The following is a 115,343-nucleotide window of genomic DNA, read 5'->3' as shown; positions in this document are numbered from 1 at the left end:
ATTTTGTGTTACACCCGCGTTAACCTTCAAACGCAGAGCATTCAAGCGGATAAAGCCTGTTGCATCGCCTTGATCGTAGGCTTGTGTCGGATCGGCTTCCATGGTCGCAATGTCCGGATTGTACAAGCTAACCGGACTTTTAACGCCTGCGCCGATAATGTTGCCTTTGTACAGCTTCACGCGCACGGTACCACTAACATTTTTCTGACTCTCATGAACCAGAGCCTGCAAAGCGACACGTTCCGGTGCGAACCAAAAACCGTTGTAAACCAAGGTAGCATAACGGGTAATCAGACTATCACGCAGATTCATAACCTCGCGATCCATCGTGATGGATTCCATTTTGCGGTGAGCTGTGAACAGGATCGTACCGCCCGGCGTCTCATAGACTCCCCGACTTTTCATACCAACAAAACGGTTTTCCACCATATCCACGCGTCCGATACCATGCTTGCCGCCGAGCTCATTCAGTTTTTCCATCACTTGCAATGGACTAAGCTGTTCTCCGTTCAAAGCGATGCAGTTACCTGCTTCAAATTCCAACTCCAAATATTCTGCTTCATCAGGAGCGTCCTCAGGCGCGTTACTGAGCAAGAACATTTCTTTATTTTCAGGAGCACTTGGATCAAACCAAGGGTCCTCCAGCACGCCGCTTTCATAGCTGATATGCAGCAGATTACGGTCCATGGAGTATGGCTTGGCTGCAGAAGCAGTTACCGGAATGTCGTGTTTTTCCGCATAGGCAATCATTTCTGCACGGCCCGGGAACTGATTGCGGAACTCTTCCAGCCGCCAAGGTGCAATCACCTTGATATCCGGCGTCAACGCCGCCGCGTTCAGCTCGAAGCGTACCTGATCGTTACCTTTGCCTGTTGCCCCGTGAGCAATGGCTGTTGCTCCCTCGGCAATCGCAATATCGACCATCCGCTTAGCGATCAATGGACGTGCAATACTCGTTCCGAGCAAATATTGTCCTTCATATAAGGCACCCGCCTGAAACATCGGATAGATAAAATCCTTGGCGAATTCATCACGCAGATCATCAATGTACACTTTGGAAGCCCCTGTAGCGAGTGCTTTTTCCTCCAAACCGTCCAGTTCTTCTTTTTGACCAATATCTGCGGTGAAAGCTATGATTTCAGCATCATAAGTTTCTTTGAGCCATTTCAGAATAACCGACGTATCCAGACCGCCGGAATATGCGAGTACGATTTTTTCTTTTGCCATTGTTAAAGTCCTCCCCGAATGCTTCTAGCCTTTATCTTCTTTACCTATCAATACCTATCAATCTTATGCCATTAAAGCAACTAACAGCGCTTTTTGCGCATGCAGACGATTTTCTGCTTCATCAAAGATGACCGAATTCGGACCATCGATTACGCCTGCGCTCACTTCTTCCCCACGATGCGCAGGGAGACAATGCAGGAATAAATAATCCGGCTTTGCCAGCTTGACCAGCTCTTCATTCACCTGAAAGTCGGCAAAAGCAAGCTCCCGCTCCTTCTGCTCTTCCTCAAACCCCATGCTCGCCCACACATCTGTGTAGATCGCATCCGCATCTTGTACTGCTTCCTGCGGACTTTGGGTTATAACGATCTCACTACCTGTCTGTTTGGCAATTTCACGGGAAGCTGCGACCACACTCGGGTTAGGCTCGTATCCAGCTGGACTTGCAATGGAGACATGCACTCCGAGCTTCGCTCCACCAATCAAGAGAGAATGCGCCATATTGTTGCCGTCTCCGATATAAGCCAATTTGAGCCCTTTTAGCTTGCCCTTTTGCTCATACAAGGTTTGATAATCAGCTAGCACTTGGCACGGATGCGCCAAATCACTCAATCCATTGATCACAGGAACGGATGCATAACGTGCCAACTCTACCACATTATCGTGCCCAAAGGTACGAATCATAATGCCATCCAGATACCGTGACATGACTTGGGCCATGTCGCTAATCGGTTCGCCGCGTCCCAGCTGGATGTCATTTTTGCTGAGGAAAAGAGCATGCCCGCCCAATTGATACATACCGACTTCAAAAGATACCCGTGTACGTGTAGAGGATTTCTCGAAAATCAGTCCGAGCGTTTTCCCTTTTAGCGGCTGATAGGTTTCCCCGTTTTTATGCTTACGCTTAATTTCAACAGCGAGATCAATTAAATACTGGATTTCCTCTGGCGAGTAATCGTCCAGCTCCAGGAAGTCCCGCCCTTTCAAATTCATCTGCTGCAGTGCGCCGCCCTGGCTCATGCTATCGTCTCCTTTTACACTCTAGTCTAGGATAATTTAACCTTTACACTAAGCCACATGCTCCCGAATCAATTCAGCAATCCATGTTACAGCCTGATCTATTTCGTTTTTCGTTACATACAAGTTAGGCAACAGACGAATCACGTTCGGTCCTGCTGTAATGAACAGAATGCCCTTCTTCTGTCCTGCCAAAACAAGCTCCGCTACCGGTTCTACACACTCAATGCCGACCATCAGACCTTTTCCACGGATATCCTTTACAAAAGGACTATCTCCAAGCTGCTTTTGCAGACTATGGAAGAGGTAATCTCCCATCTCAGCTGCACGTTCTGGCAGCTTGTCATCAATAATCGTTTCAATAGTAGCTTGAACCGCTGCCATAGCAAGTGGCGTACCTCCAAAGGTAGAACCATGACTGCCCGCTGTGAACGCTTCACGCAAATATCCTTTACCTAGCATCGCACCCACAGAGAACCCACTGCCCAGTCCTTTCGCCAATGTAAAGATATCCGGCTCTATACCATAATGCTCAAAGGAAAACAGCTTGCCCGTCCGGCCCATACCTGTTTGCACCTCATCAATGATCAGCAGCAAACCATGCTCGCGGCATAGCTTTGTGATCACATCTACGAAAGCAGGGTCTACCGGATACATGCCGCCTTCGGCCTGCACCATTTCCAGCATAATTGCCGCTGTATTCTCATTGATGGCTGCTTCGAGCGCAGCCTGATCATGAAGCGGAACGCTTTTGAATCCGGCGGGAAGCGGTAAAAAGCCTTCTTTCACTTTGTCCTGACCCGTAGCGGTCAAGGTTGCCAGCGTCCGTCCGTGAAAGGATTGCGTGAACGTAATAATTTCGTAGCGACCGGTCTGCTTTACCTTCTGGTGGTAACGACGTGCCAGCTTAATTGCAGCTTCGTTGGCTTCGGCCCCGCTGTTGCAGAAGAACACGGCATCTGCGCTGCTATTTGCTGTCAGCAAGGCAGCTGCCCGTTCCTGCCCCGGTATATGAAACAGATTGGATACATGCCACAATTCATCGATCTGTTTTTTCAATCGTTCAGCTACTGCTTGAGGCGCATGGCCCAGATTAGTAACGGCGATGCCTGACATGAAATCCAGATAACGCTTGCCCTGATCGTCCCACAGCCAGCTTCCTTGCCCTTTCACCAGTGTAAGCGGGTATCTTGCGTAGTTTGGAAAAAGAGAGCTATTTGTCTGCGCTTTTGCTGACACCTTTTCCGTTTGCACTTCGCTTCCATCCGTACTTGGCATTTCCTCGCTCACCAGCGTATTCGGTTCCTTACTCATTATGTTCACGCTCCTTTATCGTTTGGTTATATAGGTCGAGCTATATATTACAATTACTGCATACGCACAATGCGTGTTCCAATCGATTCTCCGCCTAGCACACGACTTAGTACCTGCGGTTCGCTACCGTTCACAATGACGACTTCCTTCACTTTGCCGTGGATACAGGCAATAGCCGCTCTCACTTTCGGGATCATACCCCCATATATTTCACCTGTGCTGATCATATCCTCAATTTCCTGTACGGTGATAGAGTCCAGCACTTTCTTTTCTCCGCCATACTTCTTCAATATGCCTGGTACATCTGTAACGACGATCATCCGACTGACCCCCAGATGAGAGGCTACCGCACCCGCCGCCGTATCCGCATTAATGTTGTAACGCTGACCAGATCGATCAATCCCGATGGGGGCAATAACAGGCATATAGTCCATATCCAGGACACCTGTAATAATCGAGGCTTGAACAGATGTTACCTCTCCGACCCAACCGACCTCAGCAGCATTCGACACAGGCTTGGCTTCGATTAAATAACCATCACTACCTGACAACCCCAACGCTCGGCCCCCATGCAGTCCTATTCTACGTACAATCTGCTTGTTAATGCTACCCGCCAGTACCATCTCCACGACATCCAGCACGGGTTCGGTCGTTTTGCGTAATCCATGAATGAACTCTGTTTCGATCCCCAGCTTCGCCAAGTTGTCGGAGATCGCAGGGCCACCGCCATGTACAATGACAGGTTGAAGACCTTCCGACTGCAAACTCGCCAAATCTTCAAAAAAGGAATCAGGTAACGCAGCCAGCGTACTTCCTCCGCATTTCATCACAAAATTACGACGTGCCACTCCCGCATGATTCGCTTGATCCGCGTGTTCCACTGCCGATTGCATATCATCTCTCCTTTTCTTCTCCGCATATCCGTGCAATTTTTAAATGATGCTGGACTTATATCCGCTCTTTGCTTCTATTAACTACTATCCTTATTCAATCCGTATTTTATTCGGGTATCTATGTCCGATAAGCTGCGTTAATCCGCACATAATCATAGGTTAGGTCACAGCCCCATGCTGTAGCGGTTCCGTCTCCGTGATGCAAATCAACAATAATTTGCACCGTATCTCCCCGCAAATAGGCTAGCGCCTCTTCTTCATCAAAAGCGACCGGACTTGATTGGCTTAGCACAACAATATCACCCAAGCGAATATCTACCGTTTCTGGATTAACTGGCTCTCCAGCACGCCCTACGGCCGCAATAATCCGTCCCCAATTCGCATCCGCTCCGAAGACGGCTGACTTGACCAGACTAGACCCAACCACCGTCTTGGCTATCGCTTGAGCGGACGCATCGCTTACCGCTCCGCTTACAGACACCTCTACTAGCTTCGTAGCACCCTCTCCATCGCGAGCAATTGCCTTCGCCAGTTCTCGGCAGATATAGGTGAACGCCTCGGCAAAAGCGTCCCAATCGGGATGCCCTACGTGCAGTTCACGGTTGCCAGCCAGCCCACTTGCCATAGCAATCAGCATATCGTTCGTGCTCGTATCCCCATCCACCGTAATCATATTAAAGCTGGTATCCGTTGCCTGCTTTAATAGTTGATGAAGCGCCGTCTGTCCGATTACTGCATCACAGGTCATAAAAGCGAGCATCGTTGCCATATTCGGATGTATCATGCCCGATCCCTTGGCCGCCCCGGCGATGTGCACGGTCACACCGTCCACTTCAACCGCCACACATGCTTCCTTTTTAACCAAGTCCGTTGTCAGAATGGCTTGGGTAAATTGCTCTGCTCCATCGTTTGCCCCGTTCATACGGTCAGGTAAGGAGGATATACCTTCAAGCACACAATCCATTTTCAAATGCTCGCCGATCACGCCTGTCGAGGCGACGGCTACATTGCTCTCAGCAACACCCAGTTCATGAGCCGCAGCCGAACGCATAGCGTAAGCATCCTGCTCTCCTTGTTGTCCCGTGCAGGCATTGGCGTTTCCGCTGTTCACCACTACTGCCTGCAATCGACCATCTGCCAAGCTCTCGCGGGTCACCTTCAGCGGTGCAGCCTGAAACACATTGGTGGTGTACACCGCAGCAGCTGTCGCTTCTACCTCACAACGAATCGCGCCCATATCGTTGCGGTTCGAATTTTTTAGCCCGCAGTGTAATCCTCCGGCTGTAAAACCACGCGGAGTTACGATGTTACCCCCGTTTACTACTGTAAACTCTACTTTGCCCATAATTATGTGCCCTCGTTCGCAACATATTCGATGAATGACAGCTGTTTGTATTCCAAATTCCCGCTCGCTGCCGTTATCCGTATCCATGTTGCAGTTACTTGCTACTTACGGATATACCGGTATGAAGCCTAGCCCGAGGTTCTCCTCCCATCCCATCATCAAATTTAAATTCTGAATCGCCTGCCCAGCGGCACCCTTCACAACATTATCAATGACAGAAATAATCGTAAGACGCCCGGTTCGGGCATCTGCTGCAAAACCAATGTCACAGTAATTCGAACCCATTACTTCCTTCGTTGCTGGCCATATACCCTCGCCACGTACACGGACAAAAGGATGGCCTTTATAATAATCCCGGTATAACCCGATAAGATCTTGATCTGTATGCTCACCCTTCAGCGTGACATAAATCGTACTCATAATTCCTCGGGTCATAGGAACAAGTTGTGTTGTAAACGTAATCGTAACGTCCTCGCCCGCAATATCGCCCAGTACCTGTTCGATCTCAGGGATGTGCTGGTGCTTATTCACCTTATAAGCCTTAAAATTCTCGTTCATTTCCGCATAGTGCGAAACGAGGCTTGTTCCCCTACCCGAGCCGGATACACCGGATTTGGCATCCACAATCAGCGACCGATGGTCGATCCAATCCGCTTTCAGCGCAGGAATAATCCCCAGTAATGTTGCAGTCGGATAACAGCCTGGATTTGAAATAAAAGAAACGCCCGCCAGCTTTTCTGCATACACCTCACTGAGTCCGTATACCGCTTGCTTGAGATATTCGGGTGAAGCTGCAGGCTTTTTATACCATGCTTCATACGTTTCCCCGCTTCGAAGCCTGAAGTCCCCGGAAAGATCAATGACCTTCAGTCCGACATCAAGAAGCTGCGGCACTAACTTGGTACTAACGCCCGATGGCGTAGCAGTGAAAACCAGATCGGCCTTAGCAGCAATTTCGTGGACTTCGACACCGTCCAAATCCTGCACCACAATGTCCGTCAGATGTGGAAATCCGTCACTGATTGGGACACCCGCGCTGGACGAAGAAATAACAGATACAATCTCTACTTGCGGATGATGAACCAAAAAACGAATCAGCTCCACCCCGCCATACCCGGTGGAACCGACAATTGCCACTTTTAACTTGCTGCTCACAGACCTTCCTCCATTCCGTTCGTATGAAATATGTATTATTATACGACTCTATTTATATAAATACAACACCTCATGTCATGTTATTCCCCCTAATTTAAAATATGCGCTCTTGTCTATTCTTTTGACGGACAAGCTGTACGAGCTATAATAAAGGGAATAAAAAATAGACAGCGAACTTTTTGAATAAAGCTTGCCACTTTGCATAAAGAATAAGGGGGATATTCCCTTTACATGATCTCACTTATTGGAGTTCATCTCGATTGGTCATTTGCTGCACTTTATGGACTTGTTGAACATGAAGGGAGTACATGTAGCACTACATACAAGAGGAAATCACATGGGCTGCATCTAGTGAATCTGCTCAGAGGAACCGCTGAAGCGAATAATTGGGGTCGAAAATAAACCTATACGTTAGGGGTGTTACAGATCGAAACATATACAGCGAATATCGTTATAGATGCAAAAGCAAAGTTAGGCGAGGGTCCCAGCTGGGATCAGCGGTTTCAACGTTTATTTTGGGTCGATATTAAAGGCTTTCAATTGCATATCTACGATCCTTTTACATGCACAGATCGTACAATAAATGTTGGTGAACATATTGGTGCAGTTGTACCTTATCTCAAAAATAAAGTGATCGTAGCGCTGATTAGCGGTCTATATTGTTTAGATATTGAGACAGGGGCCAAAGTATTAATTCATGATCCTGAGGAAGGTAGACTAGGTAATCGTTTTAATGATGGAAAATGCGATCCTGCCGGACGTTTTTTAGCAGGAACCATGAGTCTAAATGGCGAACATGCGCAAGGAGCATTGTATAGTCTGAGCACAAAAGGCAAGGTCTCCTTACTGGTTGATAAAGCTTCCATATCTAATGGATTAGCCTGGAGCGCAGATCATCGTACAATGTATTACATTGATACTCCAACATTGGAGGTCGTCTCCTTTGATTACGATGTGGCACAAGGCACTATTAGGAATAAGCAACTGGTGGCTAGATTGGATGAAAGTGAAGGGTATCCAGATGGCATGACAATCGATGCAGAGGGCATGTTGTGGGTCGCGAGATGGGGTGGTAAACGTGTCTCCCGTATCCATCCTGCTCATGGAGAAGTAATTGCTGAGGTATCACTTCCCGTCAATTGTGTGACTTCGTGCGCTTTTGGCGGTGAACAGCTGGATGAGTTATATATTACGACTGCTCAAGATGATGATAGTGCCGATCAACCCTTAGCAGGCGGCCTATTTATGGTCAAGACAGGGGTAAAAGGAACGCCTACCTCGTATTTTAATCAAGGACAAACGGCAAATTGGCTTGAACGATTGGTAAAATGAATCTAGTAAAGCATGCTGAAGAGAGAAGAGCCTACTATATTAGTGGGCTCTCCTGCATGGATTCAGTTAAGAGCATGCCTCCAGAAGGCCCTCTTTGTTTCAGCTTTCCTTCTTAAACCCTTCACCCAATACCTCACGAGTATTACTTATTATCACAAAAGCTTCCGGGTCTACCAAGCGGACGAGCGTTTTAAGGCGAGTTACCTCGTTTTGTCCGACTACAACCATAAGCACAGGACGTTCTTCGTTCGTGTAACCGCCCCGTCCTGCCAGCTCTGTCAATCCTCGGTCCAAATCCTGCAAAATAGCCTGCGTGATCGTTTCTTTCTGATTGGATATGATGTAAGCCACTTTGGAGTAGCCCAATCCCATTTCCACGGCATCAATGACCTTGCCCGTTACAAACAAGCCGATCAACGCGTACAACGCCCGTTCTGGCGAGAGGGTAAAACCAGCCAGTGTAATCACCGTGCCATCCATCAACATGACACAGAGAGAAAGACTAAAACCCGTATATTTTTGAATAATCTGCGCCAAAATAGCCAGTCCACCCGTCGAGCCCCTGCCCCGAAACACGGTACCCAAACCCAACCCTACTCCGATTCCACCATATAGCGAAGCCAGCAACGGATTGGTTGTCGGAACTGCCCAGTCCTTCGTAACATAAACGAATAGCGGCAGCATAATACTTCCCAGCAAAGAACGCAAACCGTATTTTTTCCCTAACAGCAGGACCCCTGCTATAAATAACGGAATATTCATTCCCCACTGCGTATAGGCTGGTTCCAGGCCAAACAGCTCCTCGCCCAAGATAGACAAGCCCGATACCCCCCCGGATGCAATCCGGTTTGGGAGCAAGAACATGTTAAAGGTCAGCGCTGTAATGAAAGAGCCGAGTATAATCAGCAAAATATCGGTCACGTTGCGTGCGGGTCCGCTGGCGGCAATCAGAGGCTTGCGTCGTCTTCGGCGAGCAGCGGGAGGATTCAATTGAGGCATCATTCGTGTTCTCCTTTAATTAAAAAATACCGTTACACAAAAATTCCTACAGTCTGCAGGCACATGGTCTGCGGACTGTAGGAAAACGTACAGGCTATTATTCTGCGTCCAGCTTAATTTGGCTGCGCAGGTAACCATCGATGAAGGGATCGAGATCGCCATCCATGACAGCCCCTACGTTGCCAGTTTCCACGCTAGTACGGTGATCCTTAACCATGCTGTATGGATGGAACACGTAGGAGCGAATTTGGCTGCCCCATGCAATATCGGACTGTTCTCCGCGGATTTCATCCAAATGCTGACGCTGCTCTTCGATCTTACGCTCGTAGAGCTTGGAACGGAGCATCGTCATGGCACGCTCTCGGTTCTTGATCTGGGAGCGTTCATTTTGACAGGTCACGACAATACCGGAAGGTAAATGCGTAATCCGAACGGCTGAATCGGTCGTATTAATATGCTGACCGCCCGCACCACTGGCCCGGTACGTATCAATTTTAAGATCTTCCGTGCGGATCTCAACGTCCACATCATCCGCAATTTCAGGCACCACATCACAGGATACGAACGATGTATGCCGACGGCCGGAGGAATCAAATGGAGAGATACGAACAAGCCGATGCACGCCTTTCTCCGCTTTCAAATAGCCATAGGCATTATAACCTTTGATCAAAAGTGTTACACTCTTAATTCCTGCTTCATCACCCGCTAGATAATCCAGGGTCTCTACCTTAAAGCCCCGTTTTTCAGCCCAGCGAGTATACATCCGTAGCAACATTTGTCCCCAGTCTTGGGACTCCGTTCCGCCTGCTCCCGGATGCAACTCCAGGATGGCATTAAGTTTGTCATACGGCTGATTCAAAAGCAATTGCAACTCAAACTCCTGAAGCTTGCTCAGCAGAGAACTGACACTATTCTCGATTTCTCCAGCCAGTGTTTCATCGCCTTCCTCATCAGCCAGCTCAGCCATCATGCCGGCATCTTCGTATTCCTGACGAAGCTGTTCATAGCTGTCTACTGAAGACTTAACAGCGTTCATTTCTGCAATTACACCTTGGGCTTTATCATTATCATCCCAAAAGTCAGGTGCAGCCATCTTTACTTCAAAGTTTGCGATCATTTCCTGTTTGAGATCTAAGTCAAAGAGACCCCCTAAGGTTTGTTAGTTTCTTGCCTATTTCTCGCAAATCATGCTTTACACTTGGATCAATCATGCTGTCATTCTCCTTTTAATATATGGTTAGGGGAAGTAAAAGCGTTGTGAGTTACGGCTGGGTGAAGAGACGCTGCGCGAATGATTTGATCTTACGATCGCTGTTGCAGCGAGATGCCCTTGATTGGATTAACACATTCAAAGGTGGGCATCTCACTGCAAAGGCGAACGCTGACGCTTCTCCAGATTCAAATCCTTCACTTCGCTACCGACCGCCGTAAAGTCAAACGACTTATAGATAATCGGCTCAGGTATGTGAGCCGAGTCAAGAGCTGAATTAACTGACAAGCAAGCTAAGACCCGCTTGCTTGTCATAATTATAGAAATAGGGACAATCTTCTCAAGAAAAAAATATTCAAACTGATCCTCCAACAAAAACACTATAAGCTGAAAACATCAGTGCATCCCCTGTATGGCACAAAATGGCCGACGGTCAGTGGTTGAACTGCCGCCTGCCATTATATGCACTGCAGGGAATAGTGTATCTCAAGACTCTCCCTTAATTTCAATCCGTTATTTTCTACGCGGACGCGAAGGAGCGGATTTCTTTTTAGGAGCAGCTGGTTCACCACTCGTCGAGATTTTGTCTTCGTCGATGACAGCCTGACGCTCTTGATTGGATTCAATTTGTGCTTTCATGATGTATGTCGCTACTTCCTCTTGGATGCTAGCAATCATAGCATGGAACATTTCGAAGCCTTCAAATTGATACTCGCGCAGAGGATCGGTACCGCCGTAAGCACGCAAGTGAATACCTTGACGCAATTGATCCATAGCATCAATATGGTCCATCCATTTGCTATCGACCGCACGCAGTACGATAACTTTCTCGAACTCGCGTACCATATCTTCGCCAATCATTTCTTCACGGCTGTGGTATCTGTTGGTAACTTTTTCGAAGATCATATCCACGATCTCCTCTTTTTCCTTGCCCCACAGGTCGTCACGTGTAAGTGTATTTTCCTCAAGCAGGTTGTTATTCACATACTCTGCTACTTCTTCAAGTTCCCAGTTTTCAGGAATGTCATCCCCGCAATGAGCTTCCACTACACGCTCAATGACAGGCTTGATCATGTCAAACACAATTTCCTTGATGTTCTCTGATTCCAGCACCTCACGGCGTTGTTTGTAAATAATAGCACGCTGCTGGTTCATTACATCATCATACTGGAGAACGACTTTACGCTGATCAAAGTTGTTGCCTTCGACGCGTTTTTGAGCTGATTCGATAGCACGTGTAATCATACGGCTCTCGATAGGTTGGTCTTCCTCGAAGCCCAAACGCTCCATCATATTCAGTACGTTGTCCGCACCAAAACGCTTCATTAACTCATCGCCCAGCGATAAGTAAAACTGTGTGGAGCCCGGATCACCCTGACGTCCTGCACGTCCGCGAAGCTGATTATCAATACGACGGGATTCATGACGTTCTGTACCGATGATGTGCAAACCACCAAGTTCTGATACGCCTTCACCCAGTACGATGTCAGTACCACGTCCGGCCATGTTGGTAGCGATGGTAACTGCGCCTGCTTCACCTGCACGGGAAATAATCTCAGCTTCCTCAGCATGATACTTGGCGTTAAGCACTTTGTGACGAACGCCTTTGCGTTTCAGCATTTCAGAAAGAAGCTCCGAGTTTTCAATAGAAACCGTACCTACTAATATCGGCTGGTTCTTTTTGTTACGCTCCAGGATTTCATCTACCACAGCATGGAATTTGCCTTTCACGCTCTTGTACACTATGTCAGGCATATCTACACGCTGGTTAGGCTTATTCGTCGGAATTTGGAGCACTTCCAGACCATATATTTTTTTGAATTCTTCTTCTTCTGTTTTAGCTGTACCCGTCATACCCGCCAATTTGCGGTACATACGGAAATAGTTTTGGAATGTAATTGTCGCCAATGTCATGCTTTCATTTTGTACAATGATGTTTTCCTTTGCTTCAATAGCTTGATGCAAACCATCACTGTAACGACGTCCAGCCATCAAACGACCTGTAAACTCATCGACAATTAGGACTTCACCGTCAGCCACGACATAGTCCACATCCAAACGCATAATAGCATTAGCTTTCAATGCCTGTACAATGTGGTGATTGATTGTAACACTTTCCTGATCGTACAAGTTTTCAAGACCAAAGAAATTTTCAGCTTTGGATACGCCGTTTTCGGTCAAAGCAACCGACTTCACCTTAATATCCAGCGTGTAATCTTCTTCAACATTCAGGCTCTTCACAAAACGGTCAGCCGCAAAATACAGCTCGGTCGATTTCTGAGCTTGTCCTGAAATAATCAATGGTGTACGAGCTTCATCGACGAGAATGGAATCCACTTCATCAATGATACAGAAGTACAACGGACGTTGTACCATCTGCTCTTTGTAAAGCACCATATTATCACGCAGATAATCGAATCCGAACTCGTTGTTTGTACCGTATGTGATGTCACAAGCATATGCTGCCTGCTTGGCGGCATGATCCATGTTGGCCAAATTAAGCCCTACGGACATTCCTAGGAAGTTATAAATTTGTCCCATTTCTCCGCTGTCACGTTGCGCCAAATAGTCATTGACCGTAACCACGTGCACGCCTTTGCCCAACAGAGCATTCAAATAAACCGGCAGTGTTCCTACCAGTGTTTTACCTTCACCGGTTTTCATTTCGGCAATTTTACCTTCATGCAGCGCAATACCGCCGAGCATCTGTACGTCATAATGACGTTTACCCAGCACCCGTTTGGACGCTTCGCGAACAGTAGCAAAAGCTTCTGGCAAAATTTCTTCAGCCGTAGTCCCTTGTTCGACCCGAGCTTTAAATTCCACCGTCTTCGCTTGCAACTCCTCATCCGAGAGCTTTTCGAAATCCGGCTCTATCTTATTGATCAGTTCAACCGTCTTCATTAAACGCTTGACATCACGTTCATTGGTATCTCCGAAGATTTTCTTAACAATTCCTAGCATGGTTTACCCCTTTCGCGCAAAACAATTAATAGAATCAATTTCACAATAAGAAAGGGTCCATGATGAAATTGATTCCCGATATGTTTGACAGGCCCGGCTGTACCAGCCCATCGTGCGATGTTCTTTGCATAAATTGTAACAGTTTGTAGGACATGCCGCAACACAAGCAGCCTCCAGATTTGCATCCGGTTAAAGATACCAAAACAATTGACGCACGAAATACACAACTTGATTACACTTATCCAAGTTTAAATTTCCTTACTTTCACAAAAAAACATATAAAAGAGCCTTATCCCGCCAGGTTCGCAAGGATAAGGCTCGTGTTGTTTTCATTTTCCTAATATCCATGAAGCATGCTTCAATCGAAATCGTTCTATTCATTTTAAAATGTGAAAAGTTCCTACTTCACAGGCTATTGCCGTTCGATCAGACCGTATTTACCATCATTGCGCTTGTAAACTACGTTAACTTCTTCGTTGTCAATATTGGAAAACACAAAGAAATTATGTCCAACCATGTTCATTTGAAGAATAGCTTCTTCCACATCCATAGGTTTCAATAAGAAACGCTTGGTGCGGACAACTTCCAGCTCATCCAGTTCTGCATCTTCAGCAACAGCCACGCCACCTGCCGGATCTTCCACAAAAAGGGTTTTCAAACTGCCTTCTTGACGGAATTTTCGGTTTAGCTTGGTTTTGTGCTTGCGAATTTGCCGTTCAAGCTTGTCTACCACGGCATCAATGGATGCATACATGTCATCGCTCTCGTCTTCGGCACGGAGTACAAGCCCCGGCAAAGGAATGGTTACTTCTACAGTGTGCAAATCTCTGGTTGTGCTTAACGTTACACTTCCATCAGACGTCGGGGGTGCATCGAAATACTTTTCAAGTCTGCTGAATTTCTTATCAACGTAGTCCTTCAAAGCGTCGGTAACCTCGATCTGTTGACCTCGTACTGTTAAGTTCATAGGGCACGCCTCCTTTGCTCCTTCAGTATAGCACATATGTTAACGCCAAGTAAAAAAAGAGACCAACATTTCGAAGCTATTTTACAAAATCCCTCTTTTTTCGCTAAAACGCTTCCCATAACGTCATTCTTTGAAAACAGGTATGTTTAAAATCGACTTGCATACATATGTGAATAATGAGTGCATATACGAATATTGCTCCGCTGACGTCATGACAAACAACTATTTTGGGCTTCATGCTAAGCGATTTTATCGAAAAAGGGGGTGTCCCTTTCCCGCTGGACAGGTACATGGACTTGTGCGGTATGCAAGGCCTGGTTACAACCCAGACAATTTATACGAAAGGATTATTACACCCAGCCTAGCTGGCTCTTCCTATACGGAGATCTCAAGATAACAGATTTGGAAGAGATGGAAAGTAGGAAGCTAATCCATGGCTTTTATTCAGCGTTACGTAACGAACCAGACGGGGGCTGTCACCTTTATAGGGAATACACTTGGGCTGGCACGTTCTAATTCGGTAGGAGTGCCGGGAACAGCGACCAGCATTGGCGCTTTCATCACAACCAATACAGCCTCTCGCTTCGGCACGTATCCATTTGGCACGACTTCTACCTTTACCAGTAACTCATCGACAGCATTCCTTGTGCTCCCTGCGGGCAGTACAGTGCTGTATGCTGAGCTTATTTGGGGAGGAAGTTATGCCAACGGCAGCACCAATGTATTGTCCAGCGCCAGTAACCCGGTCACATTTCAGACACCTGCTTTATCTACCACGGTCAGCCCTGAATCTGCAACATCAGTCAACGTCACCAGTATCAGTACCTATGTGAGAACAGCGAATGTCACAAATCTGGTCATTCAAGGCGGCGCAGGGGCATACACGGTCGGAAATGTGACGGGCACCATCACGGTTCCTGATTCCACCAATACCAACCATGCCGGCTGGACGCTCGCTGTGGTGTACAATAACCCATCTCTGCCCTTCCGTAACCTGTCGCTGCGTGTAGGCGGTGAGGGGGTCAGCAGTGCTACTGGCTCAGTCAACGTTGTAGTGAGTGGCTTTGCCACGCCTGTACAGGGGACTTTGCGCGGTAGGGCGCTGATTAGCGCCCAAGAAGGTGACGTGGACATTACTGGTGACCGTGCGTTGTTTGGACCTACCACATCCAGTTTGACTGCGCTGTCTGGGCCTAATAATTTTTCAACTAATTTTTTCGCTTCCCAAATAAATGGAGACGACGGTACATTGGTCACGACCGGGACCTTCGGAACAACTAATGCCGTAAATGGCTCACCTGGAACGCAGGTGACAGGCGGACGGCAAGGCTGGGACATTACCAATGTCGATATTTCCTCCACGCTACTCAACAGCCAGACCACGGGTGTCCTTCAGCTGACAACCAATGGCGATATTTACACTGTAAATGCCAACGCCATTCAAATTGATATCAATGCTCCGCTGGTGACTCTGACCAAAACGGCCAGCTCTACGGGCTTGGTTATTGGCGATACAGTGACCTATACGGTTAACATTTCGAATACGGGGCTCGTTAGTGCTTCCAACACAGTACTTACCGATACCATACCAGCCGGGGCTACCTTCGTACCCGGCAGTGTTGTTGTCGCGGGCACAGCCCAGCCAACAGCTAATCCCACTACAGGTATCACAGTGGGTAGTGTAGCTCCTGCTTCCACGGTGACCATTACATTCCGGGCAACCGTCACTTCATTGCCAGCAAACACCCAGCTGGGCAATCAAGCATCAGCATCCTTTTCCTTCCAAACCGTACCTGGAGGACCTGTCATTTCCGGCAACGTTCCGTCCAACACTGCGAGCACACCGATCTACCAGCCTGTCATCGGTATTGTTAAAAGTGCCAATACAACGGCTGCTACAGTTGGAGATACGATTACGTACACGTTTCAGATATCCAACACGGGCAGCATTGCTGCAAATCTCAGCTTTTCGGAGAGCATTCCCGCCGGATCATCCTTCATACCGGGTAGTGTGACCATTGGCGGTTCCTCCGTGCCTGCTGCCAATCCCGCTACTGGTTTTTCAGTAGGAACGATTAATACAGGTGCTACTATACCCGTGACCTTCCAGACCCTGGTCAATGTGGTTCCCGCCTCTGGTAATTTGACCGATCAGGCGGCTTACACGTATACCTTCACACCACCTGACGGACGTGTATTGAACGGAAGCGGGACGTCCAACACGCTCACCATTCCCGTCTCCTCACCAAATGTGACCGTGACAAAGGCCTCTTCTCTGGCAGCAGCCGCAGTCGGAGAGACTGTTCAGTTTACCCTAACCGCCACAAACAACGGAATCGCCAATGTGACCAATGTAGTCGTTACCGATCCGCTGCCAAACGGAGTTGCCTTTGTACCTGGTAGCGTCACCGTGAACGGAACTGCTTCTGCGACTGCTACACCTGTGAACGGCATTCCGATCGGTACTTTAGCTCCAGGCGCATCGGTTACGGTTGTATTTCGGGCAGCCATTAATTCTCTGCCTTCTCCTGCACAGATCAACAATCGTGCAACTGTCAGCTTCACTTCTGGGGCCTTTACCGGATCATCTTTGTCCAATCTTGTAACCATACCTGTCGTTATCGCGGCGCCGACAATTACCAAGAGCGCAAGCCCCAACCGTGCCAGCGTTGGCGGAATAATTACTTATTCATTCCTCATCGCTAATACCGGAACAGTCGTATTAAACACGACCTTAACGGAAACTGTACCGACAGGCTCCACCTTTATTCCCGGAAGCGTCATTGTCGGCGGATCCTCAGTGCCAGGCGCCAATCCTAATACGGGAATTTCAGTGGGCACCGTAAACCCTGGTGCACAAATTACAGCCTCATTCCAGACGACAGTAGATTCCCTACCAACCGGGGGTGGATTAAACGATCAGGGCCTGCTCCAATATTCATATCAGTTGCAAGACGGAAGAACCCTCTCGGGCTCGCTTTTTTCCAATATTGTTTCCGTATCGATTTCGCTTCCCAACGTAGCCGTAACCAAGTCTGCGGGATTCACATCCGTTAGTGTTGGCGAAACGCTGACCTACAGCGTGAACGCCGTTAATAACGGAATTGACCCCATCACAAACACCGTGATTACCGATCCACTCCCCGGCAGCGTGTCATTTGTACCCGGAAGCGTAACCGTCGGTGGTTCACCTGTGAGCACAGTCGATCCAAGAAGTGGCATTCCAGTCGGTACCATTGGCGCAGGCGCATCCGTGCAGGTGTCCTATGCCGTGCTAGTCAACGCCGTTCCGTCCGTACAGCCGCTGCAAAACACAGCCAGTGTCAGCTTCACCAGCGGTGCTTTTACCGGAACATCCCAGACAAATACCGTCTCTGTGCCGGTTTATCAGCCTCGTATCAGTGTGGTCAAATCTGCAAATACAACAGCAGCTACGATAGGCGACACAATTCTGTATACATTGTTGGTCGCGAACAACGGTAACTATAATGCTTCTGTAACGCTGACAGATGCTATTCCTGCCGGGTCCACATTTATAGAGAACAGCGTAGTAATCAATGGTGTTAGTCAGCCTGGAGCCAGTCCAGCAGCAGGCATTTTCATCGGAACCGTGTCGCCGCAAAGCCCTATCACACTGACATTTCAAACCGTAGTAGCCTCTCTTCCAACACCATCTCAACTGACAGACCAGGCCACCGCCGCCATTTCCTTTACGTTGCCTGATGGGCGGGTGCGAACAGATAGCACATCGTCCAACGTGCTATCCATTCCTGTGTCTGCGCCGAATGTGTCCATTTCGAAGACTGCAAACCGTTTCACCGCCATTCCAGATGATTCGGTATTATACACCCTGACCGTACTTAACAACGGAATCCAGACCGTGAACAATGTGGTCGTTTCCGATCCTATCCCGGCCGGCTCTCAATTCACTGCGGGTAGCGTAACGCTGAATGGCTCCACAATAGCCAGTGGAGATCCTTCTTTAGGTATCGTAATTGGGAGCATTGCCGCTGGAGGGGGAGCTACGATCACCTTCAGGGTAACGGTATCCTCTCCATTACCAAGTCCACCGCAGCTCATCAATCAATCGCGTGTCAGCTACACGAGCGGTGCTTTTTCAGGCGTGTCAGTATCTAACCCGGTGACAGTAGCCGTCAATGCTCCAGTGCTAACTGTGAGTAAAACTGCTGACCTCCTACGGGCAACAGTTGGCGATATCGTAACGTATTCCGTGGCGGTAACCAACCATGGTAACATAGCTGCTGCTGCCACATTGACAGACAGTATTCCCGCAGGCTCAGCACTAGTACCGAACAGTGTGGTCGTCAGCGGTGTTCCTATTCCTGGTACCAGTCCCGAAGCAGGTCTGTCTATTGGCTCCATTGCACCTGGAGCCGTAACTCAAACAACTTTTCAGGTGGTGATTACTTCCGTGCCTTTACCTCCCCAACTCACCGACCAGGCGAATATCAGTTTTTCCTTTCAACCGCCGGATGGCCGGATTGTTAACGGCAATGTTTCGTCCAATATTGTCACAATTCCTGTATCGTCACCCAATGTGCAGGTCAGTAAAAGCACCTCGGCAACTGATGCCGTTCCTGGTGATACGATAACCTATACTATTACAGCTACCAATAGTGGCATTGAAATCATAACAGATGTTCGTGTGACCGATACCATTCCGACAGGCTCCTCTTTTGTTCCTGGCTCCGTTATCGTAAATGGAACAACGCTGCCGTCAGCCAGCCCCTTAACGGGGATTCCAATTGGCTCCATCGCTGCTGGAGCGTCAACAACCGTTACCTTTTCCGTGTCTGTCAACAGCCTGCCTGACCCACCTCAGCTGAGTGATCAGGCTACAGTTTCTTTTACCAGCGGTACACTGAACTTCACATCACTCTCCAACACCGTTGTCGTCCCTGTTTACCAGCCTATTATCAGTCTTGTTAAAACCGCAAATACGAGTCAAGCAACGGTAGGCGACACCGTAGTCTATACACTCACTGCCCAAAATACAGGTAATCTAGCAGCGACCGCCACCTTCACCGATGCCATTCCATCTGGTTCCTCCTTTATACCGAATAGCGTCACCGTGAACGGTCTGCCTGTTGCTGGAGCCAATCCCCAATCAGGGGTAATAGTCGGAAACATTGCAGCAGGGGCTTCTGTTTCTCTTACCTTTCAAGTGGTCATTAACGCTGTCCCCACTGGCCTGGGCCTGTTAAATCAAGGTTCGGCCACATACACCTTCCAGCCACCTGACGGTCGCACATTAAACGGAAGCGTCCAATCCAATCCGGTGTTCATTCCTGTATCCAATCCAGATGTCACCGTGACCAAAACGGTCAATCAGACCTCTGTAGCCTTCGGCGATACCATTACGTATACCATTAACGCAGCAAACGGAGGCATTGAACCTGTAACAGGGACGGTCTTTATCGACCCGATTGCTGATGGCACTACTTTTATACCTAACTCCGTACAAGTCAACGGTATCACTATACCAGGAGCCAACATTGCTACAGGTGTGTCCGTAGGCACTGTTCCAGCTGGCAGCTCAGCAACGGTTACCTTCCAGGCCACAGTAACATCCTTGCCAGCATCAGGTTTGTCAACAGATCAGGCAACGGTATCCTTTAATTCCGGGGCTTTTGTAGGTCAATCCGTCTCGAATCAAGTCAGCCTGCCTGTATTACAGCCGATCTTGAATGTGACCAATACCCTCAGTGCGGATCGTGCTACCGTAGGGAATACACTAGGTTTTTTCATCACTGTAACCAATACCGGCAACGCGCCTGCAGAAACGGTCGTGCTTGATCTGTTATCCAGCTCGCTTAGCCTGAATCAAAATAGCGTATTGGTCAACGGTGCGCCCATTCCCGGAGCGGACCCTATTACAGGCATCAATATCGGTTCAATCGCACCAGGCGCGACGGTAACCGTCTCGTTTAGCGCCGTGGTCATATCAGTACCACCTGGCTCTATACTGACCAACCAGGCCACTGTGAACTACACGTTCCAATTGCCAGATGGACGAACGTTGACTGGAAGCGGAGCAGCCCTGCCTGTATCCATTCCAATCTCGTCACCGAATGTAACAGTCACAAAGGCAGCCGAGGTGGCTGTCGCTGTCGTGGGCGATTCTGTCCCATATGTCATAACTGCGTTCAATAACGGACTCGATCCGGTTACTAGCGTAATCGTTACGGACACCATTCCTTTCGGAACCGCCTTTGTCCCGGGCAGCGTTACAATTAATGGTACTCCTGTTGTTACAGCCAACCCACAAAATGGCATTCCTGTCGGAACGCTTGGAGCTGGTGGCGGAGCCACGATTCGCTTTTTGCTTAACGTACAATCCCTGCCGACACCGGCGTCCATCACTAATGAAGCAACCGTCAGCTTTACTTCAGGTGCATTTAATGGATTTTCGGTATCCAATCCCGTTACCATCCCTGTGTATCAACCGATCGTCACTGTAACTAAAAGCGCGGGAGCGGGAAGAGCTACAGTTGGAGATACTGTAACCTATACATTCTCCGTTACGAACTCTGGAAACATCGGTGCAGATACCGTACTTAGTGATCCCATTCCAGCAGGGGCAGCTTTTATACCTAATAGTGTAGTGATCAATGGCACCGCAGCACCTGGTTCAGATCCAAGTGTTGGGATCCCATTAGGTATCATAGGTGCAGCTACGACCGTCACTCTGACCTTTCAGACAGTCATTACCTCACTGCCCGCATCAGGTACATTGGTCAATCAGGCGACCGCAGCTTACAGCTATCAACCACCAGATGGTCGTGTCCTGACTGGAAGTGCAGTATCTCCGTCCGTGACCGTCTCGGTCTCTTCGCCAGATGTGGACGTTATCAAAACAGCCTCCGCTACAGATGCTGTAGTCGGAGATACCATTACGTATACTGTCGTCGCTACGAATAACGGAATCAGTCAAGTCGTCAATGCTGTTGTATCTGATCAGCTGCCGCCCGGCACCAGCTTTGTTTCTGGCAGTGTAACCGTGAATGGCACATCTGTACCTACTGCATCACCAAGCTCAGGTATTCCTGTTGGCACCATTGCAGTAGGTGGCTCGGCAGCCGTTACATTCCAGGTCTCCGTCGTTAGTCTGCCGCAGCCGCCGCAAATAACTAATCAAGCAACCGTCAGCTTTACTTCGGGCGCGTTGACCTCGTCTTCGCAATCCGATCCGGTGACCTTGCCTGTTTATCAGCCAATCATCGGCCTGACCAAAACCGTCAATACCGTCAATACACAGATCGGGTCAACATTGGTCTATACCCTGACACTCACCAATACCGGAAATATTGCCGTTATACCTGTGCTTTCGGATAACATTCCTACTGGCTCTGAGCTACTGCCTAACAGCGTAGTCGTTAACGGCATCCTGGTGCCAGGAGCTTCGCCAGTTACAGGCATAACGCTCGGATCACTAGCCCCTTCAGGCAGTATTACATTGAGCTTCCAAACCATCGTTTCGTCTCTGCCAGTTCCGCCTATATTAACCGACCAAGGGCAAGCGAATTTTACGTACTCACCACCAGATGGTAGGGTGCTGAGTGGTTCCGTCACATCCAATACAGTCAATGTTGCTGTGTCTGCACCTAATATTCAGGTGACGAAAACATCCAGTCTGTCAGCCGCTGTAGTCGGAGATACGATCAGATATACACTGAGCATCACGAATAGCGGTGTGGATTCAGTCACAGATACTGTCGTGACCGATACAATTCCTGCAGGTACCTCCTTCGTTCCGGGCAGTGTCCTCATCGACGGAGTAGCCTTCCCTAATGCCTCTCCGATTGCTGGAATTGCCATTGGAAACGTCGCATCTGGAAATACACTCGTCGTCAGTTTCCAAACGACTGTCCAGTCTTTGCCGCAACCACCCCTGCTCACAGATATTGCAGCCGTCACGTTTACTAGCGGAACGTTCACTGGCACTGCCTTTTCCGATCCACTCATCGTACCTGTGTTCCAACCGCTAATTGCAATTACTAAAGCATCCAGCACTCTTAACGCCTCTGTCGGCGATACACTGACGTACACGATTATGGCCGTAAATAGCGGCAATATTGCAGCAGCACTTACCATCAGCGATAACATCCCAGCCGGATCGACTTTCCTTGCCAACAGTGTCAGCATTGCTGGCAGTCCGCAACCTGGATTGTCCATCGAAACGGGCGTCCCGGTTGGATCTGTGCTGCCAGGCGGAACGGTATCCGTAACGTTCCAAACCGTTATCAATACTCTGCCTAATCCACAGGTACTGGTCGATCAGGCATCAGGTTCATTCACTTTCCAACCACCAGATGGCAGAACAGTATCCGGATCTGCGGTATCCAACACAGTTAGTATCTCTGTATCCTCACCAGATGTGAGCATTGTCAAAGGAACAGCAGCTACAGACGCCATTGTCGGCGATATCATCACCTATACCTTGGCCGTTTCCAACAATGGAATCAGTACCGCCAATAATATAGTGGTTTCAGATATCATTGCAGCAGGAAGCTCCTTTGTGAATGGCAGTGTTACTGTAAATGGAACCTCCTTCCCTGATGGAAATCCTGGATTTGGTATTGCCATCGGTACGCTCGCTCCAGGAGCTGTTACTACCGTTACGTTCCAGGCTCGAGTTGATTTCTTGCCCACATCGGCACAATTAACCAATCAGGCATCCGTTAGCTTTACCAGCGGGGCATTTACTGGCAGTTCAACATCTAATGTGGTAACTATTCCAGTCTTCCAGCCGATTCTGACAGCAGTCAAAACAAGCAATACTAATAATGCCACCGTCGGAGACATCATCACTTATACGATTGTCGTATCCAACACGGGTAACATTGCAGCCTCAACTACAGTAAGCGACAATATTCCAGACGGCTCTGTATTCCTTCCCAACACCGTCTCGATTAATGGCATTGCAGCTCCCGGTGCAAGCCCGGTTTCCGGCATCCCGACTCCAGCCATACCACCCGGACAATCGGCAACTGTCACTTTCCAAGTGCTGGTATCTTCCATCCCTGCAACCGTACTGCTGGTTGATCAGGCCGAGGTAGACTATCGCTTTAATGCACCAAATGGGCGAGAGGCAGGCGGTTTCCGTTTATCCAACATTGTTGAGGTTGCCGTGTCACCGCTAGACATCACATTAAGTAAAAGCGTAAGCTCACCTTTCGCCACTACTGGCGATACCTTGACGTATGAACTCGTGATCCTCAACGAGCATACGAATACCGTGCAAGATGCTCGTTTGCTGGATACTTTGCCAGAGAACATCGAGTTTATTACAGGTTCAGTTCAGATTAATGGATCTACGGTGACAGAAAGCGATCCCGGCACTGGCATACCTTTGCCACCGTTAGAAGCGAATACCAAGACTGTCATATCCTTTGATGTCCGTATCACAGCGACAGAACAGCCAGGACCACGTACGAATCAGGCACGCTTGTTACTCTCAAATGGTGAAGAAGCGAGTGCCGTTTTGTCCAATGCTGTCACCATTGCCTTACTTCAGCCTGTAGTGAAACTGACGAAAATAGCCAGCACGGAGAGCGTACAGCCAGGTCAAAGCATCACCTATTCCATCATTGCAGAAAATACTGGGAATATCGGTGCATTTGGCTTGTTAACGGACTCACTGCCATCGGAGCTTTCTTTTGTTTCTGGCTCTGTTTCGGTTAATGGAATCCCTCAATATGGCGTCAGTCCAGGGCAAGGCATTGCCCTAGGCACTATCGCACCAGGAGAAAAGACGACTACCCTCTTCTCCGCGCTTGTCGTTCGTGCCTCCGAGTCTGGCACACTGGTGAATCAAGCTTCGCTGGCTTACTCCTACCAGCTGCCGGACGGACGAAGCACGAATCTGGTAACTGCTTCACCTTCTGTCTCGGTTAAAGTAGCCCCTACTGCTAAAGGAGCCTTGTCAGCCGTGCTACGCACAACAGTGTCTACTGTCGCATTAGGCGATGCTGTGCCTTATCAGTTGACTCTTGTTAATGATGGAGGCTCGGTCATTACCGATGTAGTGTTAGCCGATTACGTACCGAATGGAACCATCATAAACCCGAGTAGCTTGAGAATTAGCGGTTCTCCACCTGCTTCTAGCAAGCCGGGTGAACCATTATTTATCGGCAGCTTGCAGGCAGGACAGACAATTGATGTATCCTACAGCGTGAACGTTCAGTCTCTGCCTCTCGGAGGACGTCTAAACAATAGCGTGCGGCTTCAATATGCTGGCAGTGACGGTGCTAGCGAGGTTACCAGCAATACCGTGACTATAGCTGTTTTCGATCCACAGCTTGCCGCAAGTATCTCCACGGAAAATACGGAGGCCATCGCAGGAGAAAGTCTTACCTATACGGTACTGCTCAACAACTTCGGCAACGTAACATCCGAAGTTACACTGCAAAATTTCATTCCTGCCGGGACTCTGTTGATTCCTGACAGCATACAGTTGAACGGTCAATCACTGTCGGGAGCCGATCCAACTATCGGTGTTAGCCTAGGGTATGTGGAACCAGGACAGTCATTGACATTGACTTATCAAGTGACCGTATCGGAGACGCCTCCATCTGGCTACATCGTAAATCAAGCTGCCTTTGCCTACTCGTTTACGCTACCTGGAGGAAGAGTCGTATCAGGGACATTGACTACCAAAGCCGTTACGATCCCAATTGTATCCCCACTGCTCGAATTAGTTAAAAAGGTGAACACCACAGATGCCTCTGTAGGCGACACACTCACCTTCACCATTCAGATTACTAACAAAGGGGGGATCTCTGCACAATATCCGTTGTTCACGGACCCGTTGCCGCATGGACTCATTTATGTACCCAACAGCCTAACTATCCAAGAAAAAGCACAGCCAGGTGCTAATCCCGCCGCAGGTATCACGCTCCCGGATATTGCACCAGGGGAGACGCTCACCCTTACGCTTCAGACGCAAATTCGTGAAGCACCTGCGGATGGAACATTCAGCAACCAGGCCATCATCGAATATACCTCACGTCGTAGTGGAGGAGAGACCATCCAGGAAACCTCCCAGACCAACACCGTTGGCGTGACCGTTATTGCAGCCATTCCTAAACTCACGCTTAGCTCCAGCGCTCTGCGTGTCGGCCAAGAAGATACCCTGTCTTTCACCGTCCATGTGGAAAACATCGGCAATACCCCGCTGGAAGAGCTCTTGCTCACTGCACCATTTGCAGCCGAAGATTTCATTTTGCTGCGAACGGTCACCGTGAATTCTGTGCCGCTTCCGCATCCTAACCTGCTCCAAGATATACCGTTAGGTCGGCTTGACCCAGACCACAAAGCCGTCATCGTATTCTCTTTCGACATCGAATCTGCGCTCCGTGCGTATCTGATCGCCCAAGTTATTCTGCGCTATCAATTCCGTTATCCAGACGGAAGCGTAGAGAATCAATCTGCCTCCTCCAATACCATTTTTGTGGAGATGGCTGACTTTGATGGTTCTCTAGAGTAAAAGTTCTATTGTGTTGAGCTCCTTACCACTGGGTAAGGGGCTTTTTTATGTAATTAGAAAACATAAAAAAGCCCTGGAATAAATTCCAGGGCAGTGCTAGCGCGTTATCCATTGCTAACCATCTTACCAATTATGTAGGTCGGCTATGCCGGGGATGATTATAATTTGGTTACGTTAGCGGCTTGTGGTCCACGTGCGCCTTCGACAATGTCGAACTCCACGTCTTGTCCTTCTTCAAGTGTTTTGAAGCCTTCTGTTTGAATTGCGGAAAAATGTACAAATACGTCGCCGCCGTCAGATGTTTCAATAAAACCATAACCTTTTTCTGCGTTAAACCATTTTACTTTACCTTGCATGCACTAACATTCCCTTCGTCATCAAATGAAGTGAAGCTCTCGCCCACATTTCCGACTATACCACCCAAAGTTATCCATTGTCAATTGGAATTGATAATGTTTTCATTCATAGTTATTCCAATTTTACAAAGCAATCTATTTTTATAGATTGAAATGGTATATTAAGCAAAGAGTTTACTATACAAGTATAGTAAACTCTTTGTAAATGTTTGAAACCCCTAGGGAAAAAACATTGAAAATTTTTCTTATTTCTTTTTTACTTAATTATAGTAAACTACCGTTGGCTGGGGCTCAATTCCTTTTGCATAGTAGTAATTCAAGTTACTTACAAAATCAATTACTTTCTTTGTATCCAGATCGTACACAAGAATGTCTGGATCTCCAGCCATATCAATAATATCTAGACGTCTCGGCGTAGTTCTGCCACTGGTGTCAACAAAAGAGGAACTGTGATATGGTGGATTGCCAGAACTATATGCAGATTCAAAATAGGTAAAAAGCGTGTCAGCATTTAGAACAATCAAAACAGCATTATCTGAGCTTGCATAATTTGAGGTATACTTCACAGGCGTAGTGATACTTTTAATCCGAACATCTGATACATTATGACTTCTTGAAGAATAACTGCCACCACTGGAGAAGTTGAATTCTCTTGACCATTCCAAATTCGGGTTTGCCACCGTTGTATTGGCAATTTGGGTCCCATTCACCTTAATATCTCCATTTGGATACTCAATGACCGTATATAACAAATTGTTCGAGTAAGATGTTAGCTTGGCCGTCTTACCATTAATCGGTGTATCCGCTGGCGAGGCCGCATTCATGTGGATACTATAGCTTTCACCTACCGTTCCTGTGGAAGTAACACGAAGTCCCCAGTCCCCTGCTTTTAAGTCTGTAGCAAACTTCAATTCAGAGGCCTTTCCTCCAAAACCCGTCAAACTTGCTGTTCCCGTGCTCCAATCAATCGAATACAAATCAAATCTATAATTGGGATTACTGGATTTGATCTGAGCCAGAATGCTTCTATATACAATATTTCCCTTAGTCCCAAACAAAGTCAGCATATTCAAGCGGACTTTAGTAACGCTTCAAGTCCTTCAGTCTAAACGGTCATCAGGTTGATTATCACGCGACCTTAATGTTCATGGATATCTTCAGTATAACAACACGTTTAGGCTTCTGTGAACGGAATACTTAATCATAGATTTAAAAAAATCGGACTGTCTACCCCTGATAAAATTTTGACATTAAACTCGTCCGCGAAATCGACATATTGTATTGTTTTAGGAACCCTTGATGTTATAAAATAATCAACTTCTTCAAATAAACTTTTTTCTTCATAAAGAATATCATTTATTATTAAAATATCTGGTAGGTTAATTTTTTTTGAGATTATATTTTGAACAGCATTAATATTAAAGTCAAATCTTTCACTTGTCTCAATTCTCAAAAGTAGAGTTACATCATCCTCAGATGAAAAATGACTGATATATTCTGTTAACACCTTTTCCCAAATTGAATATTTCTCATCAAAATCAGCTATAAACAATATTGATTTCGATTTCTTCTTCATGGTGATACTTTCAATTATTTCATCGTAAGATTTTTCAAAATGATGTGTGAATTTTTCTATTTTTTCAGCAAACCAGCCTTTATTTTTTTCTATTTCTTCCCTATTCCAATTCCACCATTTGATTTTCTGCAGTTTATTTATCTGTGCAATATCAAATCTATATTTTACTATCCTCATAGGATTCCCTGCAACCACTGCATATGCAGGTACATCTTTGGTAACAACAGTACCTGCTCCTATTACCGCCCCATTTCCAATGCGAACTCCTGATAAAATTGTAACACTATTTCCTATCCACACATCATGCCCAATAATTATTTGGTCCTTTTTTGGTAACTTCCTTTTAATCTCCAATAAGGGTGATTGTAGAAACCGATTGATAATCGTGGTTTCTATCTACTAGTAATGTGACATTATAAGCAATAGAACAGTAATTCCCTATATGTATATTTATATTTTCATTCCCACTATTTATTTGAATATCCATTTGATTAATATAACTATTAATGCCGATTGTAAAATAAGGAAAATCATTTTTGCCTGCATTATTAAAAACAAAAACTCTAGTTGAGTCGCCATAACTAACTTTAATCGACATTTTAACACTCCTTGTTTTTTGGAATCACAAAATTTAAACATATATTAACATTATCGGGATATTATTGAACCAAAACCCAAGCATATCAATACTAAACCTAAAAGACTCACGCAAAAACAGCAGCTAAACATAAAGGTATCAGGTTTGATTGCCTTGTTTCAACAATCAACCTGGCATACCTTCATCACAAGATAAATGTGTGTAAATTCGTTCATTTAGTTTTCATACTAACTGGAATGCTATCCCTCTCAAGAAATTGGCAATTCATTTTTTATTACTTTTACCAATGAAGTTTGATAAGAATATATCTCATCAGCACTTTGCTCAAAATTAAACTGGTTTATAAAGCGATCAGGAATATATATTCCACACATATTATTATCAACAGCAAACAAATTTTTATGGAGTTGCTCAGGTAAAGCATCGTATACTCCATTTACTGTAGTCATAATATAGTTATTACGGATCTCCTTGAAATCATGCCAAACTACAATTGTTTTTTTAGGATCAATTCTCCTGAAAACATTCTCTGTATCGCACCTCACTCCATCGTAGGAATGGTCACCATCGATAAATACCAAATCAATATCTCCTGTTATTTCATTAAAATCAAAAGTTTTAGAATCTTCGTAGTAATGCTTAATATTGGTTCGCTGCTTGGAGAAATAGCGACTAAAGTTGTTCTTTTCGTTTATACTTTCAAAGTAACTTACCAAACTAGGATCATTGTCAGGTAGGGAAATACTGTAGCATTGCTCTACTACCTCAGAAATCTGAGCTATACTTTCTCCCATCCAAGTACCTATCTCCAGATAAGTCTTTAAATTGAATTTAACTGCCAGACTTTTAATGAAAATATAATCCAAATAAGTAGATCCACCTGCCATAAAGGTATTATTGATAAGCAAAGTATTATTCAAACTTGCTAAAAAAGAACCCAAATTCACTTTTTTAATACCAAGATCCCTCTTCAAGCTATTTAAAGAACCTGTATTGGATAGTTGAAACCCAAAAATATGATAATTTCTGATTCCTATCTGCTCAAACATTTCAGCAATTTCGTTTGAATTTTCACATGCAATAACTACTTTAACATCAGTTCCTTTTACAGCGTCTAGATGTTCAGGTGAAATAATTAGCTTATCATATAAGCTTGTCCCATGCAGTTCTTTATCAGGATCGCAAAAATATATGATCTCAAATTGATTTTGCAATAAAGAGAATGCTACCTTTGCCAATATAGAAGTTCCAAAAATTATTGCTCTTTGCACAAACATCCCTCACTCATAAATATGATTTATAATATCTTCACCTATATATCAAACAAACAGTTACGAATTTAACATGACCTTAAGCAACCTCTTTTCTCTCTCGGTTATAAAAGGTCCGTTTATTAACTCGCAATAATTTTTTTGTATGGAGCTGAGCATAGATTTATACAGTTCCATATAACCATACTCTGTAACATCCATAATTTTTTCACACATGGAAAGCATATATGACCATTCCGAATATCGCACCCTTGGTGTTATATCTTTCACTTTTTCAGACAGATATTTTGTCCGTTCGCGAAATGCCGATAAGTATTCAGATATCACCTCAGGAGAAGGTTTGTTAGTCTGAATGAAATGTGTCATATTGTTGGCATGTTTTCGAAAGCTATACAGTGGCTCACCGTTAGCAACTACTCGATTCGCATTTGCAAAAACCTTGTAGATAATATGAATATCATCAACCAGCACTTTTTCTTTAAAACTTATCCCCTCAAATAATCTCTTACGGAATAATTTTGTTGGGGGTGCTACATTGTATCTTTTTCTTAATAAAAGCTCATCAAGCCCCTGCACCTTATCTAGAATCAGAGTTTCGTCAAATATAAAATACGGCTCTAATCTACCATCAATATTATTCCAACTACCACATGAAGAGATATCGGAATTATATGTTTGAGACAAATTCCAAAGTACCTCAAGCATTTTCGGCTCACAATGATCATCATCATCAACAAAAGTTATAAACTCACCCATGGCCGCCGAAAGTCCTCTATTTCTACCTCTCGGAGCTCCATGATTTTCAGGTATGTTTATTAATTTAATTCTTTTATCTTCTTCGGCATATTTGGAGCATATTTGTAAGCTGTCATCCACAGAACCATTATTCACTATAATAAATTCAAAATCTTTAAACGTTTGAGAGAGTATACCTTCAATTGAACATGACAAAAATTCTCTTCGGTTATAAGTAGACATAATAACGCTGATTCTAGCCAATTAATTAATCTCCTTCATAAGTAACTAGGTATAACCTTAGGGAGCCTCTTCATTTATGGGTTAAAAAAATTTATAAATAATATCTGCAATCAACCAATCGTTTATCAGGGTAATCTTTATCTACTCCCGCAAACTCATCCCATGCGGTGACAAGAACCAGAACATCTGATGCTTCGCATATACTTTGTCTATCCTGGTAATATGTGATTCCATCTAAACTATATTCTTCTTGAAACACCTCGTTCGCCAAAGGATCAAAAGCAAAAATATGATTATAACCAGAATTTAAAAGGATTTTTATAATTTTTGCTGAAGAACTATCCCGTACGTCATCCGAACCAGGCTTGAATGACAACCCAAGTATCCCTATTTTATCTTTTCTATCTGATATCCTCATTATTTTATTCGCCATGAAATTTGGCATTGTTTCATTTATTGAAATTACATTTTTTAACATATTAGCTTCGAAGCCTTTGGATTGTGCCAATGCGTACATGGCCCGTGTATCCTTCGGAAGACAATATCCCCCGTATCCGGCACCAGGATAAACATAGGATGCCATATTACTGTTTCCCCAACGACGATCCAGATGAAGTATCTTAAAAGCTTCTTTAACCTGTATATCTTCGATAGTATCTGCTATTTTTGACATTTCATTTGCATAACTAATCATAGTTGCAAGAAGTGTGTTTGATAAATATTTAACAAATTCCCCCGTATTCAGGGAAACAGCGAAAAAAGGGGCGCTAAATCCACTATATAATGAACGAAGCATTTCTTCTCCCCTGTGATCTGATATCCCACATACTATGCGGTCTGCATTTATCATATCGTCCCAACAGTTACCTTCCCTTAAAAATTCCGGGTTGTTAGCAATGCTGAAAAGGACACCAGGTTGCAGCTCTTTTTCCTCTAAATAAGGAATGATTCTCTCTTTAGTGGTGGAAGGAGGAATTGTAGATTTAATAACTATTACACGTTGTTTACCATCATGTAATACGGAAGAAAAAAGGTCAATTGCAGAATAAATATACTTTAAATCAGCCTCTCCTTTTTCTCCGGACGGTGTTCCAACACATAAAAATACAAAATCACTTTCTTGAACAGACAATTGCGCATTATTTGAGATTACAAAATTTTTATTCAGGTGACGAACAAGTGCGGAATCAAGCCCTGGCTCCGCAAAAGGAAGACTTCCATTTTTTATCACTTCCGTCCTTTGTATATCCACATCAAAACCATAAACCTTATGGCCCTTTTCGGCGAATGCTAATGCAGTAGTAAGTCCTACAAAACCAAGACCAAACACTGTAATTTTATAGTTCATTCCATCATATCCTTTTGTGTAAAAGTTAGAAAAAGTATTTTAAAACTGCTTATTCATACGGGCATCTTCATATTTTATGCCTTCTAAATAAACTTTTTGCATCCTTGGAGCTACATTGGAAACTTCATAGTCCATAAGGCGAGTTATATCTACAATTCTATCATCAGGCTTTTCGATCCGGGAAAGTATGAAATCAGCCCAGTATTTTGGCCCTTTTTCAAGGGGAATATATTCTACCAAACCCAAATTAGGCTCTGGCTGGCATACATCAGAAACAAAACAAGGGATTCCGGCTGCCTGTGCTTCGATTAGGGCATTACCAAAACCTTCATATAAAGATGGAAGTAGAAAATAATCCGAAGCAGCGAGTGCAACGGGTATGGACGTATTTCTCTCAAGCATGGTCACATCATTCTCAATATTAAGTTTTTTTATATAACTTTTTATTTCATTTTCCAGCGGTCCAGGTCCAGTTAATAGTAAATGCACTCTATCATTTTGTTTTAACATTTCCGCAAAGAAATCAATTAGAAACTTTTGATTCTTTTGTGGTGCATATCTCGCAACATTGATAAAATTAATTTTTTCAGATGATATGTTTAACAGCTTGCAAGACTCACTTTTGTTAAAAGGTTTACTCATAAATTTATTAATATTCACAGGATTTTGGGGAATTTCTGCACGCTTATCCAGCATTATATTTTTACCAAACATATACTCACACGCCGCTCTAGAACATCCCCAAATATGAGTAGCTTGTCTTTTACTAAAAAATAATCCCAAATTCCTTATGCAACGCCTGACTATATTAGGTGACTTTTTATCATCAAATCCTGTATTACGGCTGTGTACAATTCTAACAGGGACTCCGGCGATATTTGCAGCCATAATAAGGAAACCATCAAGATTGGGATAAACAACATGTACAGCAGAATATGGGCCTTTAGTTTTTAATATTTTATAAAAACTGAAAAAAGAATATATGTCCATAAACATATTCCATTTTTTATTACCTTTATGGTGAGTATCCTCAAAAAGATTAAAGATTCTCCCCCCATAAGACTCTATTTCATCATGAAAGTACCCCTGTTGAGGCTTCCTTACAATGAAATCAATTAGAAGCTGCTCACGGTCAATTCCGCGATATACTTCCATGGTTGTTTTTTCAATTCCTCCTAGATCGATAGGTACTCCGCTAACAAACAAAACTCTTTTTATTTGAGTCCCATTCATATGATTAACTCCCTTTTACATTTTGTCCTTATTAAGTGGTCATTAAAAGATTCAAGTTCCCTATCCCTATTATCACTTATGCAGGAATTCTATATTGAAGGAAATAAGTAGGAGTACCATTGTACCTATTTTTCAATTCATACCCTAATGGAAAGAGAATATCCTTTAATTCCGTCAATTCCCTCTCTGTTGCCGCTTCAATTATAATATCAGGCTTAAATTGAGATATTATTTTAAGTCCTCCTAAAAGGACCTCTGTCCCCATTCCCTCCACATCTATTTTGATCAAATCTAAATTTTCAATTTTACCCTGAAATATTTCATCTAAAGTACTTATTTGTATGGATCCATGCTCATCTTCTTCTAGTTGAGTCATGCCTAGATTTTTTTCATCTACAATTACTGTATTTCCTTTGGTCACTCGATTTCCAAGTGCAATATTGTGTACCTGAACTCTCTCACCCAACCCGTTAATCTCCACGTTTTTTTGTAGGATTTCAAACGACTGTAGCAAAGGTTCAAAACTATGCACTTTTTTTGCCTGACATACTGAAGAAAAAAACAAGGTGTGATTCCCTATATTCGCTCCCACGTCAATAACCACTTTATTATTTAAACCTTTGCTATATATAAAATCTAAAAGCGATTGTTCATAGAAACTGCCCGTACTTCGTATTACCTTTTGAATGTAATCTTTAGGATTGGGTAAAAACATTCTTATAATATGACCGTTGTATGATATTGTATAACTAGCCTTGACATCACTATTCTTAGACATCTCTTCAAACAATAAATTAGTCTGTGTCAGTTGGTTATCTAAGGAATAATTATCAGTTATATAATCACGATACTCTTCGGACGAGTAAACACTGCTTTCTATAATTTCTACAGCTTCGTCAACAGTATTAAATAAATATTTCTCAGGCCAAATCTCTTTACTGTATAAAAAATTATGAATTACTGGCTTTATACCTCTAGCCATTGCTTCAGCAATGCCATATCCAAAACTTTCGTGCATAGTTGTAGAAAGGATATATTGTTTATCTTCCAGCCAATCATCAATATTTACTTGATAGCCTTCAAAGAAAACATTTTGTTCTAATTCTAGCTCTTTCACCATATGAATCCAGTATAATTCAAGCATTTCATCTTCAAAGTTACCTGCTATGAAAACTTTGTAGCGTGAATCTTTTTCTACTAATTTTTTTGCTATTTGTAAAAGCATCATAGGATTTTTCCTTGGGATCATGTGACCAACAAATGCTATATTGTATCCTTTTTCACGTTGTAATAAAGTAAACTTCGATAAATCAACCCCATTTTTTATCGTTGTAAACTCAACCATATTTTCGATATTTGGAACTTTTAATTCGAGAAGTTTCTTTAAATGGTCTGTTACAACAATTGCCTTATCAACGTTCCCCCATTCAACATTCCTTGGAATATCAGTAAAGACCTCGTATCTGTGAATTCTACATATTATTTTTTTCTCCATGGCAATGGGGAGATTAGTTGCATGGACAAGAATGTTATTGCACCATTCAAACCAGCAAATATCAGCCCAGCGCATATCTTCTTCAATTTCTTCTTTATTTTGTACCGCAACTCTGCGCACTGAATAAAATCTTGAGAAATATTCAATAATATCATTCAAAAATTTGTCACCAGTTTTAAAATAAAAGAAACATATTTTAGGTTTACTTTGCTGTAAATCAAAGTTGCTTAGTGTATCATTAAGCAGTGCTGCAAGTTCAATTGTTGGCTTGGCAAATTCAAGGTAAGTGACCTTATCTTCACTCAAATTTAACTTTTCTTGCTTAACATCTTTTACATTTAAAATTATAGCATTCGCTGTTTTCATAAGACTATCTTCCATACAGTATTCTACTTTATAAGCTACTGATCCAGGATCATCACTATAACAGGAGTATTTATCACTATATTCCGATACCCATGGCTTGTTGTATTTTTCTTTTATCGCAAAGGCCACCAAATGGTTGGCAATCGTGTCCGATAAAGAATAAACTTGATCCACATTGTATAAATCAAGCTGTTTTTCTAAATCGTTTATTACTTTAACCGCCCATAAAACTGAAGTGTTTGGCTGGATTACATCTAACCCTAAATTTTTCACTTCACTCATAAATTCATTCATTACTTCTTTTTTGTTTACCAATTTATTGTATAAAGCCTGCACTTGCAAAATGGAAGATTGCTCTATTAAACTATACTCAGGCTCGGCTATAGCTATGACATCAACCTTATCAAATAAATCTGGATGGGCTGTAACTACAATTGGCTCCCAACCTTGTTCTTTTATAATTTTTATAAAACTTTCTCTCATAACAATGGCAGATTCGTTTATTTTAGGGAGCTGATAATCAATAATTAACAAACGCTTCTTTACTAGTTGACTAATATTGGGATCGCTCTCAATCTCATTTATTCTATCTTCTATTAATGAGATCAAAGATTCGTCCTTTGTAGCTTTTAACGCACGTTTATAATAACGATTGGCATCATTAAGCTTACTTCGTTTTTCATTTACCATACCTAAATTAAATAATAAATCAGGATAACTATTGTTTACCAACAAGCCTTCTTTGAAAAAAAATTCAGCTTTCTCGTAATCATTTAGCAGGTATGCAGCTATTCCTTTATAAGTAAAAATCTCAACATCTGGATTATTAACTTTTTCGAATTCACTTATTAAATATTGCGCTTGTTCTATTTCCATATTTTGTAAGTGTTTTTCAATATATTTTTTATATTGCCTCTTAAGTTTTGCAAGTTCAGAAGTGTTTTCCATGTCCAAGCCCCCCTGTTAACGATTCAACTGAGTATCAAACCACTTTACTTAAACTATAGGCATCCCAAAGTCATTATCCGATAGTTTACCACTCATATTCTCTTCTATTACACTCGCTTAAATTTTTTAGATATCTCGAGATTCCTTCTTCAATATGGATTTGCGGATGATAATCCAGTATATTCCGTGCCTTGGTTATATCAGGGCATCGCCGATTGGGATTGTCAACAAGATATTCTTTATCTTTGTGAGCTCTAAATACAATACCACCTTGGTAACCAAATAACTCGTTTCCAATTTTTTTATAGAGTTCTGCCAGTTCCAAAATAGACAGCTCAGAAGAATCGGATCCAATATTAAACACTTCGAATTCCCCAAAAACAGCACTTTTTATATATCCAATTGTTGCATCCGGGATATAATCAAAGGTTCGCGTTGGTTTTCCATCCGAATAGATTACAATATTTTCGTTATCTATTACTGCTTTTGCAAAATCAGCTACCACTCTTTGGTCATTGATACGCATTCCAGGTCCGTAATTATTAAAAGGGCGAACTACTGTAACAGGCATTCCATACTGACGGGAAAAATTGTAACATAAAGTTTCACCAAATCGCTTAGATTCATCGTAACAAGCTCTTGGACCACAGGTATTAACATTACCCCAGTAGGTTTCCGGGGTTGGAATTTGGGAAAAGTGAGGATCTCCATAAATTTCACTGCTTGAGTAAAAAAGTAAGCCTTTAATATTCTTACTTTTATAAAAGTCAAGGAGTCTACGGAGACCAGTTACGTCCGCATCAATTGTTTCTATTGGATGAAGACGATAATATACTGGTGATGCAAGTGAGGCCATATGAAAAATAACATCGGCCTTTTCTGCAAAACCAAGATCACAAGTGGTTATATCCATTTTCCTTAAATCAAAAAGTGAATGCTTGGAAATCCGCTTAGTCCACTCTGGTTGGCCAAACATATAATTGTCAATTCCAAAAACCCTTCTGATCCCTAGTTCCTCACCATAGGCTGCAAAAAAATGAAGTAATGAATATCCTAAAGATCCAGCAAAACCTGTAACTAGGATCGTACTGCCTTTTAGCTTTGATTTATCAAAATCTGATAATCCATTATAAATAAATCCCATATCTTGTTGAGTAATTACAGACATGTGCATATAAGTACCTCTTTATTTTTTATTTATATTAATTCCACAGCTTCCAAGGTGCTTGCTCACTTTTCCATAGATGCTCTAATACTCCTTTATCACGTTGTGTGTCCATGCATTGCCAAAATCCATAATGCTTATGAGCAACTAATCTACCTTCCTTTGCAATCTGGGTTAAGGTGCTGCTTTCAAATACCGTTCTATCATCTTGAATAAAGTCAAAAATTTCTGGTTCAACCACCATAAATCCGCCATTAATCCAGCCTCCATCCTCCTTTGACTTTTCCGCAAATTGCTGAACTTTATCGTTGAATTCATTAATATCAAGTACGCCGAAGCGCCCGCCTGGCTGAATGGCGGTCATTGTAACAAATCCTCCACTGAGCATATGATGCTTCTCTAGAGCATTAATATCCACATTAGATACCCCGTCTCCATAAGTTAGCATAAAGCGCTCATTACCTACATATTTCTTTATTCTCTTGATTCTTCCGCCAGTCATTGTATCCCTACCGGTATCTACTAGGGTCACACGCCATGGTTCCGATACATTATTATGGATCGTTAATCGATTCTCATTTGAAAAATCAAAAGTAACATCAGAGGCATGAAGATAGTAGTCCGCAAAAAATTCTTTTATGACGTAACCTTTATATCCGAGACAAATAACAAAATCATTGTAACCATAGTGACTGTAAATTTTCATAATATGCCATAAAATTGGCTTATCACCAATCTCAATCATAGGCTTAGGTTTTAAATGGCTTTCTTCACTTATTCTGGTGCCGTAACCACCAGCTAAAATAACAACTTTCATAAAATAGATCACATCCCATGCTTATTCTTTTGAAGTTTGTAATTCTTTTTGATCCTTGAGCCCTGCAATTAAAAAAGTATACTCCACTAATTCTGAAATTATATTGTCATCTGGATAAAATATATTTAAAACCTCTGCTGTTTCAATCGCTGTAAATAGGTCTCCATCTTCAATTAGTAGTTGCAGCTTGTAACATAATGCCTCTTTATCAAGGGGGCACTGTTCAAGTATATTCACCAATAAATCAATCGCATCATCAAAATTTTTACTATGAAGATATTGGCTAACTAAATATTTTTCATTCTCTACGGTCTCAAAGTTAACTCGACTACATGCCTGCTCTAAAATTTTTGTAAGTAGTTTGTACTCTACATGATCAGTCCGTTTTTTAGAAATCTCTATTGCTAAGTCAAAACGGGAGTTAACTATTTCCCGCAGCAAAATAGGATCAGAGACTATAAATTCGCAGCTAATACCGCTTTTTTCGAATTGAGAAAATTGTTCTTTTTTGCAAGCTGAAAAAAATGCATAAAAAAACATCGAACCAAAGCGAGTTGTATTTTTTTCATCACATATTGAGGACAAATACAGTAAAAGTACATTCTGTATATTGGAATCTGAAGAATTAATCCTATTAATAGATGTAAAAAGTCTGTAGACATAGTGTGTAAGTGCTTTGCTAATATCAAGACTATTCATATTTTGATATATAGTATTCATAGCCACTTGTGTTTCATCAAATAAATTAGCTATAATCCCCCTTTCAGTAAATGCTTCAAATATGATTTCATCAGATAAAATGAGTTCTATACTCTCTAATTTTTCCTCTATACATATTTTCTCTGACTTCGAGATCAACACTAAACAATTTATTATTGAGAAATACATTTTTTCAATAATAAAATTGAAGTTTTGTTCACTTAGCTGATTCCAGCTTTGCAACAGTTTCTTGCTTTCTTGATAAAGCCGCACATAATCCGAATATCTGTCCTTATCAATTTGAGCATGGTAATAAGAATTAGGTCTTATTCTATAATAGTGGAGCACTTTATTCACTCCTACTACTGACTTAGAAAATTTCAATAAATCCAAACAAAACATAGTATCATCAGCATGCTTCAGATATCTGGAATGCTGCTTTCTAAACTCTTGAAGTTCCAATAAAACTGAAACCTTAATAAGTTTCCCCCAATAAACACTAAAAAGAAAATAAACTGATGGAAATATGTCACCTAAGCGGGTTATATCATTTGTATAAAATTCTGGGCACACTCGCACTTCGCGAGGTTGGGCATCTTCTTCATAAAACTTTTCAGTTCCCCCGACTGCTACATCCGCATTATTTTCTTTTGCTGCCGTGTAAAGCTCTTGTAGGAAATCTGGATGTAAACAATCATCACTATCTAGCACGCACCAATATTCGGATTGTAGATGTTCAAAGTGAGCAACAAATTCTGGATGATGTTTCTGATTGAATAACATACTGTTTTTTTCGTTTTTGTAAACCTTAATTCTGTTATCTCTTAAGGCATACTCTTTTATTATTTCACCAGTTCGGTCAGTAGAACCGTTGTCTAAGATGACCCATTCAAAATTGGTAAAGCTTTGGTTTAAAACACTTTCAATACATGCCTCGATGTACTTCTCCACATTATAGGCAAGCGTACGAATAGTGATTAGGGGTGCTTTTTTTTTCATTTCAAAGAATTCATCATGAATTGGATCAACTGCATTCCTCATCGTCATCCGATTTACAATTTCAAATAATTCTTTATATAGGTTTTGTATTTCGTTATCGAAAATAGATATCATTTTCTCAATTCTATAATTAATATCTTCTAGGCTCTGACGAGTTTCCTTGAAAATTGTGGGTTTCAAATTTAGAACCCACTCTTTATATCGGTTAAGAACTGAACGCTGCATGGAAACATTATCACTCAGCAAACCACTTGCCAATACGCTAAATAAATTACGCAACAAATAACTATTTAAATAATAAGCATATAATTCCGATTTGGCACTGTCATTTTCGTTCCAATTGTATATATGCCCCTCTACCATATTAAAAACCTGAATCATATCCGCTACATATTTTTCAGGCTGTATATATGTAGATTTCGTTATTTGTCCCTCTCTGGATCTATATTGATAAAGTAAAGAATCCACCATATAAATCTTCTTTGCATTTAAATATGCATGTATGGTGAATATTTGGTCCTCTCCAAAGGAAACATTCTCAGAAAAAATATTTTCATTTAATAATTGTCTACTATATAATTTCCCCCAACAGTAAGGAAGTTGAACAAGATCATAATTGTTAATAATGTCCTTAGCTCCTGGAATATTCAGAGATGGGAATTCCTTATAAATCCAGGCTAATTCCCTCGTTTTACTATTAAACATTTCGTGATGCCCGATAATTAAATCTGCTTGTTCTCTGGTTGCTGTAGCCAACAAAATTCCCAAAGCATCTTGACTGATTAAATCGTCTGCATCCAGGAAGAAGATATATTTTCCTTTAGCCATAAGTAACCCAAGATTTCTCGCTGCAGAAACTCCGTATGCATCTGTTAACTTCAATAAAACTACTCGCTCATCCTGTCCTACATATGTGGACGCAATACCATAGCTCTGGTCTGAAGAGTGATCATCAATAATAATCAGTTCAAACTGAATCATTGTTTGATTCAAAACTGAAGTAATCGAATCCTTTATATACTCTTCAACGTTGTGCATTGGCATTATAACGCTTACTTGAATATTATTGTTCGCCATATTAATCACCCAATCTATCAGAGAGTTAAACCCCACCTATTATTTTCAATTTGATTAATTAAACCTAATGTTCGAGTATCAGGATACTGAATTTGCTTAAGGTATAAAATAGCATCGTTATATCTTCCAAGCTTAATTAATACGTATCCAATATATAACAAATTCTGATCATTTACCGAATGTCTTAGCACAAGTTCACATATAAGAAGGACCCGATCAAATTCTTCATTTTCATAAAAATAGTTTGAAATGAGATAAAGCGTACTTTCTTTATTTAAAATATCTTGTTCTATAATAGTTTGCATATCTATAAGTTTTTTACCATCGTTTTTCAATAAAGAATCCAAATCTATAAGAGCCTGTTGTCTTTGGACATTATATTCAATCCTCAAAAGCAAAAGTTTTAATCTTTTCCTTCTTTCATTTTCCACATTAATAGTTTTTTTTAGAGATAATATCCAAATTTCTATTTGTTCACTTTTGCTTTCCATTTTTTCTAACCAATTTAGTGCTTGTTCGTCATCACCAAGACCATAATATACTGTACTTAAATTCATTAATGTAGTAGGATGCCTTGTATCCATCTCGTAAGCCTTCATGAGCAAGGGGAAAACATGTTCTATATTATTCCTCTCAAAGTTTGAAATCGCAAGATAATTCAAAAGCAGAACAGCAGAGCCACTGTATGTCTCAACGGCATTAAGAATGCTGGTAAAGGACGTTTTCAAAATGCTATCTATCAGATCCTCATCAGGATTTTGAAGCAACATGTTGAATTGCTTATGAAGCATTGCTATACTAGAGCCTTTTTCGGCGCTGATTAAAAAACGATCAACATCAAAATAAGGAGGAAGGGAATCCTTATTAAATCCTTTTAAACGCAGCATTAAATCCGTATTTTGTTTGCTTATATCTGTTTTTATAAAGTCTACCTTAAGCTTATCTAAACCGGCTTCTAAGAATGCTTTTGATATACTTTCTAAACTCCAACTCGTTATATCCCGTTCGTAAAGTCCATCACCTTTAGTTAGCTTTGTAACAGTGGAGCAATTATGCATATTTGGTAAGTTGGCAATTAGTTTTCCATTAGGCTTCAAAAGGGCATTATACAGATTTAATGTACTGTCTAAGCTAACCATCGAATTTATAATAATATAATCGAACTTCTCTTCCTTGAATGTTTCTACTTCAAAACGGTCTATTACTAACTCATGAAAGCGTTGGCTTATCAATTTAGCTTCAACATTTGGTTCAACCCCAACAATCCTTGCACTTGGGAACTTTTGTCTATTCTTAAGAATTGTTGCGCCACATCCACTCCCAATTTCTAAAATATGGATATTTTTATCACTATCGGAGGGCAACATATTCAAAATATCGGTCTGTTGTTGAACCAGACTTATATCAAATCCCCATTTACTTTTGAATCTTTCTGATGGGTTGCAATCTTCCGGATCATCTTCTCCATAATGATGAACAAAAGCTTGTCTACATAACATAAGTTTATAACCTAGCTGGATTACTCTTAGACAGCAATCTACACTCAGCTCTTTTGTACTCAACCCTTCATTTAACAAACCTATCTCCATTAAGATATCTTTCTTAAATAGCATACAAAAATTGGAGATCACTAACTTTTCTTCTTGCCCAAAGCTACTATTATGAGATTGGGCATATCTGAGTAATTCCTCAATAGTTTTATAGTCGACTTCTACTTTTTGGTCATCATCTGCGTCATTAGACATTGGTCCTATTCCCGCTACATCTTCCTTTAGATATAAGGATTGAATCATATAATCTAACCAATGATCTGTTACTAAGGTATCACTATGCAAGAGTACAACTTGCTCACCGCTAGCAGCTTTTATTCCCATATTCCAAGCCTGTCCCCTGGAAAGTAGCGTATCATGAAACAAAGTAAGTAAATCCGTCTGTTCTGCCAGCCATTCCCTTACTGAATATGAGGCACCATGCTCTACAATGACAAGCTCATATGTTCCTTGCTCTGTAAATCTGCGAATACTATCAACCGCTGCTTTAAAATACTCAAATTCGTCCTCCGAAACATCGATAATGATGCTAGTCTTTTTCATTCTTGAACCGCCTTTTTTAATTTTAATCTGTCATTTTATACTAACTGTTTTAATCTTTGAACAGACGGTTCATAACTATAAGCAGCCGCCTTCAAATATTGCTGTTTAGCTTTTGCCAGATCACCTATGACTTCATAGAACACGCCTAGATTATGGTGAGCTGCAAAACTTCCAGTGCCCAGTACCCTTCCTTCATTCCCTGTCTCCCCAATTTCCAACGCTTTCTTATAAAATTGCTCTATTGAAGAGATTAATCCGCTATACTCCTCGGGATTGCTTAAAATAAGTTCAAGAAGATACAAAGCAGATACAAAATAAAAATCCGCATTATCAAACAAAAAATCCTGATGGTTCTGAATTAGCATTAGTCCCTCTTCCAAGTCACCCGTGGCAATCATTGCATACAAAAGATTAATAATAATATTAGAGGCATATCCTTCAAGCCCGGTCATGGATGTATAGGCCTTCTTTAGATGGATAAGGGCTTCATGATGATCCTCCAGTCCACGATATTCTTTAGCAATGTGGAAATGATAATAAGGATCATTCGGATTTTCTTCAATAGCTAATTTTAAAATAGGTATATTTCGGTCACTTTTTGTCTGCTGAAAATAACCATCATGCTGAATTTCTATTTCCAGTTGTATCCGCGGAAGATCAGATTCAATCTGCTCATGAATCTTTCCCTTATACCTGCAATGAGCAGGGAATATCCTCGATATGTATATTTGTTCATAATTAACTCCATCCATCCCCATAAACTTGTCAGTTCTTTTTACTTTGCCTATTAAATGTTGATTTTGATTAATAAAATTGCGTATGACTTCATAGCAATCGTTAGATATATATTCGTCAGCATCTAATATTAAATTCCAGTCTCCCGAGGAATGTTCCAGTGCAAAATTCCTTGCATCTGCAAAATCATTCTTCCATATATAGTCTATAATTTTAGCGTTGAATTCTTGAGCAATATGTTTTGTATCATCCGTAGAACCTGTATCAACAACAACAATTTCATTCACATATTTCACTGCGCTATCCAAACAACGTTTTAAAGTTCTTGCCTCATTTTTGACAATCATAACTAAGGAAATAGTAGGTTTCATATGTGATCCTCTTTAACTTTATAATGTAAAACCAAATCTGCCTCGTATAAACTTATTATCGGTTTTCACTTCACATCTCAAGAGACTTCTTGATAAATATGTAGAATGAATGTTTTTCCAATATATAATTAGCTTTATGCTCACCACTTCCTAACCGATAAATAATATAAAGGTCTAAAAATCGCCATAAGAAGGGACCAAATATTACATGCATAAAATTAAAATCACTATGTTTCACCTGTCATCCTCAGGTTCTAATAACTATTATCTTTATCGGGCCGCTACAAAAGAACTGCTTGCCAAATATGATATTGAACTTTTAACAGATAGACAGGCATTATATAACCGATATATTGACCACAGTGACGTATATATAACAACACATGGTGAGTATTCTTCAGATTACGATAAGATCAACATAGACATGTGGCACGGATTTCCACTAAAGGGTATGGCTAAAATGGACAAGCAAGAAGAAATTTCAGACACACATATTCATGAGCATTGGGCCAAAATGGATATGATTATGTCCTACTCTTCTCTCTACAATACAGCCATGAACGCTTGTAATGGAGGGAACATCAGTCAGTATCGAATCACGGGACTACCTAGAAATGACGCTTTGTTCTCCCTCCACTCCAAAAAAAATTTAAAAAAGCTTTTGCCTAAAATAAATATAGATACAGGTTCTGTCATATTTTTTATGCCAACATTCCGTAAATCCTTTGTGACTCCTGATAAACTTGAAGGAGGGAAAAATTTTAGTAATATTTTCGGATTTTCTGAAATGCATCAACAAAACTTTATAGAGTTTTTAAAGGAAAATGATATTACACTTGTTGTAAAACTGCACCCTTTTGAGGAAAAGTATTTTACAGAAGAACTAAATGCTATATCATCTGAGCATATTGTTATTTTGAATGACAACCTGCTATCACAAAATGGTATGGACCTCTACGATATACTAGGCTCTGCCGATATACTCATTACTGATTATTCTTCTGTCTATATTGATTATTTATTGCTGGAACGCCCGATTTTGTTCTTACCAACAGATCTGGAGGAGTATAAAGGGAATCGAGGTCTCCTATTTGAGCCTTATGATTTTTGGGCTCCAGGGCCAAAAGCAACTACCCAGCATGAATTACAGAATGCTATAAGTCGTTTTCTGACTGAACCAGACTGGTACAAGCAAGAAAGAAGCACCATCTTGACATTGTGTCACAAATACCAAGATCATCATTCGGCATCACGTGTATGGGAGCTAATTGATCAATATATTGAGGAGCATCGTGAGATCATCCAACAAAACAGAGAAATCTTTCATAAACATAAACAGTTACAGAGCCAGATTAAAACCAAAATTAACGAAATGATTGAACTTGGACAGATTGCACAAGCCAATCAAGCTATACAGCAGTATCTCAAAGACAATGCTGCGGACCCAGAAATCTATGCAATGAATGGTATGCTGCACTTGTTAAATAATAATCCACGAGAGGCGATAGAAACTTTCGAGATAGGACATCGGCAGTTCCCATGGGACGAAGATCTAATTTATAATACGGGATATGTATATGAGTGGATAGGAGATAAGACTTCTGCTCTAATTCATTATCAAAAGGCGTTAGATCAAAGCACTCAACCCAAGTTGACTTCATTACTTCTTGAAAAACTTTCAACACTATCTTCTGGTTCATAAAAAAAGGGGGGGGAACCTTGAGAAAAGTAATTACTTATGGAACGTTCGATCTACTTCACTATGGTCACATTCTTTTATTTCAAAGAGCCCGTGCCCTTGGTGATCACCTCACCGTAGCCCTTTCTACAGATGAATTCAATACAATTAAAGGAAAGGCAGCTTATTTTCCTTATCATAAACGAAAAATGATGCTTGAAGCTATCAAGTACGTTGATGCTGTTATCCCGGAACAATGTTGGGAGCAAAAAGCATCTGATATTTCAAACCTTCACATCAATACTTTTGTAATGGGTGATGATTGGAAGGGAAAATTTGATGATTTAAAAACTTATTGTGAAGTTATTTATTTAGCACGTACGCCCGATATTTCTACGACCTCCATCAAAGACAGTCTACAAAACTCCATTTAGTATCAGTTCACCCTTTAAACAGATAGCGCGTACCTATGAAGAATAGGTACGCGCTATCTGTTTAATTTCTTAATTTATGAATTCTCTAAGAAAAGGAATGCTCATAAAGTCAGGAAATTCAGAGATGAATTTATCAATATACAACTTCCTCTCGTGCTGTCCTGCGCTACGAATCAAGAAGTAGTACAGATGTCTAGCTTTAGGTTGCAATTCTACAAGCTCTTTAAGGAATTCTTTGGCTTCATCATAATAACCATGATTGAGATGATAGAAGGTCAAATTTTCCAGGCTTGTGGCATCTAATTGTTTTTCTACTAATAGGACTGAGTAATAATTCATAGCCATCTCAATCAAATTTAAACCATAAAAATAATTAGCCAACATATTGATAAGCTCTGCGCTTTTTACAGCCTGTACAAAGTTATCAAAAAGCTCATAATTCTTTATGAGAAAGAGCTGTTTGGCTACCAAAAATAACGAGCCCGAATATGCTATTAGCATTTGTGAATCATCAATTTGCTCTCCCTTGATAATCTGAGAAATCAATACATTCACACTTTGGATATCTTCATCCTCACCAAAATAGTTACTATTTAGGAATCTAATATCACTCCATATTAAGGAACCAAGTATAGTTTGTATCCATAATTGTTGCTTATCTCCCTCAGTTACCTTTTTCACATCAGAGCAGGCTTCTTCCCAGCTTTCTTTATCCTGCTTCATCACAGCGATTCGTATGTGATCTGAATTGGTTAGGGAGTCATCGTCTTTCAAAAAACTGAGATAGTATGATGCCATTTCGTTCCGCCCTAATGCCAGTGAAACTTTGTAGATCAACATAATATCTGATTTTTCTTCCACATTGAAGTGCTGATTAAGAAATTCAATGATGGTGTTCTCACTTTCGTTTTGACAGAGCCATTCGATCAAACGCAGTAAAACTCTGGGATGCTTATTGTTTTTTTTCAGAAGTATGGAGAGCCAATAGATTGCCTGCTTATTATCATTTAAACGGAAATATAAAGATATCAACTGCTGGACCGGAGTTTCAAAACTATACATTGGATCCACCAACCAAAACTCTTTTTGGTTAGCAGCTCTCTCTTCAGCTATACTTATCGCTTTTAAATAACAGGAAATCGCTTGTTCAAAAAAACCCAAAGTTTCATAATGGATTCCTTTAATTGCATAGTATTCTGAATAATCCTTGAATAAGGATAACTTATCTTCAGTCCATTTCCACGATAAATGGAGCCTATCCTGTTTATAATACAAACTTATAAGCCCAATTAAACAATGCGGATACCAAGCTACTTTAGAACTAGTCCCTTTAAGAGCACGCTCGTAGCAATCCGTGGCTTCAACTTCATTTTTAGCGTAACGATATTGGTTCCCCAATGTAAACCAATCATATTCACTCATGTTTTGGTGCTTCTTCATTTCATTAAAAATGAACATATTACGTTCATGCTTATTCTTTTCAACAACTCTTTGTTCCTGATAGCCTGTATGATATATATTCAGTTCCAACTTTTTATGAAATAACTCTTTTGATGAGCCCCTAGTCAACTGCTCGTGGATCGGCCTTTCAAAAAAAATACCTTTATAATTAGGAAACAACCGTGTTACGGGAGAGGTCGTTATTTCATCCTGAAACTCCTTTTCCCCCGTAAAATTGATAATAGGCAGCGTATACGCCAAATTTTCCACAGGTATCTCCCGATCAAGAAAATGATTCCATTCATTATAGTCATCTACCGACAGATATTCATCTGCATCCATCACTAAAATCCATTTCCCAGTGGCATACCGAATGGATTCATTCCGTGCTGCAGCAAAATCATTGGACCATTTATAATCAAAGATTAGATGGGTATATTTTTGTGCAATCTTTTTTGTTCTGTCTGTAGAGCCCGTATCGACGATGACAATTTCATCAGAAATAGACTTTATACTATCCAAACAACGTGCCAGCAAGACCTCTTCATCCTTAACAATCATACATACACTAAGTCTCTTCATTACTCTACCAACCTTATTTGTTAATTCTTACGATCAAAGAACAAGCTGTCCGGCGTATAACTTGCATTGTATGCTGATTTCTGCTCTTGAATAGTCCCTTGCTTAAGAAGCCATTGGCTTGCTTCTATTTTCAGTCGATTCATTTTCATTAGGATACTTGCATCAAACTTGCCTAATTCCTTTAACTTTTCTTTTTCTTCCTGGGTAAGAACGTCTTTGAGCTTCATAATATTCTGAACCAATCTTTCTCTTTTATCAGTAAAATCAACCAACTCTTCAAACTGTACCTGATCAATTTTATCCACTATCTCTAAAACACTACGTTCTAATTTTTGTATTTCGAGATGAATAGTGTTCATTAAGCCTGCTCCATGCCAAGATTAAGTGATTTCCCGGCTTCTTCCCAAGCCTCTCTTAACTCTAACAAATAAGACAAAACTTCGTTGGCTGGCGCCTTATCCTTTTTTAAGTTAGCGTTAATCAATCGGTGCAATATATACTCATACACTTGAAAAAGTGTCTTAGCAATTGGATAATCATAGTTAAGAGCAGCAATCAGTTCATTAATAACAGCTTGTGCTTTACACAAATTTATATTTGTTTTTTCGTAATTCGATTCTTCAATACCAGATATCCCCATACGAACAAAACGAATAGCACCATCATAGAGCATCAATAGTAATTGAGCGGGAGAAGCTGTTTGCAATTGGGTTTGTTGATATTTTTGATAAGGTGAATTAATCAAGATATAATCTCTCCTTTAAAAAAGAAATAATCCATTAAGAAAACATACTTGAGAGACTGGACGAAGTACTATTATATTTATTCATAGCTGTCTCCATAGCTGTGAACTGTTGATAATAACGATTCTCAATCATTGTTAGCCTGTCCTGTAAAGCATCAATTCGCTTTTCATAAGCTGTTAATTGATCGCCCATTTCACTCTTTAGTTGAAACGCAGCAGAAAGATCGCTGCTAATTTTGGATGTCCCCGCCTTATCCGCCAAGCTTTGCAAAGATACCTGATCCGTTTTCTTTAACCGACTGAAAATACCGTCTGTTGACGTATAATTTTTGGTAGAAGACGTATCAACCTGTCCAAATAATGCGGTCACTTTCTCTGGTGTAGTTTCAAGAGCTGTGCGTAGCTTTTTCTCATCTACATACAGCTTCCCTTTCTCACTATATCCACCGGTTGTAATGCCAAACTGAGCTAAATTCACCTTTTCTCCGTTTGGAAGAACTACATCCGATATGATCGCCGATCTCATATCACTAATTGTTTTATCTACAATGGAATCATTTTTTAACATTCCGCTCTGGGCTTTACTTTCCCAGAGCTTCACTTCATCATCGCTCATATCTTTCTTTTGATCTGTGGTTAACGGTAAAAATTTACGATACCGCTCTTCACTTGTCTTTTGATTCAGTGTAGACAAAGTATCATTATAGGCCTCCACGAAAGACTTAATCGTATTCACAAGTGTGTCAACATCCTGTGAAACTTCAATTTGTGTCGACTGGCCAGTTGGAGTAGTCCCATTCAAACTGATCTCGACACCATTAACTGTGAAACGGTTTGATGTCTGCTCTGTTGCTAGTCCATTAATTTCAACAACTGCGTTTTTACCTTTCACTACGTTAGCCGACTTCAAGCCAAAGCTTTGTTCAAGTAGCTCTCCACTTAAAGTAATGTCCTTATCCCCTGTTTCTTTGTTGGTCAACGATATCTTCCCTGAGGAAGCATCATATACAGCAGTAACTCCTGCTTTTGTACTTCTGTTAATCTTTGATATTAATGAATCAATGGTGTCATCTGCCGAAAAACTTATAGTGTCGGACCCAATGTTAATACTGGACTCTGCACCTGTATATATATCTGACAGCTTCGTTGAACCTGGAGCAGCGCCTACCGTCCCTCCAGAAGATACAACATTAGAAGCAGACGCCAAATTTGTAACCTTTATATTTAATACAGAATTTGCAGATGCTCCTGTAGCTGTTGCAGTGAGCACATTAGAAGCACCTGTAACCGTTGCTTTTTTTGAATCAATAGCGCTGCTTAAGCTGTAACTTGTTAGTTTTTCATTAAAACTCACTAACTTTGTGCTTACTTGACGATATCCGTCACGCTTCCACTCCGTCTGTTGCTTCTGCTGATTCAGTTTATTCAATGGAATACTTTCTGTAGCCATTAACTTTTTGACCATTGAATCAATATCCATCCCCGAAGCCAAACCGCTAATTCTCATTGTCATGTTAACCCTCCTAAGTATTAAGCCTTTTTATCAATAATAAGTCCGTTTATTTCCATTAAACTTGCAGCTACATCAAGAAGTTTTTCACGAGGAACTTCTCTAATTAAGTCGCCTGTCTGTTTGTCAAATACTTTAATCATAATTGCATGGGTCTCCTTGTGAATGGAAATCTCAAACTTTTTTTCCGGTCCCTGCACAGCTCTAATCGACTTTTCTAACTGCTGGAGAGCCTTTTCCTCTTCCCCAGACAGTCTTTCAACTGATTGGTTGACGTTTTGCTGATTTATGGCTGTAATTGATGATTCATCTGCGCTACCCTTGGGCGCAATAAATTTCGCCTGTCCTGGCACTGGACCAAGACCAGAAATACTATTATCCACAGTTCACCCTCCCTACGTGTTGAAACATCATCAAGAGCGTTTTATAGTTTCTAATACTCTTTATATCGGAAAATAAGAGTTGTTTATGAAGAGAATAACAAAAAAGAGACCTTGGAAATCAAGGTCTCTTCTAAGGAAAAAGTATAGATTAACGAAGTACAGACAAAATACCTTGTGGAGCAGAGTTTGCTTGTGCCAGCATCGATTGGGAAGCTTGCAGCAAGATGTTGTTCTTGGACAAAGCAACCATTTCTTTAGCCATATCTGTATCACGGATACGGGATTCAGCAGCAGTCAGGTTTTCTACAGTAGTACCAATGTTATTGGATGTGTACTCCAGACGGTTTTGGACAGCACCCAATTTAGCGCGCTCGGAGGAAACATTTTTAATAGCAGTTTCAACTTGAGCGAGTGTTGTGTTGGAACCAAGCGTACTAAATCCATTAGTACTGATGCTTCCGATAGCAATTGTACTTGTAGCTTTGTCATTCACAGTAATATTTGCACCTTTAGTGATGCTAATACCGTTAAATGTTGTTTTAGTCATAATTTCATCGATTTGGTCACCCAATTGCTCCAGCTCTTGGTTGATGTTTGTTTTGTCAGCGGAGCTGTAAGTACCACTCGATTTTTGAACATTCAGTTCTTTCATACGAGTCAGCATGGAGGATACTTCGTTCATTGCACCCTCAGCAGTTTGTACGAAGGAGATACCATCTTGAGCGTTACGTTGAGCTTGCTCCAGACCACGGATTTGACCGCGCATGGATTCGGAGATGGACAAGCCAGCAGCGTCATCAGCAGCACGGTTAATGCGCAGACCGGAAGACAGTTTCTCCATATTTTTACTTGTTGCATTTGTGTTCAGACCCATGTTGCGGTGTGTATTCAATGCCGGAATATTGTGGTTGATAATCATTATAAATTTCCTCCCTGAAATGGTTTAATGCCCACATCCTTGTGGTATGAACGTCTTCACAGGTCGGCCGCCCTGAAGAATTACCGTTCTATATTATATATCGACCTTTCCCACAGAATTGTTTATAGCATTCTAAAAATTTTCTTTAGTATTCTTCCAATATCAGCAGCCCATATTCATTTCTTTACTAAGTATTGCTTCCCTCTCCCATTTCCAACATGGCATTCTTAAGAGCTTCAAGGTCCATAACTGCGTTTTGATTGTTATCCTGGATTGCATCAAAAATCTCTTTACGATATATATCTATGTCTTTGGGTGCTGATATACCTATCTTTACATTATCTCCTTCAACGGAAAGCACGGTTATTACAATATCATTATGGATAACAACAGACTCACCTTTTTTTCGGGATAAAACAAGCATCAGGATTCACCACCCTGCTCTTTATGTCTTAACTTCTGCCACAATGCACTTCTTGTAGTATAATCGGTATTTTGTAAAACAATCTGTTTGCCAATAGACTTCTCCACATTGAAAATTAAAGGTGCTAGCAAATTGACTGTTATCTTCTCCTTATTACTATGCCAAGTCACAATACAACGAACTGCAATCTGCTCTCGATCTATTACACCGATATCTGCAAGCGCATCACTAGATAGTTCAAACTCATAATCAGGTACAAAATCAAAAGGATTGACCGTAATAAAGGTGACTGTCGCCTCTTCTACAGCGCTTAAAATACTAAATAGCTCATTATGCTCTTGTAGCCTATATTCACGTAAATGCTCAAAACCAGGTAATCCCTTAGGAAAAGCAAAAACCAATTCTTCATTATGCCATCTTTTTTCATCTAATTTCGGGGTCATTGTTTATCCTCCTTAAAAATCAACAAAAGAGCTACGGATTTTTATCCATAGCTCTACAATACAAATGTCAAAGATTCAAAAGATTAACGCATAAAATCCATTAATGAAGGCTGCATAATCTGAGCGGATGATTTCAAGGCTGCCTCATAAATAGTTTGGGCAGAGGTTGCCTGAATCATCAAGCTGGCAATATCGGCATCTTCAGTTTTGGATTGCAAGGTCGTCAAATTCAGATTACGGTCATCAAGACGGGATTGAACCAGTTCTACACGGTTTGTGCGTGCCCCAACCTCAGACTGACTAGCCTGCATTTTTATGAAACGAGATTCAACATTTGCGGACTGAGCTGCAATAGCACTATAGCTGCCACTAGACAAGGCTGCGCTCAAGTTATCCATAATTTTAAAAACGTTATCCGTATCCGTTGACGCTCCAAAAAACTCACTTCCAGAAGTATTCACCCGAAATGTAGATTGATCTCCAATTGCATAATTCACAGCGCCTTGATCCGCATCAATTTGATCATAACTTGTCACAGTACCGGACAGCTCGTAAGGGGCCTGATCATATTTTTGACCGTTAAAGATATATTTACCACGAATTTGGCTATTTCCGATATTGGTCATTTGTTCCTTAAGCTGATCTACTTCCAACTTAATTGCATCCAATCCGGATTGGGGGACAGTTTCACTTGAAGCTTGAACCGTCAGCTCTTTTAACCGTTTCATGACATCTCCAGCCTGCTGCATCGTAGAATCTGTGAAATCTAACCAGCTTACGGCCGCATCAGCATTGCTGGAATATTGCTCATTAGAAGCCAACTCAGCTCTGTAGCGAAGAGCATAAGTCACACCCACTGGATCATCTGAGGGTTTATTGAGTTTGCGACCAGTTGTAATCTGATTTTCCATTTTACTCATATTGCTATAATTACGATTAAGGTTACTGAGCGTCTGCATACTCATCATCCCCGAGGTTACTCGAATCGCCATACACTACCTCCTACTAATCTAAATTAGAGCCCTACACGGCCTGTACTATTAATCAGCTTGTCCAGCAATTGATCGAATGTCGTCATAAAACGAGAAGCTGCGCTATAAGCATGCTGAAACTTGATCATGCTGGACATCTCTTCATCCAGGGACACCCCGCTGACAGACTGTCTACTTAAATCCACCTGTTCTGTCAAAAGTTGTGCGTTCTGTGACTGACGTTCCGCCTCCTGAGTCTGTACTCCAAGTTGTCCAACAATAGAGCTAAAATAATCATCCACCGACGTCGGAGTTGATAGAGCAGTCCCAAAATCGAATTTCACATTTTTCAAGTTAGCCATAGCCATAGCTAACGCATTATTACCGAGCACTACTTTCTCATCTGTCGTTCCTGTTCCATCTACCCGTAATGAGGTCGCAATTTTATTAGGATCACTTTGTATATCAGGATTTAATGTAATATTACCAGCTGTAATCGCGGCACCGTCTTTAGAGGTAAAAAAGGAATCACCTTTGGTAGGAGTTGCCCCACTAATTGTATAGCCCAACTGATGAAGCCCATTGATACCTTGGACAGTAACCTTCAAATCGTTTGTTAAACTCCGGTTATTATTAGCATTAGAGTAGGTAACCGCTGTATTATTTGGTCCCGTATTCAATACCGTTCCTTCTGGAAGCACAGTTCCTTTAGGAAGGGTAACTTCAATATTTCCGTTGGCCAATGTGTTTGCCAATTGGTTTATCTGATTTTTATAATCCGTAACATATCTGTCACGTGATAATACCATTCCGTAAACTTCACCGCCAGTCAAGGTGCCACCTGTAAAAGCAGCCTGAAGACCGTCCGCAGTTACTGGAGTAAGTTCGCTACCAGTTACAACTATCTGTCCTGCTACTGTTACTTGATATCCGTTATCTAGTTGAGTAACCTGCACATTAGCCAGTTTAGACAATTTATCGATCGCATAATCTCGCTGATCTCTCAAATCATTTGGATTATCTCCCAATGATTCCAACTTGGTAATATTCCCGTTTAAATCAGCGACAGATTGTAAGAGGGAGTTCATCTCTGTTGTCTTCAATGTAATATTATTGGTTAAATCGGAATCTAGGGCGTCAAGCTGCTTACTCGTCTGATTCAACGCATCCGTTAAAGCCAACGTAGTCTCTTTTACGATTTTACGGTTAGTTACGTCCTGAGGATCCTGACTCAAATCCGACCAAGCATTCCAGAAATTATCCATTACTTTGCGCATTCCTGTGTCAGAAGGCTCATTCATAATCGTCTCGAGCTTATTCAGAGTATCGTAGCGGATACTCCATCCACCTAAAGAGGAGTTTTCATTACGATACTGATCGTCCAGAAACGTCTGACGGACGCGCTCAATAGCAGTGAATTCAACCCCTGTACCCATTTGACCTCGTACAACGGAACGGTTCAAACCGTAGGCTTCCATAGATTCCGAGGCCTTCATACTAACCACTTGTCTGGAGTAACCAGCTGTGTTGGCATTCGAGATATTGTGTCCGGTTGTATTTAATGCAGCTGTTTGTGTGTTTAAGCTTCTTTTCGCTGTTTCTATACCATGAAATGTTGAGACCATGTTTTCCTCCTTCAATTAGGCGCGTGTATCAAATAGTCCCGCTCGTACTGATGATGTGCTCTTATCAGCTGGACGCTGATAAACCGCTTCAGATTCCGCATAATATGACATACTCTCAATAGAAAAATCAATATAGGAAAGCGCCTGTTGTATAAGCTGTTGATTCAACTCATTTAAATTTTTCAATTCTTCAAGCGTATCCGCTAATTTTTTTTGAATGTGAAGGAGGCGCTGCTTATCTTCTACATCAAACACAAGACGAGACAACTCCGTAATATTGAGATTCAACTTGGACTTAATACCACGTTCCTGCAAAAATTCATATGCTGCCTGCAGGCGTCGTTCATCCAGCTGTTCAATGTGTCTGGACATCTTCGATTCCTGATTCATGACTAGAATGAGCTGATCTACCTTATTTGATATCAGTGCTTCCTTTTTTTGAGTTCCTAATGCAATCAACTGCTCGTGAGTCTCTTTAAGCTGCTCCAGCACATCAATCAATCGCTCTAAAGGCATATTCCTTCACCTAGCTTTCGGAAGACTGCTTGAAGTAAGGTAACAGCTTCTCTGCAATTTTATCGGCATCTACACGATAGGTTCCAGAAGCTACTTGTTGCTTAAGCTCCTGAATTTTCTTAACACGATCTGCATCACTGCTGCGGTTCAGCATTTCCATCGCTTCCGGAGAAATCGAGACCTCGTCCTTGCGGCGAGACTTCTTAAGCTCCTCTTGACGTCCTGTTTCAATATTTCGTTGGTATGGATTAATAGCTCCGATGCGGTTGGTCTCGTTAATTTTCATAACTTCCACCTTCCTTAGTTATTTGATATGGTCAGAATGTATCAGACGACATAGCGTCGAGCATGGTTCGTATTATGCCTCACTTCTTTATTTTGTGCATGGTTGCTAAAAATAAAAAAACCGATAAGCTCTATAAAGATTATCGGCGGTATTTGAAACTTTTTGAATAGCTGAATGTGTTTTTAATTCCCCTGTACTACTTTCCACGAAGTTTATCAATCGCGCTGTAGGTACCTGAGCCCATATTATTACTTTGATCCTGATTACTACTTTCGCGTACAGCCTGATGCAGGTCTTTAGTCAGACGTGTTCGACAAGAATCGCACATATGTCCTGCACGAATCGGTATCCCACATACCTCGCAAGGATACGTCATATTGGGTGCATTAGCAATGGAAATACGTCCCTCGCGTATAAATGTCGTGATTTGCTTTACGGATACCTCAGTAGCCTCCGAAAGCTCATGCATATGAATGCCCTTATTCTCACGTATATGTTTGACACAGCGTTCGTATTCAATTTCAATTTCTTTAATACAGTTCTGGCAGATTCCCCTGACGTTCATAATAAACAGCTTTCCACATCGAGGACAGTTATCCAAATTCATCCTCTGTAGCGCCCCTTTCCAATTTCCGATCTTTAAAATACTTTTATCCTTACATTACCTTATAATGAAGAGCCTCGTCTAGCAAATATTTCAAAAGGAGATTTTCAGATTTTACACAATTGCACATCTTATAAGTTATCATATTAAAAGTATAAGAGAGAATGACCCATCAGCAAAAGTTTCTCTACATCTATATGCATCAATATGCAATGACATAAAAATAAAGAAAGCCCATGAAAGCTAATAACTCAGTCTAGTGTCTGTGTCTATTTATCGTCAAACATTGCTCCGTACTTTAGATAGAAAATAAAATAAGCGCCATTCCAGTTGTTTTCGGGAATAGCGCTTCATTATAAAATTAAAATAGCTATATGAATATGAGTAAATGTAGAAATTAATTATCAAGATGAGGGAAAAACCGGGCGAAACAATCCTCAGAAGAATTCATGTTCACCTGTGCCCCGAATGACATCAAGATAGCCCTGTAAATCCGGGGGAACGGCGCCCATACGAATGCTCCGCACATGGAGTGTGGGTATTCATAAATCTCATGGACCTAACATCATCTCAACTTATAACCTACCTGAAATCAAGCTAGATACACCAGTGGAAATTTGCAACCCAAAAAAACAAGCTATTTCACAAATAATTATTCAAAAAAGCATTGTTTTAATAGAGGCCTTCCCGTATACTATAGTCAAACGCTTGGTTTAAAAAACACATGTCGTTATACATTTATAATGATAATTATTTATTAGTTTTTGTTTGCGGTACTTGCAGTTCTTGGCCTGCTTTAATCAGGTTGTTGATTTTAACCAGTTCTTCAACAGTTACACCGTATTTTTCAGCAATAGAAGCCAGTGTGTCGCCATCTTGAACATTTACAGTAATTGTATTTACAGTTGTTGCAGGTGTTGTGGTTGTAGTCGTTGCTGGTTTTGTGGTTGTTGCTTGATTGTTGTTCTCAGTGGCTGGCTGAGCTGGTGTTGTAGTTGTTGCTTTTTCAGTAGTTCCAGTTCCAAAAAGTTTTGCTTCAAATGCTTTTTGTGCTGCTTCTTGTTGTTGAATGATCAGTTGTTCTTCAGCTCGATCCTTGTTGTATTCTGAACCAGATTTCGCCATTACTTGACCTGTTGCAAGTGGACTCAACAAAGATACTGCACCTAAACTAACTGCCAACATACTAGATACTACTACTTTTTTCATTACGTTTTTCATGATTTGTTCTCTCCTCTTTTTAGCTTTAAATTTTAATTAACTGCTTTACTACTGAGCGAGACACTCCCAATGTCCGCTCTTTAGTCATTAGCTAATCACTTATTACCAATCATGTTAGCTATCAACAGATAGAAATTGTACTCCTCTTTTCCAAAAAAATCAACCTCTAAATTGAAATATTCTGTTTTCATCCCTCACTTCCTTACTTTTTGTTTGTCTCTATATTTTTATTATATACCTCTCTCTAGCTCGTTGTCAAATCCTGCTGATTGTACGGCTTAAAAGACTTTTTGCTCTATCATTTAACCCTTCTTTCAAGAGAATTATAACCTTTTTTTCATAGTTTCAAGCGAAATTTATGGGGAATACCAGATATTTAGACTTATGATCTTGCTAAGGTCAGGCAAAAAATAGTCAAATGTATTCCTTGCTCTAATGCCTTTTCTCTCAAAACACGTGCACACGCCTGCAATGTGCTCCCCGTTGTATAAATATCATCAACAAGCAAAACGGTAACGGAAAGCTTATTTTCTGTAACACATTGAGATTTAGCTTTTAAAATAAAAGACTTCAGCAAATTTGTCATATTGGGGTGAACAGAAAACGCATTATTCATTGTGTTCATGCGTTCCTTTTTTGATTTAAAGCTTTGTTTGCCTGTATCTTGTGGACGAGCAAGTAAAGATAGGAAGGGGAGCTTATTCCGCTTAGCAATCTCTTCTGCCAAGATCCGAGCCTGATTGAAACCTCGCTCTGACAGCCTCTTCTCACTTACCGGAACACAGGTCACTACATCCACACTCCACAAAGATCGCTTGAAACGAGAATGTTTAAGACCTGCAAACTCATACCTCATCGCCTGATAGGCTCGATTCATGATCTCACCCAGCAGGGAACCATACTTTTCATTCCCGCGATATTTGAACTGTCCAATCCATTCTCTCATCATCGGCGTGTAGCTGGTTGCACTCCGATTGCACACATAGTAACGTACTAATCGGTCAAGCCTTACGCAATCCGGGCAAGACGTTGGACGTCCACAATAAACACAACGAATATCGTAAACCCAAGGAATTTGAAGCGAACAAGAAGTACAAATCCCGGGGAATTCGGAAAAACGCCCTGTGAGAGTGCCGCAAGCGATACATGTTTGGGACTGACGATGGAATAACCAATTCAAAAATAGACAGGTTCTTGGAATCATCCCCATACCAGAATGCACCTTTCTTGGTAGTTTACGTACCGACATTGTTTCAGGTTTCACATTTCCAAAAAAACTTTTTCTATATTAATGCATTTAGTGCTTCGCCTCCTTCAGGTATCCTCTTTTCCGAGCCAGTGCATTCATTCGTTTAATTTGTCTAATCGCTCTCTTTTGACCTCGAGTCCATTGAGGGGATGTAAAAATAACACCTCCGCATGGGTCATCCTTGGATCTTCCTGCGCGACCAGCCATTTGGACAAGAGAGGCTTCATCAAAAAGACTACTGTCCGCGTCTAATACATACACATCACTCCGTGGAACAGTCACCCCTCGCTCCAAAATAGTCGTTGTGACCAGAACTCGTATTTCAGTAGCTCGAAATAAGCGCACCTTAGCGGTTCTTTCTTCATCCTGTGAGGAGGTTCCAGCAATAGGTACATCAGGTAATTGTTTAATCAGCTGCTCCACAAGCCCCTGAATATGTGAGATTCGTGTCACAAACAGAAAAACCTGTGCTCCACGCTGTATGGATACACGTAGGCGTTGAATAAAGGATGCGGGAAGCCGACCTTTTTGCAGCCACTGTTGTACTGAAGCAGTCCCCAGACGAAAGGGGACAGGTAAAGGATAGCGATGAAAACGAACGGGAACCTTGGCATGTGGCAGTAGACCGCGTGCAGCCTCTTTCTGCAATGCATGCGGTGGTGTAGCAGATAAATAGATAAACCTTCCCATCGACTTACATACTGCTCGTGCAGCAAAGGCAAGCATAGGATCATTGTGATAAGGGAACGCGTCAATCTCGTCAATCACAACCAAATCAAAAGCTTGACGATAACGCAGTAGCTGATGTGTCGTCGCCAGTGTCAGCTGCCCCCTTTGCCAGCGTTCTGCGCTTCCCCCATAGAGCGTCACCATGCTTACATTGGGAAAAGCAATGGCCAAACGAGGGGCTAGCTCCAGTACCACGTCGCGGCGTGGTGTTGCTACAAGCGCCGTTCCTCCGTGATCCAGCACATATTGTAAGAGCGGAAACATCATTTCTGTCTTGCCTGCGCCTGTTACGGCCCAGAGCAGAAAACGTTCTACCGTGGTATCAGGCGCCTGCCGGTCAACGTTGTGCCTCGCACCTTCGCCAGGTTTCGGCGAAGGCTGCCTGCTACGGGCAAGGTTGCTGCTCTGCGAAGAGGCAGCTTCTGATCCCCGGCGCGCAACCATGCCGCGCCGGAACAACGCCCGGAGCCCACGGTCTTCCGGGCGAAAATGTCCCCGCACTTCGCCGTGCGGTGCGGCTAAAAAGCGCAGCGCCGCTTCGGCGGCGGCACGCTGCGCTGGGCTTAGCCCCCAGCGGTCGAGTTCCGTCGCCGGGGCTATGCCTGCTGTGCACGGCAGCGCGGGTTTCGCTGCACCGCGCAGCAGCAGCGAGCATTCACGGCTGCGTCCAAGTGCGAGACATGTCTCGCAGTAGGCGCACGCCTTACGGCCGCACGATGCGCAGCTCGTGCGGTGCACTATCCCGCTGCCACAACGGTTGCAGCGGAGTTCATGCGTACGCGCGGCAGACCAGCGCGTGCGAGGTGCTGGATCGAGGCCAGTAGCAAAGCTGAGTCGGCCTTGCAGATATGCAAGTTGTGCAGCGGATCGCCAAGTACGCTCCAAACCTGGCGCTGCCTCTGCCAGTAGCGCTTCGACTTCTGGAACGAGTAACTGGCGTCCTGACAACAAATTAGCCAGTTCATTCGCTTGTCGTGTTAAACACTCCCTCTCCAATCCATCCATTCCCGTGACGAGGTCCCTTTTTTGAATAGAACGTAAAACTCCCTTTGTTTCTCGTCTCTCATCCCCACTTTCTGTGCGAGAAGTCCAACCTTGTACATGATCCCAAATGCATATATTCTCTACTCTTCCAGATAAAATTCGTTCTCCGTCAAAAGGTTCAAGAGCCAGTTCACTTTTTAGCTGTGCGATAATATAAGCCCACCACTGCCGTTTCCCCCATCGCTCCATACCTACTAATTCCTTAAATGTTTCACACAGCTTTGTTCCCCAGGACAAGGGGAGCTCATCTCCTAATAACACCCACCTTTCGACAACATTCCCCTGCCCCTCATCTGGATTCATCCACCATGTCATATCTACTCGAATATCCACAGATAATCGGAGATTCCAATTCCCCTTATACCTCACTGCATATACTGCAATTTTCACCTTCCCCTTCTCCCCCCATTCATTACTTTTTGGGTTCTTATCACCCCAGAGAACAGCAAAAAAGCACACTTCTGTGGCTAATAGCCTGAAGTGTGCTTCACATCAAGTAGATCTCAACGATATCCCTGTTGTCTTGCCTATGCAACTGTTTATAAACATTTATATCCGATTTTGACCACGATGTCCACAATCCCCTGTTGCTAAGGAACAAGCGGAGCGTCCGCCAACGACTTGACTGTTCTAAGATCAATAACAACCTGCTTTTCACCGCCTGACTTCGGTAAAACCGGGTTCCCCGGTGAAAAACGACTTGAAATGACTGAAACATCCATATGACTATAGCGCACTAGCCGTGTCAGAATCGGTAGCGTATCGTCCATAGATTCATCATCCAGTACCGTCACATGTAGCGGCCTCCGGTGCAGCCAGGCAAGTATGTTCAACGAACGCATCACCCATTCCACACGATCTCCGTCATTGGACGTAATCACAATATAGCGAATCGCGCGATGACCTGGAGATATCGCGCATGAATCTTCGCCATTGTGATAAGCCTGAACCGCCTGTCGTATATACATAAGATGCACGACAGCGGCCCCCACGCCGTATATAAGCAATATCCAAACCAAGTGAGCCGTCACGAGGGTTCCACCTCCTCCTATAGCGACAATATATGCCGTATAACAGGAAGAGGTGTCACGGTTATGTACTGGGTTTCTGTATGAGCGGACATATCGCCCGGAGTGAAAGACGGTACAGCATTCATATCTATTAGCAGCTGCATCGTCTAATGCATGGAAAAACTACACTTTACAGCGTAACCCATCCATATTTGATTGAGTTAATAACTGCTTGTGTACGGTCATCAACCTCCATTTTTTGCAAAATACTGCTGACATGGTTTTTGACCGTTTTCTCACTAATGAATAAATATTCACCGATCATCTTGTTGCTCTTACCTTCAGCCATCAGACGCAATACTTCAGCTTCACGACGGGTCAATGGATTATTTTCACCTGCGACAAACTTCACGCCGGCTTCCTTCGTATGACCTTCAGCCATAGCCCCTGTTTCATTCAAGTAGGTCATCCGGCGGAGTTGCTGAATGAGCTTACCTGTTACCTTCGGATGGATAAACGCATAGCCTTCATGAACCGAACGAATAGCATTAATGAGGGACTCGGCCTCCATATCCTTTAACAGATAACCATTGGCTCCCTTGCGCAACGTCTCAAATACATAGCTTTCATCATCATGAATGGATAAAATGATAACTTTGACATCCGGGAACATCTCACGCAGTTTTTCAGTTGCCTCTACACCATTTTCGATTGGCATATTAATGTCCATCAGAACAATATCCGGTTTCTCTACGTTACAGAATTCCAACACTTGAATACCATCACCACATTCTCCGATGACCTCAATGTCGTCCTCCATATTCAAAATACGTTTAAGCCCTTCACGGAACAACTGATGATCGTCCGCTAAGAGAACTTTAATGGGTGCATTGCTAATTTCCTGATTTTCCATGTTGTTACTCCTTTCCCTTTTCCACGTTGGTTGGGATATGAATCACTATCTTGGTGCCTTGATTCTCAGCTGATTCGATCTCCATTCTCCCCTCGAGCAGTTCAACCCTTTCCCGCATACCAATCAGACCAAAATGCCCATGATCTTTGCTTTTTTGCTGAAAAAGCTCTGGCTTGAAGCCCAAACCATTATCCTGCACCACGATTTTTACAAGCTGCGCCTGATAGGTAATCTCAACAAGCACATAGGTAGGATAAGCATGCTTGGCAGCGTTGGTCAAAGCTTCCTGGATCAGACGGTAAATGGCTGCTTCCATCGCGGAAGAGAGACGGTGTTCCTTGCCCCTTGTTTCAAAAAGCGATCTAATCTTCGTTTTTTCTTCAAAATCCTGCACATATTTCCGGAGCGTCGGAATAAGTCCCAGGTCATCCAGGGCCATAGGACGCAAATTGAAAATGACCTTTCGCATTTCCTCAAGACTGGAGCGAACCTGTTTCTTCAAGTCTACTATTTCGTCCTGAACCATCTTAAATTCCTGCTTGGCGATCATTCTTTCCACAATTTCCGTCCTAAGCACTAGATGCGCAAGGAGCTGCGCAGGTCCATCGTGAATTTCACGGGATATGCGTTTACGCTCCTCTTCCTGAGCCAAAATAATTTTCAGACCAATAAACTGCCGGTTTTTAGCCGATTCGATGATCCGCGTCACTTGTCCCAATTCGCCCGACAAATATTCCAGCACGACTCCCATCTGCGAACCGATGGTTTCGGCGCGCTCGACAGAAGCCTCAACACTTTTGGCCCGCTTTTGAAGATCATCTCTTCTGGCTTTGAGATACATTTCCTTCTCGCGGAAAATCATCACATCGAGTTGAAGCTGTGTTGCCTTCTCATAAGCCTGCTTGATATCCTCTTCCGAATAGCGAACGAAGTCACGGCTGACCTCAGTCAACCGAATGCGGGACCGCCGATAGTTCATTTCCAGCTGGTCCACCTTTTCGATCGTTTCTGCTGTTTCCTTCAAGACGCTCTGGAGCTCCTGATTTAACGTGACCAGCTCGGTCCGGGCCGTGTCCAATATTTCGAACATCTGATATTTGCTGTTCTCCATCACCTGGATGGCATTTTTAATGACTCGGTCTATGATATCGGCTTGAAAGTCCACAAATGTTCTACTCCAATCCTAGCATTTCAAGTATATATCATACCATATCATGATTGAAGGGTGATGGTCTTCGTTTCTTGTTCCCATTTTACAGTCATTCCTAACTGCTCAGACACGAGTCTCAACGGGACTAAAGTCCTACCCCCTAGCACAACGGGTGCAACATCAGTACTTTGACGCTTCCCGTTCAGAACAACTTCTTTTTTCCCTACGGTCAAATCCATCAGCACACCACCGCGCATAACGGTGATCCGTTGATCGCCCGCATTCCATTTGGCTTGTCCGCCAAATGCGTCCAGCACATACTTAATCGGAACATACGTTGAACCATCGCGAGTCATCGGAGCTGCATCAATTGTTGTAGGTGTTCCGTTTACTGTCATTGATTTTTGTCCGATCGTCATTTGAGCTGTTCCCTTTTTAAGTCCTTCTGTGCCGACCGTTCCCGGTGTATTAAAAGAAATATTATCAAAAGCAACATTGCCTGTTTTAGCACGCTCGTCCTGACCTTCCGCCACATTGACCACATAAAGACGTTTCAGCTTCGCTGGATACGAAATATTCAAACCGCTCATATCTGCATTAATGGTTTTCCAACCGTTCCAGTCGATCACTTTAGCGAGATCAATATATGCTGTTTTGCCTTGGGCATCCTCTAGCTCCGCACGCAGCCAGTTCAGACTCTTATCCCCTCTGACATCAATTGAGATGGAAGTAGCCGCCTGTTCAAGCGTTTTCCCGGACGTGCCGTTCAATTGGGCGTAAGCATACATTTTACCACTGCCATTTGTCATATCGTAGTTCAGTTCCAGCACTTTGGAATTGGCATGGTCACCATCTCCTTGTACAACAGCCACTGTGCCGGTAACACCTTCCACATTCGAAGTAAAATCAACCGGATACGAAACATTTTCGAAGTTCTCCCAATTGTTTGTACTTGCTCCGCCAGCAGACAAGAAGACGACAGCGCTGAAACCATCATAGCGACCGATGGCATAGCCCGTTTTCACGCCTGCATCCACCGTATTTACTGTAAGTTGATTGTCCTTAACGCTTCCCTTAAAGCCAATGAACTCCCATTTGAGCGCATCTGACGTAATGCTGACACTCTGTCCATCTTTTGTCTTTGCCGTTACCGGTACAGCGATTTTAGCTCCAGCGGTAAGCGAGCCAGTTCCACTTCCTGCGGTGAGTGATGAAATTTCATCTGCTCCAAGCACGGTGACCTTAGTTGTAGCGCTGGCTGAGCCACTGGATGCCGTTAAAGTAGCCGTTCCCGGTTGGGCCCCCTTCACAACGCCGCCGCTCACTGACACAACAGCCGGGTTGCTGGACTTCCACGTCACTTGTACTTTTGAGGTATCGAAGGGATTGTAGTAGTTGTCATAGCCTTTGAAGGAATAGCTTCCGGTCTGACCAATCAGCAGCGTTTTATTGCCCTTGATGGTGAAACCTTTGAGCGTTCCTTTAGGAGCATTGGTATATACCCCCACTCCATTTACGATACTACGTTGCTCTGTACCATATTCCGTATTGAACGTAAGTCCCGCTGTCGTATCCCCCAAATCACGAGTCACCATGGTCGTAGAACCGCCCCCATCGAGGTTCATACCCTTCCAAACGCCAATATCTTTCATCAGCGTTTGCAGCTCGCTCAGGGATACACCAACGCTGTTCCCATTCTTCTCAACGGCAATGACATAAGCGTAACGCTTGTCACGGGAATATCCCAAAGCTGTACGCGCACGCGTCCCGCCTATGCTTGTTGTGCTCCGGGAAAAAGAGGTTTTCTGACCGTCATTTACTAATATGGTATGTCCACCAATCATCATCTGAAGGTTGGAAGGATCTACTTCACTCCCTGTCGATTTAACACGAAGGCGATAGCTTGTTTCTACCGTCTGTCCCACGGTCAGATGCGCTTTGGCATAATCAGCCGCTTTACCGTGAGTACGTAAAATATAGCCATCCTGCGGAACGGTCATATTCAATGTAGCATTGTCGGAGACTTGCGTAACCACACCATTTTGTACCAATACCTCGGTAGGCGTTGTCGAACTGTTTTTGGGCCGCTCAATTGCTTTCCAAGCAGATGTATAAATATACATAGCATTAGAGTGACTATAACTGCCCCCACTCGTCTCAGGCGAATACGAAGCCTTGTTCATCCCCGCCAAAGAGAAAGACGACCCGTCTCCAGCTTTTACTGTTCCTTCAAAAGTAAACTGCTCCACCATCGGAGAACCATCTCTGGTTACAGCAAAGGCATACATGCCCGTTAAATCAGATGGAGTAGACATCAACACACCCTTGGATACTTGTCCACCGATCGGAGCTCCCTCGCTTGAGGTATTAAAATAATCCCCGTTTACACCAGCAACCGCTCCAGTCTCTTTTGCCATGCCGCCTGTGCTCTGCCGGGTCGTAAACTGTCCATTCTTCCCCGTCATGACATCCAGCTTAACGTACGGATTTTGCAAGTCTACTCGAATGATATCAGCCAGTGCTGTTCCTTTGGACCCTTTAAAACGATATTTCAATAATGTTGCACCCGAAGTAATGATCTCTTCTCCCAATTTTACAGTTGAACCAGAGGCTGCACTTGCGATTGGAGCAGACATCCAGCCATTCAAGGGGATTAGAGCCCCAGTTCCAGCAACTGGACCGACCCATAATACCCCTGCCAGTGTTAACACGGCCCATCTTTTAGCGATTCCTCTGCCATTAACTTTCACTTCACTCTGTTTCTTATTACTTAAAAACATTTGGATAATAGCTCCCATCTTCAATGTATTTAAACGGTTTTGTTCCGCGCATGTACTCTATCAATAAACAAAAAAATCCTCTTATGTTAATAGACTTATTATATAGGCAAAAGTTACGAAAGTCCCGTCAACTAATTCATAAAATCTAAAACGATGAATTGACGAATGCAATATCGGCGCACTATAATACATTTGAACTTGTTAGTTCAAATAATACTGATTAGTTCACTTCTCTAATTATGACCCTATCGGAAGGATTGATAATCATGAATAAACAACGGGCCATCATCATATCTACTTTATCCCTGTGCATCGCAATGACCGGATGTTCTACAGAAAAAAAAGATGCCGCTCTAGGTTCATCTGTACAGCCAACCGTTGTGCGGACCGCAATCGTCAAATCAACGCCACTTCATACTGCCTATAACTTGTCAGGCACTCTTCAAGCCTATGAAGAACGTACACTGGCTTTTCAGAACGGAGGTATCGTCGCTAGCGCAGAAATCACTACCGGGACGGCTGTACAGAAAGGTACAACCATTGCCCGTCTAGATGACGCTGACTATAGACTGCAGGTTGCACAGGCGACAGCCTCTATTCAAGAGGCCTTGGCCGGTATAGATAACGCACAGGCTAATTTACAGGCTGCTACCTCCGCGATTCAATCCGCCGATGCCGGCATTACAGGAGCTCGCGCGAATGTTAACAAGGTCAATAAAGGCGCACGTGCTCAAGAGAAACAACAAGCGCAAGCTACTGTAGATAAGGCACAAAGCGCTTATAACAAGGCCAAGACGGATAGCGAGCGCACACAGAAGCTGTTTGAGGCAGGCGCTGCTACCGCATCAGATAATGAAAATGCTCACCTGAATGCTACCGCAGCCCTGAAAGACTTGGAACAAGCCAAGGAATCCCTGTCCCTTTTGCTGGAAGGGGCCACAGCCGAAGATCATCAATCCGCCCAAGCTTCCTTTCAAGATGCGCTTGCAGGTAAAAGCAAAGCCCTAGCGGCCAGTGAACAGGCTGTGGCTTCCCAAAAACAAGCCCATGCCAACTACGAAAAAGCCCTTGTTGCCAAGGGGCAGGCAGAACTTGCACTTTCACGCACACGTCTAATCTCTCCTGTGAACGGTGTAATCTTAGAAAAAATCGTGAATACAGGTGATTTGGTCGCGTCAGGGCAAGCCGTCTATCGCATAGGCACCATCGACCGCCTCAAAGTACTACTTCCTGTACCAGACAGTGAAATTAAGGATTGGAAAAAGGGTCAACAAGTAGAAGTGGCGCTCTATGAAGAGACCCGTCAAGGTACGGTGTCTAACGTCTATCCTTCAACCAGCACCGACACAGGAAGGGTTAACGTAGAGATTGTTATAAACAATCCACAGCGAGACTGGTTACCCGGTCAGGTCATTAAAGCTGCTCAACAGGTGACCGACAAGAATGGGATTCTCGTTCCTGCCGAAGCAGTCATTAACACGGGAAGCAAGCCTTTTATTTTCAAAGACATTCAAGGAAAAGCTGTTAAAACCCCTGTGGAGCTTGGTAATCAGGTTGTAGATAATCAGTTGCAAATCGTATCGGGACTTCGTGAAGGCGAACGTATTATCGTTAAAGGGGCAGAAAACCTGTTTGATGGAAATGCGATTCAGTCGGAGGAAGGCGGACGCCCATGATTGAGTACATCGTAAAAAAACGAAAAATTACATTGCTGTTTTTTGTCATGCTGATTTTGGTCGGAATCTTCGGCTTTTTCCAGTTACCACAGCAGGAAATGCCGGATGTCACCATACAGAATGCTATGGTAACAACAGTCTACCCTGGTGCTTCACCACAAAAAGTAGAAGAAACCGTAACTAAAGAGCTGGAGAAACGCATTAAGGAAGTTGAAGGTGTTAAAACGATTAGTTCGACTTCTGGTAACGGATTCTCCTCTATTTTAATCGAATCCAAAAACGGAGTTGATCCTCAAACGGTTTGGGATGATATGCGTAAAAAAGTGCAAGATGCACAAGCTGATCTTCCTCAAGGCGTTGAAGTACCTGTTGTAAATGACAAACTAACCAGCTCTTTTATCGGCTCCTATACCCTGACGGCTGACTCTTCCACACCGCTGTATAAACTAAATGATTTAACAACGACTTGGAAAGATCAGCTCAATACCATTTCTGGCGTATCTAGCGTCAAATTCAATGGTCTCCCTGATCAAGAAGTACGTGTCCATATTGACAATCAGAAACTTCAGCAATACCAGCTTTCGTGGGGACAAGTGGCTCAAGCGATTCAGGCTCAAATTGATCGGGTCCCTACTGGTAATATTGAATACAACGGACGTACCTATCAACTTATTGTTCGCGAGACCGAAAAAGCTGATGAATTGAATCAGGTCCTTTTGACACGCACCAAAGAGGGTAATCCTGTTTATTTGAGAGATATCGGCATAACGGAGCTGGCCCATCCTAATACAGAATACTTTGCCTATGTAGAGGGTAAACCGGCCATTACGTTAAGTATTGGAGCAGAAACAGGCACAGACATCCCTTCTATGAGCGAAAAGGTCAATACCAAGCTCAAAGAACTGGAAAAAACACTCCCCGCAGGTGTTCACTTTCAAACTCTTTTTGCACAAAAGGATCAGGTAAGCCATATCTTTGACGACTTAAAGCGTGAAACGATTCTTGCGATTGTGGCCGTTATTCTCGTTTGTATGTTGGGGCTGAATTTGCTCACCTCTGCATTTGTTGCACTGGCCATTCCTATTTCGGTTTCGATTGCCATTATCTTTTTGCCTATGTTCGGCATCACTCTAAATCAGATTTCCGTTGTCGGTCTGATCATCGTACTCGGCATACTCGTGGATGATGCCGTAGTTGTAAATGATAATATTGAGCGTAGACTTACGGAATTAGGAGAATCACCCTCAGTCGCAGCTGTAAAAGGTACCAAAGAGGTCATGCTTTCTATTTTGGTTGCAACTCTGGCTACCATCTCAGCTTTCGCACCATTGTTGTTTCTTCCTGGAAATGTAGGTGCCTTTATTAAACCTATTCCTGCTATTGTCTCCCTGACCATGCTTGCCTCTATGATCATGTCGCTCACCATCATCCCTATTTTTCGAGAATGGTATGAGAAGCGCAGACAGGCTCGTCACCCTCAGGGTAAATCTAAACCAGCAGGCTTGCTCGGCCAGCAGATTCATTCTTTAAACAAGCTCTATTCACAAAAACTGATGCCTAAGGTCATTCAGCGTCCCTTATTGACAGCCATGGTCGGACTCATGCTTGGAACAGCCGCCTATGGATTAGTTCCCTTTACCTCAGTTGAACTTTTTCCTGAGTCGGAAGATCCTCATGTTGCACTAAATGTAAAAATGCCTGTAGGCACTTCAATTGCGGAAACCGACCAGGTCGTTAAAGACCTTGCAGGCTGGGTGAAAAAGCAACCTGAAACTTCCAAGGTCGTCTACAGCACTGGAGGGACTGCCCCACAACTGTTTAGTGACATTAATAGTTCGGGTGGAAATATTAGTTATAACGAAACGGTGGGGCAGATTGCTGTCGTCGGCAAAGAAAACGTATTCGATCTCAATACGACAGTTGATGCTTGGGAACAACATGTTAAGAAATCCTACCCTGGAGTTACAGTTACGATGTATGTTCCTCGTCTCGGGATTCCAGTGGGTAAGCCCGTTTCTATTCGTATCTCAGGTCAGGATCTGAATGAACTGCAAACTCTTGCCCAAAAGGCAAAGGAGCAGATCGCGACAGTAGAGGGCACAACAGGCATCGTGGATGATATAGGAATTGAACGATATGCACTGGAGCTTGAGGTCAACAAACAAGCGATGGATCAATACCTGGTAAGTTACACAGATTTGACTCGCACCCTGCTTCTATTAAAAGAAGGAGCCCAAGTCAGCCAATTTGATACTGGAAACAGTCTGGTAGATATTAAAATGTATTTGAATCACAGCGACGAGGAGCCAAGTAAGCTTTTCCAACAATTAAGTGTAGTTAATGCAGCTGGTAAGCAAATTCCATTAAACCAGCTTGTCCAGATTAAGCCGTCATTTGCTATTCAGCAAATCAAGCATTACAATATGGAGCGGACGATTACGGTGGAAGCCGATTTGAACGGACGAACTGCAAGCGAAGCGATGGTTGATGTTGAAAGTAAGCTGGCGCAAATGAAATTCCCAGAAGGCTACAAATGGGAGGTTGGTGGGGAAACCTCTGACCAATCGACCATATTCAAGGACTTAGGACAGCTGGCTATCGTTGTAGTCTTGCTCATTTTACTCTTGATTACTATGCAATTTTATTCTCTCTCCATTCCTATTATTATTATGACGACCGTGTACCTGGCAGCAGCCGGCGGGATTATTGGTATTTTCTTAACCGATATGCCTATCGGTTTTATGAGCATCATGGGAATCATTGCACTCGCGGGCATTGTTGTGCGGAATGGGATTGTGTTAATTGAATTTATCGAGGATGCACGACATGAAGGAATGGAATTAAAGGAAGCCGTAATACAGGCGGCCGCCGCTCGCTTCAGACCAATTTTATTGACATCCTTGGCCGCCATTGTAGGTATGATTCCGTTGGCACTATTGGGAAGCCTGCTCTTTAAGCCACTGGCGTTTACCGTCATTTTCGGTTTGTTATTCTCGACCTTGTTAACCTTGTTTGTCGTGCCGTCCTTGTATATGATCATGGCCAAATACAAGATGCGCCGTCAACTCAAAAGACAGCAGCACACAGTTATCACACCTGATCAATCTTTATGATGTATGAAGTGAGTTCGCATGCTGTCGAGTTAGTCGGTCCCTAGGGGGAAGTATGTATGGAAAGCAAAAAAAATGATATTTTACAGGCCGCCATTCGGCTGTTCTCCAGAAAAGGCTATTATTCAACATCTGTTGAAGAAATCGCCAAAGAAAGTGGGATGGCGAAGGCATCCTTTTATAAATATTTTCAGGGAAAAGAAGAACTCCCTCTAGAAATGTGTATCATTCTGGAAAATAATATTGAACAAGACATCCGGGCTCTCTACAGTAAACCTGATCTTTCTAAGCACGATAAACTACATGGTTTTATTGTACTTTACTTGAAAAATCTCGTTGAAAACAAAGTGTATCTCATGATGGATCTTCCTGAGCCTTCCATGCTTATTTTCCAGAATGAACAACTTAATTACGCATTCGAGAATCATGAATACAAATTGTACAGATGGGTTCGCGACTGCCTGATTGATATTTTTGGACCGAGCATTGAAGATCATGCATGGGACGTGACCTTTGTACTTAAAAGCATTGTGTTTGAATATATTCGCTTCTTTGCCGATCGCATGAATGATGAAACGATTGAACATCTGACACAGTTTATTATCTTCTTATCCAGTTCCTTGGCAACCAGCCTGAACAATGCTGATTCAGCTCCACATTTGTTCTGGAGCAAGCAAGGCTGGTTACCCGAAAGTGCTCTAAGTAATCCTTTTGATCAAGGCCGTCAAATTAACAGCCTTCTCCACTCTTTGGAAGACAGTATACTGCTGTCTTCTTGGAGTTCAGAGGAGAAACAGGAGTGTCAGCAAATCTACGCTCATTTAAAGGAAGAGGCTCTGAAATCGAACCCTCAGAAAGGCCTCCTGAAAGCCCTTTTTGCGTATTTGGAGCAGTACAAGGAACTGCAAAAGGTTTGTCGTTTACTTAAAAATTTATTGGACCATGCACCGATATCCGAGTAGTCACTCAGCATTCGGTACATCAGAGCAAATTCGTACTTAACAGCGAAATACAACCCAAAAAGACTGTTCATGCAAAGCATGAAACAGTCTTTTTGGGTTGTTGCTTTTATTTTGATAACATACGAGGAATTACAGCCCCGCTTGTTCTTTTAGAATTTCAGCTTTATCTACGCTCTCCCATGGTACATCCAAATCTGTACGTCCAAAGTGACCGTAGGCAGCAGTTTGCTTATAAATTGGACGACGCAGATCCAACATGCGAATAATACCTGTTGGGCGCAGATCAAAGTTATTTCGGATCAATTCAACCAGCTTCTCATCACTCACTTTACCCGTACCGTATGTATCGACGTTAATCGAAACAGGCGTAGCTACACCGATGGCATAAGCAAGCTGAATTTCCACTTTGTCTGCCAATCCAGCTGCTACGAGGTTTTTCGCTACATAACGAGCAGCGTAAGCAGCGGAACGGTCCACTTTGGTCGGATCTTTACCGGAGAATGCTCCCCCGCCGTGACGTGCATAACCACCATACGTATCCACAATAATTTTACGACCTGTCAGACCTGCATCTCCTTGAGGACCACCGATAACAAAGCGTCCTGTCGGATTAATGTAATACTTGGTTTGCTCATCCAATAATTCGGCAGGAACAACTGGCAAAATAACCTTTTCTTTGATGTCTGCTTGAATTTGCTCCAAAGTAGTATCCTCCGCATGCTGCGTAGAAACTACAATAGCATCAATACGAACAGGTTTACCATTTTCATACTCTACCGTTACTTGGGTTTTACCGTCAGGACGAAGGTAATTCAGTGTTCCATCCTTACGCACTTCAGACAAGCGCCGTGCAATACGGTGAGACATAGCGATAGGTAAAGGCATCAACTCCGGCGTCTCGTTCGTAGCAAAACCAAACATCAATCCTTGATCTCCAGCCCCAATGTTTTCCGTTTCTTTATCTACTTCAGCAGGATCACGGCTTTCCAAGGCAGCATTAACCCCTTGAGCGATGTCCGGCGACTGTTCATTCAAAGAAGTCAATACAGCGCAAGTATTATAGTCGAAACCGTATTTCGCACGTGTATAGCCAATTTCCTTAATCGTATTACGTACAATGGATGGAATATCCACGTACTCCGATTTGGAACTGATTTCACCAATAACGAGAACGAGACCAGTAGCTACCGATACTTCACATGCTACCCGTGCATTAGGGTCATTAGCCAGAAAGGCATCCAATACAGCATCGGATATCTGATCACAGATTTTATCCGGATGGCCTTCTGTTACAGACTCGGACGTGAACAAATGACGGCCTTTTACAGACATGAATTTCAACCTCCCACAATTAAAATACATGAGGATTTAATAAAAAAATCCTGACATGGTAATGGCATTATTCAGATACCTTCAAGCCATCAAATGGCGGGAGGTATCTTGTTACACCTGATTAATAAAAAATGAACCTTCTCCGGTAGGAAAAGGTTGCGTACAAGCCTCAAATGCCATGATATCCTATTTAAAACAAGGTGTCAATTCGTGTCACCCAATGACAACATTCGAAATTAGGGTAAGTCTACATGCAAACCATTTTTGATTTACATGTAAATTACCCCAGATTTTACGCTACTATATGTTCAAAAACTGTAGAAATTATTGCAACTTACAATGTACCATATTCAGATAAGCTACGTTCAGCAGATTGTATCAGTCGCTTAGTAATTTCACCACCAACCGAACCGTTCTGTCTTGAAGTTAAATCACGCCATGCTACATTCCCGCCCCCCGCAAACTCCCCCAATTCTGCAGCAAATTCACTGTCAGCCTTAGGTTGTATATGTGTATATTGGGGATTATAAACAGGTAGCCCAAACTCAGCAGCGATTTCATACTTCAAATCATCTAACCTGACACGACTTTCGGGAATTAATCGTCTTTGACCTCTTGACGCCATCTCGTATACACCCTCCACTAAATGTATTGTCTTTCATGGGGTTAGTGTGCAGCGATTAGGTTCAACTTAGCCAAGAACAATTTGCTATCCCAAACAGTATTTAAGAAAAAGAGCCGCCGAAAGCAGCTTAAATACAAAACAGTTTACTGAACAGTATAACCGCCTCGTACCATAACGACCAGACCAAACTTCTGACCTTCTTTTACTTGAATACCTCTTCCTTCTCTAGGAAACGATAATAAATGATTTTTTTCGACAGCCTGATTATGAACAATTTCAGTTCCAGAAGTAATATCAATAGCCCCACTGGCATCCATACTATACACAACAGCATAACCATTACGTAAAATAAATTCCGAGCCTGCTTTGGCAATCAGTTTTTGACCAGGCTTTACATCAACAACCTTTAAAACCTCTGTCTGCTCTGGTGTGGAAGTTTTTCCTGCACTAGAAGTTCCTGACGCCGTTGTGTTAGAGGTAGCGTTTGTCGCTGGAGTAGTCGAACTAGTCGTTTTACTACTCGTGTTACTTGCGGGCACTCCACCTTTGATTGCCTGGGCAATTTTTTGGTCAACATAGCTTTTGGTTACGACTGGATCGTCAGCTGTACCAGGTTGTCCAGAACTGGAGGCTCCATTAACTGAATTGTTCATTAAGGAGCCTGCTACAATTCCTCCCCCAAGTAAAGCTGCAGCCAACGATACTTTATAGCGTGATTTCATGAGGTCCTCCTACTGCAGGTTATAAGAAATTAAAGATTAAGCTTGAATTATTGGGCACCAGCTCCAGAAGCAGCACCTTGTAAAACCCAGGGTTTTTCATAAGCCATCTTCAATGTATCAATGCTTATAACCAGATCTTCCGCTTGCTGTTCTGTACTCGTCACCTTCAGATTTGCGTCAAACACCTGAAGCTCCGTAGCCAATCCCACATCAAATTGTTTTTTTGCCATATCCGCTGCACTGCGTGCACTAACCAAACCAGCTTGAAGTTGTGAGTATTGGCTCTCTAAACCTTTAATAGTATTATAGGCATTTCTTACAGCTTCTTCGAGTTGTCTCTTTGTACCTTCTGTAGCAAGTTGAGCTTTCTCCACATTGAGCTGCTCAGCTTCATAAGGCGTGTTTCCAGGTGTGCTAAAGTTGTAAAGCTTCAAGCTTAATTCAGCCAAATCTACCTTTTGCTCACTTAACCAAATGGCAGTACTACTAGTAAGTACTTGGCTTACAGTAGTCTCTACATTACTTTTAAACTCAGAATAAACAGGTTTATCCTTCAATTCATAACGCTGCTCGGGCTTGTAGCCAATGAGTTGGTTCAATGCTAAAAAAGCACTATCCAAGTCTTTTTTAGCCTTGTCTAAAGCTGCCTTGTTTTGAGTTACTAGATTCGTTGCTTGGGTAACCTCATAGTCACTGGACATTTGGTTATCTCTTTTAATTTGTGCAACTTTCAACTTGCGCTCAGCATCTTCAATATTCAAAGCAGCCAACTTAACGGCATTTTGTTTTTGAAGAAGCTTATTATAAAGATCCTTCACGTTATATTGAATACCTTCCTTAGTCATGTCTAAATTCTTCTTTGCCGCTTCATAATTAAGGTTGGTTTGAGCATACCCCTTAAAAGCTTTATCAGAAGCTTCAACGCCTGCCTCAGCAGGAACAAAATCGATATTCTTACCTGCTTCTTTCATAATTTTTCCAGCTTGATCAATACTATTTTCTACTGTTTTGATCGATGTACTATCAGCAATTGCCAGTTTAACTGCATCATCATAGGTCAAAGAATCATTATAATAAGTATCATAGGTAACTTGGGTCACAGGGGTTGCGAGATGCTTACTGGACAAACTATTGGTTTGGTCGCTAGTAGTGCTGCCATCAGCTTGATTGGAAATGGTCACTGTTCGTGTAGCCTGATCCCAATTTACTTTGGCGCCTAATGATTGGCTCACAAAACGTAAAGGAACGAGTACTTGACCCTTTTGAATTTGAGTTGCTGCATCGAGCTGTACAGGATTACTATTTTTATAAGCTAGTTTAGAACCAACATTTAAAGTTAACGTATCGTCATTTTTAGATGCTATCACTTTTTTAGCTTTGCTGTCCCAATCGACTTGTGCTCCCAAGCTTTCAAAAACTCCACGAAGAGGCACCAGGGTTGTATTTTGACTAACAACCGGAGCCTGTGTATATTGCTGGGTTACACCGTTAATAATAACCTTTATATCACCTGCTTGAGCTCCTGCAAAATTGGCAAATGCAGAAGAAAGAACCAATGTAGAAAGTGCTGCCACTCCAAAACGTTTCATAATTTCTCTCCTTTGTCAATAAGACTAATAAAAGAAAAGGGCTCCAAAAGGAACCCTCTTCTCATCTAATTCAGTTAACTCAAAAGAGTTGCTCTTAAATTAGTTTTTGTTTTCAACAGTAACTGTTTTTGCAGTTGCATCATAAGTGATGGATGCATCCAGCGCTCTGCTCACCCAAGCGATTGGCAGTACAGTACGGTTTTTGTTAGTTACAGCTTTAACGTCCATACGAATCACAGAACCGTTAACAGTCAACAGGTTTGTGTTCAGTTTGATTTGAGCAACAGTGCTACCTTTGATCAGGGTAACTGTGGAAGTTGCTTTGTCAAACAGGATGTTTTGTGGGGATACACCCAGAGCTTCAGCTGCATAACGTACTGGCAAGTAAGTGCGTCCGTTTTCAGCATAAGCAGCTACTTCTGCTGTTTTAGTTTCGCCGTTCACAGTGTAGGAAGTACTTCCCAATGTGAAGACAGCTTTAGTTTTAGTAGCACCTGGAGCTGGAGTTCCAACAGTTGCGATTGCTACTTCAGCAGCTGCAGTGTTGTTGTCTTTCCAGTTTTGAGTGTTTTCGCTACCTCTGTAAGCAGTGTAAGCTACAGCACTACCTTTCAACTTAGCAACAATGTCGCCTTGAGCTACAGTACGGTCAACAGTCAGCTTAGGAGCCGAAATTGTGATTGTACTTGGAGTAGCACTTTCGCTGTCGATGTAGAAGCTCAGACGGCCTTTGTTGCTATCGCCGTAAGTATCAGTAGATACGCTCTTCACTTTAACATCACCAGCTGTTACTTTCACTTCTGGAGTAGAAGCAAAACGTACGCCTACTGGCAATTCCAAGATTACTTCACGGCTACCATCTTTCTTAACAAAAGCTTCTTTAGCAGCTTCAGTGATTGTGATATCGCCAACTTGTTGATCGCCCAGACCGATTGTCAAGGTAGGTTTGGAAGCAGCAGCCAAAGTAACTGCTTGTTTCACAGTTGCAACTTTAACAGTACCGCTCAAACCTTGGCTACCAGCAACTTCAACGTTCAGATCGCCAGAGAAACCTGGTTGCGTAGCTACTTCAACATTTTTAAGTTTCAAACTACCAGCGTCAGTTGTGCTGTTAGGATTATTGAAAGTCAGTTTCAAAGTACGTTTATCGGAATCAGTGTAAGATACTTCTGCGTTACCCAGACCATTAGTATTCTCCATAGATCCTGAGAAACTTGAACCTGGATCTTTGTCATCAAAAGTCGACTGCCAACGAGCACCTTCAGGCAAGCGCAATGTCACAGTACGCTTTTCAACAAAAGAATCAGCAACTTTTTCCTTAATTACGATGTCACCAATTTTTTGTTCGTCGTGACCAGCAAGAATTGTTGTTGGAGTAGCAACAGTAACTCCTCCACCAATTTCTCCATAGTTACCTACTACAAGAGTACTAACATCAGTAGATGCATTTCCGGAGATACTTGCTACAACATCGCCTTCTTTAGCGCTTGTTTCATCATCAACATAGAATCCAACAGGCAATTGGAAAGAAGTTTCTTTCGATGTCTTAGCAGACAGAGACAACTCCAATGTATCACCATCAGGATCATAGTTCACTTTCACATCTTTATCACCATACAAAATGGTAGCAGCTTCTACAGGCTTAGCATCCCATTTAAAACCACTAGGCAATTTCAGTTTAATTGTGTTAGTTTCCAAAGCACCAGCCGTTTGTTCTTTAACTTTCAGAGTTGCAGTGAAACGTTCTTGGCTAGATACAGTATCAGCAGCCGACAAGGAAACCTGGCCGGAAGATACTACATTAGCAATTGTTACTTCACCACTAGTGATACCGCTATTGCTGTCTGCATCAATAGCGACTTTGACCGGACCAGTGCTTGGTCCTGTAACATTCATGTTCAGGAAATTCAGGTAGATTCCAAGATCATCATTAGTATTATCAAAATTAACTTGTACTCTAACAGTACTATCATTCAATGGCGTTACAGTCACTGGATTTTCAATATCTCCAGAGTTATTTTTCAAACCATTGTCATCCATTTCAACAAATACACCCATACCATATGTTGTACCGTTATAAGTAGCAGATGCTACACTACCATAGTTCTTTTGTGCAGAACTATCATTGTGTCCAGATACACCAATAACGCCGGCATAATTTTCAAGCTTATTTCCAGTAACTGCCGAACCGTTAAACTTAATACCTTTAGGCAATCTTACAGTAAAAGAAGAACCATTAGTCACAGCAGCTTTACCAATGTTCACTTTCACTCTACCCAGTTGTGCGTTTTTTTCTGCGGAAGAATTAAGAGATGGAGTATTAATTGTTTGGTAGCTAGAAGCTGCATGGATTGCAGTTGGTGCAGTCAATGCTGCGATTGGAGCTGCTACACCAGCAACCAATGTTGCTGTTGCCAGCACGTTGATCATTTTTTTATTAAACTTTGTCATAACCTTTTTTTCTCCTCCTTGAATATAACCAGAAATATTATTTTTGTCTTTTTGTCGGATCTTGTCACTCATCAGTCGTTACACCTCCTTTCCGAGCTTTATGAGAACCCTTATAAAATGATATCTGTGACAATATCACAGAAGCTTGGAATCTAGTTGAAAGAAAGCGTCCATTTATGACGTACTCCAGTATTATACAATGTGATAACAATGCAGTAAAGATTTTTTTTAGCGAATTTTGTCTTTACGCTTTTGCACCCCTTTGTTTCATACTCACCCAATTAGACGTAGCATGGGTTCAAAAAGTTGCGTCCGTTTCAAAAAAAAAATTTTATTTTTTTGAATTATGTATTCCGCTTTCCACAGTCATAATTATACTCTTGATCCTGTTCCTCCGTCATCCTACAACTTTTACCTCCTCAACCTTAAATGTACAAGGGTTATTTCCGCACATCTAATCGGTCTTTAATGGAGTATATTCGTTAAGAATTATCCATAGAATATATAAAGTACATAAAGTCTATAGATTCCCTTGAAATCTAATACTCTAATACACTTTAAGTAGTAGAAATAACGGAGTAACAGTGATTTACCGTAAATATAGCCGCGACAAATTACTTCACTACATTAATCTTCGCGCCATCCGTAAGCAGACTAACGCCCTTAACGACAACATTTTGTCCTTCAGCAAGCCCCTTGGTTACCTCAACCTGTTTGGCACTTTCCTGGCCTGTCTGCACCTCTACCCGCTTAGCCACTGTTCCTTCCACTACATAAGCATACTTTTTCCCTGCCTGCTCCGTAATGGCATCCTGCGATACCAAAATGTTTTTAGGAGCTTCTGATTTCATGTATACAGTTACAACCATCCCTGATTTTAATTCGCCAGAACCATTAGGAACTGATACCTCAACAGGGTATGCCTTCAGATCATTATCCATTACCGGATTGACAGCCGATACTTTGGCCTCAATTCGCTTATTTAACGAGTCCACGCCTACAGTCACAGATGAACCCACCTGCATCTTGAGAAGCTCAGATTCAGAAACGTTAACTTTAGCAATAATAGGATTGGTATTTGCTATTGTAGCAACCGCGGATTGTGCACTAACCATTTGCCCCTGGGTTCCTGTTACTACCGATATCGTACCGGAAATCGGAGCTTTGACCACAGTATCCACCAGTTGGCTACGTGCTGTGTCTAAACTGGACTTAGCTTGATTGACAGAAGCACGAGCTACGTCAATGCCTGTTTTCTGTTGGGCAAGACGTAATGATTTTTGAGCATTGCTATATGTTGTTTGCGCACTTTGCTTGGACGTTTGTGCATTGTGAAGTGTGATCTGTGCATTCTCCACTGCAGTTAAAGCCCTTCTATGCGCTATTTGAGACTGCTCTAACTCAGATTGAGATAGAGCACCCGCACTAAACAACTGTTGGTTGCGGTTGAGCGTATTTTGAGCATCACGCACGGAACTCTGAGCATCGACCAGACTGGTCTGAGCTTGGATGATAGTGTTGTCTTGCTGGACAAGCGCACTTTTGGCTTGATCCACGCTGGATTCTGCCTGCTGTACCGATTGCGCTGCACCTGACTCTGCTTGTTTTAAATTGGCCAGGGCAACCTGGTAAGACTCCTGGGATTGCTTAATCGAGTCTTGCAAGTCCTTTTGGTCTATAGTAAACAATGTGTCGCCTTTATTTACTTTTTGGCCCACTGTAAGGTTAATACTTTGAATTTTACCACTAATTTTCGGAGACACCTGAGCTGTCTCTTTGGGAGCAAAGCTTCCAATAATACCTGTTGAATCGTTAATACTACCTTTAGCCACTTTTGCTACTTGAACTGGAATGGCTTGCTGCGCCGTAGTCGGTGCGGCAGGGGCCTCTCCCCCACCGCAACCAGCTAATGCAACTGATAAAAGCAAAGTTGTGGCAATCAGAGCACTTTTTTTATTCATTATATTTCTCCACCTCACCTTATATATGAACACTTTTTTGTAGTTTCGCTTCTTTTTTTAATTCTCTCTTCGCTTGTCTTTTTAATTTCCGATTCTTACGTTTTTGTATCATATTATCCATGATGACGTAGACTACCGGAATAAGAATCAATGTAATAACAGCTGCGAAGGATAACCCGAAAACAACAACAACCGCCATAGGAGCTTGTGTCTCATTACCGTCACCTTTAGCAAATGCCATAGGAATCAAAGCAAGTACTGTAGCCAGCGTTGTCATCAAAATCGGACGCAAACGCTCAGATGCGCCATGAATAATAGCTTCATCTCGATCTTCGCCTTCTTTTCGAAGCTGAATAATGAAATCAATCATGACAATTGCATTATTTACGACCAAACCGACGAGCATAATGTAACCGGTAAAAGCCGAAACACTGAGACTCGCTCCCGTTACCACTAGACCGATAAGTACACCGATTAACGTAGGCGGAATCGAAAACATAATAACAAACGGTGTGAGCAGAGATTCAAACTGTCCTGCCATAACCATATAAATCAGAACTACAGATAGCAGAATAGCTATCCCTAAGTTTATAAAAGACTCCATCATTTGTTCAGTTTGCCCGCCACCCGTATCTGCACTGTAGCCTTCTGGGAAGTGAGTACTCTTCAAAAGAGCATCTATTTTCTGTTTGACGGTTAGAATGTCCCCTGATCCATCAATATCAGCAGAAATCTGTACTTGACGTGTCTGGTCTTCACGGGTGACACTATCCGGTACAGCGCGTTTATCAATGCTTGCTACTGAAGATAAAGGAACATCAATCCCTTGTGAAGTGGTAATACGTAATGCATTCAGATAGGACCAGTCATGGCGATTCTGCTCTGGCAAAGATATTTTCACATCGATTTGATCATCACCTGTGCGATAGCTTGTTGCAACAGATCCATTAAAGGAAGTGTTCACAGCGGATAAAATTTGGGTTGCTGATAAGCCATATTGACTAGCAAGTTCTCGGTTAACAGTAATCTCATATTCTTCGCGAACCGCATTCAAAGAACTTTTTACATTGACCGTTCCCGGTATGTTCTTTACGCCAGCAACGAGATTGTCGGAGAGTTCCCTCAAGACATCCATATCGTCGCCTTTCAGATTAATGTTAACAGCTGCTCCAGTCGAAAGACCTGTTGCGGACGCCAGTGTAATCTCTGCATCCGGAATACTATCAAATTTCTTACGAAGGCCTTCAACTATAACATCTGTTGCCTGATGGCCATCCTTCAGCGTTACACTTAGTTGTGCCGAATTGGATGGAGCCGCCCCTGAATAACCAGAAAGACCACCAGAACCAACAGTCACCGTCATTTTGTCCAGATCAGGAACTTTCAAAATTTCTTTTTCTATACCTTGAACAACTCTTTCAGTTTCCTCTAGAACTGTTCCATTAGGAAGTTTCACTGTAACTGAGAATTCCCCAGTGTCGGATTCAGGAATAAATTCAGCCTTAACCATAGAAATCAGAGCCCCAGCTGCCACAAACATTAATACAGTAATAATTAAAACAGATTTTCTATGATTAATGCCCCACTTCAGTACACGTCGATAGCCACCCTTAAATTTCTCAAATCCGATATTAAACCACACAATAGGGTTAATACCTTTATAAGTACCTGAAGAATATATAGATTCATCCGGTACGGTAGGCAACCAACGTGACCCCAGCATCGGCACAATCATAAGGGATACGAGCAAGGCTGCTATATGAGAAAAGATAACAGTTAGTGCCAACGGTTTAAACATAACTCCAGCAATACCATCAACAAAGACAACAGGTAAAAATACTACAATCTGTGCTAGTGCAGATGCCATAACCGCATTGCCTACTTGCTTGGAGCCGTCAATAGCTCCTTGTAGCATACTTTTCCCTTCATGTCGTTGCCTAAAGATATTTTCAATAATAACAACGGCAAAGTCGACAAAGGATCCTAGCCCCAGAAGCAAACCGCTCAGTGAAATAATATTAATGGTTTGTCCGGTGAAATACATCATCATAAACGTTGCTACGAAGGAAATTGGGATAACGATCGCAGCGATAATAGTAGAACGTATACTATTCAAAAATAACAGCAGCACAATGGCTGCGATAATAAGCCCTAATATAGCATGCTCTATTAGTGAGTGTACGGAATCGCTAATGGGTTTGGAAGCATCCGTCACCATCTCCAGTTGAGTTCCCGGAGGCAGGTCCTTCCGTATTGACTCCAAACTTTCCTTCACAGAATTAGCGATTGAAAGAGTATTTCCACCAGTAGCCTTAGTAACAGAAATATTAATACTTGGCTTTCCATTATAGGTAGAAATAGTGGTGACTTCTTCTACGGAGTCTTCAACTGTCGCGATATCCTTCAATTTCACGCTTCCCTTACCTACAGGGATTGGCGTTTCGCCCATTTCCGAAACAGCTTTATATTCACCTTGAACTCGAAGTTGAATTTGTGTATTACCACGATATACAGAACCCGCAGAGCCAGCAACATTATTAGACGATAGCGCTTGGCGAATTTGATCCAGCGTAATGCCATAGCTTTGAAGCTTGGCCTGATCTACAGTGATCTTTACGAGTCGTTCTTGACCACCTGACATGTTGGCTGCAGCTACTCCCGCAATTCTTTCAAGCCGCGGCTCGATAATATCTTCAGCAATAGGCTTCAGCTTGTTAATATCCTGGTCTCCTGTAAAAGCGAGGGTAATAACTGGCGTTGCATTGAGGTCCACTTTTAGAACACGCGGCGAATTTGCCGTGTCTGGAAGAGATCCTCTAACGGTATCAACTTTATCCCTCATGTCGAGGGTTGCTTGGTTCATATCTACTCCCCAGTTAAATTGAATCATGACCATAGATGATCCTTCTGAAGACTCGGACGTGATTGTATCCACGTTCTCAATAGAAGCCAAACTCTTTTCAATAGGTTTAGTAACCAATTCCTCAACCTCAGTAGGCGTTGCATTTGGAATACTGGTCACCACTGCAGCGTAAGGCAGCTTCATATCTGGCATATACTCGACAGGAAGCCTTAACGCAAAAATACTGCCCCCGATTAACAAAGCAACAATTAACATAAATACTGTTACAGGACGGCGTATTGAAAACTGAGACATCTCATCACTCCCCACTCACTTCTCTATGTAATATTTAAGCACACACATCCTCTACTACGATGAAATAGGCGTAAAGTTTCAGATAAATGCGCAAAAAAAAACATATAGAAAAATAATAAACACATTTTGAGATAAAATCTTAAAAAAAAGCAATTAATAACAGTCATTAAAGGCAAATCTAAAACGAAAAAAGCCATAGTGCTTATCCAAAGTTTTCATCTCTTTGATATTATGGCATAGGCCCTTAATTCCAGTCAAATAGCTGATTTATAAAAAACATCCCTCTCATGTATATGAAAGGGAATTTCCATTTCTCATGGAGGGATGTTTAATAATTTCAGGTTGTTGAAGGATTAAATTTTAGGAAGCAGTTTTTTATCAGCCATAACTTTAGCTACAATAATGGCTGCATCTCCACGCAAGGTCAGGGAAGTAGGATTAAACATATATCCTTTTTTCAGATCGCTTGCATCAACAGGTGAACCCGTAATAAAGCCTTTCTTGGCAATAGCCAACACAGATGCCTGTGCATAGTAATCAATTTTGTCCGCATCTTTAAAGGTCTTAGACAGATTCTTCATGATCTTGTCATGATCTGTTTCAAGCTTCAAATTCAATGCCTTAGCGATAATGACTGCTGCATCTTGGCGTGTGATTACATCTTCCGGCATAAAGATTCTTGGTTGCGAACCTTTGACAATACCAGCGCGTGCAGCTGTTTCAATATAACGATAATCATAGAGCGCATCTGCTGATATCGTATTTGGAATAGACACGTCGTCAAAATGCTTCGCTCCGCTGAAATTAAGCGGAATTTGCAGACCTTTGACGATCATAGACGTAAATTCGCCTCTTTTAATGTAGCTGTCAGGTCCAAAGCTATTAATTGGATCCATTGGGTTCATGACACCTTTAGCCAAAATGGCTTCGATGTAATCTCTGGCGTATTTGTGCTTAATGACATCACTATACGTTTCTCCAACTTTAGCAACTACATAGTAACCGAAACGATCAAACGGTACTTTAATGGTGTGTTTTTTCGGATCCACCACACCACCAATGTTCTGCCAGTCTTTAAGATCAGAATCAAAATAGAACACCGACATTTGTTTCCCTGCATCTTGAGCAATACTACTATCATACGTCAGCGTCAATGTAGCACGCTTGGAAGGTACTAACTCGTTAGATGGGTCACGCCAGTAGAAGTTTTTGATCTTGCTGCTGTCATTTTGCGACTTGTTAGCCAATTGATAAGGATCAGCACCATATGTCACTGGATCGTAAGCATCCGTTTTGATATCATCTGCGGTACCTGGGTCAATCCAGAATACTGGACTGGACTTGGTAAAACGACTTGGGAAATCCCGGTTGAAGTATCTACTTCCGTCTGCAATCAAGCTCCGCATATCGGACAATGCTTTTTCAGTTTCAAATTCATGACGGTCTACCACACCATCTTCGCTATTTGCTATCGCAAAATACAAAGTATGCCCAGAGAAAACCTGGTTTTTGAATTGCTGTGGTTGATCGTAATCCCGGCGAATTAGACTCGTTCCCTTTGCAAAAGCAAGTGTAAGATTACCATCGAACACTTTGTGCGATGTTTTCATCGCTTCCATGTACTGCTCGCCAGGAATATTTGTAGGCACATATTTAACAGTAATGGTTTGTTTTAGTTTTTCCTTGCCTACTGTAACCACTACATCAATTTTATTATCTTTGTTAGCTTTTAGACCTGTAACGATGGCTTTGTAAGTTGATGGGTAATCAACAGTACCATCATAGTCAGAATCAAATCCTTCTTGAACCGCTTTTTCCTTACCTACCATAACACTATCTGCGTTACCTGCGTTTACAACAACTTGCACAAAGTTTTGATTCACGATCCGTTTTTCAGGAAGCGGACGCAAGATATCAAAAGATGTGGATTGACCGGATACTTGCAGTCGGAAAGTAGCAAACGGCCCGCTCTTGCCACTGTTGTACAAGGTAATGTTATAAGCTACTGGTGTTCCATCTTGCGAAATAGTTTGGTTTTTCAACACAAAGCTGAAATACTTTTTGTCCGGATGGTAGTACACAAGCAGGTCTTTTAAATCTTTATTAGTAAATTTATCTGTAGTAGAACCGGAATTGTATGTTGTCTTCGCATCTTCTGCTGAGAAAAACTCGTTACTCAACGTCCAGTTGAATTCACTGTCATCCGATCCCTTAATCTCCAAAATATATTGATCTTTATTGGCAATATCACTTAACGAACCATTTACCTGATCTGCTTTACCCAAATCGGCAATACTGAAAGTACCAAATACATTGATATTTTTCAGAGATGTATTGTAGTTAGTATCATCCACTTTGGTGAAATTAGCATCTTTTGATTTCGGAGCAATTTCGCTATACTTCGGTGTATTGCTCAAGCCGCTAACTGGTGTAAAAGGGATGATTCCTTGTGTATTTGGAACAGGAATTACTGGAATATTCGTCTGTGTAAAGTTTACTTTTACCGTATTGCTGTACTCAATACCTGGCTTGTACACAAACTTGATTTCATTATTCCCGTTCGCCAAGGCATTGGCTGCGGCTGTCTCTGAGGAAGCAGCAAGCTTGAAGTCCGCTCCTGAACCATCCAGATCAACCAATACATTATTAACATACAGGAATACATTTCGGTTACTTCCAGTGTAATGAATATCCGCTGCGTTGCTCACATCAAGCAATTTACCTTTAAAGTAGCCCAGTTGAGTCAATTTATAGGTATTCAAGTTTGAGCTGGATGTATTTAACGGAATTTGTTGCCCATCATAAATCGTATCGTATTTCATGAACGGACCCTGCAACAGATTCACCGTTGCTTTAATTAATTTGGTCGAGTCGCCATTCAGGTAAAAATTCAGTACGTTTTGTCCTTCTTTAGGCAAAGTGTCTACATAAGCAACGATTTTCTTCACTTGTGTTGACTTACCATTGATTGTCCGAATCACATCTTGAGGTGATCCTACAGTATGAACTGACACACCAGAAAGTTCACTAATTGAAGAAGGTGCACCGTTAACAACGATGAACTCCATACCAACAGGAACAGATGGAGCATCTGTAGTCTTGTTCTTCATAGAGCTTCCAGTTAATTTCAGAGCTTCATCTATAGCAGCTGCTTGATCAGACCCGCTTCCCTTAATTCTGCTCAACAATTGATTATTAAAATCAGGAAGATAGTTAATATCATCAATATACGGCTGAGTGCTGCTGCGCAATGTAAATTGGACAGCCGATGGAGCTGGAGGTGTACTGCTATCCGTATAGGTTATGCCCAGAGATGCCCTGGTCAAATGATCAATAACAGCTTCTGAAGGTACAGTCACCTGAAATGGATATACTTTATAACCATTTGATGTAACCACATTTGCAGTATCAATTGTGGCATCAACTCCAGTCGCACTACCCACAGCGCTACCATTGTTACTCACATCGGTAAAACGCGCATTGATTGTGGCAACTCCTGGATCGGTTGGACCGCCTGGCACCAAAACATTACCTTTTAAAACCAAACCACTTGTAGACGATACGGTAAAGTCAGGCGAAGTGGTCAGATCGGCAGAAACATTCCCATCCTTGTTCAAGGTCAAATCAGAGAATTCCGGTTTTCCCGTATAAATCGTAATTTCACGTGTAACTGTAAGAGCCTGAGTTCCGTTATTCACTTTAATATTCACTATATTTTTACCCGGACTGAGTACCACACTACCTGTTAATTTATATGCGGTATAAGAGTTAACTGTATACGTATTACTGCTTTTTGCAGACGTAAGCGTTACACTGTCGGCATTAGGCGCCGTACCTTGAATGACTACTTTAACATCATCCGTACCGCTATTGCGAGCGTCTGTTAACACAGCTGTCTGGTTCTCTACTAATTGCTCTGTTTCACCATTCAGCGTAGCAGACAGATCATAAACCTTGGGTCCATCCTGGTACTCTACGTAAATAGAATCCTTCATCTCAGCCGAGTTTTGGCTACTTTGGAATGTAATTCGGTTCAAACCAGGAAACAGTTTGATGTCTGTAATTTGAAGTGTAGAGCCACTGACCGTAATTCCGCCTTTTTGACTCTCATTTTTATTCACCACATTAAGGGTCGTTCCATTTTTAGAGAGCTGGAATACACTATATGATATCGTGCTTCCGTTCACTCCGTTAATCGTACCGTTAACTGTAATACGGTCGGTGTTCACCGATCTGGCCGAATCCGCATCATACTTCTCATTTGGAAAAATGAAATAAGTTCCTGTCGCAGCATGAGCCGTACCTACCAGGGCCGCCGGCACCAAGCCAATGATGAGACCAACCGTCAGCAACATGGATAGCAATCGTTTCAAATCATTGTCCTCCTTTGATTCTGTCGCACCTTGGGGTACGTAATCATTCAATACTTTTTTTATCGGTAGTAAACATACAAAAAATTAGTAAATTCTCAAAAAAGGAGGGAGTTTTTTTACAGCAAACATCAAAAAAGCCTCCAAACCCGCGGTATACCGCCAAGCTTGAAGGCTTACTTTTAAATTAAAATTATAATTTCGAACGCGTCTGGGAATCTGGCTTAGCCAACAACCGAATCAGTGTGTTAATAACTGGGCGTTTGGTTTTGCCAACAAGACCAATAACCTCTGCACCGATCTGTAGGAAGAACATCATAATACAAATCACGACAAAGGTGACCCAGTTCGCTTCATTAAGCGCAGCAGACGATTGAATCACGGCCAATACACCGAAAAATGCAGCAATACCGTAGATAATCAACACCGTCTGTCTGTGACTGAAACCTAGTTCGCGTAAGCAGTGATGCAAATGACCTTTATCCGGAGAGAAAATCGGTTTTTTCTGCAACTTGCGACGAATGATAGCAAAGAATGTATCTGACAATGGTACACCGATAATAATCAATGGCGTAATAAAAGATACGATAGCAATTTGCTTGAAACCAAGCATGGATAGCATGGCCAGACAGAAACCTAAAAATAATGACCCTGTATCACCCATAAATATTTTTGCAGGATGAAAGTTAAAAAATAGGAATCCGATAATACTGCCCAGCAGCACAAGACAAAGCATAGCTACCATGTAATTACCCATCAATATCGACATCACAAAAATAGTTCCAATCGCAATGCCTGAGACACCTGCAGCCAGTCCATCCAGACCGTCAATCAAATTGATGGCATTCGTTACACCTACGATCCAAAAAATCGTAAGTGGAATGGAAATCCAGCTTTCCAAAGATGAGTATGCATCCTGAAAAGGTACATTTACAAAATCTACACGAATATCAAAAGCAAACACGACCATACACGCAACGGCAATTTGAGCCAAAAATTTCAATTTTGCATTGAGATCGAAACGATCATCGAGAGCACCAATCAGTGTAATCAGCGTACCGCCAATCAGAAAGGCTGCGATAAAGTTAATATCCCGAGAGGACAGCATTCCGTCAGGCACAAAAGGTAACACCGCCAATAAGGACAACAGAAATGCCAAGAAAATCCCCAGTCCGCCAAGACGCGGCATAATTCGGGTATGTACTTTTCGGGCATTCGGTACATCGACGGCTCCAACCTTCACAGCGAATTTCTTGACGAGCGGTGTCAGTAACAGCGCAAGTCCCAGTGCCATGATGAACCCAATAATATAGATCAATAACATTTGATCATTCGACCCCCAATTTTAAAGCAATCCCTTTTCAGATGTAACCGCATTGAATTATACTCTGATCAAAAATAAATACCAAGCTTCATATTCTGGCAAATTAGCGGGTTTTGGAGGCAGATTCAAGCTATTTATCACACTTTTGTGACGTTTTCTTTTTCGCGCATCACTTTCGCGGCGAATTTCGGCAGCGCAAGCATTCTTTTGTAACGGCTTGGCTCTTTGAGGAGTCTATATAACCATTCAGCCCGTAGCTTTTGAAACAATTTAGGTGCGCGTTTGGTTCTGCCTGATATAACATCGAAGCTGCCGCCAACCCCCATCATCACCGGTACACCCAACTTTTCCTTATATTTACCAATCCAGGGTTCCTGTGTGTCCGCTCCACGTGCTACAAACAATAAATCAGGATTTGCTTCACGAATAGCTGCAATTACGGCTTCATCCTCTTTTGGTCCAAAAAAACCATCACGCTTGCCACAAACCGTAATTGCGGGATAAAGCTCATGTACCCGCTTTGCGGTCGCTTGAATCACCTCAGATGTTGATCCCAGTAAATAAACCTTCCAATGATAGTTTTCGCCAGCTGCAAGTAATTCATGTAACAAGTCAAAGCCCGCTACACGCTCAGGTACAGGATGTCCTACATAGTTTGCAGCCCACACTACGCCGGTCCCATCCGGGACAATCAGCTCCGCCTGTTTCATAACGTTCATGTACACTGGATCTTCCAATGCTGCCATTACCATTATCGGATTGGCAGTGATCACTTGATGGGGCCGGCGAGACTCCACTGCTTGAATTAATACATTTAATGTATCTTTCATATTAAGCCTTGATACCGGAACACCGAAAATCGGGACGGTAGGCACATTCGTAACCTTATCAACTGTCACTGTATCCATCATCCTTTGCGACACAAGTAATTAACGATATGCTGCGCCGGTAAGCGAGCCTCACTTTTTAACAAAGCAATGGCCGCTCCCTGGCTCTCGATCCATTGACTTCGCTGATCCAGCAACCGCATAGACTCATTAGCCAGTTTTTGTCCATCCAGTGCCTCTGTAGTGCCTACAGGCTGGCTACCGACACGGCTGAGGAAATGATCAATTTTAGGATCATAGGATATCCCCAACGGAGGCACCTGATGGGATGCTGCATAGATCAAGCTGTGTAATCGCATCCCGATCATCAAACTGCAACGACTGACTTCCAAAAGCATCTGTTGAGGATCGGTGACTTGATCACACATGCTTACAATGCTTCCCGTCCCCCTAATATCCCCCAACAAATCCATTACCATCCTTGAAGCCTGCTCGTCATCAGGCAGATGGAAAGGTAAAAAGCGTAAGTGTACACGGCGCTCAGCAGCTAATTTTTTTAAGCCCTCCGCGATTGCCTTCAAATCGCGGCGTTCCTTATCCCAGTAACGTACAGATACGCCAACGATCGGAGGTTGATCCTGATCAGTCTCAGTTGCTGCTTTATGCAGCTCGGAACCTCGGGGCAATGGAAGCCCCATTACCGGATCAGGAACAACTTCGACAACCGGGTTCTTTAGTTTCATAGTATCCAGTAGTGCGGCAGACTGCTCATCTCTTACAGAAACATATTCACAGCGCTGAAACACAGAACGGATCATAGGATAAAATATCTTCCGTTGTACCGGACCAATGCCCTGAGCATATACAAAAGTCGGCTTTCCAGCCCATTGGGCCAGTTTCAGAATCGCCAGATAATACGGAATACTTTTAGGGCTTGTTGCATCCTGGAGCAGACTCCCGCCGCCACTTATTAGCCCATCGCTGTTTTTAATCGCTCTACGAACTTCCCCCAAACTCATCCGCGGTACAGCTTCTACTCCGTACATTTTCTGTGTCCAAGCAGGGTCAGAAGATAGAACAACAGGCTTGACCGTGATACCCGCCTGACGGCTCTCCTCCTCTAAAGCTGTCAAAATCGACTTGAGCACCGCCTCATCCCCACTATTGTGAAAGCCGTAATAACCCGAGATGATTATCGTTTGAGCTGTGGTGACCATTTCTTCCAACACCCTTCCAGCACTTGCCACACGACAATTGCGATGATTCCCAGCACCAGACCGAAGCCCAATCCTAACAGCCCGCGACTAAGCGACAGTGCCGCTGGAGAGTGAATGTGAGCAAAGGTATCCACCATAGAGGCTTGACCAATAGCAGCTATAATCAGCAAATAGATTGCTTTGCGATATTTCAAACTCAGGAACGCTCCTGCAATAAACAGTGGGTGAGCCATCAAAAATTCCTTATTGCGTGGACGTACACCAAACGCATTTTCAAGGAAGTTCCGGAATGCCAGCTCCGTGTTCGACACTGTGCCCGCATTTCCAGTACGAGTCAAATAGTAATAACCTGCGGCTGCGATAACAGCCAATGCGATCACCCACAATACAGTAATCGGCGTACGTAGCAGCTTGGAAATTTCCTCTCGTATAGAAACGCCACGATAAAAGAAAATATATATCGCTGCCAAGAAGATCGGCAGAATGTGAAGCAAGCTTACACCTCTGAATTGGTTCAGCACAAGGCTGTAAGCAATACTATTCAACAGAGCAATAACAAATGGTACTGCAGCCAGCGACAAAATCGCTGTCCGTACGTACAGTATAAGCGTTTGAACCAAACGCTGACCTGCAGAAAGTTCAGATCCCTGTTCACGTTTAATTCTAATCGTGTGCACAGCAATGATCATTGCAACCGTTGGTCCGCTAATCGCCGCGAGTAGGGCTAGACCTTGCTCCATCAAGCTGGAGTTCAAAACATAAAGTCCTGCTGAACCTACCAAACCGAGTGCAAATGCCAGCAAAGTCAATGCCGGGACGAAATAGGACACCATAATGGAGAAGAATGCCAGTGCACCTAGTACGACAATCATTTTCAGATAGCGCTGAATGGACGAATCGACTACTTGGAATGGTTCAGCCTGTCCGAGTTCAAACCCCTTTTTCTCCATCCGTTGTACAGCGTTACCCGGCTTGTCCAAGCTGTGGATCAGGTTATCTACCGAATCCTTCACCTTGGCTTCAGCAATACTACGGCTAGGCGCGGTATTCAGATACAACATGCGAATATTACGATCCTTGGTAGCCAGAGCAAAACGATCGGCCAACGTTTCCACATCGAGCGTTGCATCTTTATCGCTCAATGAGTATAAACGCACAACGTTATAGTGGATATCGTAAGCGAGCTTATTGAAGCCTGCTTGCGGTTTTTTTAAGTTTTCGATAGCAGCTAGGCCAATATCGTATTTGTTCAGCAATTTAGCAAATGCCGCTAAGCTATGCTCTTTCTCGTTATCGGTGAAGCCTTTGACTGAATCACCTTCAAACAAAATGCGTTTTACACCATTCTGCTGAAAAGAAGCAAGCATCTCTTCTGTCAACTCCTGGTTATAAGGAAGACTGTCGCTCATCCGTGGAACAATAAAAAATCCTTTGCTCCGAAGCTGCTTCATCGCAATCGGGTCAGGCTGCATGGGCTTGAGGTACGCATCCTCTGGAGATGTTTCCACAACTAACCCTTCCTGTCCCTGATAAGTCCAAGGTTTTACATTGATGTCCAGGCTTGTAAACGTACGTAAAATTAACGGCTTTAATGCCTCCGCATTTTCTTTGTCAGCAAAAACAATATACGTAAAATTCTCATTTGCAGGTGAAAGCCGTTTTTCCATATCGGCAACGTTCTGAGTCGTATAGGTTACGACACGGCCCGCTTTACGGAAATCATCCAACGTACTTTCATACATCGCCATGCTGTTCACACCCGCTTGCTGTAAGCGGTCAAGCTGCTCATTCAGATAGTCCTGCGGATGAGCCTGATACGAGGCTGCCTCCGTCAAATCCCGATAATCGAATACAATCTCTACTTTTTTACTCGAGGATTCTGTCTTCACACGATCGGCGATGACTGGAATGGAAGCCAGCAAGCCGACAGCCACCAAAATCCATAACCATTTTCGAGAAGCCGTATTCCAATACTGCCATTTCTGATACACCAAAGAACCTCCTTAATATTCGGGATTTTGCAAAATTCAATGCTGCCCACCTTGTCGTACTCAACCTTTTGGTAGGTCACTCATTGAATTTTGCAAAATCCTCCGTTGCCGGAATAAGCCTATTTTCCCAAAGCCTCTTCCAGGTTATTCTGCAATACAGAAATGACCTCCACGGCGTACTGCCCTTTGCCGTGAGAGGTCACCGATTACTATATCTTATCCAATTACCTTAACCTATTCTATTATAAAGGGATTTTTCTCAAGCGTCTACGCGAGCCATAACAGCATCGACCAGGTGGCTGATTCTTTGCTCCGCGTCTGACAGCGAGGAACCGCGTACCGCAAAGTATACTTTGATTTTCGGCTCTGTTCCCGAAGGGCGCAGGCAAAACCACGAACCGTCCTCCAGTAAGAATTTGAGTACATTTTCCTGAGGAAGACCGTCCAGACCTTGTGAGTAGTCCAGTACCTTATCTACCTTCACGCCTGCAATCTCTTGAGGCGCGTTGCTACGCCAATCGGTCATTTTGCCCTGAATCTGTGCCACTCCATCCTTACCCTTAAGAGTACGAGACTCCAGCTTCTCAAGGAAGTAGCCAAACTGCTCGTACAGCTCTTGTAAAACATCATAGAGCGTCTTACCTTGTGTGCTGTAATAAGCAGCAGCTTCAGCGATCAGCATAGCCGCCAAGACAGCATCCTTATCGCGAGCATAATTACCTGCCAAATAACCATAGCTCTCTTCATAGCCAAACAAGTAGGTGTACTCGCCAGTTTGGTCAAACTGGTTCATTTTCTCGCCAATATACTTGAAGCCAGTTAGCGTGTTAAACACGGTTGCTCCAAAATGTTCAGCAATGACTGCACCCATTTCGCTGGTTACGATGGTTTTGATAACAGCCCCATTATTCGGAAGCTTGCCTGTTTCTTTCAGCTGATTCAACAAGTAGTAAACCATGATCGCACCAGACTGATTACCGGACAATACTACATATTCGCCATCACGGTTTTTCACAACTGCACCCATACGGTCAGCATCAGGGTCTGTTCCGATCAACAGATCTGCACCAATTTTCTCACCCAGCGCAATTGCCAGTTTAAACGCATCGCGTTCTTCTGGGTTTGGCGACTTAACAGTCGAAAATTCAGCATCTGGCAGCTCTTGCTCAGGCACAATATGCACCTGTTCAAAACCGATTTTCTCCAGTACGCGACGAACCGGTACATTTCCAGTGCCATGGAGAGGCGTAAACACAACTTTGAAATTTTTGCCTGGTCCGGCTGCAATCAGCTCACGGTTCACACTCACACTGGCTACCGTATCTACAAACGCTTCATCTTCCTCTTCTCGAAGCCAAACCAACAATCCCTGTGCCTCTGCTTCCTCACGTGTCAGACTGCGAATGTCAGCAAAAGAAGGAACCTCACGGATATAACTAATTACCTGTTCAGCCTGATCAGGAACAAGCTGACCCCCTTCATCGTTGTATACCTTGTATCCATTATACTCAGGAGGATTGTGACTGGCTGTTACAACGATCCCTCCACTGGCTCCCAAATGACGTACACTAAACGAAAGCTGTGGCGTTGGACGCAAGGAAGGGAACAATTTAGCCACGATACCATTGCCCGCCAGCACCAAAGCTGCATCCAGTGCAAATTCTGGTGAAAAATGACGCGAATCATGCGCAATGACAACCGAAGGTTTGCCTTCTTTACCAGCATGCTGTTCTAAAATATAGCGAGCCAGCCCTTGAGTCGCACGTCCAATGACGTAACGGTTCATCCGGTTACTCCCTGCTCCGATCACTCCACGCAGACCGCCTGTGCCAAATTCCAGCTCTTTGTAAAAGCGATCCTCCAGTTCCTGCTCGTTGCCTTCCAATGCGCGCAACTCCTGTTTGGTTTCTTCATCAATATAAGGGTCTTGCAGCCAGCTCTCAATGCCTTCTAATGCTTTTTTACTCAACTGCGTCATACGGAATTTCCCCTCTCCATTTTTGGTTTATCAAAACAGGATTTCTATGTACACTTGCACTCGGTTCAGACCTCGTGCTTATGTTGGCAGAGCTTTATTTATTGGGGAGGGTCAGATAGAGCAAACATAATTTCGCCCTCAGCTACTACCGTATCGCCTACTTTAGCCGTAGCTTTCCCTTTGCCAAATGCGCCTTTGGAACGAGTGATTTCCACTTCAAGCGTCAGCGTATCCCCAGGAACCACCTGCCCACGGAAACGGAAACCATCCAATCCTGCCAAGAACCCGATTTTGCCACGATTGCTCTCTAGGTGCAGTAATGCCACTGCCCCAACTTGAGCCAGTGCTTCGGTAATCAACACACCAGGCATAACGGGATACCCCGGAAAATGTCCAATGAAATGAGGCTCATTCATCGTTACATTTTTAATGCCTACTGCTCTTTTCCCTTCCTCCAGCTCAATAATACGATCCACCAATAAAAATGGCGCTCGATGTGGGATAATCTCCTGAATTTGATTAACATCCAATTGCAATTTGTCCATTTACCTTAATAACTCCTCCCGCTTGCAGGTCTGACTCTGTATCAATCATGAGTTACTGCAAGCATAATATTACCCCGCCTACGCTGTATAAAAACAGCTCTTGGCGGCAACAATGTTAGATATCCTTCACCTACTGCAGAAGTGGAGGTTGAGATAAGGGGCTTTTTCCGCCGGTTATGCAACCTGAGGCGCGAAGAAGCCCTTTTGCCCGTGCTTGGTTTTACCCCGCAGTGTTATAAACTTCCCCATCATTATACAGTTATCAGATGCAAAAAGAAAATTACGCGGAAGTACCATATTGGGTGCTCCTATTATGGGGTGAAGCGGAGATTCAATTGAGCAAAGGAGGAGGGGCTGCACGATTTATTTGATCTTCCGATCGCTGTTGTCCCTAAATTTTCTCATTTTATAAAACCTGCAAGGTTAAAATTTAGGGGCAAAGGCGAACGCTATCGCTTCTCCAGATTCAAATAAACCCCTCCGCCGAGTTACTTTTGGCTCAAAAGGAAAGCCTCGCTTCGATAATGCTCGCTTGCCGTGAAGGACGAAATAAAATCGAAGCCCCCTGCGATGGCTTCATTGGCTACGTTCCACACGCGCTACGCTGGAGGCCTCTCCCTTAAAAGCATAACAAAACCCTGCGCCACTGGCACAGGGTTTTGTTATGCTATACTCCCCACACAATGGCGGGGGGTTTATTTTAATAAGAGTGGCACTAATGGCGGGTAGCAGCGGAGCGGGCTTTTCCCGCCACCCCACTCTTTTAAAGTAAACTTAAGGCGCAAAAATAAGATCAATGACATGCTGCCAGGTTCTCCATTCAAATACGCCTGACAACCCTTGCTTACCTACAATTACATATCCTGCAATTAAGCCGCCTAACAGCGATAACAGGAGCAGCAACGGAACTATGAAATAACGAGCAGTACGCCAGCGGGACTTCGTCTTTACAGGCACCGGACGGGAATCAGATTGTTCTTCTTTCATCACCAAATCCTTAAGCCCTCAGATTGTTGGCCATGTTCATCATCGTATCGCTAGAAGTTAATGCCCGTGCCGCCATTTGATACATCCGCTGAACTTGCATCATATCCGTCATTTCGCCCGCTAAATCCACATTAGATTCCTCGAGATAACCGGAACGCACAGATACGTCCGCTGGAACAGCACCTGCCACACCTGCAGCTCCGAATACATTTGCCTCTGTTACACCATTCAACAACACGAACAGGTTATCATCCCGCTGTTCCAGTCCTTCTGGACGCTGTACATCCATTAGCTTGATTCTCTGACCAACTGTCGGAATCCCAGTTCCATTAGCACGAATCAGCAATTCGCCATCCGAGTTAATAGCCACCTTGGAACCCGCTGGAGCAGTCACAGGAACATCATTGTTATCTAGCACGGAGTAGCCTTCAGCAGTGGTCAACATCATCGTCGCACTATCACTCGGATCAGGAATAAAATGAAAGCTACCATCACGGGTCCAAGCTTTTTGCCCATTTCCCTGAACTTCAAACATGGCATTACCCTGGATCGCCAGATCAGTAGGAAGTCCCGTCTCCTTGAGCGGACCTTGCTCCATATTTTTCATGATTGCGGCCGTTTTAACTCCGTAGCCCAAATTATAACCGAGCGGCATGGCCCGTCCATTTTGGAGATACGTTGAAGGCTGTTGTTTCACATTGGCCAATACATCTTCAAAGGAACCCTGTTTACTCTTATAACCAACTGTATTGACATTGGCAATATTATCGGCAATTAAATCCAAACGCTGCTGCACACTGGCCATAGATACCATTGCACCAATCATGGAGTTGTTCATCACTTACCCCCTGTTATACACGGCCTACTTCATTAACGGCCTTGTCCAAGCTTTTATCATAAAATTGAATTACCTTCTGATTCGCTTCGTACGCTCTTAACGCAGCCATCATATCCACCATTGACTGTGAAGCATCTACATTAGATACCTCCAGGTAACCTTGACGAACGGATACAGCATCATTAGCGGTCATCATTCTAGCTGTAGCACCATCAGTATCATTCAGGCGGAAATTCCCATTACCCTCACGAACGAGCTGATACGGACGATCAATGACACTAATACCGAGCGTCGTCCCCAACGTCTGGTTGGACTGGCTATCTACCAATTCGCCCCGCTCATTTACTTTAAGCGCTGAGACAGCCCCGGTCAATTGAATTGGTTTTCCATTCGTATCCAGCACCGCTGAGCCAGTCGATGAAAGCAATGCTCCCGCTCCATTTACTTGAAAATGCCCGTCACGTGTATAACGAACATTACCATTACTGTCCCGCACCGAAAAAAACGCTTCTGGACGGTAGGTGACTTCACCGTTAGCATTGATGAATTTTCCCGCCTGATCAAAAGCCATAGGTTGACCAGTAGCTGGGTCGTTCACATTAATATTGGACTGTATCGCAAAATCCGTCGCTTGTCCACTGTCCTTTAATGCTCCCTGAATGTAAGGGGAGAGGCTTTCCTCAGCAAAAACGCCAGTATTGAGCTTGCCGACCGTACGGTCCGGGTTATCAGGGTTACCACCCGTCATGGAAATAAGCATTTCGGGGAAAGAACGCTGAACACTGTTCTCCTGTTTGTATCCCGTCGTATTCATATTAGCAATATTTTGCGTCACGGTGTCATGGCGTCGTTGTTGTGTCATCAATCCGGCGGCCGCAGTATATAAACCTCTCAACATGTAACGTGCACCCCAATCCTATACTCTGCTAAAATCATATGCTCGCGCGGAGGCACGAAGGCCAAAATGCTAGGCAACCTGCCTGACCGCACACGAGTCTCTTATAGTCACTATCGGCAGATTAGAACTTTTTCTTAACCACATGATCCAAATTATCTAGCATAATTCCTGTACCTTTAACAACACAATGCATCGGATCTTCGGCAACCAGTACGGGAACGCGCAGTTCTTCAGCAAGTAGCTCGTCCAATCCGCTAAGCAAGGCACCGCCACCAGTCAAAATAACACCACGGTCAATAATATCAGCTGACAGTTCCGGTGGGGTCTGCTCCAATACAAACTTGGCCGCAGCAACAATCGCTGACACAGGATCTCTAAGTGCATCCTGCACTTCATCTGCAGATATACTTAACGTTTTGGGCAATCCGGATACCATATCCCGTCCACGGATGTCCATCTCTGCACGACGTCCACTCGGATGCACAGTTCCGATAGCAATCTTGATATCTTCAGCCGTACGTTCTCCGATCAGAAGCTTGTACTTCGTTTTTACATATTTCATGATGGCTGTATCAAATTTGTCCCCTGCCATTTTAATGGAAGAAGCTGTTACGACATCCCCCATAGAGAGGACTGCAACGTCAGTCGTTCCGCCACCAATATCCACTACCATGTTGCCGCTAGGCTCAAAAATATCCATTCCTGCTCCAATGGCAGCCGCTTTTGGCTCTTCCTCCAAAAATACTTCCTTGGCCCCGCTACGTTCCGCCGCTTCACGAATCGCTTTTTGCTCCACTGAGGTAATGTTCGTTGGCGCACAAATTAGAATACGAGGGTGGCTGTACCAGCTTTTCCCCCCCACCCGATTGATAAAATATTTTAACATCGCTTCTGTTACTTCAAAATCGGCGATGACACCATCACGTAATGGACGGATGGCTATGATATTACCAGGAGTACGTCCCACCATACGGCGCGCTTCCTCTCCGACAGCCAGGACTCTTTTTGTATCGCTTTCTATCGCGACAACGGAAGGTTCGTCAAGAACAACCCCCTTCCCTTTGACGTGGATAAGCACGTTGGCCGTACCGAGGTCGATACCGATATCATTACTGAACATATTAAAAAGGCCCCCAAAGTGATATTTTAAAAAGCTAAGATTCGACAAGAAGCGGCAAATATATGTATAAACCTACGGTTACATGTCATTTTTCGTCTTGTACCATCTTTTAACATATCATACTTCAGGGGGTTGATTCAATGGCTTTGCCAGCCAATTCACTATATATTTTTAGGACTTGCCGGAAACGAGAATTTCCCTTCGTTTGCCACTCGTTTTTTTGTACTTAATTTTCGTGGCTTCTCCCCCCCGCAGATGGCGGATGGATTTATGGTATTCAAGAATGTGCTTCACCTGATCGGCAAGATCCGGGTTGATTTCAGGCAGCCGTTCGGTCAGATCTTTATGCACCGTGCTCTTGGAGACACCAAATTCCTTGGCAATCGTACGGACCGTATTCCTTGTTTCCACGATACAGCGACCGATTTTGATGGTCCGTTCCTTGATGTAATCGTGCACGCTCCCGCCTCCCTACTGTGGATAGTTTGGTACATTATATGAGGAGCGTGCCTATATATTCGCGGTTTGGCGGGAAGACATGCTTCGGAAGGCCTATTTATTTGGCAAAAGCAGCTTATGTTTACCTTATGCACAAAAACTACACAAGAAAAAAGCAGGGAATATGGATTCCCCGCTTTGCATGCAAAGCCATGACCAGATTTATTTTTTAGGAAGCAGACCTGCTGGATTCACAGGCTTGTCATCCTGATACACTTCAAAATGCAAATGTGTTTTCAAATCCTTTTCAAGCTCGTTACGACCCGCTGAAGCAATCACATCGTTTTGTTTCACTTGATCGCCTTCTTTTACTTTCAGATCACTCAAGCTTTGGTACACCGTTTTGAGATTATTATCATGCGTAATTTCTACGACATTACCTACCAGCGGATGTTGTTCCACACGAGATACTTTGCCACTCAGGGCGGCTCTTACTTCAAACGCCTGATCGTCAGTCCGGGAAAGATCAATCCCAGTGTTAGCGGTAAATGTTTTATCGTACTCTACCATAGCTGCCGCCTGCTCATCAGCGGTCGCATTCTCATCAAAGAACGGCTTTACGACCTGTACTGCGCCAGCATCTGCCACTGGCCATGCGATATTTTCCGACTGGGCAACGACTTCCACGCTTTCTGGCTGTTGTCCGTTAACATCGGTATTCATTGCACTTGTGCTTTGTACCGATGGACTAGCTGGGTCAGGTTTGAAAGACTTCTGGCTGGCATCCTGATAGACCCACACTAAAGTTAGTATAATGGCTGCTGCGGCAATGTAGGCTGCCGGGTATGCCCACCTTTTGGACAACAGCTTTTTCCACGAAGACGGCCGCGAAGCTCTTCCACCCTGAAAGGTTTTGGGTGTCTCTTCATGGTTTTGGTTCTGGTTTTTATTTTGTTCATTCATTTGCTCATCACCTCAGTAACCAGTGTTACCGGGTGCAACTCTTTTATACTTCAAAGTTTCGAAATATTTACTAACTTAGAATACGAGAGGCTTGCGCAAAAGAAATGCCAGTATAATAGTGAAGGAGTATTTGAGTGGCAGTATGACCTTCTTTGGCCATTCCATTGGCTCCCCACTGACTCATACCAACACCATGACCATAACCATAGGTTGTTATAGCAATCCGGTCCCCTTCAGCCTTCCACGTAAACTCAGCCGAACGCAACCCCAGTTTGTTACGGATCTCCGGTCCTGTAAAGATTGAGCCACCAACTTCAATCTTCTTGATGCGATGTCCTTCTGTCTTGGAGAGTATACGAATTTCTGGCATACTTCCTCCTCCAGTAGAGGCGGCAATTGCAGTACGACTTAACCCCAATCTATCGAACACGCTTTGACGACTCAGTGTGACGGTTTCTGTATAACGCGGGGCCAACTGCTTGTCCCATGGACTTGATACGCTTCGTAAATAGGGCACTGCCTTCGCCCACACATCCTCTGAATTTTCGGTGTAGCCATTGCTAGTAGAAAAAAAAGATGCCGTAATGGGCTTGCCTTCATATACCATGATCGTATCCTTGGTGTCTCGTACGGCCTGCTGAATTTTAGCCAGCTCTGCGGATTTACCAGAATGCCCCCATTCTCTAGTAAGTTTAGCTTTGGAGATATAAGCCTGATGTTTAACAGTATCCGTCACATCTGCTCCCGCAGGGGCACCGCTAGTGTCATCAGCCAGCAAGCGCCGGGCAATGAAGGTACGCGCGGCAATGGCCTGCGCTTTCAGTGCCTCCCCCTCGAAGCTGGGCGGCATTTCGGCGGCTACTACGCCGACAATGTATTGCTCCAGCGGTAACGTCTCCGTGCGACCGGTGGACGTGACATACACACGCACGTCTGGCTCTGCCGCCACCGGTACGCTACGCGTTGGCGCAGCGGGCACCGCTGGCATCGGCGGGACGCCCGGTAAGCGCGTGACGGGCGTCTCACCCTTTGCCGTCACGCTAGGCGCAGCCGGTACTGCCGTGCGGCTGCTTGGCGGCACCGGCTGCGCCGTCTGGCGAGGCCACGCCATTAGCGCGGGCACAGCCATGGCAAGCACCAGCACCCCTGCCATGGCGGCGAATGGCAGCCATGGGCGGCGGCTGCCCCAGCGTGGGGCACGCCCGGCGGAAGGACGCAGGTGCGGCAGCGGGCTTGCAGCGCGTGTGTCATGGGCCGCTACTCCAGCGATAGGCAGAGCCGTATCAACGGAGTTCGCAGCGGAAGGCACGGCTGTTGTACGCCGATTGGGCTTGACGCCAGTCGGCAATGTACCTCTTGCGTCCGGCTGCTGTTGCATAAGCTTATTTTTCTGTAACAAGGTAGCTATAGAGCCAGTGTCTTCCTCCGCAAATAAAGCCTGGCGATGTTCCTTAGGATGATGAATGGGTATACGGATGCGAACCTGCGAATCTTTCATAGGCTGAAACCTCCATCAAAGGGCTAAGTGTCCGGCTGGAAGTATAGATATACTCCAGCAGATATTTTCAATCATATGAAGTCGTCCACTTTGATAGAACCATTTTAAGAGAACTGAAAGAATGAAAAAGATAAACAATAAAAAGAACCAAGTCCTTTCGGACTTGGTTCTTCGTTGTTTAAGAATATACGTATGCAACATGAAGCTACATGCGTTAAAGCTTAGGCGAGGGAAGGCTGAATCTTCTTAAACAGATTCCCAGACGCCTCTTCCGGCATTACGCGCTCTGTACTGGGTGAATGATCCAGTTTGGACTCTTCCACGGTCACTCTGTAAATGTCCGCTCCCAATCCGGTCAGCTTCTCAGCCAAATGAACGTAACCACGATCGATGTGATGTACACCAGATACTTCCGTTGTACCTTCTGCAATGAGTCCGGTCAGAATTAACGCAGCACCTGCACGCAAATCTGTAGAGGTTACTTTCGCACCTGTCAGCTTAGCATTACCCGTTACAATGGCAGAACGGCCTTCGACCTTAATCTCCGCATTCATGAGATGAAATTCATCCACATGCATGAAACGATTTTCAAACACGGTTTCCGTAATAATGCTCGTTCCTTCAGCGGCAAGCTGAAGTGCCATCATCTGTGACTGCATATCGGTGGGAAAACCTGGATAAGGCAACGTTTTAACATCAACGGCTTTTAACGGCTTATCTGCAATGACACGAATTCCGTTCTCATCAGGTTGAATGGTTACACCCATTTCTTCCATCTTGGAAATAACCGGACCCAAATGATCGGATATTGCGCCTTCTACATATACGTTCCCGCCTGTGATCGCAGCAGCAACCATATAAGTACCTGCTTCTACCCGGTCGGGAATGACGGTATGTTTTACACCATGCAGCTTCTCAACGCCTTCAATACGAATAACGCCCGTGCCCGCACCACGTACTTTGGCACCCATTCCATTCAGGAAATTTGCGAGATCAACAATCTCGGGTTCCTTAGCGGCATTCTCGATGGTAGTTACGCCCTCAGCAAGAGTAGCGGCCATCATAATATTCTCGGTTGCCCCTACGCTGGCTACATCCAAATAAACTTTAGCTCCACGCAGACGCCCGTTACTTTTAGCTTCAATAAAACCTTGGCCCAGGCTAATTTCCGCGCCCAATGCCTCAAAACCCTTCAAATGCTGATCAATGGGTCGCGTTCCGATTGCGCATCCGCCTGGAAGCGAGATTCTTGTGCGTCCCAAACGTGTAAGCAGCGGTCCCATAACCAAGAATGAAGCGCGCATTTTCCTAACCCACTCGTAAGGGGCTTCACAGGAAATTATCTTCCGCGCGTCAACACGAATGACCTCATCTTGGTATGTAACGCCTGCTCCTAAGGACTCCAGCACTTTGTTAATGGTCATCACATCGTCTAGAGGAGGTGCATCAATAATAACACTTTCTCCTTCTTCTCCTAGCAGAGAAGCGGCGATGATCGGCAGAACTGAGTTTTTGGCTCCGCTGACTTTGACACTCCCGGTCAATCTGTTGCCACCGCGGACGATAAATTTGCTCATCTATGGTTCCCTCCGCGCGTCATTTCTCTTTTCCATTCTGGAAAAAAAGAACATATTCCGCTATTTTCATGCCTTGCTTTTTCATTACATAAAAAAACAAGATTTTACTAATACCCTAACTGCCATCATACCACTGATTAAAACAAGTATACAAGCGTTTTTTTGTACTTGACGACCATTGTACTCTAACTGATTCAGCCAGCTATACATGCATGGTTCTTTTGTTTACCATTGTTAACAATATGACGCGATGTTATTCGACAATTCCCGCAGAGACACAGTCATAAGGTCATATAACCCGCCTACTTCATGTTAAAACAAATTCTAGAGCATCTGGCTCCAAGAGATGTAGCTCAACAGGAACCCCGAAACCAACTGTCCCAAAATAATAGCAAGAAACAAGTGCAGCAATCTGCCCTGCGGTCCTTTCGGTTGTCGGATTAACAAATCCAGCTTTAAGCTCTGTAAAGCCCACCAAGCTAATGCTATACAAATGAGCGATACGATCATAGAGATCAGCGCGGTCATACTCGCCGATTGACTTAGCTGTTCTGCCAATTGCTGTTTCCCGTTCAACCTTAATTCCCCCCATCTGCGTCACAGACTTCTTTATAATACTCGGCGAACGCCTAATATGCCAGTGCTATTTCTGTTTTTAGGACATTTATTTCGACAAAATGTGATTAATCACTTCTGTTTCGTGAATTTAAAAGGTACTAAATACCTAGCAGCCAGGCAAGAAATAGGACTGTACATTTGGTAATAACAGCTAAAAAAGAGTCCGATCACAGTGATCGAAGGAAGCAAGGTTCCTCCTCACCCTCTACCGGACATTTTCTGGCAGAAGTTATGAATTGGTCTCCTTGTCGTTCCATCCGTATACTATGCCGAACCCTTTTAAAATTCCACTTAAACTCCAATATTAATTCTTATTGGTTCTGATGCTTGTAGCATTTAGACGGTTAAGCGCCCGTTGCAGAGCTACTTCCGCCCGATGATGATCTATCTGTTCCTGCTTGCTCTGGAGCCGCAGTTCTGCCCGCTCCCTTGCCGCACGGGCACGCTCCACATCAATTTCTTCGGAACGTTCCGCACTCTCAGCCAAAATGACCACTTTATCCTTGCGGACTTCAAGAAAGCCCCCATTGACCGCGATCACTTCAGTTTGACCACCGATTTTAATGCGTATCGGTGCAATCTTCAAGGGAGTGACCAAGGGAAGGTGTCCGGGCAAAATCCCAAGATCGCCTTCCGAGCCGCGAACACTGATGCTGTTTACCTGTTCTGTATAGACCAGGCGCTCCGGCGTCACAATCTCTAGTAAATACGTGCTCACTTGAATCCCTCCTGGAAGCTGTCCGCAGACAGCTCACTTCGTAAGGCTCGGCTAATCTTTGCCTGTATGTTTACAGCGTTTTAGCTTTTTCAACTGCTTCTTCGATGGCTCCTACAAAAAGGAAGGCCGCTTCTGGAAGGTGGTCATACTTGCCTTCCAAAATTTCTTTGAAGCTTCGTACAGTTTCTTTAACCGGCACATATTTACCCGGGAAGCCGTTAAATGTTTCGGCAACGTGGAAAGGTTGAGAAAGGAAACGCTGGATTTTACGTGCACGTGCTACCAACATTTTATCTTCTTCACTCAGCTCATCCATACCCAGGATGGCAATGATATCCTGAAGCTCATTGTAGCGGGCCAAAATTTGTTTTACCCCTTGCGCTACATTGTAATGCTCTTCACCCACAACGTCTGGAGCCAAAATCCGGGAGCTTGATGCAAGTGGATCAACCGCCGGGTAAATACCCATTTCGGAAATTTTACGTTCCAGATTCGTTGTAGCATCCAAATGGGCAAACGTTGTAGCAGGAGCAGGGTCAGTGTAGTCATCCGCAGGCACGTAGATCGCCTGAATGGAAGTAACGGAACCTTTTTTAGTAGAAGTAATCCGTTCTTGCAATTGACCCATCTCAGTAGCCAGCGTAGGCTGGTAACCTACTGCTGAAGGCATACGTCCCAACAGGGCAGAAACCTCAGAACCCGCTTGGGTAAAGCGGAAAATGTTATCAATAAAGAGCAACACGTCACGGCCTTCTTGGTCACGGAAGTATTCCGCCATCGTCAGACCTGTGAGAGCTACACGCAAACGTGCACCCGGAGGCTCGTTCATTTGTCCGAACACCATCGCTGTTTTGTTGATAACGCCGGAATCTCTCATTTCATGGTACAAGTCATTTCCTTCACGTGTGCGTTCACCTACACCCGCAAATACAGAAATACCACCATGCTCCTGAGCGATATTGTTAATCAATTCTTGAATGGTTACGGTTTTACCTACACCAGCACCACCAAACAATCCGACTTTACCACCTTTGGCATAAGGAGCCAGCAAGTCGATAACTTTAATACCGGTTTCGAGCATCTCTGCTTGAGTTGTCAGCTCATCGAAAGAAGGAGCTTGACGGTGAATTGGGTTTCTAGCCGTTTCACTCATATCAGCACCATTATCAATTGGCGTTCCAAGTACGTTAAATACGCGTCCAAGAGTTGCTTCGCCGACAGGTACTGAAATAGGTGCTCCCAGATCTATGGCTTCAGCTCCACGAACCAAACCATCTGTGGAAGACATGGCAATACAACGCACACGGTTGTCACCTAGATGTTTTGAAGCTTCGAGCGTCAGGTCAATTTTGACTCCGCTCTCCAGCACAGTCCCAATATGAATGGCATTCAGGATTTCCGGAAGTTGTCCACGTTCAAACTCAACGTCGACAACCGGACCCATGATGCTCACTACGCGTCCTTTGTTCATCTTTTGGTTTCCCTCCTACAAGCTTGCACAGCCGCAAATCCGAACCACTCTGATTTGTTTTGCGCCCGCAATTTATCATAATAGTGTAGACTCTGCTATAAAACAGTCGCTATAAGCCTGATTAAGACTGAGCACTTGCTCCTGCAACGATTTCCGTAATTTCCTGGGTAATAGCCGCTTGACGAGCACGGTTATAGGTCAAGGAAAGCTCACCAATTAACTTGGAAGCATTCTTCGTAGCAGATCCCATTGCCGTCATCTTCGCTCCCAGTTCACTAGCTTTACCATCCAGCAAAGCGCCGTAAATGAGCGTTTCCGCGTAACGTGGCAGCAATACTTCCAGCACTCCTTCTGGTGAAGGCTCATACTCATAGTTAATTGAGGATGAAGCTGTAGCTGAATCCGGTGTCGCCATTGGTAACAGACGGTCAACTGTTGGAATTTGAGTCAATGCGTTGACAAAGCGGTTATAGCATAGATAAAGCTCATCAAATTCTTTAAGTTCAAAGCCTTGTACAGCCTTGCTTGCAATCGTTTTGATATCTGCAAAAGCAGGTGTATCCGACAGATCTGTTACTGATTCAGCGATAGGAAATTCACGACGTCTAAAATAATCCCGTCCTTTTCGCCCAATGATGAAAATCACAAATTCATCCTGTGAACGGTGACGTTCAGAAATCGTCTGCGTAACCTGTCGTAAAATATTGGCGTTATAACCACCAGCCAGACCACGATCAGATGTAATGATGAGATAAGCAGTCTTTTTAACCGGACGCGTTTCCAGCATTGGATGCTTGATGTTATTCGCTCCAGAAGCAATGCTACTCACAACTTCCTTAAGCTTTTCCGAGTAAGGACGAGCCGACTCCGCTTTCTCCTGAGCTTTTCTCAGCTTGGATGCAGCGACCATTTCCATCGCTTTCGTGATCTGCTTCGTACTCTGCACACTTTTAATCTGACGTTTAATCTCGCGCATACCTTTTGCCATGATTTCACCACCTTCAAGCTTTGGCAAAGCCAAAGCTAACTTCGTAAGATTCAAATCCAGCCGGGCATATGTTAAAGGGCCTGTTATTGAGGGTAAAACATGCCAAGGAAGCCAAAACCCGGAGGGCACGCTTCCTTAGAACATCTTTCATCATAAACAGGCAAATTCCAATGTATTATACCGACGTGGCGAATGATTTTTTGAATTTCTCGATAGCTGCCTTCAAAGCCGTTTCGTTATCAGCCACCAAGTCTTTCGTGTCGCGGATAGATTGAAGCACGTCCTGATGGTCAGACACCATGAAAGACAGGAAGTCTTTTTCAAAACGTTTTACATCCGCTACAGGGATATCATCAAGGAAGCCTTTTACAGCAGTATACAAGCTCACTACTTGTTGCTCTACAGCAAGCGGTTGGTTAACACCCTGTTTCAGAATTTCCATCATGCGTGCGCCGCGATCCAAACGGGCTTTTGTGGATTTATCCAAGTCGGACCCGAATTGGGAGAACGCTTGAAGCTCACGATATTGAGCAAGATCCAGACGCAGGGAACCTGCTACCTTTTTCATCGCTTTAATCTGAGCTGAACCACCTACACGAGATACGGAAATACCTACGTTGATCGCCGGACGTTGTCCTGCATAGAACAAGTCAGCTTCCAGGAAGATCTGTCCATCTGTGATGGAGATAACATTGGTTGGAATATATGCAGAAACGTCGGAAGCCTGTGTCTCGATGAACGGCAATGCGGTAAGTGATCCGCCGCCCAACTCATCATTCAGCTTCGCTGCACGTTCCAGCAAGCGAGAGTGAAGATAGAAAACGTCACCCGGATATGCTTCACGGCCCGGTGGACGACGCAGCAACAGGGACAATTCCCGGTAAGCTGACGCTTGTTTAGTCAAGTCATCATAAACAACAAGGACATGCTCACCTTTGTACATGAAATACTCACCCATAGCGCAGCCAGAGTAAGGAGCAATGTACAGCAATGGTGATGGCTCGGAAGCTGATGCCGTAACGACAATCGTATATTCCAGCGCACCGTGACGACGCAATGTTTCAACAACTTGAGCTACCGTGGATTGTTTTTGACCAATAGCGACATAAATACATTTCATGCCGTTACCTTTTTGGTTCAAAATTGCATCGATTGCGATAGATGTTTTACCTGTTTGACGGTCACCGATGATCAACTCACGTTGACCACGGCCAATTGGAACCATCGCATCAATAGCTTTAATCCCCGTCTGCATAGGCTCATGTACCGATTTACGGGCCATAACGCCTGGAGCCTGACTTTCAACCGGACGGAATTCTGTTGTAGCAATCGGTCCTTTACCGTCTACTGGTTGCCCCAATGGGTTAACTACACGTCCAATCATTGCTTCCCCTACAGGGACCTGCATGATCTGGCCTGTACGTTTTACTTGACCACCTTCACGAATGTCGGAGAATTGACCCAAAATAACAACACCGACATTGCTTTCTTCCACGTTGAGCGCCAAGCCCAATACGCCAGTGTCGAATTCAACCAATTCACCGGCCATAACTTTTTCCAGTCCGTAGACGCGGGCAATACCGTCGCCGACTTCAACAACAGTGCCGACTTCAACGACCTCGATATCATTTTTATATTGTTCAATCTGACTTTTAATCAATGAACTGATTTCCTCAGGTTTGATACTCAAGTGTGTTCACCCCTATCTTCTATACTCGTCTGTTAAAGGATTTCTCGAGACGATCCAGCTTGCCGGCCAGACTGCCGTCGTACAATGTATCGCCGATAACCACTTTTAATCCGCCCAGCAGACTCGGGTCCACTATATTTTCCACACGGATTGTTTTATGTTCACGGGCTCCGAATTCCTCGGCTACCGCTGTTTTTTCCTGATCACTTAAAGCATAAGTCGAATACACCTTTGCATGAGCAAGTCCCAGCTTGTATTCCTGAATATCGAGGTATCCGGCAAGGAGAGATTCGAACAAATCTGCTCTACTACGCTGAATCAACAGTTTGATCGTGTTAATTAGCGAGGCAGACAACTTGCCTTCAAAACTGTTAGCCAGAACTTGAAGCTTGACCGCTTCCGTAATGTTAGGAGAATTAATGAATTTACGGATTTCAGCATCCCCCGATACAGCCTCTACAAAAGCACGTAGCTCCTGCTCGGTTTCCATAATGGTCTGTTCCTGCTCTGCCACTTCAAACAAAGCTTTCGCATACCGTTTGGCTACTACCGTATCCCGGCTCATGCTTTGCCTCCTACCTCTTTAAGGTATTGGTCGACAAGCTCTCCCTGGACTTGGTCTTCCTTGATTTCCTTTTGAATCAGTTTGGAAGCAATTTGTACCGAAGCTTTACCCACTTCGCTGCGCAGTTCGGCAACCGCCTTATTACGCTCGCTTGTGATTTCACGAACAGCTTCGTCTTTCAGGCGGACAGCTTCGTCCTTGGCCTGAACAATAATTTGCTCCGCTTGTTTGTTACCTGTTTGTTTTGACTGCTCAATAATGTCGTACGCTTCCTTACGTGCCTGCTGGAGAGCCTGCTTTTGCTCCTCAACATAAGCAGCAGCCTGTTCACGCGTCTGTGCCGCTTCATTCATTTGCTGTAATACAAGCTGACGCCGCTTCTCCATAACGGAAAAGAGAGGTCCGAATGCATAACGCGTTAGTAACCAGTACAAGATCAAAAATGCAATAATTGTGAAAACGATACTTGTCCAATTTAAACTCAATTGAAGTCACTCCTTTCCGGTGAACGTCAGTCCTAGTTATCCCTTAAGCCAAGCAACAAAGAAGGCGCGGATGGCTGTGGCCTTCCCCGCCAAACCTTGCAAGTTTCAAATTATTATGCCTTAGCGTAGAAAATAAACGCCAGAACGACCCCGATAATAGGCAAGGCTTCAACCAGACCTACACCGATAAACATTACCGTTTGCAAAGTTGATTTAGCCTCAGGCTGACGAGCGATACCTTCAACTGTTTTACTTACAATCAGACCGTTACCAATACCTGCGCCGAGCGCACCCAAACCTACTGCGATAGCTGCTGCTATTAATGCCCAAGCTCCCATTTAAAAAATCCTCCTTAGAGATGTGTATTTGTGTTGTACATGTATTTGCAGTTAAGAGCGAAGCGTACTCCTGAACTTAACTAAAAACCCGAAACTAATTTTAACTAATGCTCTTCTTCATGCGTGTCAATTGCCTGCGAAATATATACGAACGTCAAAATGGTAAAGACGAACGCCTGAATACTGCCGACAAAAATACTGAATCCTTGCCAGACCACGAGTCCCAATACGGAAGCAACCATACCTCCCACACCAAGTGCTGTCATTTTCAGCAGAACACTGATCAAAACTTCGCCGGCAAAAATATTACCGAATAGACGCATACCATGTGTCAACAGTTTTGAGAACTGCTCAATCAAGTTAATTGGCAAAAAGAATGGAAATGGCTGAATGTAATGCTTGAAGTAAGCTTTGGTATTACGGAAAATCCCCAGGAAATGAACCAGGACAAAGATCATCAAAGCCAGTCCAATGGATACCCCTGCATCTGCGGTAGGTGATTTCCACCAGCTGATACCTACATGGGCAGCTTCGCCCGGGTGAGACGCCTGTACTTGTTCTAATGCTTCTTTGACTGGAATGATTTCATGTCCAAATACTTGGGCACTTTGCGCATTATCGAACTCGGTCACAATCCCGAACGGTAAGCCTAGCATATTTCCGACGAAGATGAACATGATCAGCGTCATCCCCAAGGAGAGGAATGGCTTCCCTTTTTTCAAATCCATCGTGCTGGTAATCAGTCCTTGAACGAATTCGACGACCCATTCCATAAAATTTTGCAGCTTGCTTGGATTGTCCACAGACAAATTGCGCGTTGCAGCAAATGCCAGTCCAAATACAATCGCGCAAGTCACAACCAGCATAATAATGACGGACAAGTCAATGTTAAATCCGCCCAATTCGATAATCGGTGATTCATGCAACATGTTTTCTCACCCCTTTCTCAGTTGAGCCATCATTTTTCCTGTAGCGCGAATATGATGCCTATAATTAAAAGAAGAAATTGTCCAGTCACCAGGCTTGCCATTACAGCGATCTCATGGAAATAGGCTGGAAATTCTAGCGCCAGCACTACTGCCAAAATAGAGGTCCCTACTCGAACGCCAAAGCCAATGCCCACCTTTTTCTTCTTGCCTTCACCGGCGGCTGCATTCGCAACCTGTCGAATTTTGTAGGCCATATACAGCACATTAAGACAGCTTACTCCCGTTCCCAGAATGATTCCGTGAGCAATGTCACGATGTTGGGGCATGAAGGCGGAGACCAGGAAACACAGAGCCATAATACCAAGCGCTACGATCCATAACATTTTTTGCATACGGGTCATCTCATTCATGGTTATCCCTCAATACCTTTCCGATCACAAGGGCAATACTTAATGCGCCTACAACCAAGCCTGCGAGAACGCTTACGCCAATCCAAATTCCGGAGCCATCAAGTTTAGCATCGAGCCACTTTCCGGCATAGAAACCACCCAATGTGCATATCGCCAAATCAATGCCGATCGCGCTCACCAATCCAATTGCCTTGAAGGCATTCCCGGTGTTATTTCGGTTGTTGTTTTGCTTGGAAGGTTTGACCACTTTTCCATGTCACCCCTGCAATTCCAGTCCATTTTACTTAAATATAAGATGCTTTGTCAATTGAGATATTTTAGCGCCCTAAAGTATAAAATCAAACGACAAAGCATCTTAAATTGCTGTATCCCTTGGTAACCGTACAGTTTAACTGTATGCTTGCCTTGTAAAGAATAATTATATCGGACGAACACCTTTTGTGAACATTGTGTGAAATTCTTCAGGACGTTCGGATTGAACGCCATAATGGTGCAAAATCGCATTGACAATTCTTACTGATGCTTTTCCATCGCCGTAAGGATTCGCTGCCTGACTCATAGAATCGTACAACGCGGAATCTGTCAAAAGTGCCTTGGTCCGATTGTACACGTTCTCTTCGCTCGTACCCACCAGTTCCAAGGTGCCCGCTTCAATTCCCTCCGGTCTTTCAGTCGTATCACGCAGCACCAGAACAGGTACTCCGAACGAAGGCGCTTCTTCCTGAAGCCCACCGGAATCCGTAAGGATCAGATGTGTATGTGGGTAAAAATTGTGCAGATCCACGACATCCAGCGGATCAATCAGCTTAATACGCGGATGGTTGCCTAAAATCTCAAATGCAGGTTCCTTCACAGCCGGACTCGGATGAACCGGATAAACAATAGCGATATCCTCAAACTCATCTGCAATGCGCTTAACTGCATTAAAAATCTGACGATGCGGTTCCCCTTGGGATTCCCGACGATGTGCTGTCATAAGAATCAGGCGTTTGCCCTGAGCCCAGTCCAGTACAGGGTGCTCGTAATCTTGGCGAACCGTATACTGAAATACGTCAGTTACTGTATTGCCTGTAACATATATTCGCGATTCAGGCTTATTTTCCTTCCGCAAATTTCCAGCCGATAAAGAAGTAGGCGAGAAATGCAGATCAGACAGTACGCCTGTAAGCTGACGGTTCATTTCTTCAGGATATGGAGAAAGCTTGTTCCACGTCCGCAAACCCGCTTCCACATGCCCTACTTCAATCTGCTGCATAAAGGCTGCATAGCTGGCGAGGAAAGTGGTCAGCGTATCGCCGTGAACCAACACGATATCGGGCTTGGCCTCACGCAATACAGGTTCCAGACCTTGAAGTACCCGCATGGAGATTTCATTTAGTGTCTGGCGATCCTTCATTACGTCCAGATCATAGTCAGGGTGAATATTGAAAACTTCCAGAACCTGATCAAGCATCTGGCGATGTTGAGCCGTAACGCATACTACGGACTCGATATGCTCTGGGTGACGCTGAAGCTCCAAAATAAGAGGAGCCATCTTAATCGCTTCCGGACGCACACCAAAAATTGTCATCACTTTGATTTTGGACATTTTCTGTTGAACCCCTTTTCATAATAAATGTCCGCTTCACAGATCTTCCATTATTTAAAATAAGGACCTGTATAACGTCCATAGATTTTGCCGAACCGCCAAAGGCAGTCTACTTGGTTCCGTACAAGCGGTCTCCCGCGTCACCAAGACCCGGAATGATATATCCATGATCATCCAGACGCTCGTCCAGTGCAGCGACATAGATGTCTACATCAGGATGTGCATCCTGCACAGCTTTGACTCCTTCAGGAGCAGCAATCAGATTCATCATTTTAATTTGAGTGCAGCCTCTCTTTTTCAACACATCAATCGCTGCGATCGCCGACCCGCCTGTTGCAAGCATTGGATCAATCACGATCAATTCGCGCTCAGTTACATCTGTAGGCAGCTTCGTATAGTATTCTACGGGTTGCAGTGTCTCAGGATCGCGGAACAGTCCCACATGACCTACCTTTGCTGCAGGCAGCAGCTTTACTACACCATCCAGCATACCCAAGCCTGCACGCAGAATCGGAATAAGACCCAGCATACGTCCGGAAATCACTTTACCTTCTGTCTCAGCAACCGGTGTCTGCACCGTAATGCTTTCCAGCGGGATATCCCGTGTAATTTCATAAGCCATCAATGTTGCTACTTCATCCACCAGCTCGCGGAAATCCTTGGTGTTGGTCCGC

General features: G+C 43.4%; 87 protein-coding genes (2 of these 87 running past the window's edge). 7 read left to right on the top strand and 80 right to left on the bottom strand.

Annotation, left to right across the window (positions count from 1 at the left end):
- The 6 genes from JOD82_RS05335 to argC all read right to left on the bottom strand — a co-directional run.
- A protein-coding gene (locus JOD82_RS05335; protein WP_069010680.1) for an argininosuccinate synthase crosses the window boundary here: on the bottom strand, nt 1-1,227 show its 5' portion. It extends 9 nt beyond the left edge of the window; only the first 1,227 of its 1,236 coding nucleotides appear in the window; the start codon lies at nt 1,225-1,227; the stop codon falls past the left edge of the window.
- A gap of 63 nt (nt 1,228-1,290) precedes the next feature.
- Nucleotides 1,291-2,247, bottom strand: a complete 957-nt coding sequence (gene argF / locus JOD82_RS05330) for an ornithine carbamoyltransferase (RefSeq protein ID WP_039271452.1) — start codon at nt 2,245-2,247, stop codon at nt 1,291-1,293.
- Nucleotides 2,248-2,295: 48 nt separating this feature from the next.
- Nucleotides 2,296-3,558: an acetylornithine transaminase gene (locus JOD82_RS05325; RefSeq protein ID WP_069010679.1), complete on the bottom strand. Its 1,263-nt coding sequence runs from the start codon at nt 3,556-3,558 to the stop codon at nt 2,296-2,298.
- A 53-nt stretch (nt 3,559-3,611) separates the two neighbouring features.
- The gene (argB, locus tag JOD82_RS05320; RefSeq protein ID WP_069010678.1) at nt 3,612-4,451 is read right to left on the bottom strand and encodes an acetylglutamate kinase; all 840 of its coding nucleotides are present in this window, start codon (nt 4,449-4,451) and stop codon (nt 3,612-3,614) included.
- A gap of 118 nt (nt 4,452-4,569) precedes the next feature.
- On the bottom strand, nt 4,570-5,796 hold the full coding sequence (gene argJ, locus JOD82_RS05315) for a bifunctional glutamate N-acetyltransferase/amino-acid acetyltransferase ArgJ (protein WP_069010676.1): 1,227 nt from the start codon (nt 5,794-5,796) through the stop codon (nt 4,570-4,572).
- 105 nt (nt 5,797-5,901) lie between these two features.
- Nucleotides 5,902-6,951, bottom strand: coding sequence for an N-acetyl-gamma-glutamyl-phosphate reductase (gene argC / locus JOD82_RS05310; protein ID WP_069010674.1), 1,050 nt, complete (start codon nt 6,949-6,951; stop codon nt 5,902-5,904).
- A 417-nt stretch (nt 6,952-7,368) separates the two neighbouring features.
- Here argC and JOD82_RS05305 point away from each other — a divergent pair, with 417 nt between their 5' ends.
- Nucleotides 7,369-8,283: an SMP-30/gluconolactonase/LRE family protein gene (locus tag JOD82_RS05305; RefSeq protein WP_069010672.1), complete on the top strand. Its 915-nt coding sequence runs from the start codon at nt 7,369-7,371 to the stop codon at nt 8,281-8,283.
- Nucleotides 8,284-8,382: 99 nt separating this feature from the next.
- On the opposite strand, the gene JOD82_RS05300 is transcribed toward JOD82_RS05305, so the two are convergent.
- The 5 genes from JOD82_RS05300 to hpf all read right to left on the bottom strand — a co-directional run bounded on the left by JOD82_RS05300 (nt 8,383) and on the right by hpf (nt 14,423).
- The gene (locus JOD82_RS05300; RefSeq protein ID WP_069010671.1) at nt 8,383-9,282 is read right to left on the bottom strand and encodes a YitT family protein; all 900 of its coding nucleotides are present in this window, start codon (nt 9,280-9,282) and stop codon (nt 8,383-8,385) included.
- A 97-nt stretch (nt 9,283-9,379) separates the two neighbouring features.
- Nucleotides 9,380-10,493, bottom strand: a protein-coding gene (prfB, locus tag JOD82_RS05295; RefSeq protein ID WP_141695457.1) for a peptide chain release factor 2 whose coding sequence is annotated in 2 segments (ribosomal slippage) — nt 9,380-10,420 and nt 10,422-10,493 — 1,113 coding nt in all. Because the reading frame shifts where the segments join, the coding sequence is not laid out codon by codon here.
- Between the two features lie 152 nt (nt 10,494-10,645).
- Nucleotides 10,646-10,780 carry a hypothetical protein gene (locus JOD82_RS29465; RefSeq protein WP_280921432.1) on the bottom strand — a complete coding sequence of 45 codons (135 nt, stop codon included), beginning with the start codon at nt 10,778-10,780 and terminating at the stop codon, nt 10,646-10,648.
- 225 nt (nt 10,781-11,005) lie between these two features.
- Nucleotides 11,006-13,456, bottom strand: a complete 2,451-nt coding sequence (secA, locus tag JOD82_RS05290) for a preprotein translocase subunit SecA (RefSeq protein WP_039271459.1) — start codon at nt 13,454-13,456, stop codon at nt 11,006-11,008.
- 412 nt (nt 13,457-13,868) lie between these two features.
- Nucleotides 13,869-14,423, bottom strand: a complete 555-nt coding sequence (hpf, locus tag JOD82_RS05285; RefSeq protein ID WP_029514571.1) for a ribosome hibernation-promoting factor, HPF/YfiA family — start codon at nt 14,421-14,423, stop codon at nt 13,869-13,871.
- Between the two features lie 433 nt (nt 14,424-14,856).
- Between hpf and JOD82_RS05280 the strand changes: the two genes are divergently transcribed.
- Nucleotides 14,857-25,932 carry a DUF7507 domain-containing protein gene (locus JOD82_RS05280; RefSeq protein ID WP_209947866.1) on the top strand — a complete coding sequence of 3,692 codons (11,076 nt, stop codon included), beginning with the start codon at nt 14,857-14,859 and terminating at the stop codon, nt 25,930-25,932.
- Between the two features lie 158 nt (nt 25,933-26,090).
- On the opposite strand, the gene JOD82_RS05275 is transcribed toward JOD82_RS05280, so the two are convergent.
- From JOD82_RS05275 to JOD82_RS05210, 14 genes are all read right to left on the bottom strand, one after another.
- Nucleotides 26,091-26,288, bottom strand: a complete 198-nt coding sequence (locus JOD82_RS05275) for a cold shock domain-containing protein (RefSeq protein WP_013312263.1) — start codon at nt 26,286-26,288, stop codon at nt 26,091-26,093.
- Nucleotides 26,289-26,548: 260 nt separating this feature from the next.
- The gene (locus tag JOD82_RS05270; RefSeq protein WP_245248905.1) at nt 26,549-27,199 is read right to left on the bottom strand and encodes a hypothetical protein; all 651 of its coding nucleotides are present in this window, start codon (nt 27,197-27,199) and stop codon (nt 26,549-26,551) included.
- Between the two features lie 290 nt (nt 27,200-27,489).
- A complete protein-coding gene (locus JOD82_RS29715) occupies nt 27,490-28,218 on the bottom strand; it encodes a CatB-related O-acetyltransferase (protein ID WP_397376021.1) in 729 nt (242 codons plus the stop codon).
- On the bottom strand, nt 28,208-28,462 hold the full coding sequence (locus tag JOD82_RS05260; protein ID WP_209947864.1) for an LbetaH domain-containing protein: 255 nt from the start codon (nt 28,460-28,462) through the stop codon (nt 28,208-28,210). Before JOD82_RS05260 ends, JOD82_RS29715 begins: the two co-directional genes overlap by 11 nt.
- A gap of 248 nt (nt 28,463-28,710) precedes the next feature.
- Nucleotides 28,711-29,733, bottom strand: a complete 1,023-nt coding sequence (locus JOD82_RS29590) for a class I SAM-dependent methyltransferase (protein WP_209947862.1) — start codon at nt 29,731-29,733, stop codon at nt 28,711-28,713.
- A 60-nt stretch (nt 29,734-29,793) separates the two neighbouring features.
- Nucleotides 29,794-30,732, bottom strand: coding sequence for a glycosyltransferase family 2 protein (locus JOD82_RS05250; protein WP_209947860.1), 939 nt, complete (start codon nt 30,730-30,732; stop codon nt 29,794-29,796).
- 70 nt (nt 30,733-30,802) lie between these two features.
- On the bottom strand, nt 30,803-32,059 hold the full coding sequence (locus tag JOD82_RS05245) for a UDP-glucose dehydrogenase family protein (RefSeq protein WP_209947858.1): 1,257 nt from the start codon (nt 32,057-32,059) through the stop codon (nt 30,803-30,805).
- Nucleotides 32,060-32,098: 39 nt separating this feature from the next.
- Complete coding sequence (locus tag JOD82_RS05240; RefSeq protein WP_209947856.1) at nt 32,099-33,292, bottom strand: glycosyltransferase; 1,194 nt, start codon at nt 33,290-33,292, stop codon at nt 32,099-32,101.
- A 76-nt stretch (nt 33,293-33,368) separates the two neighbouring features.
- Entirely contained in the window at nt 33,369-36,101 is a 2,733-nt protein-coding gene (locus tag JOD82_RS05235) for an FkbM family methyltransferase (RefSeq protein WP_209947854.1), read from the bottom strand.
- Nucleotides 36,102-36,186: 85 nt separating this feature from the next.
- Nucleotides 36,187-37,275 (bottom strand): NAD-dependent epimerase/dehydratase family protein, encoded by a 1,089-nt coding sequence (locus JOD82_RS05230; protein WP_209947852.1) that lies wholly within the window; start codon nt 37,273-37,275, stop codon nt 36,187-36,189.
- Between the two features lie 28 nt (nt 37,276-37,303).
- A complete protein-coding gene (gene rfbF, locus JOD82_RS05225) occupies nt 37,304-38,083 on the bottom strand; it encodes a glucose-1-phosphate cytidylyltransferase (protein ID WP_209947850.1) in 780 nt (259 codons plus the stop codon).
- A 21-nt stretch (nt 38,084-38,104) separates the two neighbouring features.
- A complete protein-coding gene (locus tag JOD82_RS05220; protein ID WP_209947848.1) occupies nt 38,105-40,858 on the bottom strand; it encodes a glycosyltransferase family 2 protein in 2,754 nt (917 codons plus the stop codon).
- 17 nt (nt 40,859-40,875) lie between these two features.
- Complete coding sequence (locus JOD82_RS05215) at nt 40,876-42,951, bottom strand: glycosyltransferase (RefSeq protein ID WP_209947846.1); 2,076 nt, start codon at nt 42,949-42,951, stop codon at nt 40,876-40,878.
- 35 nt (nt 42,952-42,986) lie between these two features.
- A complete protein-coding gene (locus JOD82_RS05210; RefSeq protein ID WP_209947844.1) occupies nt 42,987-44,057 on the bottom strand; it encodes a glycosyltransferase in 1,071 nt (356 codons plus the stop codon).
- 208 nt (nt 44,058-44,265) lie between these two features.
- Here JOD82_RS05210 and JOD82_RS05205 point away from each other — a divergent pair, with 208 nt between their 5' ends.
- Together JOD82_RS05205 and tagD are read left to right on the top strand one after the other, a co-directional pair.
- Complete coding sequence (locus JOD82_RS05205) at nt 44,266-45,759, top strand: CDP-glycerol glycerophosphotransferase family protein (protein ID WP_209947842.1); 1,494 nt, start codon at nt 44,266-44,268, stop codon at nt 45,757-45,759.
- Between the two features lie 17 nt (nt 45,760-45,776).
- Nucleotides 45,777-46,169, top strand: coding sequence for a glycerol-3-phosphate cytidylyltransferase (tagD, locus tag JOD82_RS05200; protein WP_209947840.1), 393 nt, complete (start codon nt 45,777-45,779; stop codon nt 46,167-46,169).
- A 69-nt stretch (nt 46,170-46,238) separates the two neighbouring features.
- On the opposite strand, the gene JOD82_RS05195 is transcribed toward tagD, so the two are convergent.
- The 20 genes from JOD82_RS05195 to JOD82_RS05100 form a co-directional block, all read right to left on the bottom strand.
- Nucleotides 46,239-48,170, bottom strand: coding sequence for a glycosyltransferase family 2 protein (locus JOD82_RS05195; protein WP_245248904.1), 1,932 nt, complete (start codon nt 48,168-48,170; stop codon nt 46,239-46,241).
- Between the two features lie 41 nt (nt 48,171-48,211).
- Nucleotides 48,212-48,550 (bottom strand): hypothetical protein, encoded by a 339-nt coding sequence (locus tag JOD82_RS05190; protein ID WP_209947836.1) that lies wholly within the window; start codon nt 48,548-48,550, stop codon nt 48,212-48,214.
- Nucleotides 48,550-48,936 (bottom strand): flagellar export chaperone FliS, encoded by a 387-nt coding sequence (gene fliS, locus JOD82_RS05185; RefSeq protein WP_209947834.1) that lies wholly within the window; start codon nt 48,934-48,936, stop codon nt 48,550-48,552. The genes JOD82_RS05190 and fliS overlap by 1 nt, the downstream gene beginning before the upstream one ends.
- Before the next feature lie 34 nt (nt 48,937-48,970).
- A complete protein-coding gene (fliD, locus tag JOD82_RS05180) occupies nt 48,971-50,449 on the bottom strand; it encodes a flagellar filament capping protein FliD (RefSeq protein ID WP_209947832.1) in 1,479 nt (492 codons plus the stop codon).
- A 17-nt stretch (nt 50,450-50,466) separates the two neighbouring features.
- The gene (locus JOD82_RS29015) at nt 50,467-50,829 is read right to left on the bottom strand and encodes a flagellar protein FlaG (RefSeq protein WP_209947830.1); all 363 of its coding nucleotides are present in this window, start codon (nt 50,827-50,829) and stop codon (nt 50,467-50,469) included.
- 148 nt (nt 50,830-50,977) lie between these two features.
- Nucleotides 50,978-51,748 (bottom strand): flagellin N-terminal helical domain-containing protein, encoded by a 771-nt coding sequence (locus tag JOD82_RS05170; protein ID WP_209947828.1) that lies wholly within the window; start codon nt 51,746-51,748, stop codon nt 50,978-50,980.
- Nucleotides 51,749-51,935: 187 nt separating this feature from the next.
- Nucleotides 51,936-52,172: a carbon storage regulator CsrA gene (gene csrA / locus JOD82_RS05165; protein WP_023990670.1), complete on the bottom strand. Its 237-nt coding sequence runs from the start codon at nt 52,170-52,172 to the stop codon at nt 51,936-51,938.
- Entirely contained in the window at nt 52,172-52,615 is a 444-nt protein-coding gene (locus JOD82_RS05160) for a flagellar assembly protein FliW (protein ID WP_209947826.1), read from the bottom strand. The genes csrA and JOD82_RS05160 overlap by 1 nt, the downstream gene beginning before the upstream one ends.
- An 83-nt stretch (nt 52,616-52,698) precedes the next feature.
- Nucleotides 52,699-53,607, bottom strand: a complete 909-nt coding sequence (gene flgL / locus JOD82_RS05155; protein ID WP_069009989.1) for a flagellar hook-associated protein FlgL — start codon at nt 53,605-53,607, stop codon at nt 52,699-52,701.
- A gap of 23 nt (nt 53,608-53,630) precedes the next feature.
- Nucleotides 53,631-55,211, bottom strand: a complete 1,581-nt coding sequence (gene flgK, locus JOD82_RS05150) for a flagellar hook-associated protein FlgK (protein ID WP_209947824.1) — start codon at nt 55,209-55,211, stop codon at nt 53,631-53,633.
- A 15-nt stretch (nt 55,212-55,226) separates the two neighbouring features.
- Nucleotides 55,227-55,727 (bottom strand): flagellar protein FlgN, encoded by a 501-nt coding sequence (locus JOD82_RS05145; RefSeq protein ID WP_069009991.1) that lies wholly within the window; start codon nt 55,725-55,727, stop codon nt 55,227-55,229.
- A gap of 10 nt (nt 55,728-55,737) precedes the next feature.
- Nucleotides 55,738-56,013: a flagellar biosynthesis anti-sigma factor FlgM gene (gene flgM / locus JOD82_RS05140; protein WP_039271505.1), complete on the bottom strand. Its 276-nt coding sequence runs from the start codon at nt 56,011-56,013 to the stop codon at nt 55,738-55,740.
- A 196-nt stretch (nt 56,014-56,209) separates the two neighbouring features.
- Nucleotides 56,210-56,620, bottom strand: coding sequence for a TIGR03826 family flagellar region protein (locus tag JOD82_RS05135; protein ID WP_069009992.1), 411 nt, complete (start codon nt 56,618-56,620; stop codon nt 56,210-56,212).
- A 747-nt stretch (nt 56,621-57,367) separates the two neighbouring features.
- Nucleotides 57,368-57,838: a LysM peptidoglycan-binding domain-containing protein gene (locus JOD82_RS05130; protein ID WP_069009993.1), complete on the bottom strand. Its 471-nt coding sequence runs from the start codon at nt 57,836-57,838 to the stop codon at nt 57,368-57,370.
- 382 nt (nt 57,839-58,220) lie between these two features.
- A complete protein-coding gene (locus JOD82_RS05125; RefSeq protein WP_029514592.1) occupies nt 58,221-58,787 on the bottom strand; it encodes a ComF family protein in 567 nt (188 codons plus the stop codon).
- A gap of 348 nt (nt 58,788-59,135) precedes the next feature.
- On the bottom strand, nt 59,136-61,250 hold the full coding sequence (locus JOD82_RS05120) for a helicase-related protein (RefSeq protein WP_209947822.1): 2,115 nt from the start codon (nt 61,248-61,250) through the stop codon (nt 59,136-59,138).
- A 200-nt stretch (nt 61,251-61,450) separates the two neighbouring features.
- The gene (locus tag JOD82_RS05115) at nt 61,451-61,891 is read right to left on the bottom strand and encodes a hypothetical protein (protein WP_029514594.1); all 441 of its coding nucleotides are present in this window, start codon (nt 61,889-61,891) and stop codon (nt 61,451-61,453) included.
- A 169-nt stretch (nt 61,892-62,060) separates the two neighbouring features.
- Entirely contained in the window at nt 62,061-62,783 is a 723-nt protein-coding gene (locus JOD82_RS05110) for a response regulator (RefSeq protein WP_007432713.1), read from the bottom strand.
- Nucleotides 62,784-62,787: 4 nt separating this feature from the next.
- On the bottom strand, nt 62,788-63,948 hold the full coding sequence (locus JOD82_RS05105; RefSeq protein WP_013312293.1) for a sensor histidine kinase: 1,161 nt from the start codon (nt 63,946-63,948) through the stop codon (nt 62,788-62,790).
- A 47-nt stretch (nt 63,949-63,995) separates the two neighbouring features.
- Complete coding sequence (locus tag JOD82_RS05100; RefSeq protein ID WP_209947820.1) at nt 63,996-66,713, bottom strand: stalk domain-containing protein; 2,718 nt, start codon at nt 66,711-66,713, stop codon at nt 63,996-63,998.
- A gap of 266 nt (nt 66,714-66,979) precedes the next feature.
- Here JOD82_RS05100 and JOD82_RS05095 point away from each other — a divergent pair, with 266 nt between their 5' ends.
- The 3 genes from JOD82_RS05095 to JOD82_RS05085 are packed head-to-tail and all read left to right on the top strand — an operon-like array spanning nt 66,980 to nt 72,461.
- Nucleotides 66,980-68,389: an efflux RND transporter periplasmic adaptor subunit gene (locus JOD82_RS05095; RefSeq protein WP_029514596.1), complete on the top strand. Its 1,410-nt coding sequence runs from the start codon at nt 66,980-66,982 to the stop codon at nt 68,387-68,389.
- The gene (locus JOD82_RS05090) at nt 68,386-71,502 is read left to right on the top strand and encodes an efflux RND transporter permease subunit (RefSeq protein ID WP_069009996.1); all 3,117 of its coding nucleotides are present in this window, start codon (nt 68,386-68,388) and stop codon (nt 71,500-71,502) included. Before JOD82_RS05095 ends, JOD82_RS05090 begins: the two co-directional genes overlap by 4 nt.
- A 56-nt stretch (nt 71,503-71,558) precedes the next feature.
- The gene (locus JOD82_RS05085; protein WP_029514598.1) at nt 71,559-72,461 is read left to right on the top strand and encodes a TetR/AcrR family transcriptional regulator; all 903 of its coding nucleotides are present in this window, start codon (nt 71,559-71,561) and stop codon (nt 72,459-72,461) included.
- A gap of 129 nt (nt 72,462-72,590) precedes the next feature.
- Here JOD82_RS05085 and metK read toward each other — a convergent pair whose 3' ends face one another.
- The 35 genes from metK to upp form a co-directional block, all read right to left on the bottom strand.
- Nucleotides 72,591-73,793: a methionine adenosyltransferase gene (gene metK, locus JOD82_RS05080; RefSeq protein WP_013312298.1), complete on the bottom strand. Its 1,203-nt coding sequence runs from the start codon at nt 73,791-73,793 to the stop codon at nt 72,591-72,593.
- A 334-nt stretch (nt 73,794-74,127) separates the two neighbouring features.
- The gene (locus JOD82_RS05075; RefSeq protein ID WP_069009997.1) at nt 74,128-74,418 is read right to left on the bottom strand and encodes an alpha/beta-type small acid-soluble spore protein; all 291 of its coding nucleotides are present in this window, start codon (nt 74,416-74,418) and stop codon (nt 74,128-74,130) included.
- Between the two features lie 143 nt (nt 74,419-74,561).
- Complete coding sequence (locus JOD82_RS05070; protein WP_029514600.1) at nt 74,562-75,140, bottom strand: hypothetical protein; 579 nt, start codon at nt 75,138-75,140, stop codon at nt 74,562-74,564.
- A 47-nt stretch (nt 75,141-75,187) separates the two neighbouring features.
- A complete protein-coding gene (locus tag JOD82_RS05065) occupies nt 75,188-76,729 on the bottom strand; it encodes a stalk domain-containing protein (RefSeq protein ID WP_069009998.1) in 1,542 nt (513 codons plus the stop codon).
- 99 nt (nt 76,730-76,828) lie between these two features.
- Nucleotides 76,829-79,252, bottom strand: a complete 2,424-nt coding sequence (locus JOD82_RS05060) for a copper amine oxidase N-terminal domain-containing protein (RefSeq protein WP_209947818.1) — start codon at nt 79,250-79,252, stop codon at nt 76,829-76,831.
- A 542-nt stretch (nt 79,253-79,794) separates the two neighbouring features.
- On the bottom strand, nt 79,795-81,141 hold the full coding sequence (locus tag JOD82_RS05055; protein ID WP_209947816.1) for an efflux RND transporter periplasmic adaptor subunit: 1,347 nt from the start codon (nt 81,139-81,141) through the stop codon (nt 79,795-79,797).
- A 19-nt stretch (nt 81,142-81,160) separates the two neighbouring features.
- Nucleotides 81,161-84,298, bottom strand: coding sequence for an efflux RND transporter permease subunit (locus JOD82_RS05050; protein WP_209947814.1), 3,138 nt, complete (start codon nt 84,296-84,298; stop codon nt 81,161-81,163).
- A 353-nt stretch (nt 84,299-84,651) separates the two neighbouring features.
- Nucleotides 84,652-88,671: an S-layer homology domain-containing protein gene (locus tag JOD82_RS05045; RefSeq protein WP_209947812.1), complete on the bottom strand. Its 4,020-nt coding sequence runs from the start codon at nt 88,669-88,671 to the stop codon at nt 84,652-84,654.
- A 190-nt stretch (nt 88,672-88,861) separates the two neighbouring features.
- Nucleotides 88,862-89,992: a glycosyltransferase family 4 protein gene (locus tag JOD82_RS05040; RefSeq protein ID WP_029514606.1), complete on the bottom strand. Its 1,131-nt coding sequence runs from the start codon at nt 89,990-89,992 to the stop codon at nt 88,862-88,864.
- Nucleotides 89,993-90,129: 137 nt separating this feature from the next.
- Nucleotides 90,130-90,891, bottom strand: a complete 762-nt coding sequence (locus JOD82_RS05035; protein WP_029514607.1) for a WecB/TagA/CpsF family glycosyltransferase — start codon at nt 90,889-90,891, stop codon at nt 90,130-90,132.
- 8 nt (nt 90,892-90,899) lie between these two features.
- On the bottom strand, nt 90,900-92,036 hold the full coding sequence (csaB, locus tag JOD82_RS05030) for a polysaccharide pyruvyl transferase CsaB (protein WP_209947810.1): 1,137 nt from the start codon (nt 92,034-92,036) through the stop codon (nt 90,900-90,902).
- Nucleotides 92,012-94,027, bottom strand: a complete 2,016-nt coding sequence (locus tag JOD82_RS05025) for a DUF5693 family protein (protein ID WP_209947808.1) — start codon at nt 94,025-94,027, stop codon at nt 92,012-92,014. The genes csaB and JOD82_RS05025 overlap by 25 nt, the downstream gene beginning before the upstream one ends.
- 259 nt (nt 94,028-94,286) lie before the next feature.
- Entirely contained in the window at nt 94,287-96,005 is a 1,719-nt protein-coding gene (locus JOD82_RS05020) for a phospho-sugar mutase (RefSeq protein ID WP_069010005.1), read from the bottom strand.
- A gap of 98 nt (nt 96,006-96,103) precedes the next feature.
- Nucleotides 96,104-96,550 carry a 3-hydroxyacyl-ACP dehydratase FabZ gene (gene fabZ / locus JOD82_RS05015; protein WP_013312312.1) on the bottom strand — a complete coding sequence of 149 codons (447 nt, stop codon included), beginning with the start codon at nt 96,548-96,550 and terminating at the stop codon, nt 96,104-96,106.
- A 774-nt stretch (nt 96,551-97,324) separates the two neighbouring features.
- Complete coding sequence (locus JOD82_RS05010; RefSeq protein WP_069010007.1) at nt 97,325-97,537, bottom strand: DNA-directed RNA polymerase subunit beta; 213 nt, start codon at nt 97,535-97,537, stop codon at nt 97,325-97,327.
- Between the two features lie 10 nt (nt 97,538-97,547).
- On the bottom strand, nt 97,548-98,375 hold the full coding sequence (locus tag JOD82_RS05005; RefSeq protein ID WP_069010008.1) for a flagellar hook-basal body protein: 828 nt from the start codon (nt 98,373-98,375) through the stop codon (nt 97,548-97,550).
- A 13-nt stretch (nt 98,376-98,388) separates the two neighbouring features.
- Nucleotides 98,389-99,273, bottom strand: coding sequence for a flagellar hook-basal body protein (locus JOD82_RS05000; protein WP_069010009.1), 885 nt, complete (start codon nt 99,271-99,273; stop codon nt 98,389-98,391).
- A gap of 121 nt (nt 99,274-99,394) precedes the next feature.
- On the bottom strand, nt 99,395-100,393 hold the full coding sequence (gene mreB, locus JOD82_RS04995) for a rod shape-determining protein (RefSeq protein ID WP_023990703.1): 999 nt from the start codon (nt 100,391-100,393) through the stop codon (nt 99,395-99,397).
- A 171-nt stretch (nt 100,394-100,564) separates the two neighbouring features.
- The gene (gene spoIIID, locus JOD82_RS04990) at nt 100,565-100,852 is read right to left on the bottom strand and encodes a sporulation transcriptional regulator SpoIIID (RefSeq protein ID WP_007432737.1); all 288 of its coding nucleotides are present in this window, start codon (nt 100,850-100,852) and stop codon (nt 100,565-100,567) included.
- A gap of 201 nt (nt 100,853-101,053) precedes the next feature.
- Nucleotides 101,054-101,794, bottom strand: coding sequence for a stage II sporulation protein SpoIIQ (spoIIQ, locus tag JOD82_RS04985; RefSeq protein ID WP_209947806.1), 741 nt, complete (start codon nt 101,792-101,794; stop codon nt 101,054-101,056).
- A 70-nt stretch (nt 101,795-101,864) separates the two neighbouring features.
- Entirely contained in the window at nt 101,865-103,292 is a 1,428-nt protein-coding gene (gene spoIID / locus JOD82_RS04980) for a stage II sporulation protein D (protein ID WP_209947804.1), read from the bottom strand.
- A gap of 221 nt (nt 103,293-103,513) precedes the next feature.
- Entirely contained in the window at nt 103,514-104,869 is a 1,356-nt protein-coding gene (gene murA, locus JOD82_RS04975; protein WP_029518503.1) for a UDP-N-acetylglucosamine 1-carboxyvinyltransferase, read from the bottom strand.
- Nucleotides 104,870-105,193: 324 nt separating this feature from the next.
- Nucleotides 105,194-105,445, bottom strand: a complete 252-nt coding sequence (locus JOD82_RS04970) for a DUF1146 family protein (RefSeq protein WP_013373430.1) — start codon at nt 105,443-105,445, stop codon at nt 105,194-105,196.
- A gap of 346 nt (nt 105,446-105,791) precedes the next feature.
- Nucleotides 105,792-106,205, bottom strand: a complete 414-nt coding sequence (locus JOD82_RS04965) for a F0F1 ATP synthase subunit epsilon (protein ID WP_013312322.1) — start codon at nt 106,203-106,205, stop codon at nt 105,792-105,794.
- 70 nt (nt 106,206-106,275) lie between these two features.
- On the bottom strand, nt 106,276-107,676 hold the full coding sequence (atpD, locus tag JOD82_RS04960) for a F0F1 ATP synthase subunit beta (RefSeq protein WP_029518505.1): 1,401 nt from the start codon (nt 107,674-107,676) through the stop codon (nt 106,276-106,278).
- Nucleotides 107,677-107,797: 121 nt separating this feature from the next.
- Nucleotides 107,798-108,664 (bottom strand): ATP synthase F1 subunit gamma, encoded by an 867-nt coding sequence (gene atpG / locus JOD82_RS04955; RefSeq protein ID WP_023990707.1) that lies wholly within the window; start codon nt 108,662-108,664, stop codon nt 107,798-107,800.
- 175 nt (nt 108,665-108,839) lie between these two features.
- Nucleotides 108,840-110,354, bottom strand: a complete 1,515-nt coding sequence (gene atpA, locus JOD82_RS04950; RefSeq protein ID WP_029518506.1) for a F0F1 ATP synthase subunit alpha — start codon at nt 110,352-110,354, stop codon at nt 108,840-108,842.
- Nucleotides 110,355-110,373: 19 nt separating this feature from the next.
- Nucleotides 110,374-110,919, bottom strand: a complete 546-nt coding sequence (locus tag JOD82_RS04945; RefSeq protein ID WP_029518507.1) for a F0F1 ATP synthase subunit delta — start codon at nt 110,917-110,919, stop codon at nt 110,374-110,376.
- Nucleotides 110,916-111,404, bottom strand: coding sequence for a F0F1 ATP synthase subunit B (gene atpF / locus JOD82_RS04940; protein ID WP_023990709.1), 489 nt, complete (start codon nt 111,402-111,404; stop codon nt 110,916-110,918). The genes JOD82_RS04945 and atpF overlap by 4 nt, the downstream gene beginning before the upstream one ends.
- Nucleotides 111,405-111,517: 113 nt before the next feature.
- The gene (atpE, locus tag JOD82_RS04935; protein WP_025683777.1) at nt 111,518-111,742 is read right to left on the bottom strand and encodes a F0F1 ATP synthase subunit C; all 225 of its coding nucleotides are present in this window, start codon (nt 111,740-111,742) and stop codon (nt 111,518-111,520) included.
- 104 nt (nt 111,743-111,846) lie between these two features.
- Complete coding sequence (gene atpB, locus JOD82_RS04930) at nt 111,847-112,671, bottom strand: F0F1 ATP synthase subunit A (RefSeq protein ID WP_209947802.1); 825 nt, start codon at nt 112,669-112,671, stop codon at nt 111,847-111,849.
- A gap of 29 nt (nt 112,672-112,700) precedes the next feature.
- Nucleotides 112,701-113,081, bottom strand: coding sequence for an ATP synthase subunit I (locus JOD82_RS04925; RefSeq protein ID WP_069010012.1), 381 nt, complete (start codon nt 113,079-113,081; stop codon nt 112,701-112,703).
- Nucleotides 113,074-113,328, bottom strand: coding sequence for an AtpZ/AtpI family protein (locus JOD82_RS04920; protein WP_069010013.1), 255 nt, complete (start codon nt 113,326-113,328; stop codon nt 113,074-113,076). The genes JOD82_RS04925 and JOD82_RS04920 overlap by 8 nt, the downstream gene beginning before the upstream one ends.
- 171 nt (nt 113,329-113,499) lie before the next feature.
- Nucleotides 113,500-114,669 carry a non-hydrolyzing UDP-N-acetylglucosamine 2-epimerase gene (gene wecB, locus JOD82_RS04915; protein WP_069010014.1) on the bottom strand — a complete coding sequence of 390 codons (1,170 nt, stop codon included), beginning with the start codon at nt 114,667-114,669 and terminating at the stop codon, nt 113,500-113,502.
- A gap of 109 nt (nt 114,670-114,778) precedes the next feature.
- Nucleotides 114,779-115,343 carry the 3' portion of a uracil phosphoribosyltransferase gene (upp, locus tag JOD82_RS04910; protein ID WP_013312332.1) on the bottom strand. 65 nt of this gene lie beyond the right edge of the window, so the window shows 565 of its 630 coding nt (coding positions 66-630); the start codon falls outside the window, past its right edge; its stop codon occupies nt 114,779-114,781.

This window comes from Paenibacillus sp. 1182 (assembly GCF_017833915.1).
Taxonomy (GTDB): domain Bacteria; phylum Bacillota; class Bacilli; order Paenibacillales; family Paenibacillaceae; genus Paenibacillus; species Paenibacillus polymyxa_D.
The sequence above is the reverse complement of the archived record's forward strand: the minus strand, read 5'-3'. Positions and strand labels throughout refer to the sequence as shown.

What these genes read in the sequence shown, in the direction of transcription:
- argF (WP_039271452.1), bottom strand. Translation starts at nt 2,247, where the DNA reads ATGAGCCAGGGCGGCGCACTGCAGCAGATGAATTTGAAAGGGCGGGAC.
- JOD82_RS05325 (WP_069010679.1), bottom strand. Translation starts at nt 3,558, where the DNA reads ATGAGTAAGGAACCGAATACGCTGGTGAGCGAGGAAATGCCAAGTACG.
- argB (WP_069010678.1), bottom strand. Translation starts at nt 4,451, where the DNA reads ATGCAATCGGCAGTGGAACACGCGGATCAAGCGAATCATGCGGGAGTG.
- argJ (WP_069010676.1), bottom strand. Translation starts at nt 5,796, where the DNA reads ATGGGCAAAGTAGAGTTTACAGTAGTAAACGGGGGTAACATCGTAACT.
- JOD82_RS05300 (WP_069010671.1), bottom strand. Translation starts at nt 9,282, where the DNA reads ATGCCTCAATTGAATCCTCCCGCTGCTCGCCGAAGACGACGCAAGCCT.
- secA (WP_039271459.1), bottom strand. Translation starts at nt 13,456, where the DNA reads ATGCTAGGAATTGTTAAGAAAATCTTCGGAGATACCAATGAACGTGAT.
- hpf (WP_029514571.1), bottom strand. Translation starts at nt 14,423, where the DNA reads ATGAACTTAACAGTACGAGGTCAACAGATCGAGGTTACCGACGCTTTG.
- JOD82_RS05280 (WP_209947866.1), top strand. Translation starts at nt 14,857, where the DNA reads ATGGCTTTTATTCAGCGTTACGTAACGAACCAGACGGGGGCTGTCACC.
- JOD82_RS05275 (WP_013312263.1), bottom strand. Translation starts at nt 26,288, where the DNA reads ATGCAAGGTAAAGTAAAATGGTTTAACGCAGAAAAAGGTTATGGTTTT.
- JOD82_RS05260 (WP_209947864.1), bottom strand. Translation starts at nt 28,462, where the DNA reads ATGTCGATTAAAGTTAGTTATGGCGACTCAACTAGAGTTTTTGTTTTT.
- JOD82_RS05245 (WP_209947858.1), bottom strand. Translation starts at nt 32,059, where the DNA reads ATGAACTATAAAATTACAGTGTTTGGTCTTGGTTTTGTAGGACTTACT.
- JOD82_RS05240 (WP_209947856.1), bottom strand. Translation starts at nt 33,292, where the DNA reads ATGAATGGGACTCAAATAAAAAGAGTTTTGTTTGTTAGCGGAGTACCT.
- JOD82_RS05235 (WP_209947854.1), bottom strand. Translation starts at nt 36,101, where the DNA reads ATGGAAAACACTTCTGAACTTGCAAAACTTAAGAGGCAATATAAAAAA.
- JOD82_RS05230 (WP_209947852.1), bottom strand. Translation starts at nt 37,275, where the DNA reads ATGCACATGTCTGTAATTACTCAACAAGATATGGGATTTATTTATAAT.
- rfbF (WP_209947850.1), bottom strand. Translation starts at nt 38,083, where the DNA reads ATGAAAGTTGTTATTTTAGCTGGTGGTTACGGCACCAGAATAAGTGAA.
- JOD82_RS05220 (WP_209947848.1), bottom strand. Translation starts at nt 40,858, where the DNA reads ATGGCGAACAATAATATTCAAGTAAGCGTTATAATGCCAATGCACAAC.
- JOD82_RS05215 (WP_209947846.1), bottom strand. Translation starts at nt 42,951, where the DNA reads ATGAAAAAGACTAGCATCATTATCGATGTTTCGGAGGACGAATTTGAG.
- JOD82_RS05210 (WP_209947844.1), bottom strand. Translation starts at nt 44,057, where the DNA reads ATGAAACCTACTATTTCCTTAGTTATGATTGTCAAAAATGAGGCAAGA.
- JOD82_RS05205 (WP_209947842.1), top strand. Translation starts at nt 44,266, where the DNA reads ATGCATAAAATTAAAATCACTATGTTTCACCTGTCATCCTCAGGTTCT.
- JOD82_RS05195 (WP_245248904.1), bottom strand. Translation starts at nt 48,170, where the DNA reads ATGATTGTTAAGGATGAAGAGGTCTTGCTGGCACGTTGTTTGGATAGT.
- JOD82_RS05190 (WP_209947836.1), bottom strand. Translation starts at nt 48,550, where the DNA reads ATGAACACTATTCATCTCGAAATACAAAAATTAGAACGTAGTGTTTTA.
- fliD (WP_209947832.1), bottom strand. Translation starts at nt 50,449, where the DNA reads ATGACAATGAGAATTAGCGGTTTGGCTTCGGGGATGGATATTGATTCA.
- JOD82_RS05170 (WP_209947828.1), bottom strand. Translation starts at nt 51,748, where the DNA reads ATGATTATCAACCACAATATTCCGGCATTGAATACACACCGCAACATG.
- csrA (WP_023990670.1), bottom strand. Translation starts at nt 52,172, where the DNA reads ATGCTTGTTTTATCCCGAAAAAAAGGTGAGTCTGTTGTTATCCATAAT.
- JOD82_RS05160 (WP_209947826.1), bottom strand. Translation starts at nt 52,615, where the DNA reads ATGACCCCGAAATTAGATGAAAAAAGATGGCATAATGAAGAATTGGTT.
- flgL (WP_069009989.1), bottom strand. Translation starts at nt 53,607, where the DNA reads ATGGCGATTCGAGTAACCTCGGGGATGATGAGTATGCAGACGCTCAGT.
- flgK (WP_209947824.1), bottom strand. Translation starts at nt 55,211, where the DNA reads ATGGTCTCAACATTTCATGGTATAGAAACAGCGAAAAGAAGCTTAAAC.
- JOD82_RS05145 (WP_069009991.1), bottom strand. Translation starts at nt 55,727, where the DNA reads ATGCCTTTAGAGCGATTGATTGATGTGCTGGAGCAGCTTAAAGAGACT.
- flgM (WP_039271505.1), bottom strand. Translation starts at nt 56,013, where the DNA reads ATGAAAATTAACGAGACCAACCGCATCGGAGCTATTAATCCATACCAA.
- JOD82_RS05135 (WP_069009992.1), bottom strand. Translation starts at nt 56,620, where the DNA reads ATGAATTTGGATAACTGTCCTCGATGTGGAAAGCTGTTTATTATGAAC.
- JOD82_RS05130 (WP_069009993.1), bottom strand. Translation starts at nt 57,838, where the DNA reads ATGAAAAACGTAATGAAAAAAGTAGTAGTATCTAGTATGTTGGCAGTT.
- JOD82_RS05125 (WP_029514592.1), bottom strand. Translation starts at nt 58,787, where the DNA reads ATGATGAGAGAATGGATTGGACAGTTCAAATATCGCGGGAATGAAAAG.
- JOD82_RS05110 (WP_007432713.1), bottom strand. Translation starts at nt 62,783, where the DNA reads ATGGAAAATCAGGAAATTAGCAATGCACCCATTAAAGTTCTCTTAGCG.
- JOD82_RS05100 (WP_209947820.1), bottom strand. Translation starts at nt 66,713, where the DNA reads ATGTTTTTAAGTAATAAGAAACAGAGTGAAGTGAAAGTTAATGGCAGA.
- JOD82_RS05095 (WP_029514596.1), top strand. Translation starts at nt 66,980, where the DNA reads ATGAATAAACAACGGGCCATCATCATATCTACTTTATCCCTGTGCATC.
- JOD82_RS05090 (WP_069009996.1), top strand. Translation starts at nt 68,386, where the DNA reads ATGATTGAGTACATCGTAAAAAAACGAAAAATTACATTGCTGTTTTTT.
- JOD82_RS05085 (WP_029514598.1), top strand. Translation starts at nt 71,559, where the DNA reads ATGGAAAGCAAAAAAAATGATATTTTACAGGCCGCCATTCGGCTGTTC.
- metK (WP_013312298.1), bottom strand. Translation starts at nt 73,793, where the DNA reads ATGTCTGTAAAAGGCCGTCATTTGTTCACGTCCGAGTCTGTAACAGAA.
- JOD82_RS05075 (WP_069009997.1), bottom strand. Translation starts at nt 74,418, where the DNA reads ATGGCGTCAAGAGGTCAAAGACGATTAATTCCCGAAAGTCGTGTCAGG.
- JOD82_RS05070 (WP_029514600.1), bottom strand. Translation starts at nt 75,140, where the DNA reads ATGAAATCACGCTATAAAGTATCGTTGGCTGCAGCTTTACTTGGGGGA.
- JOD82_RS05065 (WP_069009998.1), bottom strand. Translation starts at nt 76,729, where the DNA reads ATGAAACGTTTTGGAGTGGCAGCACTTTCTACATTGGTTCTTTCTTCT.
- JOD82_RS05060 (WP_209947818.1), bottom strand. Translation starts at nt 79,252, where the DNA reads ATGAGTGACAAGATCCGACAAAAAGACAAAAATAATATTTCTGGTTAT.
- JOD82_RS05055 (WP_209947816.1), bottom strand. Translation starts at nt 81,141, where the DNA reads ATGAATAAAAAAAGTGCTCTGATTGCCACAACTTTGCTTTTATCAGTT.
- JOD82_RS05050 (WP_209947814.1), bottom strand. Translation starts at nt 84,298, where the DNA reads ATGTCTCAGTTTTCAATACGCCGTCCTGTAACAGTATTTATGTTAATT.
- JOD82_RS05040 (WP_029514606.1), bottom strand. Translation starts at nt 89,992, where the DNA reads ATGTTATTGATCTATATTATTGGGTTCATCATGGCACTGGGACTTGCG.
- csaB (WP_209947810.1), bottom strand. Translation starts at nt 92,036, where the DNA reads ATGGTCACCACAGCTCAAACGATAATCATCTCGGGTTATTACGGCTTT.
- JOD82_RS05020 (WP_069010005.1), bottom strand. Translation starts at nt 96,005, where the DNA reads ATGACGCAGTTGAGTAAAAAAGCATTAGAAGGCATTGAGAGCTGGCTG.
- fabZ (WP_013312312.1), bottom strand. Translation starts at nt 96,550, where the DNA reads ATGGACAAATTGCAATTGGATGTTAATCAAATTCAGGAGATTATCCCA.
- JOD82_RS05010 (WP_069010007.1), bottom strand. Translation starts at nt 97,537, where the DNA reads ATGAAAGAAGAACAATCTGATTCCCGTCCGGTGCCTGTAAAGACGAAG.
- JOD82_RS05005 (WP_069010008.1), bottom strand. Translation starts at nt 98,375, where the DNA reads ATGAACAACTCCATGATTGGTGCAATGGTATCTATGGCCAGTGTGCAG.
- JOD82_RS05000 (WP_069010009.1), bottom strand. Translation starts at nt 99,273, where the DNA reads ATGTTGAGAGGTTTATATACTGCGGCCGCCGGATTGATGACACAACAA.
- mreB (WP_023990703.1), bottom strand. Translation starts at nt 100,393, where the DNA reads ATGTTCAGTAATGATATCGGTATCGACCTCGGTACGGCCAACGTGCTT.
- spoIIQ (WP_209947806.1), bottom strand. Translation starts at nt 101,794, where the DNA reads ATGAATGAACAAAATAAAAACCAGAACCAAAACCATGAAGAGACACCC.
- spoIID (WP_209947804.1), bottom strand. Translation starts at nt 103,292, where the DNA reads ATGAAAGATTCGCAGGTTCGCATCCGTATACCCATTCATCATCCTAAG.
- murA (WP_029518503.1), bottom strand. Translation starts at nt 104,869, where the DNA reads ATGAGCAAATTTATCGTCCGCGGTGGCAACAGATTGACCGGGAGTGTC.
- atpD (WP_029518505.1), bottom strand. Translation starts at nt 107,676, where the DNA reads ATGAACAAAGGACGCGTAGTGAGCATCATGGGTCCGGTTGTCGACGTT.
- atpG (WP_023990707.1), bottom strand. Translation starts at nt 108,664, where the DNA reads ATGGCAAAAGGTATGCGCGAGATTAAACGTCAGATTAAAAGTGTGCAG.
- JOD82_RS04945 (WP_029518507.1), bottom strand. Translation starts at nt 110,919, where the DNA reads ATGAGCCGGGATACGGTAGTAGCCAAACGGTATGCGAAAGCTTTGTTT.
- atpE (WP_025683777.1), bottom strand. Translation starts at nt 111,742, where the DNA reads ATGGGAGCTTGGGCATTAATAGCAGCAGCTATCGCAGTAGGTTTGGGT.
- atpB (WP_209947802.1), bottom strand. Translation starts at nt 112,671, where the DNA reads ATGTTGCATGAATCACCGATTATCGAATTGGGCGGATTTAACATTGAC.
- JOD82_RS04925 (WP_069010012.1), bottom strand. Translation starts at nt 113,081, where the DNA reads ATGAATGAGATGACCCGTATGCAAAAAATGTTATGGATCGTAGCGCTT.
- wecB (WP_069010014.1), bottom strand. Translation starts at nt 114,669, where the DNA reads ATGTCCAAAATCAAAGTGATGACAATTTTTGGTGTGCGTCCGGAAGCG.